This is a genomic window from Pseudarthrobacter sp. MDT3-1 (assembly GCF_054510755.1).
Window position 1 is genome coordinate 1 of record NZ_JBTNDX010000017.1, and the last position, 92,547, is coordinate 92,547.

The 92,547-nt window shown below is 65.5% G+C and carries 88 protein-coding genes, 1 tRNA gene and 2 pseudogenes; 48 read left to right on the forward strand and 43 right to left on the reverse strand.

What is annotated here, in order from left to right; translation table 11 throughout:
* Positions 1 to 162: 162 nt before the first annotated feature.
* Positions 163 to 834, reverse strand: a complete 672-nt coding sequence (locus ACX80X_RS13835; protein ID WP_252598490.1) for a hypothetical protein — start codon at positions 832 to 834, stop codon at positions 163 to 165.
* A gap of 666 nt (positions 835 to 1,500) precedes the next feature.
* Here ACX80X_RS13835 and ACX80X_RS13840 point away from each other — a divergent pair.
* Positions 1,501 to 3,651 carry an acyltransferase family protein gene (locus ACX80X_RS13840; RefSeq protein WP_256472807.1) on the forward strand — a complete coding sequence of 717 codons (2,151 nt, stop codon included), beginning with the start codon at positions 1,501 to 1,503 and terminating at the stop codon, positions 3,649 to 3,651.
* A 160-nt stretch (positions 3,652 to 3,811) separates the two neighbouring features.
* On the opposite strand, the gene ACX80X_RS13845 is transcribed toward ACX80X_RS13840, so the two are convergent.
* Positions 3,812 to 4,201: a hypothetical protein gene (locus ACX80X_RS13845; RefSeq protein ID WP_252598492.1), complete on the reverse strand. Its 390-nt coding sequence runs from the start codon at positions 4,199 to 4,201 to the stop codon at positions 3,812 to 3,814.
* A gap of 39 nt (positions 4,202 to 4,240) precedes the next feature.
* Here ACX80X_RS13845 and ACX80X_RS13850 point away from each other — a divergent pair.
* Positions 4,241 to 4,807, forward strand: a pseudogene (locus ACX80X_RS13850) (site-specific integrase).
* Between the two features lie 65 nt (positions 4,808 to 4,872).
* Here the strand turns inward: ACX80X_RS13850 and ACX80X_RS13855 are convergent.
* Both ACX80X_RS13855 and ACX80X_RS13860 read right to left on the reverse strand, forming a co-directional pair.
* Positions 4,873 to 4,954 (reverse strand) — tRNA-Tyr (locus tag ACX80X_RS13855).
* Positions 4,955 to 5,136: 182 nt separating this feature from the next.
* On the reverse strand, positions 5,137 to 5,391 hold the full coding sequence (locus tag ACX80X_RS13860; protein WP_252598493.1) for a hypothetical protein: 255 nt from the start codon (positions 5,389 to 5,391) through the stop codon (positions 5,137 to 5,139).
* A gap of 190 nt (positions 5,392 to 5,581) precedes the next feature.
* Here ACX80X_RS13860 and ACX80X_RS13865 point away from each other — a divergent pair, with 190 nt between their 5' ends.
* Entirely contained in the window at positions 5,582 to 6,073 is a 492-nt protein-coding gene (locus ACX80X_RS13865) for a YajQ family cyclic di-GMP-binding protein (RefSeq protein WP_104061835.1), read from the forward strand.
* A 19-nt stretch (positions 6,074 to 6,092) separates the two neighbouring features.
* Here ACX80X_RS13865 and ACX80X_RS13870 read toward each other — a convergent pair whose 3' ends face one another.
* Positions 6,093 to 7,202 carry a tyrosine-type recombinase/integrase gene (locus ACX80X_RS13870; RefSeq protein ID WP_459312357.1) on the reverse strand — a complete coding sequence of 370 codons (1,110 nt, stop codon included), beginning with the start codon at positions 7,200 to 7,202 and terminating at the stop codon, positions 6,093 to 6,095.
* Complete coding sequence (locus tag ACX80X_RS13875) at positions 7,177 to 7,797, reverse strand: helix-turn-helix transcriptional regulator (RefSeq protein WP_459312359.1); 621 nt, start codon at positions 7,795 to 7,797, stop codon at positions 7,177 to 7,179. Before ACX80X_RS13875 ends, ACX80X_RS13870 begins: the two co-directional genes overlap by 26 nt.
* A 105-nt stretch (positions 7,798 to 7,902) precedes the next feature.
* Here ACX80X_RS13875 and ACX80X_RS13880 point away from each other — a divergent pair, with 105 nt between their 5' ends.
* The 14 genes from ACX80X_RS13880 (at position 7,903) to ACX80X_RS13945 (ending at position 14,363) form a co-directional block, all read left to right on the forward strand.
* Positions 7,903 to 8,100 (forward strand): helix-turn-helix transcriptional regulator, encoded by a 198-nt coding sequence (locus ACX80X_RS13880; protein ID WP_459312361.1) that lies wholly within the window; start codon positions 7,903 to 7,905, stop codon positions 8,098 to 8,100.
* Positions 8,100 to 8,327, forward strand: coding sequence for a hypothetical protein (locus tag ACX80X_RS13885; protein WP_459312363.1), 228 nt, complete (start codon positions 8,100 to 8,102; stop codon positions 8,325 to 8,327). The genes ACX80X_RS13880 and ACX80X_RS13885 overlap by 1 nt, the downstream gene beginning before the upstream one ends.
* A 10-nt stretch (positions 8,328 to 8,337) precedes the next feature.
* Entirely contained in the window at positions 8,338 to 8,700 is a 363-nt protein-coding gene (locus ACX80X_RS13890; RefSeq protein WP_459312365.1) for a hypothetical protein, read from the forward strand.
* Between the two features lie 5 nt (positions 8,701 to 8,705).
* Positions 8,706 to 9,467, forward strand: coding sequence for a hypothetical protein (locus ACX80X_RS13895; protein WP_459312366.1), 762 nt, complete (start codon positions 8,706 to 8,708; stop codon positions 9,465 to 9,467).
* A gap of 196 nt (positions 9,468 to 9,663) precedes the next feature.
* Positions 9,664 to 9,846: a hypothetical protein gene (locus ACX80X_RS13900; protein ID WP_459312368.1), complete on the forward strand. Its 183-nt coding sequence runs from the start codon at positions 9,664 to 9,666 to the stop codon at positions 9,844 to 9,846.
* Complete coding sequence (locus ACX80X_RS13905) at positions 9,843 to 10,850, forward strand: hypothetical protein (RefSeq protein WP_459312370.1); 1,008 nt, start codon at positions 9,843 to 9,845, stop codon at positions 10,848 to 10,850. The genes ACX80X_RS13900 and ACX80X_RS13905 overlap by 4 nt, the downstream gene beginning before the upstream one ends.
* Entirely contained in the window at positions 10,847 to 11,323 is a 477-nt protein-coding gene (locus ACX80X_RS13910) for a GNAT family N-acetyltransferase (RefSeq protein WP_459312372.1), read from the forward strand. Before ACX80X_RS13905 ends, ACX80X_RS13910 begins: the two co-directional genes overlap by 4 nt.
* Position 11,324: 1 nt before the next feature.
* On the forward strand, positions 11,325 to 12,251 hold the full coding sequence (locus ACX80X_RS13915) for a tail fiber domain-containing protein (RefSeq protein WP_459312374.1): 927 nt from the start codon (positions 11,325 to 11,327) through the stop codon (positions 12,249 to 12,251).
* On the forward strand, positions 12,248 to 12,520 hold the full coding sequence (locus ACX80X_RS13920) for a hypothetical protein (protein ID WP_459312376.1): 273 nt from the start codon (positions 12,248 to 12,250) through the stop codon (positions 12,518 to 12,520). The genes ACX80X_RS13915 and ACX80X_RS13920 overlap by 4 nt, the downstream gene beginning before the upstream one ends.
* Position 12,521: 1 nt before the next feature.
* Entirely contained in the window at positions 12,522 to 12,755 is a 234-nt protein-coding gene (locus ACX80X_RS13925) for a hypothetical protein (protein WP_459312378.1), read from the forward strand.
* Positions 12,756 to 12,977 carry a hypothetical protein gene (locus ACX80X_RS13930; protein WP_459312380.1) on the forward strand — a complete coding sequence of 74 codons (222 nt, stop codon included), beginning with the start codon at positions 12,756 to 12,758 and terminating at the stop codon, positions 12,975 to 12,977.
* 9 nt (positions 12,978 to 12,986) lie between these two features.
* Positions 12,987 to 13,493: a hypothetical protein gene (locus ACX80X_RS13935; RefSeq protein ID WP_459312382.1), complete on the forward strand. Its 507-nt coding sequence runs from the start codon at positions 12,987 to 12,989 to the stop codon at positions 13,491 to 13,493.
* Positions 13,483 to 13,695, forward strand: coding sequence for a hypothetical protein (locus tag ACX80X_RS13940; protein WP_459312384.1), 213 nt, complete (start codon positions 13,483 to 13,485; stop codon positions 13,693 to 13,695). Before ACX80X_RS13935 ends, ACX80X_RS13940 begins: the two co-directional genes overlap by 11 nt.
* A gap of 302 nt (positions 13,696 to 13,997) precedes the next feature.
* Complete coding sequence (locus tag ACX80X_RS13945; RefSeq protein ID WP_459312386.1) at positions 13,998 to 14,363, forward strand: phage terminase small subunit; 366 nt, start codon at positions 13,998 to 14,000, stop codon at positions 14,361 to 14,363.
* A gap of 305 nt (positions 14,364 to 14,668) precedes the next feature.
* Here ACX80X_RS13945 and ACX80X_RS13950 read toward each other — a convergent pair whose 3' ends face one another.
* From ACX80X_RS13950 to ACX80X_RS13965, 4 genes are all read right to left on the reverse strand, one after another.
* Positions 14,669 to 14,920 carry a hypothetical protein gene (locus ACX80X_RS13950; RefSeq protein WP_459312388.1) on the reverse strand — a complete coding sequence of 84 codons (252 nt, stop codon included), beginning with the start codon at positions 14,918 to 14,920 and terminating at the stop codon, positions 14,669 to 14,671.
* Between the two features lie 552 nt (positions 14,921 to 15,472).
* Positions 15,473 to 15,703 (reverse strand): helix-turn-helix domain-containing protein, encoded by a 231-nt coding sequence (locus ACX80X_RS13955; RefSeq protein WP_459312390.1) that lies wholly within the window; start codon positions 15,701 to 15,703, stop codon positions 15,473 to 15,475.
* 306 nt (positions 15,704 to 16,009) lie between these two features.
* The gene (gene htpX / locus ACX80X_RS13960) at positions 16,010 to 16,876 is read right to left on the reverse strand and encodes a zinc metalloprotease HtpX (RefSeq protein ID WP_252613859.1); all 867 of its coding nucleotides are present in this window, start codon (positions 16,874 to 16,876) and stop codon (positions 16,010 to 16,012) included.
* 76 nt (positions 16,877 to 16,952) lie between these two features.
* On the reverse strand, positions 16,953 to 18,224 hold the full coding sequence (locus ACX80X_RS13965) for an MFS transporter (protein WP_252608448.1): 1,272 nt from the start codon (positions 18,222 to 18,224) through the stop codon (positions 16,953 to 16,955).
* Between the two features lie 78 nt (positions 18,225 to 18,302).
* On the opposite strand from ACX80X_RS13965, the gene ACX80X_RS13970 reads away from it, so the two are divergent.
* The 4 genes from ACX80X_RS13970 (at position 18,303) to ACX80X_RS13985 (ending at position 21,883) form a co-directional block, all read left to right on the forward strand.
* The gene (locus ACX80X_RS13970; RefSeq protein WP_252608446.1) at positions 18,303 to 19,067 is read left to right on the forward strand and encodes a hypothetical protein; all 765 of its coding nucleotides are present in this window, start codon (positions 18,303 to 18,305) and stop codon (positions 19,065 to 19,067) included.
* Between the two features lie 30 nt (positions 19,068 to 19,097).
* The gene (locus ACX80X_RS13975; protein ID WP_252613857.1) at positions 19,098 to 19,568 is read left to right on the forward strand and encodes a Fur family transcriptional regulator; all 471 of its coding nucleotides are present in this window, start codon (positions 19,098 to 19,100) and stop codon (positions 19,566 to 19,568) included.
* Between the two features lie 18 nt (positions 19,569 to 19,586).
* Positions 19,587 to 21,074 carry a catalase gene (locus tag ACX80X_RS13980; protein WP_252608444.1) on the forward strand — a complete coding sequence of 496 codons (1,488 nt, stop codon included), beginning with the start codon at positions 19,587 to 19,589 and terminating at the stop codon, positions 21,072 to 21,074.
* 173 nt (positions 21,075 to 21,247) lie between these two features.
* A complete protein-coding gene (locus ACX80X_RS13985; RefSeq protein ID WP_252608443.1) occupies positions 21,248 to 21,883 on the forward strand; it encodes a DUF2461 domain-containing protein in 636 nt (211 codons plus the stop codon).
* A gap of 150 nt (positions 21,884 to 22,033) precedes the next feature.
* Here ACX80X_RS13985 and ACX80X_RS13990 read toward each other — a convergent pair whose 3' ends face one another.
* From ACX80X_RS13990 to ACX80X_RS14020, 7 genes are all read right to left on the reverse strand, one after another.
* Positions 22,034 to 22,381: a hypothetical protein gene (locus tag ACX80X_RS13990; RefSeq protein WP_252613855.1), complete on the reverse strand. Its 348-nt coding sequence runs from the start codon at positions 22,379 to 22,381 to the stop codon at positions 22,034 to 22,036.
* 167 nt (positions 22,382 to 22,548) lie between these two features.
* The gene (locus ACX80X_RS13995; RefSeq protein WP_252613854.1) at positions 22,549 to 24,129 is read right to left on the reverse strand and encodes an APC family permease; all 1,581 of its coding nucleotides are present in this window, start codon (positions 24,127 to 24,129) and stop codon (positions 22,549 to 22,551) included.
* Between the two features lie 218 nt (positions 24,130 to 24,347).
* On the reverse strand, positions 24,348 to 24,755 hold the full coding sequence (locus tag ACX80X_RS14000; RefSeq protein ID WP_252608441.1) for a DUF779 domain-containing protein: 408 nt from the start codon (positions 24,753 to 24,755) through the stop codon (positions 24,348 to 24,350).
* The gene (gene adhP, locus ACX80X_RS14005) at positions 24,755 to 25,777 is read right to left on the reverse strand and encodes an alcohol dehydrogenase AdhP (protein WP_210412322.1); all 1,023 of its coding nucleotides are present in this window, start codon (positions 25,775 to 25,777) and stop codon (positions 24,755 to 24,757) included. Before adhP ends, ACX80X_RS14000 begins: the two co-directional genes overlap by 1 nt.
* 128 nt (positions 25,778 to 25,905) lie before the next feature.
* Positions 25,906 to 27,429 carry an acetaldehyde dehydrogenase ExaC gene (exaC, locus tag ACX80X_RS14010; protein WP_252613853.1) on the reverse strand — a complete coding sequence of 508 codons (1,524 nt, stop codon included), beginning with the start codon at positions 27,427 to 27,429 and terminating at the stop codon, positions 25,906 to 25,908.
* A 197-nt stretch (positions 27,430 to 27,626) separates the two neighbouring features.
* The gene (locus ACX80X_RS14015; RefSeq protein WP_252608439.1) at positions 27,627 to 29,015 is read right to left on the reverse strand and encodes a helix-turn-helix domain-containing protein; all 1,389 of its coding nucleotides are present in this window, start codon (positions 29,013 to 29,015) and stop codon (positions 27,627 to 27,629) included.
* A gap of 143 nt (positions 29,016 to 29,158) precedes the next feature.
* Positions 29,159 to 30,613 (reverse strand): FAD-dependent oxidoreductase, encoded by a 1,455-nt coding sequence (locus tag ACX80X_RS14020; RefSeq protein ID WP_459312395.1) that lies wholly within the window; start codon positions 30,611 to 30,613, stop codon positions 29,159 to 29,161.
* 190 nt (positions 30,614 to 30,803) lie between these two features.
* On the opposite strand from ACX80X_RS14020, the gene ACX80X_RS14025 reads away from it, so the two are divergent.
* From ACX80X_RS14025 to ACX80X_RS14070, 10 genes are all read left to right on the forward strand, one after another.
* Positions 30,804 to 31,529, forward strand: a complete 726-nt coding sequence (locus ACX80X_RS14025) for a hypothetical protein (protein WP_252576241.1) — start codon at positions 30,804 to 30,806, stop codon at positions 31,527 to 31,529.
* A 162-nt stretch (positions 31,530 to 31,691) separates the two neighbouring features.
* A complete protein-coding gene (locus ACX80X_RS14030; RefSeq protein WP_252613851.1) occupies positions 31,692 to 32,810 on the forward strand; it encodes a hypothetical protein in 1,119 nt (372 codons plus the stop codon).
* A 216-nt stretch (positions 32,811 to 33,026) separates the two neighbouring features.
* Positions 33,027 to 34,247, forward strand: a complete 1,221-nt coding sequence (locus ACX80X_RS14035; RefSeq protein ID WP_252598506.1) for a hypothetical protein — start codon at positions 33,027 to 33,029, stop codon at positions 34,245 to 34,247.
* A 313-nt stretch (positions 34,248 to 34,560) separates the two neighbouring features.
* A complete protein-coding gene (locus ACX80X_RS14040; RefSeq protein ID WP_252598507.1) occupies positions 34,561 to 37,263 on the forward strand; it encodes a hypothetical protein in 2,703 nt (900 codons plus the stop codon).
* Positions 37,260 to 38,279, forward strand: coding sequence for a phosphate ABC transporter permease subunit PstC (pstC, locus tag ACX80X_RS14045; protein ID WP_104061816.1), 1,020 nt, complete (start codon positions 37,260 to 37,262; stop codon positions 38,277 to 38,279). Before ACX80X_RS14040 ends, pstC begins: the two co-directional genes overlap by 4 nt.
* 2 nt (positions 38,280 to 38,281) lie before the next feature.
* Positions 38,282 to 39,562: a PstA family ABC transporter permease gene (locus ACX80X_RS14050; protein ID WP_252598508.1), complete on the forward strand. Its 1,281-nt coding sequence runs from the start codon at positions 38,282 to 38,284 to the stop codon at positions 39,560 to 39,562.
* Positions 39,559 to 41,247: a substrate-binding domain-containing protein gene (locus ACX80X_RS14055; protein WP_252598509.1), complete on the forward strand. Its 1,689-nt coding sequence runs from the start codon at positions 39,559 to 39,561 to the stop codon at positions 41,245 to 41,247. Before ACX80X_RS14050 ends, ACX80X_RS14055 begins: the two co-directional genes overlap by 4 nt.
* Entirely contained in the window at positions 41,244 to 42,212 is a 969-nt protein-coding gene (locus ACX80X_RS14060; RefSeq protein WP_252598510.1) for a sortase, read from the forward strand. The genes ACX80X_RS14055 and ACX80X_RS14060 overlap by 4 nt, the downstream gene beginning before the upstream one ends.
* A 26-nt stretch (positions 42,213 to 42,238) precedes the next feature.
* Entirely contained in the window at positions 42,239 to 43,102 is an 864-nt protein-coding gene (locus ACX80X_RS14065) for a phosphate ABC transporter ATP-binding protein (protein ID WP_083510445.1), read from the forward strand.
* Positions 43,103 to 43,837: a class F sortase gene (locus ACX80X_RS14070; RefSeq protein ID WP_252598511.1), complete on the forward strand. Its 735-nt coding sequence runs from the start codon at positions 43,103 to 43,105 to the stop codon at positions 43,835 to 43,837. It abuts the gene before it with no gap.
* 35 nt (positions 43,838 to 43,872) lie between these two features.
* Here the strand turns inward: ACX80X_RS14070 and ACX80X_RS14075 are convergent, their stop codons facing one another.
* Positions 43,873 to 44,871: a DNA topoisomerase IB gene (locus ACX80X_RS14075; protein ID WP_252598512.1), complete on the reverse strand. Its 999-nt coding sequence runs from the start codon at positions 44,869 to 44,871 to the stop codon at positions 43,873 to 43,875.
* 135 nt (positions 44,872 to 45,006) lie between these two features.
* On the opposite strand from ACX80X_RS14075, the gene rarD reads away from it, so the two are divergent.
* Complete coding sequence (rarD, locus tag ACX80X_RS14080; protein WP_252598513.1) at positions 45,007 to 45,951, forward strand: EamA family transporter RarD; 945 nt, start codon at positions 45,007 to 45,009, stop codon at positions 45,949 to 45,951.
* Between the two features lie 105 nt (positions 45,952 to 46,056).
* Here the strand turns inward: rarD and gabT are convergent, their stop codons facing one another.
* Positions 46,057 to 47,427: a 4-aminobutyrate--2-oxoglutarate transaminase gene (gabT, locus tag ACX80X_RS14085; protein ID WP_252598514.1), complete on the reverse strand. Its 1,371-nt coding sequence runs from the start codon at positions 47,425 to 47,427 to the stop codon at positions 46,057 to 46,059.
* 59 nt (positions 47,428 to 47,486) lie between these two features.
* Positions 47,487 to 48,917, reverse strand: a complete 1,431-nt coding sequence (locus ACX80X_RS14090; protein ID WP_459312398.1) for a gamma-aminobutyraldehyde dehydrogenase — start codon at positions 48,915 to 48,917, stop codon at positions 47,487 to 47,489.
* Positions 48,918 to 49,073: 156 nt separating this feature from the next.
* On the opposite strand from ACX80X_RS14090, the gene ACX80X_RS14095 reads away from it, so the two are divergent.
* Positions 49,074 to 50,510, forward strand: a complete 1,437-nt coding sequence (locus tag ACX80X_RS14095) for a PucR family transcriptional regulator (RefSeq protein WP_459312400.1) — start codon at positions 49,074 to 49,076, stop codon at positions 50,508 to 50,510.
* Positions 50,511 to 50,520: 10 nt separating this feature from the next.
* Here ACX80X_RS14095 and ACX80X_RS14100 read toward each other — a convergent pair whose 3' ends face one another.
* Complete coding sequence (locus tag ACX80X_RS14100; protein WP_459312402.1) at positions 50,521 to 52,155, reverse strand: CYTH and CHAD domain-containing protein; 1,635 nt, start codon at positions 52,153 to 52,155, stop codon at positions 50,521 to 50,523.
* 168 nt (positions 52,156 to 52,323) lie between these two features.
* On the opposite strand from ACX80X_RS14100, the gene ACX80X_RS14105 reads away from it, so the two are divergent.
* From ACX80X_RS14105 to ACX80X_RS14115, 3 genes are all read left to right on the forward strand, one after another.
* Positions 52,324 to 53,544 carry an MFS transporter gene (locus tag ACX80X_RS14105; protein ID WP_459312404.1) on the forward strand — a complete coding sequence of 407 codons (1,221 nt, stop codon included), beginning with the start codon at positions 52,324 to 52,326 and terminating at the stop codon, positions 53,542 to 53,544.
* 9 nt (positions 53,545 to 53,553) lie between these two features.
* A complete protein-coding gene (locus tag ACX80X_RS14110) occupies positions 53,554 to 54,234 on the forward strand; it encodes a FadR/GntR family transcriptional regulator (protein ID WP_459312406.1) in 681 nt (226 codons plus the stop codon).
* Between the two features lie 208 nt (positions 54,235 to 54,442).
* On the forward strand, positions 54,443 to 55,612 hold the full coding sequence (locus tag ACX80X_RS14115) for an AI-2E family transporter (protein ID WP_459312408.1): 1,170 nt from the start codon (positions 54,443 to 54,445) through the stop codon (positions 55,610 to 55,612).
* 179 nt (positions 55,613 to 55,791) lie between these two features.
* Here ACX80X_RS14115 and ACX80X_RS14120 read toward each other — a convergent pair whose 3' ends face one another.
* Positions 55,792 to 56,328: a hypothetical protein gene (locus ACX80X_RS14120; protein ID WP_459308278.1), complete on the reverse strand. Its 537-nt coding sequence runs from the start codon at positions 56,326 to 56,328 to the stop codon at positions 55,792 to 55,794.
* A 223-nt stretch (positions 56,329 to 56,551) separates the two neighbouring features.
* Here ACX80X_RS14120 and ACX80X_RS14125 point away from each other — a divergent pair, with 223 nt between their 5' ends.
* Positions 56,552 to 57,379 (forward strand): DUF1206 domain-containing protein, encoded by an 828-nt coding sequence (locus ACX80X_RS14125; RefSeq protein WP_252608406.1) that lies wholly within the window; start codon positions 56,552 to 56,554, stop codon positions 57,377 to 57,379.
* A 102-nt stretch (positions 57,380 to 57,481) separates the two neighbouring features.
* On the opposite strand, the gene ACX80X_RS14130 is transcribed toward ACX80X_RS14125, so the two are convergent.
* The 15 genes and pseudogenes from ACX80X_RS14130 to ACX80X_RS14200 all read right to left on the reverse strand — a co-directional run bounded on the left by ACX80X_RS14130 (position 57,482) and on the right by ACX80X_RS14200 (position 73,672).
* The gene (locus ACX80X_RS14130; protein ID WP_252598523.1) at positions 57,482 to 58,948 is read right to left on the reverse strand and encodes an FAD-dependent oxidoreductase; all 1,467 of its coding nucleotides are present in this window, start codon (positions 58,946 to 58,948) and stop codon (positions 57,482 to 57,484) included.
* A gap of 99 nt (positions 58,949 to 59,047) precedes the next feature.
* Positions 59,048 to 60,316, reverse strand: a complete 1,269-nt coding sequence (gene cobA / locus ACX80X_RS14135) for a uroporphyrinogen-III C-methyltransferase (RefSeq protein ID WP_252598524.1) — start codon at positions 60,314 to 60,316, stop codon at positions 59,048 to 59,050.
* Positions 60,317 to 60,417: 101 nt separating this feature from the next.
* Entirely contained in the window at positions 60,418 to 60,714 is a 297-nt protein-coding gene (locus ACX80X_RS14140; protein WP_252569815.1) for a putative quinol monooxygenase, read from the reverse strand.
* Positions 60,715 to 60,848: 134 nt separating this feature from the next.
* Positions 60,849 to 61,793 carry a PLP-dependent cysteine synthase family protein gene (locus ACX80X_RS14145; protein WP_252569818.1) on the reverse strand — a complete coding sequence of 315 codons (945 nt, stop codon included), beginning with the start codon at positions 61,791 to 61,793 and terminating at the stop codon, positions 60,849 to 60,851.
* A gap of 8 nt (positions 61,794 to 61,801) precedes the next feature.
* Positions 61,802 to 62,041 carry a hypothetical protein gene (locus tag ACX80X_RS14150; RefSeq protein WP_252573537.1) on the reverse strand — a complete coding sequence of 80 codons (240 nt, stop codon included), beginning with the start codon at positions 62,039 to 62,041 and terminating at the stop codon, positions 61,802 to 61,804.
* Between the two features lie 147 nt (positions 62,042 to 62,188).
* On the reverse strand, positions 62,189 to 62,641 hold the full coding sequence (locus ACX80X_RS14155; protein WP_459312410.1) for an SRPBCC family protein: 453 nt from the start codon (positions 62,639 to 62,641) through the stop codon (positions 62,189 to 62,191).
* 126 nt (positions 62,642 to 62,767) lie between these two features.
* Positions 62,768 to 63,724 carry an ABC transporter permease gene (locus tag ACX80X_RS14160; protein WP_252598527.1) on the reverse strand — a complete coding sequence of 319 codons (957 nt, stop codon included), beginning with the start codon at positions 63,722 to 63,724 and terminating at the stop codon, positions 62,768 to 62,770.
* Positions 63,714 to 64,439 carry an ABC transporter ATP-binding protein gene (locus tag ACX80X_RS14165; RefSeq protein WP_141141322.1) on the reverse strand — a complete coding sequence of 242 codons (726 nt, stop codon included), beginning with the start codon at positions 64,437 to 64,439 and terminating at the stop codon, positions 63,714 to 63,716. The genes ACX80X_RS14160 and ACX80X_RS14165 overlap by 11 nt, the downstream gene beginning before the upstream one ends.
* Before the next feature lie 37 nt (positions 64,440 to 64,476).
* Positions 64,477 to 65,613, reverse strand: coding sequence for an ABC transporter substrate-binding protein (locus tag ACX80X_RS14170; RefSeq protein WP_252613922.1), 1,137 nt, complete (start codon positions 65,611 to 65,613; stop codon positions 64,477 to 64,479).
* Between the two features lie 112 nt (positions 65,614 to 65,725).
* A pseudogene (locus ACX80X_RS14175) lies at positions 65,726 to 66,891 on the reverse strand (RtcB family protein).
* A 128-nt stretch (positions 66,892 to 67,019) separates the two neighbouring features.
* On the reverse strand, positions 67,020 to 68,447 hold the full coding sequence (locus ACX80X_RS14180) for a sulfate adenylyltransferase subunit 1 (RefSeq protein WP_459312413.1): 1,428 nt from the start codon (positions 68,445 to 68,447) through the stop codon (positions 67,020 to 67,022).
* The gene (gene cysD / locus ACX80X_RS14185) at positions 68,448 to 69,395 is read right to left on the reverse strand and encodes a sulfate adenylyltransferase subunit CysD (protein ID WP_058931586.1); all 948 of its coding nucleotides are present in this window, start codon (positions 69,393 to 69,395) and stop codon (positions 68,448 to 68,450) included.
* Complete coding sequence (locus ACX80X_RS14190; RefSeq protein WP_459312415.1) at positions 69,392 to 70,150, reverse strand: phosphoadenylyl-sulfate reductase; 759 nt, start codon at positions 70,148 to 70,150, stop codon at positions 69,392 to 69,394. Before ACX80X_RS14190 ends, cysD begins: the two co-directional genes overlap by 4 nt.
* Complete coding sequence (locus tag ACX80X_RS14195; protein WP_252598531.1) at positions 70,114 to 71,859, reverse strand: nitrite/sulfite reductase; 1,746 nt, start codon at positions 71,857 to 71,859, stop codon at positions 70,114 to 70,116. The genes ACX80X_RS14190 and ACX80X_RS14195 overlap by 37 nt, the downstream gene beginning before the upstream one ends.
* A 1,081-nt stretch (positions 71,860 to 72,940) precedes the next feature.
* The gene (locus ACX80X_RS14200; protein WP_252608390.1) at positions 72,941 to 73,672 is read right to left on the reverse strand and encodes a sirohydrochlorin chelatase; all 732 of its coding nucleotides are present in this window, start codon (positions 73,670 to 73,672) and stop codon (positions 72,941 to 72,943) included.
* A gap of 61 nt (positions 73,673 to 73,733) precedes the next feature.
* Between ACX80X_RS14200 and ACX80X_RS14205 the strand changes: the two genes are divergently transcribed.
* Both ACX80X_RS14205 and ACX80X_RS14210 read left to right on the forward strand, forming a co-directional pair.
* Positions 73,734 to 74,417, forward strand: coding sequence for a trimeric intracellular cation channel family protein (locus tag ACX80X_RS14205; RefSeq protein WP_459312417.1), 684 nt, complete (start codon positions 73,734 to 73,736; stop codon positions 74,415 to 74,417).
* Positions 74,418 to 74,430: 13 nt separating this feature from the next.
* Positions 74,431 to 74,859 carry a hypothetical protein gene (locus tag ACX80X_RS14210; protein ID WP_459312419.1) on the forward strand — a complete coding sequence of 143 codons (429 nt, stop codon included), beginning with the start codon at positions 74,431 to 74,433 and terminating at the stop codon, positions 74,857 to 74,859.
* 114 nt (positions 74,860 to 74,973) lie between these two features.
* Here the strand turns inward: ACX80X_RS14210 and ACX80X_RS14215 are convergent, their stop codons facing one another.
* The 5 genes from ACX80X_RS14215 to ACX80X_RS14235 all read right to left on the reverse strand — a co-directional run bounded on the left by ACX80X_RS14215 (position 74,974) and on the right by ACX80X_RS14235 (position 79,813).
* Positions 74,974 to 75,813 carry a type IV toxin-antitoxin system AbiEi family antitoxin domain-containing protein gene (locus ACX80X_RS14215; protein WP_459312421.1) on the reverse strand — a complete coding sequence of 280 codons (840 nt, stop codon included), beginning with the start codon at positions 75,811 to 75,813 and terminating at the stop codon, positions 74,974 to 74,976.
* 383 nt (positions 75,814 to 76,196) lie between these two features.
* Complete coding sequence (locus ACX80X_RS14220) at positions 76,197 to 77,297, reverse strand: polyprenyl synthetase family protein (protein WP_252598535.1); 1,101 nt, start codon at positions 77,295 to 77,297, stop codon at positions 76,197 to 76,199.
* Positions 77,294 to 78,625 carry a geranylgeranyl reductase family protein gene (locus tag ACX80X_RS14225; RefSeq protein WP_459312423.1) on the reverse strand — a complete coding sequence of 444 codons (1,332 nt, stop codon included), beginning with the start codon at positions 78,623 to 78,625 and terminating at the stop codon, positions 77,294 to 77,296. The genes ACX80X_RS14220 and ACX80X_RS14225 overlap by 4 nt, the downstream gene beginning before the upstream one ends.
* Positions 78,626 to 78,628: 3 nt before the next feature.
* Complete coding sequence (locus tag ACX80X_RS14230) at positions 78,629 to 79,405, reverse strand: demethylmenaquinone methyltransferase (RefSeq protein ID WP_246848588.1); 777 nt, start codon at positions 79,403 to 79,405, stop codon at positions 78,629 to 78,631.
* A 12-nt stretch (positions 79,406 to 79,417) separates the two neighbouring features.
* Positions 79,418 to 79,813 carry a hypothetical protein gene (locus ACX80X_RS14235; protein WP_459312425.1) on the reverse strand — a complete coding sequence of 132 codons (396 nt, stop codon included), beginning with the start codon at positions 79,811 to 79,813 and terminating at the stop codon, positions 79,418 to 79,420.
* Positions 79,814 to 79,837: 24 nt separating this feature from the next.
* On the opposite strand from ACX80X_RS14235, the gene ACX80X_RS14240 reads away from it, so the two are divergent.
* The 4 genes from ACX80X_RS14240 to ACX80X_RS14255 all read left to right on the forward strand — a co-directional run bounded on the left by ACX80X_RS14240 (position 79,838) and on the right by ACX80X_RS14255 (position 83,929).
* Positions 79,838 to 81,184, forward strand: coding sequence for an isochorismate synthase (locus ACX80X_RS14240; RefSeq protein WP_459312427.1), 1,347 nt, complete (start codon positions 79,838 to 79,840; stop codon positions 81,182 to 81,184).
* A 224-nt stretch (positions 81,185 to 81,408) separates the two neighbouring features.
* Positions 81,409 to 82,209, forward strand: a complete 801-nt coding sequence (locus ACX80X_RS14245; RefSeq protein WP_459312429.1) for an ABC transporter substrate-binding protein — start codon at positions 81,409 to 81,411, stop codon at positions 82,207 to 82,209.
* Between the two features lie 113 nt (positions 82,210 to 82,322).
* Positions 82,323 to 83,114, forward strand: coding sequence for an amino acid ABC transporter permease (locus tag ACX80X_RS14250; protein ID WP_252598540.1), 792 nt, complete (start codon positions 82,323 to 82,325; stop codon positions 83,112 to 83,114).
* A gap of 11 nt (positions 83,115 to 83,125) precedes the next feature.
* Positions 83,126 to 83,929, forward strand: a complete 804-nt coding sequence (locus ACX80X_RS14255; protein ID WP_252598541.1) for an amino acid ABC transporter ATP-binding protein — start codon at positions 83,126 to 83,128, stop codon at positions 83,927 to 83,929.
* A gap of 124 nt (positions 83,930 to 84,053) precedes the next feature.
* Here ACX80X_RS14255 and menD read toward each other — a convergent pair whose 3' ends face one another.
* The gene (gene menD, locus ACX80X_RS14260; protein ID WP_459312431.1) at positions 84,054 to 85,748 is read right to left on the reverse strand and encodes a 2-succinyl-5-enolpyruvyl-6-hydroxy-3-cyclohexene-1-carboxylic-acid synthase; all 1,695 of its coding nucleotides are present in this window, start codon (positions 85,746 to 85,748) and stop codon (positions 84,054 to 84,056) included.
* Positions 85,749 to 85,841: 93 nt separating this feature from the next.
* On the opposite strand from menD, the gene ACX80X_RS14265 reads away from it, so the two are divergent.
* From ACX80X_RS14265 to ACX80X_RS14285, 5 genes are all read left to right on the forward strand, one after another.
* On the forward strand, positions 85,842 to 87,035 hold the full coding sequence (locus ACX80X_RS14265) for a LacI family DNA-binding transcriptional regulator (protein WP_459312433.1): 1,194 nt from the start codon (positions 85,842 to 85,844) through the stop codon (positions 87,033 to 87,035).
* Between the two features lie 235 nt (positions 87,036 to 87,270).
* Complete coding sequence (locus ACX80X_RS14270; protein WP_459312435.1) at positions 87,271 to 88,545, forward strand: sugar ABC transporter substrate-binding protein; 1,275 nt, start codon at positions 87,271 to 87,273, stop codon at positions 88,543 to 88,545.
* 23 nt (positions 88,546 to 88,568) lie between these two features.
* A complete protein-coding gene (locus tag ACX80X_RS14275) occupies positions 88,569 to 89,510 on the forward strand; it encodes a carbohydrate ABC transporter permease (protein ID WP_256470811.1) in 942 nt (313 codons plus the stop codon).
* A 4-nt stretch (positions 89,511 to 89,514) separates the two neighbouring features.
* Positions 89,515 to 90,453, forward strand: coding sequence for a carbohydrate ABC transporter permease (locus tag ACX80X_RS14280; protein WP_459312437.1), 939 nt, complete (start codon positions 89,515 to 89,517; stop codon positions 90,451 to 90,453).
* A gap of 34 nt (positions 90,454 to 90,487) precedes the next feature.
* Positions 90,488 to 92,485, forward strand: coding sequence for a glycoside hydrolase family 3 protein (locus tag ACX80X_RS14285; RefSeq protein ID WP_459312439.1), 1,998 nt, complete (start codon positions 90,488 to 90,490; stop codon positions 92,483 to 92,485).
* The last annotated feature ends 62 nt before the right edge of the window (positions 92,486 to 92,547 follow it).

The window sequence follows — 92,547 nt, forward strand, 5'->3', positions numbered from 1 at the left end:
CAAAACTGGACTAGACATAATGATTAGATTCCTGGTTCTCGCCCCACGCGATCAAGCGGACTTGCTATGACCCAGTGGCACCGTTCCAGCCTGACACGTAGGGGCCCGCCAAGGCTCCCCCTCGAGTGGTCAACTCCCCTGCACCCGCGCCAAAGAGTGCCGCTAGTTACGGATATTGGTTTCGATATATCGGGTGAGCCATTCTTGAAGCTGCGCAGTGTCCCAGCTGGGTGTGGCAACGAGGAGTACTTCGCGGTCTTCGCGGACGACGCCGGTGATCCCGTCCTCCTTCGCGAGGGTTCTGACCAGCCGGTCCACCTCCCGGGAGTACTCGTTGGCGATGTCCTCCCGCAAAGACACCTCAAGCTCCCGCCCGCAGAGTGCGTCTTCGCCTAGGTCCTCGACCTCGATAAGCGGTTCGTCCTCAACGACTGTTTCCTCGTCATTACCGTTCAGCTGCTTGATGGCGGCGGCGGCCATGCGAGCCAGCCTGTCATCATCTGAGGGGAGCCGCCCGCTGGCTTGTCCTCGGGCAAGGCCTGGAACCAGGTCAGCCAGTGGAACCTCCTGGTTGTCGTGCACGAGCACTGGGTGGTTCTGCCAGATGTAGGACTTGATCCGGTTGTAGCCGACCCGCCATTCCGCTCTGGGTGCTCCTTGCTCCACGACGCTGCACAGGTAGGAGATAACCCCATCGATGATGGCAATTGACTCTGGCGACAGGGTCGGCTCTATGCCAATGTCGTAGCGGAGCCACGACGGGCCGGTCGAGGTATCAGACTCAGCGGTTTCCGCCGTTCGCTCAGGTACTCGACTCGCACCTTCGCTGAGCACGCAACGACGATTCCGTCGCACGAGATATTGAAGTTGCAGGACGCGGTTTCCTTGCAGCGTTTCTCTCCAGGTCCGCAGCTTACTGGCGGATTCCCTAAGGGACATTTGTTGCCGCAGCTGCAATTAGGAGCCAATGGGCTGAGGTTGCTCCCTTGCACAGCGCCCGCGAGAGCCGCGGTAAGAACGCTGTTCCCCTGAATGCTGCCGCCGCAGATCTGCGTTTGCGCTTCCTGACCCTTGGCAACCGCGTCTCCGGGTGGCGCCGACGACCCGGTTACTCCGACGGCTGCGAGGGCTGAGATAAGAGTTGCTCCCGATGCCAAGCGACGAACACTGTTTATGACTTGCTCACGATTTCCATAGGTCAGACGATAAGGGACCGGGACTCAGTGGGTCCGGTCCACGGGGCGGGTGAGCGTACTGGTATTTACGCCCGCAGCAGCGCGGATTGAAGCGGACTTTCGACGCAGATCGAGGGAGCAAGTCGGGTCAGCATCAAGCTGGAGGCGCCCGATTTCTGAGAAAATTGCCGGGCGAGGTCAAGAATTTTTGCCCACTTCACGACCGCACGCCTATCTTCGGGGAAATGCATTGATTCTGGCCGCAAAGAGCGCTACTGTCGGCCGCACGAGCCGGTAAGAGACGTCGGGCCAAAGGGGCGACATGATGCATCTGGCCAGTGGATTGCTCAATGGAAACCACCTTGACGCGCGTAAACCCCGACGCCGTCTGCTAACGAGTAAGCGTGCCACGAAGGGAGCCGATCGCTCTTCATCCGTTCCACGCACGTTCCGTCCGGACATAGAGGGTCTTCGCGCGATCGCAGTTCTACTGGTCGTGCTGGACCATGTAGGCGTGCCGGCGCTGCAAGGAGGCTACGTCGGTGTCGACGTCTTCTTCGTGGTCTCCGGCTTCCTCATCACCGGCCTCCTGCTCAAAGAAGCTGAACGGGGTAGGCGGATCTCCCTCTTGTGGTTCTATGCACGACGGGCTCGGCGAATCCTGCCTGCCGCGACTCTTGTCCTCGCCGTCACAGTAGTCTCATCCTTCGCTTTGATCGGCGGTACGAGTGCTGCTCGAACCGCCGAAGACGGGCAATGGGCCGCGCTTTTCGCCAGCAATTTTCGCGAAACCTCACAAGGGACGGACTACTGGGCCAGCGACCTTTCTCCATCCCCCTTACAGCACTATTGGTCACTGGCCATCGAAGAGCAGTTCTACCTGTTATGGCCAGCCTTAATGATGGCGGTCGCTGCGATCGGATGGAGAGTTCCGCTACGCACGCGACTGACGGTTCTCCTCGCTGTCACGATTGCAGTCTCCCTTACGTGGTCGGTGTACGCGACGACGGAGAACGCGAGTGCGGCCTACTTCTCTCCCTTGACGAGGACTTGGGAACTTGCGGCTGGCGCAATTCTTGCCGTGCTCACACCGACGATCATGCGGCTGCCGGTTTTTCTTGCTGCCGTTACGAGTGTGTCTGGACTCATCGCGATTGCGGCAGCAGCGCTCACGCTGGACGAGTACACCAGGTACCCAGGGTCCGCTGCTATTCTTCCGGTTGGCGGAACGGTTCTTGTGATAATCGGCGGGACAATCACACCGAAGCGAGGAGCCGAAGTGCTCCTGCAGTGTCGACCTCTGCAATGGCTTGGCAAGCTCTCTTATTCCCTGTACCTGTGGCACTGGCCCGTGCTGATCCTCCCCGCGGCATCGCTCGGGACCGAACTGGCGATGACCACCAAGTTTGCCTTTGTCGGTGTGGCGCTGGCCTTGTCTGTCGTTACCTTCAAGTATGTGGAATTGCCCGTACGGAACTCCAACTGGCTCAAGGCCCGCCGGCCGTCAGTCAGCGTGGCTTTCGGCGCCGCACTGGTGGCGCTATCACTTGTCCTCACGAGCAATCTGGTGTCGATCCTGCCCAAGCCTTCCCCCACAGACAAAGTAGGCGATTTTGCAGTTGCCCCTGGCAGTGACCTACCGACGGCTGACGAAGTGGCAAAGGCCGTGGCTGACAGCGTAAACGTCGCAGGGTGGCCGCCGGAGCCGCCTGTTGGGAGATTCCTCTTCAACCAACATGCCTGTATAAGGGGCCTTGATGCCCCAACAGGTAAAGTCACATGCAGTTATGGTGACGCCAGCGGCGGCGAGACAGTGGTGGTTTATGGCGACTCGCACGCTCAGATGTGGGAAAGTCCGCTCGGCGTGACAGCCACTGAACTTGGGCGGCGCTTCGAAGTCTTTTCGATGTTCTCGTGTCCGCCAGCCGACTTTTCGGTCTACAACGCGAAGCGCAAGGGTGATTATCCCGAGTGCAAGGCATTCCGTGCTGACTCGCTGGCGAAGATCGAGGCACTTCACCCGAGCGTCGTCCTCATCTCGGGTCAGCGCCAGGGTACTTGGCTTGAGAAGGATGGGCGCCCTGACAAAGAAAACACGGAGGCCGCCTGGGAGGAGGGTCTCGCCTCGACCATAAAGTCATTGAGCGCGATAAGTGATCGTGTGGTCGTGATCGGGGACATCGCGTACTCGGAAAAGGATCCCCAGGACTGCGTCACATCGAATGCCGACGACGTCCGTCGCTGCCACACTCCGCGGAGTTACGCGGTGGACACCGAACACAATGAGATGGAGAAGCGCGTCGCCGAGGCCGGTGGCGCGGAATACGTGGACGTTGTTCCGTGGTTGTGCGCGGAGGATGTCTGTCCCGCGGCTGTCGCGGGATATGCAACCCATAAGGATGCTCAGCACATCTCCACCAACTACGCCCTGTGGTTGCGTCGGTCTCTTGCTGAGGCGGCCGCTTTGCTTCCCTGACGCGGCGTCAGCAGCGTAGTGCGCGCCGCCGGTGACTCGGCTTTGTTATTAACAGGGCGGCGTCAGCATGCCCTCGACCCGTCGGCAGGAAGCCAGGGCCAGATGAACAGAGACCAGATGTTGGCCCCAGATACCGGTTCTTTCCCCAGCGGTGATGGCCTTAGGTGCAGCACAATACCAGGAGGGCGCACGGGCGGCACAGCTCGGCTGCCCGTTGCTGGAGACGATGGACTTCGGCCATCCATTCGGCCCCTCCGTTGCATGGCAGCGTGGCTCGGACCTGGGCGTTCATAAGGGCGCTGAACTCGGGCACGCTGGCCGCGGTGTCCTTGAATCGGCGGGGATTAGTCATGAGGGCCCCGATTGGGTTGTGGCGGGATTCCCGGGCGTGGATGGTGGGGTTGTAGGCGGACCAGTCCATCGGCAGTCCGGCGAGGGTTGCCGCTAAGGCGAAGGCGCCGTTGGGTAGGTAGAGTCCTTCGGTGTTCCGCTCGTAGACGTGCTTCCAGTAGTAGGTGGAGCGGTCGTCCTGGACGCCGCCACTGAGCACCGGCTGGGCGAACTGTTTGAGGTGGCCATCCTCTCCGGTATGCGCCGCGGTGAACTGTGCGGCCTCCGCTGGCAGGACGTAGACCTTGCCGCCCGCCGCCTGGTTGTCTGTGTGCAGCTTGTACAGGTAGGCAAGGAAGTAGTGGAGGGCACAATCAAAACGGATGCCGGACAGGACCGCCTGGTCGCACTGTCAGACCGGGCCGTCGCCGCTCTTCTGACGTGGCAGTTCCAGCAGGGGCAGGAACGCGAGGCATGAGGAGACGCCTATCAGGACTCGGGCCGCGTGTTCACGTACGAGGACGGCAGCCAGCTCCGCCCGGGCTACCCGTCCAAACTCTTCGAGCTGATGGTGGAGAAGCTGGGCCTCCCGCACATGCGCTTCCATGACCTCCGCCACCTCCACGCGTCTCTAATGCTGGCCTCGGGGCAGGACATGGCCATTGTGTCCAAGACCATGGGACACAGCAACAGCCAGATCACCCGCGACCTGTACGCGCACATGGTGGGAGACGCCGCCCACAACGCCGCGGAAGGTGCGTCCTCACTGCTGCCGATGTCAAAGAAAAGCCAAGGTGTGCTCACAAGTGTGATCACCGGGAAGTAAAAAAGACCCGCCCGCACCTCCGAAGAGATACGAACGGGTCTAAATTCCCCTAGAATCCGGGGCGGTGGCAGATGAGGGATTCGAACCCCCGTAGGCGTTGCCAGCTGATTTACAGTCAGCCCCCTTTGGCCGCTCGGGTAATCTGCCGAACTTCAAAAAGAAGATCACCCCCGGCTGCAGTGTTCAGAACGTCCGTTTCCGGGCCGTTCCGCTTCCAGTAACCGCGGGCAAGACAACTTTACAGAACTTCTGCCGAAGAATCGAATCGAGGCGGTAGACCCCTGAAAACGCCGCCAGAAGCCCCGCAATTCCGCGGAAAACCCGGGGACTTAGGCGTCGCCGAGAATCCGTCCGGCCAGCTTGGCCTCGAACTTCACGGCCTGTTCCTCGGTGATCTGGTTCAGCTGGACGGCCCGCAGCAAGTCCGCGTGCACACCGTCCATGCGGGACGAGGCGTCCGGCACCGGGCTGAACACGATGGAGGCAGCGATCGCTGCTGCGGCAACTGAGGTCGCGGCGGTGGCGACGGCGCCGGCGGCTGCGGCGGTGGATCGCGTGACATAACGGACGGCGTTGTGTTGCATGGCTTTCCCTTCGACCTACTTCCAACTCGTTCAACTCTGCGCTGTCCGGCTTCGTTCCCGCAGTGCGTCCGCTGTGAGGGAACTGTGAATGCGGAACAAGCCACGGCCGGGGCATCCGTATTAGGCTGGAATGCAGAGATCCACGCCCTGCAGAGCCAATGTCAGGGCAACCACCGGCACAAGGAGAATCATGGCAGGCGAGTCAACGTTCGACGTCGTAAGCAAAGTGGACAAGCAGGAAGTGGCCAACGCGCTGAACCAGGCCCAGAAGGAACTGGTCCAGCGCTACGACTTCAAGGGCGTCGGCGCCGAGGTCGAATTCAGCGGCGAGAAGATCCTGATGAAGGCGAACTCGGAGGAACGCGTCCTGGCCGTGCTGGACGTCCTCCAGTCCAAGCTGATCCGCCGCGGCATCTCCCTGAAGTCCCTGGACACCGGCGAGCCTTACCCCTCCGGCAAGGAATTCCGCCTCGAAGCCTCCATCAAGGAAGGCATCGAGCAGGACCTGGCCAAGAAGATCAACAAGCTGATCCGCGATGAGGGCCCCAAGGGCGTCAAATCCCAGATCCAGGGCGACGAACTCCGCGTCTCGTCCAAGTCCCGCGATGACCTGCAGTCCGTCATGGCGCTGCTGAAGGACTTTGACGAGGCGGACCTGCAGTTCGTCAACTTCCGCAGCTAGCAGCCGTTCTGCCGCGTGATTACAGGGAAGTTGCTTCCCCAGTCCGCACAGAGTCCGCAGAACCCCCGAGAACCGCAGCGATCAGCCTTGATCCTGCGGTTCTCGTTTTGTCTTCGGCAGTCGGCCAAAGGTGGGAGTACGTGTTCAAGGTGATCGACGGCGCCGCGTGGCCTAGTGCGCGCTGCACGGTAACGACGTCGCACCCATCAGCGATGAGTCCGGAGGCGTAGAAGTGCCGGAGGTCGTGAAGCGTGAACTCACCTATGCGGGCAGCCTCGCGGACCTCCCGCCAGCGGTCGGCCGCTGAATTGCGGTTGAAGTAAGTTCCGCCGGTCCCGAACAGCCATTGTTCATCACCGAAGACCCCGACGTTTTGCACGTGGAGGGCTAAGACCTGGATCAGTTCAGCAGCCACGTAGACCACTCGCTCGGAGCCATGCTTGGGCGGGACTACCTCAGCGCTTGCCTTGGTGCTTCCTTGGATCTGCCGGGAGACACTGATGGTCCTGCGCAGGAAATCCACGTCACCCAACTGCAAGCCCGCGGCTTCGCCAAGGCGCAGTCCCGCGAAGGCGCAGACGGAGACGAACGGTGCGAACCAGTCCGGCGCAGCCCCCAGAGCCTCCCCTAGCTGCTCCGGCGTGGGAATGGTCATTGCAGCTTCACGACGGCGCTCACGGGGCAGCTTCGCCCCGGTGCAGGGGTTTTCCGCGATGACCTTGTCCGTAACCGCGGCTCGGAATGCGGAGCTGACGATGTTGTAGTAGACCTTCACGGTGGCAGGCGCCAGCCTCGCGGACATTCCCTTGACCCAAGCCTGAACGTGGGACGGCAGGATTGACCGGATCTGCTGTTCCCGGAATGTGGCGATAGCTAGAGCCTGTTCGGCTTTCAGCTTGGTTCCTGTGGCCCATACCTGGCCCGCAGCCCATTGACCGAACCATTGGGCAAACGTGATCTTCCCGCCTTTGGGATCCACGTACCGGCCAGTGACGACGGAGGCTGTTACCTCATCAAGCCAGCGCTGAGCGTCAATCTTCCGCGGAAAGTGCCTGGCGTGTTCCTTCCCGGCCGCGTCACGGTACCGAGCCCGCCAGGAGCCGTTATCCCTTTTTTGGATGCTTGCCATTGAGCTCCCCAAACAAATCGACTAGCCGGCGCTTGGATGCAGGCGTCTGCCAGAATCGGTCTTCCGCAATGCGTTCCTTTTCGCTCCTATGCTCCCCCTTGATTTCATCAACCATCTTCCCGAAATTCCTTTCGACGTTGGCCCGGACTCTGGCAGCAATCGTTTCTGGCGTATCGAGCAGTTCTGCCGCAATGATTGAGACCTCATCCTCAGGAAGGCCTACATGGTCAGCAATGGAAGCCAGTTTGAACTGCGCGTCTAAGTAGCTGTCAATGAGTTTTTCCAAGTCAGAGGCCAAGCGGGAAACCTGCTCAGTTGCTGCACCTAGCCGCCTCAATTGGCGCGGCGACCACAGGTTGTAGAGCTCGACGTCGAACACTTGAGCCAGTGACTCCGCCTCATTTAGGCGAATCGGACGGTCACCTTTTTCGGTTCGGGAAACGGTCATCTGCGTGTACTTGGGCCACCCTGCGTCCACCATGCGCCGCGCCAATTCAGACTGAGACCATCCGCGCTCTTCTCTGAGGTCGATCAGTGTCTCGACCACTCGCCGTTCGATGCCGTCTTCGTTGCCGCCGTCGTCGTCATTTGTCATAGCCAACACTCTCCCACAAAAAAGAGTTGTGGTCCATCACCAGTGTGGTACAGTCGTCTCATCCTCACAAATGAGGATGAGTTCAACAGAAATGATGGAGGACGGATGGAAACGGTAAAGGCCATGAACCTGCTAACCCTGGACGAAGTCGCGGAGATGCTGCGTAAGTCACCGGCTCAAATGCGTTGGCTTCGGCATAATGCCCGAGGCCCGCGTTGCGCCAAGATCGGCGGTCGCGTGATGTACCGAGAGCAAGACGTCATTGACTGGATCAACGCCGCGTTCGACGCGGAGGCATCCTAATGAGCGCCGTTTACACAGAAGCTGACATGGCTGCGGCTTGGGAAAGCGGCTACTGGCATGGCACTAGCCATGAGGGACCGCTGAACGATGCCGCGGTTGCCGGGAAGAACCCCTATCGGGTCAACGGGACGACGCCGGCCAAGGTTTGCAAGGTGGCCCTGAAGACAGAAAAAGACCGTGACGCCTCGCCAAAGTCCGTCACGGCCGAAGAACCAGCCCATTCCTAGGAGATTCACCATGAACACTACCAAGTACCCAGTCACCGTGCGAGACCTCGCAGACATGGCCGAGAAGCTGGGCATGACGGCGGCGGAACTGCTGGAGTTGCTCGGCCCGATCCCCATGCCGCCCGCCGGCTACACCCTGGCCCCCAAGTCCGACACTCGGTGGATCGGCCCAGAGACAATGAGCCGCCGCTGGATCATCACACCGGCATGGACATGGAACTCCAACGGCGGCGCTCACTCAATCGAGGTGTGGATGGCCGACCACGAGCGGCCGACTTACGCGAACATCACACCCGCTGAGGCTCTCCAGCTCGCGGCGGACCTAACCGCGGTTGCTTCCAAGATCGCTGCCGCTGAGGCTACGGAGGGCTGACCTAGATGACTTGGACAAAACTCAGCGACGACTTTACCGACGACTGCTGGGTGCTCTCAGATGAGGCTTACCGGCTGCATTCGGACGGGCTGATATGGAGCAACCGAAAGTTGCTTGATTTGTGCGTCCCCAAGGAAGACGTCGGCAGGTTCGCTAAGAAGCCCGAGGCTGTTGGGGAGCTGCTGGACCAGGGCTTCTGGTTGGACGTTGGTGCGGCTTATGTGATCCGGCACCACGCCCAGTACCAGCGCACCCGTGAAGCCGTGATCAAACAGCAGGAGATCAACCGACAGAACGGCGGCAAAGGTGGCCGGCCCAAGGGTAAGACGCGGGAGCAGGTCCAGGACGTCACCAACCTTGAAACCCATTCGCTAACCGAATCGCTAAGCGAATCGAAAACCGAAGAGATAACCGGGGTTTCTCAGAGTGAAGAACAAGATGCCATGAAGCAGGGCAACGAAAACCCCGCCAATTCAAGGGGAAAAACCCAATCGCGTATCGAATCGCCAAGCGGAAGTGAAACCGAAAGGGACAGGACTGGCCTAGAGAAGGTAGTTGTTACCCCCAGTAGTTCAAGTGATAAACCGGGAAACGCTATCGACCCCGATTACCCGACTGATCCCAGGGCGATTGCCTGGCGTCAGAGGATCGACGCCGAGGGCATCAAGTCACAGGCCGAGTTGGTAGCCGCGGGCAAGGGCAAGGTGACGGCGAAGCAGGCGGGCGTGATGTGGCAGGCCGCGTTTCCTGATTCGAGGGCCGCGTGATGTTCGATGACCTCCCATGCTCGACGGACAGGTGCGCCGGGTCAGCTCCATCCGGCCGGGCGACGTGCGACGACTGCCACGAGCACAACGGCTACCCCGCCGGCTACACACGTTCCATGGATGAGGCGTGGCTGAATTACACGCCATGCGACAAGATCCGGGCGGCCGCCGCATGAAGCCCCCGTCTGTTGCCGTCATGAATTTGACTCGCTCGCAGTACATCGAACTCTGCGACACCCTCCGCGATAAAGCGCAGGAAGCCCACGTCAACGCCCGCAAATGGGCCAACCGAGCTCTTGAGGCTGAGAGTCGCCTCGCAATATACGAACCGGGCGACGAGCCCACCACCATCCACCCCTCACGAAAGAGCGCACTGTGAACACCTGCCCCGTCAACTCAGACGATAACCTCATCCCGTCCGCCAAGCAGCCTTGCATCGAATGCCCGTTCCGAACCACCAACGCCGACATCCCGGCACCCCAGGACTGGTACACCCAAGACAACTTCGAACGCATTTGGGCAAGCGTGGCACGCGAAAATCAGTCCTTCCCCTGCCACATGTTCGACAGGCCAGAGGCTACCGGCTACGACGGCCGCAGCCGCGACGCCGGACTCCGCGAGCCCGTAGACCTAGGCAAGCCCAAGGAATGCGCCGGCATGACCGGCATGATTCACAGGGAAATACGCATCGCGTCGGGATACCCCGACTGGGAAACCTACATCGCCGCCAGGCCCACAGGGCTACAGCGCGAAGCCTACGAAACCGCCCTTGCACGCATGGCCGGCACCGGAACCCCGCTCACGGAACCAGCCGACCCGGACAGCGCCGTACTACTGGATCCGGCGCAGCGTGTAGACACCGAATCCCTGGCATGGAAACTAGGCGAATCCGGCAATGTGGCTCTGTTGAGCGCCACTCAGCAGCTCCTCGACGCACTCAACATTGCACCGCCGCCCTGTGATTGCCGGGTCTGCAATGGACACACCACCGCCCACGATTCCCGCGAACTCCTGACCGCAACCGGAGAGACCGTGAACGTAGATACCGAACTGCACACGCTCTTGGAAGTAATGAACGTCGCCGGCATACGCACCACCGGATCATGCAAAGACCTCCGCGGGGCAATGGAACAGCTTTGGCCGGAACAGGTGCAGGTACTCCTAGCGGAAGACCACCCCCACACCATCAGCTACGCCGTCACCCTGCGCCGGCGCGAAGCCGTCATTAGGTTTGAAAACCGGAACGACGCGGAACGGCAGTTCATCAAGTCCCTTCGATTCACTGAGGGTCTGCATATCGCCAACGGCCCGACACAGACGCAACTCACCTTCCCGCTGCACATGATCCCCGTCCTGGCGATCCTGGCAGGGCGCGCACGATGAGCCCGACAGTTCGCCCCGCCACAGCTAAGGACTTCACCGCAGTCGCCCGCCTCCTAACCTCCGCGTTTACCCTCGCCGGTATCCCGCAGATAGAAACGGCGGCCGACGTGAAGGCACGCAGCAACGCCGCGCTAGTCATCGTTGCGGAATTCCACGGCGCCGTCGTGGGCACCATGACCGTTGCATCCGCCGGAACCCCCTATGGGCCGCTCGCAAGCAAGGGACAGATGGAAGTCTCACGCCTAGCGGTGGAGCCACTGTTCCAGGGGCGTGGAATAGGCGCCGCCTTAGTACAAGCCGTAGTGCAGTCATGCCGCAACCAGGGCGTGCAAGCACTGGTAGGGGTAACCCTGGACGCCCTGCCCACCGCTCACCGCCTCTACGAATCCGCAGGCGCAAAGCCCACCAGAATCCCTGGACTCAAAGCCCGCGGCTACACGCTCGACCTCAGCAACGAAAAGGACAGCAAATAAAATGGCTCAGCCAGGACAGTTCAGGCCCCCGAACGACGAAAACTGGATCGGTCGCGAGATTGCGGACATCAAGCGCCAGATGCAACAGGATCGCGCCGCGAATCATTTTGCCCCCATGGGCATCCTTCCCCGTCAAGGCGGTATCGACGTACAGGGTTTTGTGAACTCCCTACGGGCGAACGGGACCAAGGGCGTAGCGATGGACGATGACGGCGTGTTCATCGTCTACAACGCCGCCGGGACCACGCCCGTAGCAAGGTTCGGGCCGCTGGATAATTCCGCGCCTGGACAGTATGGCGTGGAAGTGCTTGTGGGCACGACGTGGGTACAGCTCGGAGCGCAGTCCACAACGTGGGACACCGTCAGCGGCAAGCCCGGCTGGTCATCGAACCCCACAAGCATCGCCGGGACCAACATCAGCGGCACCGTGCCAGCGTCCACGGAAGCAGCCCACGCGCTCGACGCCGACGGATCAGTGAGGGCTTACAACACCGAGCCCGCCGGCACCGGAAGCTATTACGCCGTGTGGGTGGACGCCAACCAGAAGCTCTGCCGCAACACTTCCAGCATCGCGTACAAGGAGAACGTCCGGGCCCACAACCTGGACCCCGCCAGCGTGCTTGAACTTCAGCCAGTGATCTACGACCGGAAGGCCGGCGGATCCAACGAATACGGCCTCATCGCGGAACAGGTGCAGGAGCACGTTCCCGAGCTGGTGCAGTGGTTTGGCGGCAAGGTGGACGGCGTCCGCTATGAACTGTTGCCCGTTGCCCTGCTGGACGTCGTGAGGGATCAGGAGGACCGGATACGGGCACTGGAAGGCCGCGAACCACTCCCGCCCCGTCTCAGCGTTCCGAACGTGCCGGCGCCGGGCGCCCCCGACGTCGAACCCAAACCCCTGCCCTACACCATCGAGGAGACAGCATGATCATCCCCGCCGTCAACGTCCGCCCCATCGACAGGGCCCGCGCTATCCGCGCCACGCTCGCCGTGCGCCAGACGGACCAGGTAGCGCTCACCCACGTAGTCAAGGAAGCCGCAGCGGACGCAGACCGGGAATCAGTGGCGCAGCTAGTTCTGGCGCTCACCGAGCTAGCCGCTTCCTTCCTTGGCTCCATCCCTGATGGCGACGCCAAGCTACAGCAAATCCTTCTGGAGCACGCCCAATACACCAACGACAACGAACAGGAGAACTGACATGTTCCAGAGCAAGGCTGCCAGCTACCAGCACAACATGATGCAGGCCGAAAGGTTCCGCGCTAACCCGGCACTTCTCACGGCACCATCCGGTGAGCAGGAACCCGCCGTTGTCATCCGCAGCGCAGGCAAGATCCAAGGCGTTATTCCCATCGCCGCCGCTCTCCGCCTCGCCAACCAGCTGGCTGATTCCGTCGATGCCCACACCAGCAACACCAATTCAAGGAGCAACTGAATGTACAGCGACAGCACCGACCACACCAGCCCCGCAGAGCGCTATAAGGCCCGCCAGCTCGAAGACAAGGCCGCGTCATGGACCCCCGCAGCCCAAGCCGAGTACGCCAACTATCAGCGCATGCAGGCCGAAGGCATCAAGCTCAGCCCGAACATGCATATGGCACTCGGCTACCTGGACCAAGCAAAAACCGCTCACCAGCAGATCACCAACGGAAAGTAGAGAACCATCATGACTATCAAACTCACCACCGAAGAACTCGCCCAGGAACTCGAAAGCCGCCGCCAGCAGGAACAGGCCGAAGGGCAGCGCCGCGCCGGCGTCGTAACCGCGGCCCAAAAGGAATGGTCAAAGGAAATCCTCCGGACCTACAAGGAAACGGAAACCAAGCTGGAGGAAGACGGCGCCGCCGCCATCACCGCCGCAGAGAAAGCCGTCACTGACGGCGACTTCTCCGGAGCATTCACCGGATACACCAACTGGCACGCCTCACGGTGGGCGCGCTACCACCTCCGGTCAGCCGCTCAGAACTCCATCAACCGGGTGCCCGAGTACACCGGCGCGACACCCCCGGACCTGCGCATCGCTGACGTGAAGTTCCCCGAATGGCTCAACTCGCAGTGCGAACGGCTCGCCCAGCGCAACGGCATCACCAGCTACGAAGACGCCATCGGCCCCGAGATCCCCACCAGCTACGAAGACGCCGCCGCATGGCTGGAGACCAACCATGGCAAATGACGCACTCGACCCCGGACCGAACGGCGATTACCCGTTCATGCCGCGCAATGCGGACGGGACGCTGGACACAGTATGCATGCCCATTCACACAGTGCAGCACCCCACAGCCAAGGACAGGATGGGTAACCCGGTCATGATGAACCTCGAGCCCAAGCTACCGGACGGCCGCAAAGTCTCAGCAGTCGTACCACCCCAGCAGTAACCCATGGTCAGGCGTCAACACCACCGCAGCGTCCACAAGGGTGAGCTGAGAACGGAAGTGATGGGCAGTCAGAACACTGCACCAGCGCCACACGGTACCGGGTGCGTAGGAGCCACACCAACAAGCACAAGCGACGGCCACCGCGCACCCGGCACCACCACACCAGCAGCAGCACGACGGCGACGAGACAGGCCCCCCACCCCCTGGGGGGCACCCCATGAAGGGATCCCACCACCCCCACCGCTGGTGGGGTCTTTAGATGGTGCGGCAAGCAGTTAGACCCAACGAAAGGAGGCCGGCAAGTGCCCGGTCCTAAAGCGAATCCAGCCAAGCCGAACTCACGGCATCGCAGCCCCGGCGCACGTTCCGGCCTGATCGAACTTCCGGCGGAAGGTTGCGACCTGCCCATCCCGCCGCTGCCAAAATCGGGCAATTGGTCCCCAGAAGACAAGAAATTGTGGCGAAATATCTGGAAAAGCCCGCAAGCGAACGAGTATGACGACTCTTTTGTGCCTGCCGTAGCGGCCTACGTCTGCCACGCACGCGCTGTTTATGAGGGCACGGCAGCAGCATGGCAGGCCCAGGAAATGCGACATCTAGGCGGGCAGCTAGGGCTTACGCCCGCGGGGATGCTTGCCCTTGGCTGGGTAGTCCGCCATGAGCAGTAGGAGGCTAGCGCGGCGTGATTCCGTCGCCCCTGTCTTACCCATTTCCACGGACCCTAACCGCGTCGCACAGCAGACCCTCCAGACGCCCCGCGGTGAAGTCAGGGCTTGGTTCAAGGGCGGAATCTGTTACCGGGTCAATATTGCCGGCGTCATCTATGGATGGGGAGAGGGCCCCGACGTTTGGGCAGCCGTCCTGGATGGCAGCTTCCGACCCAACGACTACGGACACCACAACAGGTAGCGGCACGCAAAAGCGGCCCCGGATCTCTCAGGAGGTTCGGGGCCCGCTTTGTAGTTTGGCTGGCTTACAGTTTCGCGGCAGGCGCCACTTCAACAACTTCAACCGAAGCCATGAGCGCCGCCGATATGCGTTTCAGGTAGCCCACGCAGATAATGAGCAGCCCAAGGATTCCGCCGCCGCCAAGGAAGAACCCATTGGGTACACCGTTGAATGAGCCCAATACGAAGAGCACCACGCTCAGGAAGCAGAACATAATGCCCACTCCAATAAGAGTGTCGCCCGGAAGTTTGCCGTTTTTCCCCAATTTGATCCCCATGCGCTGATCTAACCACGTAAACCTGCCGCAGGGTATAGATCGCCGGAATGAGTCTTGGCCCAGCAGGAAACAGCACAGGCGTGCTAAATACTCGCTCGGTTATGCTCACCCCCATGATGAACTTTCCAGAACCGCAGACATGGTGGGATCAGCTCTCCGATGAGACACAGGCCAGGCTCCTAGCCAACAATCCACTAAATGAGGTACCGGGAGACCTGATACCGGAGGTGGTAAGAGCCGGTGCGCCAGTCACCGGGGCATGGTTCACAGCCACAGAGAGCGGACCGGACAAGTTGAGCTTGCCGAGGAGCTTTGAAGACTTCCTGGAGGAGCGGCGCCAGTCCTGAGCCCTGCGCGTTTGTGCCACAAGCTGTGGCGCAAACGTCCCACCGCCCGCGGGACATTCACCGTCAGACCCTCCGCCTAGTATCCCTGCCATGGTGAAGTTAGATGTTGAAGCGGTCGGCAGGATGCTGGATGACCTGCTGGCCCCGGTGGTGCGGTCCCCGTATGAGGAGATGGAGCCTGACTACGAGTACATGCCGAGCGGCGCTACTTGGCCTCGGTCGGAAGCCTATTGATCCAGGCAACAAGGTCCTCATGCGTGATGAGTGCTTTCGAGTTGAAATATCGGGCCAGCAGGTAATTGTCTGCGATCTGATCCCGCAGGGTGCGTGAACTCAGTCCGACTCTGGCCGCGGCCTCCTCGATGGTGTAAGCAATCTTCCGCGTCGTGTGACACGGGCAGCAGTTCGCGTGCTGGTAGTCCTTCCAATCATTCATTGGCCCAGTCTGCCCTCCGAGTCCGCAGAAAGTCCGCAAGAGGTCCGCAATCGGCCAATTTCAGGAAAATATGACCCACAAGGGAAAGCCCGGAATCTAGCGGTTATCAGCATGAGACAACGCCACCCAAATACCAATTTGCAGTTCGTCAACTTCCGCAGCTAGCGGACCAGGCCCTCGTTTTCGAGGCGCAAAAATTCTGCCGCTGACAAAAGACGCCGGCGCTACCGGAATACGGGCAGCGCCGGCGTTTTTGCGTGTCCCGGGTGAAAGTACGACGGCGGCGCCCGGGTCGGTCAGTCAGCCTCAGTTCAGCGGCCGGCCGGCAATCCGTTCCAGCCGGGCGATCCGCTCCTTCATCGGCGGGTGGGTGGCGAATAGCTTGGTCATCGCCCCGCCGCGGAACGGGTTGGCGATCATCAGGTGCGAGGTGTTGACCAGCTTCTGCTCCTGCGGCAGCGGCGCGATCCGCACCCCCTGCTCAATCTTGCGTAGGGCTGAGGCGAGCGCCAGCGGATCGCCAGTGAGCTGCGAACCGTCCTCGTCGGCGTCGTACTCGCGGGTCCGGGAGATGGCCAGCTGGATGAGCGAGGCGGCAAACGGTGCCAAAAGGGCCATCGCCAGCATGGCCAGCGGGTTGGAGGTGCGCCGGTCGCCGCCGAAGAACAGCAGCATCTGGCCCACGGATGTGATGACGCCGGCCACCGCGGCTGCCACCGAGGACGTGAGGATGTCCCGGTTGTACACGTGCATCAGCTCGTGCCCCAGGACCCCGCGCAGCTCGCGGGCATCCAGCAGCTGCAGGATCCCTTCGGTGCAGCACACGGCGGCGTTTTTGGGATTCCGGCCGGTGGCGAACGCGTTCGGGTTCATGGTGGGTGAGAGGTAGATGCGGGGCATCGGCTGGTTGGCCCGGACGGAGAGCTCCCGGACAATCTGGTAGAGCTGTGGCGCCTGGGCCTCCGTGACGGGGTAGGCCTGCATGGAGCGGATGGCAATTTTGTCGCTGTTCCAGTAGCCGTAGGCGGTGGTGGCCACGCCGATCAGGGCCATGATCCAGATGGGCGCTGAACTGCGGGTATTGATCCCGATCAGTCCGCCCAGGCCCAGGAGCACCGCCCACAGGACGCCAAAGAGCGCCGCAGTTTTCAGGCCGTTGTAATGCTTGTGCACGTCCACTCCTCCACGTCGCCCTGACAAAGTTGACCCAACAGGTTGCCCCGCCAAGTTGCCCCAACAAGGCATGGCCCTATGGCATCGGGTCGCGGGCATCGTACTGCCGGAAGCCCGGCTGCAGCTGTGCCGCCAGCCAGGCCACCGCGATGCACAAAACCCCGCCCAGAAGCAGGACCCAGCCCTCACTGAGAATCTTAGTCCCGCCGCCTGCCAGCAGGTCACCCACGCGCGGCCCACCGACCACCACCACAATGAAGACCCCCTGGAGCCGTCCGCGCAGGTGGTCCGGCGCAGCGGCCTGCAGGATGGTGTTGCGGAAGACTGCACTGATGGAGTCTGCGATTCCGGCCAGTGCGCAGCACAAAGCCGCCGGGACCAGCCAAACTGTGGCCCCGCCGTCGTCCGTCCGTCCTGCCAGGAGCACCACCACACCGAAGCCGGCAATCGAGGCACCCCAGCCCATCACTGACCACACCACGGCACTCCCCTGCCACCGGATCTGGCCGAGCGGCCCCGAAAACAGGCCGGCCAGGAACGCGCCCACCGCGCTGGAGGCCAGCAGGATGCCCACCGTGGTTTCGCCGCCGCCGATCATCAGCGCACCGATGGCGGGCATCAGCGCGCGCGGCTGGGCCAGGATCATGGCCACGAGGTCGATGATGAAGGTCATCCGCAGGTTGGGCCGGGTGCCCAGGAACCGGAACCCCTCGATGACAGACCGGATCCCGGCCCGCCCGGCGCTTCCCGAGGGCGGCATGGACGGGAGCCTGAAGACCGCCCAGAGCACAAAAGCGAAGCTGATGAAGTCGATGGTGTACGTCCAGCCAAAGCCCACCCACGCCACCAGCACCCCCGCCAGCAGGGGTCCCACCGTCAACGCCAGCCCGAACGACATCATGCTGAGCGCGTTGGCCGCGGGAAGCAGTTCCTTGCGGATGAGCGTGGGGATGATGGCACTGCGGGCCGGCTGGTTGATGGCCTGGGCACCGCTTTGCAGCGCCACCAGGAGGTAGAGAATCCAGACGTTTCCCAGCTGCAGCCAGGACTGCAGCGCGATCAGGCCGGTAGTCAGCCACAGGACGGACGTTGCCAGGAGCGCCACCGTGCGGCGGTTGTGGGAGTCGGCGATGGAGCCGCCCAGCAGGCCGCCGAACACCAGCGGCACCAGCGCAAACACACCCAGCAGTCCCACATAGAAACTGTCCTGCGTGAGCCGGTACACCTCCAGGCTCACGGCCACCAGCGTGAGCTGGCTCCCCACGGCCGAGACGGCGGAACCCAGCCAGAGCCGGCGGAAGGCCGGGCTCTCCCGGAGCGGTGTGATATCGGCCAGCAGTTTCCCCACCCTGCAACCCTAATAGCGCATCAGTGTCCTGTTCTGTCACACGCTTGGTATCCTCAGGCGGGGGAAAGGAGTCGGCATATGCATGTTTCCAGGCGGCTGCTTTTTGCCTCGCCTTGCTGGGAGGTTGCCCGGCCCCGCACCGCCCTGAACGCCGGCCATCTCCTGATCAGGCTCACGAATCCGGCCATGGCGTTCGATCTCCGCTCCGCCACCGACTGGCTGCACTGCCACAACACTGCCCGGCAGGCCCTCGCCGAAGTGCTGGGGGCCGGCCGCTGCACCGTTATGTTTGCGCACCAGTGGCACCCCATCGGAGCGGCCATCGGCGAACCGGAAGCGGAATCCTCCACGCCCACGTTCCACGTCTTCGGGCGCTGGGACGCCGAGCCGGTCACGCCCGGCGAACAGCTGCGCCTGCCCGTTCAGCGCCGCGTGCCGGCCGCAGCGGAAGAACTTGGCGAGTACGACGGCGGCCTCCGCGCCGCCCTGCGCCGGCTGGCTGATGCGCGCCCGGCGGAGCCCGTCCCGCCGGCGGACGGCACGCTCCCGGAACTCACCGCCAGGACCCCGAAATTCAAGGCCGGCGCGCACCACACGGTGCTCGCACCGGCGTTGCCGCCGGCGCCGGGCGGTCCCGGCCTGACACCCGGCCATCTGCTGGCGCTGGCCGCCGTCGTCGAGGGCCTGGCAACCCGCCCCGGCGTGACCGGGCTGAGCTGCGTGGTGCCGGAACCCGGACCCGGCGGCCTGGAAGTCCATGCCATGGGCCGCTCGGGAGGAGAATCCCGCAACCCCATGCAGGAATTCCTGGACCTGCCGAAGGTAAGCCAAGCCTTATTGTGATCGACTCATAATAAGTGCTTCAATAGAAACATGTCGGAACACTTTGGCGGCCACGATGCATGGGCTGCCGCCCTGCGTGCCCACGGCCGCCGGGTGACCAAACAGCGGCTCGCCGTGCTGACCGCCGTCGAACATCATCCGCACTCCCCCGCGGAGAGCATCCTGGCCGCCGCGCGCACCGAACTTCCGGAGCTGACCGCGCAATCGGTATACGTGGTCCTCGGCGACCTGACCGACCTGCACATGCTGCGCCGCTTCGAGCCGCCGCATTCCCCGGCCCTGTATGAGACCCGCGTCGGTGACAACCACCACCACGCCATCTGCATCAGCTGCGGCCGCGTGGAGGACGTCGAATGCGCCGTCGGGCACGCACCCTGCCTCACCCCGCACTGGGATGAGAACTCCAAGCCGATGACCATCCAGATTGCCGACGTGATGTACCAGGGCATCTGCCAGGACTGCCAAGAGTCCCAAAAACTTCCTTCTGAACGTCCCAAGTAATCGAGAAATAGGAGAAAAATGACTGCGAACATCTCTACAACCCAGTCCGGTGCGCCCGTCACTTCCGACGCGCACGCACAGTCCGTCGGTGCCGACGGCGCCATTATCCTCACGGACCACTACCTGATCGAAAAGCTCGCCCAGTTCAACCGCGAGCGGGTGCCGGAGCGCGTAGTGCACGCCAAGGGCGGCGGCGCGTTCGGTACGTTCAAGGCCACTTCGGACATCTCCAAGTACACCAAGGCCGCGTTCCTGCAGCCGGGCGTTGAGACCGAGATGCTGATCCGTTTCTCCTCGGTTGCCGGCGAGGCCGGCTCCCCGGACACCTGGCGCGATCCCCGCGGTTTCGCCGTCAAGTTCTACACCTCCGAGGGCAACTACGACCTCGTGGGCAACAACACCCCCGTCTTCTTCATCCGCGACGGCATCAAGTTCCCGGACTTCATCCACTCCCAGAAGCGCCTCCCGGGCACGCACCTGCGCGATGCGGACATGCAGTGGGACTTCTGGACCCTGTCCCCGGAATCCGCACACCAGGTGACCTGGCTTATGGGCGACCGCGGCCTGCCGGCCTCCTGGCGTGAAATGCAGGGCTACGGCTCGCACACCTACCAGTGGATCAATGCCGAGGGCGAGCGCTTCTGGGTCAAGTACCACTTCAAGTCCAACCAGGGCGTCAAGACCATCTCCGGCGACCAGGCCGAAGAGCTGGCTGGCTCGGACGCGGACTTCTACATCCGCGACCTGCAGGACAACATCGCCGAGGGCAACTTCCCGTCCTGGGAACTGCACGTCCAGGTCATGCCGTACGAAGACGCCAAGGGCTACCGCTTCAACCCGTTCGACCTCACCAAGGTGTGGCCGCACTCGGACTACCCGCTGATCCACGTGGGCACCATGGAGCTGAACAAGAACCCGGAGAACTACTTCGCGCAGATCGAGCAGGCCACCTTCGCGCCGTCGAACTTCGTGCCGGGCATCGCCGCCTCCCCGGACAAGATGCTGCAGGCCCGTATCTTCTCCTACGCCGACGCACACCGCTACCGCGTGGGCACCAACCACGCGCAGATCCCGGTGAACCAGCCGAAGAACCAGGTCAACAACTACAGCCAGGACGGCGCCGGGCGTTACCATTTCAACGCCCCGTCCGTACCGGTTTACGCGCCGAACTCCTTCAACGGCCCGGCTGCCGTTGAGCCGGCTTCCCCGGCCGGCGGCTGGGAGAACGACGGTGAGCTCACGCTCTCCGCACACTCCCTGCACGCCGAGGACGGCGACTTCGGCCAGGCCGGCACCCTGTACCGCGAGGTGTTCGACGACGGCGCCAAGGCCCGTCTGCTGGACACCATCAGCGGTGCGGTAGGCGGCGTGAAGAACGCCGAGATCAAGGAACGCGCCATCCAGTACTGGACCAATGTGGACGCCGAACTCGGCGCCAAGCTGCGCGCCAACCTGGGTGCGGGCTCCACTGATTCCGACGCCGAGGCTGCCAACAAGATCGGCTAGTTTCTCTGCCCCCTGTGGTGCAACGTCCGCCCCGTCACGGTTTTGCGTGGCGGGGCGGTCTCGTTTCCACACAGCTCTTGTTTCCACACAGCTCTTGTTTCCACACAGCTCTTGTTTCCACATAGGAGCCTGCCGCAATGGCCGGGCTGCCCGGTGGTCCCTAGGATCACTGCATGAGTACATTCCAGGGCATCCCTGCAGGGGCATTCGCGTTCTATGCCGAACTTGAGCACAACAACAACCGGGAGTGGTGGCTGGAGCACAAGGACAGCTACAACACCCTGGTGCGGGATCCGGTCACGGCCCTGCTGGCCGAACTGGAGCCGCGGTTTGGGCCGGGCAAGATCTTCCGGCCCAACCGGGACATCAGGTTCTCCCAGGACAAATCGCCCTACAAGACTGCCCAGGGAGCGTTCGCGTCGTCCCAGGAAGGCGTGGGCTATTACGTCCAGGTGAGCGCCGACGGGCTCCTGGTGGGCGGCGGCTGCCACACCAGTACGCCGGCCCAGCTGGCCCGCTTACGAAACTCCGTGGATGCGTCCGGCACCGGCGAATCGCTGCGGCACATCGTGGAGACCGTGGCTGCCGCGGGCTTTGCCGTGGAGGGCGAAAAACTCAAGACCGTGCCGCGCGGTTTCGACAAGGACCATCCCCGGGCGGAGCTGCTGAAGCACAAGTCGCTGTCCGCCGGCATCGAACTGGGCCAGCCGGAGTGGCTGGATTCGCCGGCGGCGGTGCAGGAAATCGAGGCGCTGTGGGACAAGCTGCGGCCCTTGGTGGACTGGGTGGGCCGGCATGCGGCCCCGTGACGCCGTACTTCCTGTAGATGGGATAGCTCCCCATACGACGGGGGCACGGCCAGCAAGTCCGAGATGTAGCCTGCCACAAAAGCGTCGCCGGCCCCCACTGTGTTGATGGCGTTGACGCGGACTGATCCTGCGCGTATTCCACTCCGTCCATCACCGCGGCACAGCCTGCGGCACCGCGCTTGATGACCGCCTGGCCCGCCCCAGGGCAGCGATCCGGCCGGCAAGCTCCAGGGAGTCGTCAGACTTTCCCAACCGCGATGGCGGCTTCGTCGTCCCCGGCGAACACGATGTCTGCCTGGGCGATGACGTTCCGGAAAACGTCACAGGCTTCGTCGGCGGACCACAGCGCGGCGCGGGAGTGATGCCCGTGAGGTGCAGCAGCCGGGCGTTGGCAATCCGATCGGCCGGGGTGTCCTCCCGGGCCCGCCGGGAGCCCCGCGCTTCCGGACCGGTAGACCAGACCTTGAGCTGGTCCATGGTGCGGCGCTCTTTGATCATGAGGCCGGTGGGTGCCGACTCGTCCCGCAGGGGGAACCCGATGCCCTAAATAGGGCTTATCGGCAAAATCACAACAGAGCAAAATCGCGGACGCACGAAAGAGGCACCCGGCCACCAAAGGGTGCCCGGGTGCCTCCGTCTTGTGCGCAGTTTTGCAGCCGCCCAGCCTAGGTGCGGGTGAGTGCCTCGTCGTCGGCCGGGGCATCACTGCCGGAAAGGCGGGCGTCCGCGCCGGAGTCCGCGCCGGATTCCGTGGCGTCCACGGCGGACTTGGCCTCGGCGAACTTTTCGTTCAGGCGGGAGTGACGCTGGCCGTAGGCGAAGTAGATCACGACGCCGATGACCAGCCAGCCGGCGAAGAAGATCCACGTCTCCACGGCGAGGTTTGTCATCAGGTACAGGCACAGGACGGCGGAAACCACCGGGAGGACCTTGCCGAACGGGACGCGGAAGGACGGCTTCAGGTCCGGACGCTTTTTGCGCAGCACCAGGATGCCCAGGCTCACAACCACAAACGCCGACAGTGTGCCGATGTTGATCATTTCTTCCAGCAGGTCCACGTTGGTCAGGCCGGCCACAAGTGCTACGGCGGCGCCGCAGATGATCTGGAGGCGGACCGGCGTCGAACGCTTTTCGCTGGTCTTGGACAGCGCGCGGGGCAGCAGTCCGTCGCGGCTCATGGCCAGCACCACGCGGGACAGCCCCATCAGCAGCACCATGATGACAGTGGTGAGGCCGATCAGGGAGCCGAAGGCGATGACCTTGGCCGCGGTGGTGTTGCCGACGGCCTCGAACGCGGTGGTGAGGGTGGGAGTCTCGGCTGCCGCGAGGTCCGTGTAGGACACCATGCCGGTGAGCGCGAGGGACACCAGGATGTAGAGCAGCGTCACCACGGCCAGGCCGCCGAAGATGCCGCGAGGCAGGGTCTTCTGCGGGTTCTTGACTTCCTCCGCGGACGTGGCCACGACATCAAAGCCGATGAAGGCGAAGAACACCAGCGCCGCGCCGGCGAAGATGCCCAGCGTGCCGTACTGGGCGGGCGCGGCACCGGTGAGGAAGCCGAAGAATGATTGCTTCAGAACATCCGCGGAGCCGCCGGCGGTAGGTTCCGCGGCGGGCACGAACGGCGTGTAGTTCTCGAACTTCACGTAGGTGAAGCCCACTACGATCACAAACAGCACAACGGCGATCTTGATCAGGGTGAAGACGTTGCCCACGCGGGCGGAGAGCTTGGTGCCGAGCACCAGGAGCACGGTGAAGACGGCAACGATCAGGAACGCACCCCAGTAGAGGTCCACGCCGCCGAGAGACAGTGCTGGCGGCACGTCGGCCCCCATCAGCGCGAACACCTTGCTGAGGTAGATGCCCCAGTACTTGGCGATCACTGCCGCGGCGGTGAAAAGTTCCAGGATCAGGTTCCAGCCGATGATCCACGCCAGCAGCTCGCCCATGGTGGCGTACGTAAAGACGTAGGCCGACCCGGCAACCGGAATGGCGGTGGCAAACTCGGCGTAGCACATGATGGCCAGGGCACACGTCACGGCGGCAATGGCAAAGGACAACGTCACGGCGGGGCCGGAGAAGTTGGCCGCAGCCTTGGCGCCGACCGAGAAAATGCCGGCGCCGACAGCGACGGCGACACCCATGATCATCAGGTCCCAGCTGCTGAGCGACCGCTTGAGCTTGCGTCCGGGTTCATCGGCGTCGGCGATGGACTGCTCGATGGATTTGGTCCGGAGAAGGTTCATAAGGTTCCACAATCCTGATTTGTGTTGGAAACAGACCCATCAACGATACTCGTCCACCCACTGGACGTTCACATCTGTCCCGCATGGTGAGACTCCCTGCCCGCCCCGGTTAAGCGCGAACAGACACTTGAGGCCCTCGCCGGGAGGGCCTCAAGTGTCCGTTCGCACTGGTGTTTGGTGCTGGTGCTTTGGTGCTGGCTGCGTGTTGGACCGTACTGCTAGACCGGCCAGTCCATCAGCTTTGACCGGATCAGGAACCGCTTGCCTTCCGGCGACTCAACCGAGAACCCGCTCCCCCGGCCCTCGACCACGTCCACGGTCAGATGGGTGTGGCTCCAGTAGTTGAACTGCTCCCTGGACATCCAGAACTCGAGGGGCTGCGGCTCCAGGCCGCCGGCGATGTCGAACAGCCCCAGGAGGACGTCCGCTTCCGCGGTGATGAACTCCCCGGCCGGATAACACATAGGCGAGGACCCGTCGCAGCAGCCGCCGGACTGGTGGAACATCAGGGGCCCGTGCTGCCCCCACAACTTCCTGAGCAGTCCCAGGGCCTCGGCGGTGAGAGCCACGCGGGAGATATCCTCCCCGGGCAGCGTCACCGCCGCGTCAAGCCTCGCCTCCATCATCAGTACTTGATAACGACGCGGCCGTCGATCTTGGCGTGCTTCATCTCGTCAAGAACGGCGTTGACCTCGGAAAGCTCCCGGGTGGAGACCGTGGGGTGGATTTTGCCCTCCGCGTAGAACTCGAGGGCTTCCTCCAGGTCCTGCCGGGTTCCCACGATCGAGCCGCGGACGGTCAGGCCCTTGAGCACAATCTCGAAGATCGGTGCCGGGAAGTCGCCCGGCGGCAGGCCGTTGAACACAATCGTCCCGCCCCGGCGGGCCATGCCGATCGCCTGGCCGAAAGCAGACGGGTGTACTGCGGTGACAAGCACTCCATGACAACCTCCGGTTTCACGTTGGATAACTTCGACGGGATCTTCGTGCAGCGCGTTGACGGTCAGCTCCGCACCGTGCTTCTTGGCTAGGGCGAGTTTGTCGTCCGCGATGTCCACGGCGGCTACCCGCAGGCCCATCGCCACTGCGTACTGGACAGCAATGTGCCCGAGTCCGCCGATGCCGGAAATGGTGACCCACTGTCCGGGCCTGGCTTCGGTCATCTTCAGGCCCTTGTAGACCGTGACGCCGGCGCAAAGCACCGGTGCGACTTCAACGGGGTCCGAGCCCGCCGGGATGCGGGCGGCAAAGCGCGTGTCCACGAGCATGTACTCCCCGAAGGAGCCGTCCACACTGTAGCCGGCGTTCTTCTGTACCTCGCAGAGTGTCTCCCAGCCGGTGCGGCAGTACTGGCAGTCGCCGCAGGCGGACCAGAGCCAGGCGTTGCCGACGAGGTCGCCGACGGCGAGGTCGGTGACACCTTCGCCCAGGGCAACCACTTCGCCCACGCCTTCGTGGCCGGGGATGAACGGCGGTGTCGGCTTGACCGGCCAGTCGCCCGCTGCCGCGTGGAGGTCTGTGTGGCAGACGCCGGTGGTGATGACCTTGACCAGCGCCTCGCCCCGGCCCGGGGTGGGAATGGGGAGGGTCTGGATCTGAAGATCCTTGCCGAATTCGGTTACTACTGCTGCTTGCATTGTCGTCGTCATTGGCGAAATCCTTGCGTAGATAAAGCGATGGTGAGGTGGAGGTGGTGCTGCCTTCCTGAGGGGTGGCCAGGACGGTGCAGGCGGGGACGGACCAGTGCTGATCCGTCCCCGCCCGGGCTAAGGGCGGCTTAGAAGAAGCCGAGCTTGTTCTCGTTGTAGCTGACCAGGAGGTTCTTGGTCTGCTGGTAGTGGTCCAGCATCATGGAGTGGTTTTCACGTCCGATGCCGGAGGACTTGTACCCGCCGAACGCAGCGCCGGCCGGGTAGGCGTGGTAGTTGTTGACCCAGACGCGGCCGGCCTGGATCTCGCGGCCCGCACGGTAAGCGACGTTGCCGTTCCGCGACCAGACGCCGGCGCCAAGCCCGTAGAGGGTGTCGTTGGCGATGCCCATCGCGTCGTTGTAGTCGCTGAAGCGGGTCACGGAAACAACCGGCCCGAAGATTTCCTCCTGGAAGATCCGCATCTTGTTGTGGCCTTCGAAGATGGTCGGCTGGACGTAGTATCCGCCGGCCAGGTCTCCGGGCATGTCGGCCCGGGCGCCGCCGGTGAGCACCTTGGCGCCTTCCTGCTTGCCGATGTCGATGTAGGAGAGGATCTTTTCCAGCTGGTCGTTGGAGGCCTGGGCACCGAGCTGGGTTTCGGTGTCCAGCGGGTTGCCCTGGATGATTTTCTCCACCCGGGCCACCGCGTCAGCCATGAAGGAATCGTAGATGTCTTCCTGGACGAGGGCACGGGACGGGCAGGTGCAGACCTCGCCCTGGTTGAAGGCGAAGAGCGCGAAGCCCTCCTGTGCCTTGTCATAGAACGCGTCGTCGGACTCGGCAACATCGTTGAAGAAGATGTTCGGGCTCTTGCCGCCGAGCTCCAGGGTGACGGGGATCAGGTTCTGGCTGGCGTACTGGCTGATGAGGCGCCCGGTGGACGTCTCGCCGGTGAAGGCGATCTTGCGGATCCGCGGGCTGGACGCGAGCGGTTTGCCGGCCTCGACGCCGAAGCCGTTGACCACGTTGAGGACACCGGCGGGCAGCAGGTCACCGATGAGTTCCATCAGGACCAGAATGGACGTCGGCGTCTGCTCGGCGGGCTTGAGGACAACGGCGTTGCCGGCTGCCAGGGCCGGGGCGAGCTTCCAGACGGCCATCAGGATGGGGAAGTTCCACGGGATGATCTGGCCCACGACGCCGAGGGGCTCGTGGTAGTGGTAGGCCGTGGTGTCGTCGTCGAGCTGTGAGAGCCGGCCTTCCTGGGCGCGGACAGCGGCGGCGAAGTAGCGGAAGTGGTCCGCGGCGAGCGGGATGTCCGCGTTCAGGGTCTCCCGGATGGGCTTGCCGTTGTCCCAGGATTCGGCGACGGCGAGCATCTCGAGGTTCTCGTCGATGCGGTCGGCGATCTTGTTCAGGACCGCGGCGCGCTCGGCGACGGAGGTCTTGCCCCAGGACGGTGCGATCTTGTGGGCGGCGTCCAGGGCCAGTTCGATGTCTTCCGCGGTGCCGCGGGCCACTTCGCAGAAGACCTTGCCGGTGACGGGTGTGATGTTCTCGAAGTACTGGCCCTTGACGGGGGCAACCCACTCGCCGCCGATCCAGTTCTCGTAGCGGTCCTTGAACGTGACCTTCGAACCCTCGGTACCGGGCTGTGCGTAAACAGTCATTGCTAGCTCCTTTGCTGTGCATGAAAGGTGGCGCCTGATGGTGGCGTCCGCCGTTGGTCTCAGCGTAGGAGCGTGAAGGTTGCAGTCAGGTTGCGCGCAAGTGAGCCAGCTCACAGAACAATCAGTTTGGGCCCACGCCTGCCGGGTTCCCTGGCCGAGCTTGCGAGGTGAGGGGGCAGGTGGGGAGCGAAACCAGGTCAGGCGCTGAGTTCGGCTTCCAGCCGCTCAAGGTCCGCGACGACGGCGGCCCGCTTGGGCGAGCGCGCCGGCAGCAGCTTCAGGGCGACGGTCCGGACGTCGACGTCGTCCCTCGCCTCCGGAAGGGCCGCGTACTTGAGCAGCGTCTCGGCACTGCCGTCCGTCAGGACCGCTTCGCGCATGAGCGAGGAGACCCTGTCACGGAGGTCGATGATGCCCGGCGCTTCGGAGCGCGGCAGCACTGCGCCGCGGTAGATTTCCAGCGCAATGCGATGAGCGCCGCGCTGTAGGCAGTTCAGCACCTGGCCGCTGTCCGGGACCAGGTCCATGGTGAGTTTGTACGGCCTGGATTCGGGCACGGCGGCCGGGTTGAGCTGCTGGAGGATCTTGCGCAGCCGGACCATTTCCGCGCGGAGCGTCATGGTGGGGCCGTCGCCCGGGTAGAGCAGGACACTGAGCTCCTCGGCGCTCAGCCCGTCCGGGTGGGTGCTGAGCAAGGCGAGGATTTCACTGTGCCGGGCGGACAGTGCCACCGTTCTGCCTTCGATGCTGAGCAATGCCTGGTCGCGGCCCAGAAGCTGCAGGCTGTTGCGGTACAGGCTGCCTTCCTTGGCGCCGCCGGCTCCCCCGGCCCGGGCCGAATCCGACCTGGCCGCCGAACTGGCGTTCCGCCGTCGGGCCGGCCGGCTGGCAAGGGTGGCCGCAAGCTGCAGCCGCTCAACACGGAGCTGCGCCTGGGCGGCAGCGACAGTCGCCTCGACGAGCGACAGCGTGTGGGGCGCCACCGCGCTGGCTTTGCCCGTGATGTCCACAACGCCCAGCAGCGCACCGGAATCCGGGTCGTGGAACGGGACGGCGGTGCAGCTCCACGCGTGCACGGACCGCTGGTAATGCTCCGCCCCGGAAATCTGGATGCCGCGGCCCAGGGCAAGGGCAGTGCCGGGAGCGCTGGTGCCCACGGTGGCCTCTGACCAGTCGGCGCCCGGCACGAACATCATGCCTTCGGCACGGCGCTGCAGGGCCGGATCGCCTTCCACCCAGAGCAGCCGGCCCACCTCATCACCCACGGCAACGAGCAGGCCGCTGTCGTGGCTGGGCTGGACCAGGAGCTTGTGGATCACGGGCATAATGCTGGCCAGGGGGTGCTGCCGCCGGTATTCCTCAAGCTCGTCAGTGTCCAGGGCAAGGGGTGCTTCGGGATTGTCCGGATTGGCTTTCAATCGGGCGGACCGCTGCCAGGATTCCCGGATCAGCCTGCGCAGCCCGGGGATTTCCGGTGCGTCCGGAAACGCCTGGGCGTCGAGTTGCCCATGGGCGGCCAGGGCATGCCGCTGTGCCAGCGCAGTCGCTTCGCCGCCGGACGCCGGCGGCAGGATCAGGTTCCTCATCGAACTCCCCTCGGTCCTGCAAGTCTACTGGCCGCAGGCGCGAACCCTCCAGTGCCAGCCCCTCTTGCGCGAACGGACACTTGAGGCCCCTCTGGCTGGGGCCTCAAGTGCCCGTTCGCGCTGTTTTGGTGGGTGACGCTGGGTCAGGCGCGGGAGATGTTGATCATTTCCTCGCGTGGGACTACTTTGATGCGTTCACGCACGACGGCGGCGGTCCCGTCGGCGCCGACCTCGCCTTCTGTCCACGCGGCGCCGAGGGCTGCTTCGTGCGCGTCCAGCTTGATCCAGCCCTCCCAGGTGGTGAACTCGATGCCGCGCTCCTGCAGGAGGTCGATGATGGCCTGCGGGTCCGGGTTCTGGGCGGGTGGCAGGGTGAGCCGGTCCTCCAGCAGGAAGCCGATGGTCTCCAGGGCATCGCCCTTGGTGTGGCCGATGAGGCCGACCGGCCCGCGCTTGATCCAGCCGGTGGCGTAGATTCCGGGGACGGGGTTGCCATCGGAGTCGAGCACGCGGCCGCCCTCGTTCGGGATCACTCCGCGTTTGGCGTTGTATTCCAGCTCGTCCAGTGGCGAACCGTGGTAGCCGATGGCGCGGTACACGGCCTGGACGGGGTAGTCCACAAACTCGCCCGTGCCTTTGACGCTGCCGGTGCCATCCAGCTCCATCCGCTCAAACTTGATGCCGGCCACCCGGCCGGACCCGCCGTCGTCGGGGTCCTGGTATATCTCCACCGGGCTGTGCAGGAAGTGCAGGTGCAGGCGGCGGGAGGACGGCTCTTCCGCTTCGGCGTGCTCCTCCACAAGCCAGTTGGTCAGCGTGTTCACCATGGTCTTGATCTGGTTGTTGCTGCGGATGGCGTCATCGGAGGCTTCGTCGAACTCGAAGTCCTCCGGGTACAGGACAATGTCCACGTCCTTCATGTGGCTCAGCTCGCGCAGCTCCAGCGGCGTGAACTTGACCTGGGCCGGGCCGCGGCGGCCAAAGACGTGGACGTCGGTGACCGGGGAGTTCTTCAGGCCCTGGTAGACGTTGTCCGGGATCTCGGTGGTGAGGAGTTCATCGGGGTGTTTGACCAGCATCCGGGCCACGTCCAGCGCCACGTTGCCGTTGCCTATCACGGCGATTTCCTTGGCATCCAGCGGCCAGTCGCGGGGCACGTCCGGGTGGCCGTCGTACCACGACACAAAGTCCGCGCCGCCGAACGATCCGGCCAGGTCAATGCCAGGAATGGCCAGGTCCGCGTCCTTGATGGCGCCGGTGGAGAAGATCACGGCGTCGTAGAAGGCCCGGAAGTCATGGAGGGTGAGATCGCGGCCGTACGTGACGTTGCCCAGGAAGCGGATGTCGCCCCGGTCCAGGACCTTGTGCAGCGCGTTCACGATCCCCTTGATGCGCGGGTGGTCAGGGGCCACGCCGTAGCGGATCAGGCCGTACGGGGCGGGGTAGGCCTCAAAAAGGTCGATACTGACCTCAAAATCGCCGTCCTTGACGCCGTTGGACTTGGTCAGGATATCCGCCGCGTAAACACCTGCCGGTCCCGCACCCACAATGGCAACGCGGAGTGGACGGTTGGAGGTGGTTTCGGCTTGGTTGGACACCGGGAGCCCTTCTGGAACGAGGAGATTGCGACGGAGGCGCACAGTGCAGTTGCGCACAATGTCCCATTCTAAATGTGCCCACCGCGGGACGCGGCATCGTGTGATGCCAGACGTTCAGCTGCCTGTCGCTCTTCCTTTACCCGCGCCACCCCCGCTGGCAACCATCCGGCTTGAGCCTTATCACGACCGCATGGGCGGCGTCCAGTCACAGGATCCCTGGGGAGCCATCATTTCCAATGAACGCATTTCCTTCACCTCTCTTGTTAGTCAGGCCCTTCCTGCGGCGACCCGCTGGAAGGAGCGCGAACTCGCCGTCTTCAGCGCTGGCGTTCAGCACGGCCATGTTTCCGCGCTGCCATCACTTAACGTGCGGCAACGGTTGACCAATCCCGTTGAACAGCCAACCGAAGTCCTGGCACAGCCAGTCCGCCTGCCGGCCATCCACCAACTGGTGCGCCGGATGGATCACTTCAACCAGCCACTGGTCGTCTGGCGCCTGATCTCGGGCAACCACAGGGAACTCGGCCGGGGGGTTGGCCTCTTCCCGAGCTATGCGGTGGCGGCCGCGAATGCGACGGCCGCTCAGAAGGCCGCCCAGGACCTGACCATTACCTTCGTCCAGAACCAGCAGGCCCGGGACTACGGATGGTACGTCAGCCTGCGCGGACGCCCCGTGTTGATGGCCAGCGCCTGGTACCCCACCATCCGGGACCGGGACCGCAGCGCCCTGGCGGCACTGGACCTGCTTGGCGGCGCACGCCTGCTAGAAACAGTGATCCGCCACGGACACCGGCATCTTCCGGTTGAGTTCCCGCCCGAGCTCCTGCGTGCAGGAGCTCCCGGCGTGGAACGGCTGCCCGAAGCCCCCTTGCCGGTGCTTTCACCAAACGTTCACCTGATCGCAGGTTCTTCTTAGCCAAGCAATTCGAAATGCCGGGCAGCGCCGCCGCAGACTCATAGCGGCCGGCACTGTCCTGACTACTCCGGCAGCCGCAGACCGCAGCGGCAGTGCCCGCACTGCGCCGTGGCCCACCTGCACCAGCTAATCCACTCGGTACCTAAGATGGGGAATCTTGACATGAAATTGAAGTCCTTCCAGGCTGTCGGCGCTATCTGCGTCACCGCCTTGGCACTCGGCCTGATCAGCTCAGCAAGCGCGTCTGCGGAGCCCACGACGCCGGACCGCCCGCTGGCGGCCGTTGGTTCCGACACCATCCAGGACGTCTGGAACGCCCTGACCAACACAGGCCCCATCAGGACAGTGGCTTCCTACGACGCCTTTGGCCTGCCCTCGGCGATCGTGACCAAAACGGGAGTCACCGCGTTTACGCGTCCCAACGGTTCCGGTGCCGGCGTCAAGGCCCTGAGCGCCAGCCTGAACCCGCTGAACCATGTTTACAAGGACTCGGCCAACAACACCTTCACGCTGAAAAGGAACGACGTCGACATCGCCCGGTCCTCTTCCTCACCCAGCGTGGCAGGCACTGACCTGACGTTCCTGCCGTTCGCACGCGACGCGATGACCGTGGCAGTCAAGGACTCCACCAACACGCCGGTGAACCTGACCACCCAGCAGATCGCCAACATCTTCAGCTGCACGGCCGGCGACGGCGTCACCATTGACGGCACCACAGGCAAGCCCGTCATCGGAACCATGACCTTTACTCCCAAGCTGCCCCAGGCCGCTTCGGGCACCCGCGCCTTCTTCGTGAAGGCCATCGGCGTCACCCCGAACAGCACCTGCATCCCCGACATCGAGCAGAACTATCCCGAAAATAACGGTGCGGCCCTCATCAACGACGGCGACATCATCGCTTTCTCCGCCGCCCAGTGGATCGCGCAGAAGAACGGCGCCATGGCCAACACCACGGCTGCCGGTCAGGTGCTGGCGAACATCGACGGCCTGAAGGCGATCGACCCGGCCACCACGGCTCCGGCACTGGCCCCCGGAGACCTCTACGGTAACGCAGCCGTGGCACCCGCGAGCGGCAAGGGCACCTTCGCCCGGGACACCTACAACGTGGTGGCCAGCTCCACCCAGACCAGCAAGCTCATTTACAGCCTGGTCCTGAGCAATGCCGTGACCACCAACCTGAAGACCATTGGCAGCAAGGTCATCATCAACAAGTTTGGTTTCAAGACGCTCTCCTACGTGGGCGACTGGACGATGGGCAAAAAGTCGGGTTACACCAACTAACAATTCCTCCGGCCGGGTCCTGAATTCCGTTCATAAAGAATTTACTTTCAGTACCGTCTTGCTTTACTTTGCCACGCCCGCAGAATTCGACTGATGACCCAGACTGATCGGTAATTCTTCGCAGCGATTTTCGCTGGTTGGCCGGTGGATTTAATTTCCCGGCGCCGGGCAACACCGCAGCAGTAGACACGTTTATCTGAGAAAGAAGAAATGATTATGGCTAACGCCACGACAATGAAATCCCGCTGGGGCCTGAACGCCACGTCCGCCGTTGCCGGCACCGCCCTCCTGCTGGGCGGTGGAATCGCTGTTGCCAACGCGGACCTCCCGGCCGGCTCGGCAGGAACCGTCACGGCCAACCCGACGAGCGGCAACTGGAGCGCCCTGAGCCTGTCCGTGCTGAAGCTGCACAGCGACATGGTCTGCCCCACCACCGGCAACATCCTCGAGGGCGCGCTGATCTTTATGTCCGAGCCCGGGCAGGAAATCCAGCCGGCGCTGAGCAGCACCGTGGAAGCGCAGACGGTCTACCCCCTGACGCAGGATCCCCAGTACGCGATGTCCCTGAATGCCAACGGCACGATTGCTGACGACAACACGCTGGAATCCGGTTTTGTGAACAGCAGCAAGACCCCCATTGCTGACATGTCCGCCGCTGTACAGGCCAACCACACCTACAGCATTGGTTACGTCTGCACCGTCTCGAACGAGAGCGTCACCACCGCCAAGATCAACCCGGTCGCGGGCAAGTCCGTAGCCTCCTGGGCCACGCTCACCACCGACGCGTCCAAGAACTGGACCATCAGCCAGCCGGTGGTGACCACCCCGACGGCGACCGCCACGCCGACGGCCACCGAAACGGCCACTCCGTCACCTAGCGCCACGCCCACCGAAACGGAAACGGCCACCCCGACGCCGACCGCCACGGAGACCCCGTCGGCCACACCGACCGGAACCGCGACGCCCAGCAGCACGTCAGTCCCGCTGGCCACCACGGGATCCGTCAAGGAACTGACCGCCGGCGCCGAACTGGTCAGCGGCCAGAAGTTCGTGGTCAACGCTCCCGCCGGCACCTTCGTCGCTGGCGAAACGGTCATTGGCGAGATCCACTCCGAGCCGGTTGTCCTGGCCGAAACTGCGGTGGCCAACGCTGACGGTTCGGTCAGCTACACCTTCACCATTCCGGCCGACCTGCCTGCCGGAACGCACACCCTGGTCCTCAAGGGTGCAGCCGGCGCAACGTTCGAGGTCACCGGCCTGACCGTGACCGCCGGGTCCAACGCTCCCTTCCTCGCGGACACCAACTGGTTCGGCGCTGCCGCCGCCAACCCGGCAAGCACTGCGGGACTGGCTGCCATGGTCATTGGCGGACTGACGCTCATGGGTGTGGGCGGCGGGATCTACATTTCCCGGCGCCGCAAGGCCACCCGGGCCTGATTCACCAGGAATTGCCCGGATCCCGCTGGGGTCCGGGCAATTCCGCTTTCAACGCCAATTACTTTTGTTCACCTCCCGGAAATCCGTTCTTTATCAAAGCACAGCGGACCCGGGACGATTTACCGAAATAATAGTCCAGCAGCTTCCGCTGCCAACCGGCTGGACCTTCCACTGACAGGTCTGAACAATCGGCCCGCAGGTTTGATGACTGACCCGGAATAATGAAAAGAAAGAATTCATGCCGCTTCCATGGAATACCCGACAGGCCGGCGCCAGGCCCCGTCAGCAACCCGGCGCGCGGTGGGCTTCCCCTTTGGCCGCTGCGGCCGCTGTGGGCGCCCTCCTGCTGGTCTCGCTTCCGCCGAGTTCGGCAGATCCGGTCCTTCCGGGCACCGACTGGGGGCCGCGCGGCTCCATGGTCAGCGACACCTCGGCGACCGTCACGTGGGACAACACTGACAATGCCCCCGAGAGCACGGTTCACCGCGGAAACCAGCAGCAGCTGCCGCACACTGCCGGGAAGACGTACGACGACGTCGATCAGCGGCTGCGCGATTCAGCGACCCGTGCCTTCGGCCCGGGCAACGGGCTGGGCGGCCTGTCCGTGAGCGTCTCCCAGACCAGGAACCTGCAGAACCAGTCAGTGGCCGTCAGCTTCACCGGCGCGGATCCCGCCACCGGCAGCAATGGTGCCAGCACGTCCTATCTGCAGGTGTTCCAGTGCTGGGGCAAACCGGGCACGGACAACAAGCCTGACCCCGCGGCCACCGAGCCCGACCCCTCCACCTGCCAGTTCGGCGCGACCGGACTTGACGGCGATATTTCCAGCACGGCCCACCAGCGTTCACTGCTGAACGATCCCCTGGTCCGCGGCGGGGACTGGGAAGCCCAGGATCCGGCCTCCCCCACCATGCACCTTCCTGCCCCCTTCCTGGCTGTCACCGGTGAAGAAACGCGGATCACGGACGGGTTCAACCTCAGCGAATACCGCAACCCCTTCTTCAGCCGGACCAGCACGAACGAGTTCTCCCGCTTTATGTCCTCCGAACAGGGCGCAGGCTCGCGCACCTTCGAGGTTCAGAGCGGCGCAGAAGCCTCCGGAATGGGCTGCGGCTACCGCCCGGATGCACCCAGCGTGGCCAAATGCTGGCTGGTAGCCGTACCGCGGACAGCCGCGATGGACGCCATTCTGCCGGCCGGACCCCTCTCCCCCAGCCTGTGGGCGATGCGCCTGCAGGTCCCGCTCCACTTCCAGGACGTCGCGGCAGTTTGCCCCACCGATCAGGCGGCTACCCTCAGCGTGGGTTCCGAAGCCCTCAGTACGGCGATGAAGTCCTGGATTCCCGCCGTGTGCGACACGAAGAAGTTCACGCTCGGCTTCTCACCGCTGGCTGACCTGCAGGCCCGCACCCAGCTGCAGCAGCCCGACACCCTCGCTTTCATCACCCGCCCCGCCGCCGGTGACCTCAACGCCCTTTATGTGCCGACAGCGCTGGCCGGGGTGGTGGTCGCCATGACCATTGACAATGCCTGCACGGCAGCGTTCACGCAATTCACGCTGGCCGACTGCGGTTATCAGGACAAGGCAGAGTGGGAGGCCGACAAGGCACGCAGCTCGGGTCTGGTGCGTGACCTGAAACTCAATGCCAGGCTGCTGGCCAAGCTGCTCACGCAGAGCTACGTGCAACACACTGCCCCGGCTTCCGCCATTGAGGCCCCCTTCACGAAGCCCGGCACCACGGCCTATGGCCAGCCGATGACGTATTCCATCCAGAATGATCCGGAGTTCAGGGCCCTGAACCCGAAGGGCCTGGGTTCCTCCGGCAACCTCAGCCCACCCGTGGTGGAAGGCCTGCGCTCCGATGCCGCGTCCGCTGTCTGGGACTGGCTGCTCAACGACAAGGATTCCCGGGCCTTCCTGAACGGTTGCCCGGATCCGTCCGGCATGACCATCAACCCGTTCTATTCGACGCGGACCTACAGCGAGTGCCAGGAAAAGGCCACCGAACTGGACCAGCAGGCCGCCCGGAAGGTCGCCGAGACCAAGACACCTGACGGGTTCACGTACGCCCGCCAGTCCTACCCCTCCGAAGGGGCCGCGTACCCGCAGGTCTACTGGGCGCAGAAGCAGGCCGTTATGGCCGGCGACGGTTCCATCGCCGAGCCAGCCCTGACCGTAGGCGACCAGTATTCCCGCGTCCAGGACATGGCCGCGGCGGCCCAGAACACCGTGCGCGCCCAGCCGGCATCCACCACGTCCTGGTGCGCCGACTGCAGCCCGCCCGCGTACAAATCCGTGCCGCGTCAGGGCTACGGCAGCCGCAGCGTCCTGTCCATTACGGACGCGGCCTCGGCAGCGAAGTTCCAGCTGCCCACCGCGCAGCTGTGCAACGTCAGCGGTTCGCAGTGCATTGGCGCCACCGCCAGCAGCCTGCAGGCAGCAGCCGGCCAGTTCGAACCCACCGGTACCCCCGGCGCCATGCGGCCTGCCAGCGTCCCGGACTACACCACCGCGTATCCGCTGACCCTGCCGATCTACGGCGTGGTGAACCTTGCCTCCGTCAGCCAGTCCCAGGCCGCAACGTTCGCCCAGCTTTTCTCGTACATCAGCACCGAAGGCCAGAAGACCGGCTTCCGGAGCGGGATGCTGCCACCTGGCTACGCGCCACTCACACCGGCGCTGCTGCAGCTGGCCGCCGCCGGCATCCAGACCCTGCAGGGAATCCAAGGGCCACAACAAGCCGCGGCCGCCACCACCGACCTGATGCCGATGGAGTCCGTGTCCGGCGAAAACGTGGTGCCCGCAGTCCTGGCACCGGCCGCACCGGCCGCTGCCGCAGCAGAAGTCGTCCCGGCGGCAGCACCTGCGGCTGCCCCCGCGGCCGCCGCTGCGGTGCCCAGCCGGACCGCGGCCACCAGCAGCGCCTGGCCCCAGTACACGCTGGTGATCGGACTCGTGGCGGCAGTCGCAAGCGCCGCCGCCGCGCCGCTGCTGGCACGGGGACGGCGTCGATGAGCACGGTACTGCCCCGTTCCCGCGCCGATGAAGCGCAGGATACTCCCCGCACATTGCACCAGCAGTTGGAACAACAGGACTACCTGTTCCGGACCGTCACCCGGATCGGCGGCGGAATCGTCCTGGCCATCATGGTCCTGGTGGGCCTGTTCCTGGCCGGCAACGGCGTCGGCGCCATCAGCGAGGTGGGGCTGGGCAAATTCCTGACCACCCAGAACTGGGCGCCGGAAACCAATGACTTCGGCATCGCCGCTGTTCTGTGGGGCACGGTGCAGATCGCCACGGTTGCGTTGGCCATCGCCATGCCGCTGGCCCTGGGCACGGCACTGTTCATCACCGAAGTCGCCACCGGCTGGATGCAGAAGGCACTGACCAGCCTGATTGACCTCCTGGCTGCCGTGCCGTCGGTGGTCTTCGGCTTGTGGGGCGCCTACATGCTGCAGCCCAATGTGGTGGACTTCAGCAAGTGGCTGTCCACGTGGTTCGGTTGGATACCGTTCCTGCAGGTGGACGGCGTTGACCCGGGCAGTCCGCTGCGGGACACCGTGCCGTTCACGGCCTCTGCCTTCATCGCCGGACTGGTGGTGGCCATGATGATCGTCCCGATCCAGACCTCCATCATGACGGAGTCCTTTCGGCGCGCACCAACGGGTGAGCGTGAGGGCGCCTATGCCCTGGGCGCCACACGGCTGGGCATGATCCGCACCGTGGTGCTGCCCTTCGGCCGCGGCGGCATCATCGGCGGCACCATGCTCGGGCTGGGACGGGCGCTCGGCGAAACCATCGCCATCTACCTGATCATCAGCCCTGTCTATGCCATCAATTTCCATGTCCTGGAAAAGGGCGCCAATTCGATCGCCGCCATGATTGCCCTGAAGTACTCCGAATCCAACGAATCTGCGATGAGCGCGCTGATGGCCGCAGGACTGACGCTGTTCGTGATCACCATGCTGGTCAACATCACGGCCTCAGCCATAATGGCGAGGTCCCGGTCCGGCGCAGAAAGCGAGGGCTGACCATGACTACCACCGACGACGGACCCGCCACCTTCGAGGTGACCGATCTGCCTGCCGATCCCGGGCCACGCAGCCCGGCCACTGTACTTCCGCAGCTGTCCAACACTCCGGGCGCCCCGGACGAAGTCCGGGTACGGCTTGGCGTTGGCCGCAACCACGTCCTGTCGCTGGCCGGCGCGGCCGCCGGCGGGCTGGCCATGGGACTCCTGCTGACCGTGGCCCTCGGGCTGATCCCCCTGGGCTGGCTGTTCATCGTTTCCTACCTATGGTTCCTGCTCTTGTACACCGCACTGATACACCTGCGGCAGCCGGCCCCGGCAGTCCGCAACGGACTGGTGACGGTCCTGCTCAGCTCGGCGGGCGCCGCCGTCGCCGGCACTCTTGGCCTGGTGGTCATGTTCACGTTCGCCCGCGGCCAGGAAGCCCTGTTCCACCTCAACTTCTTCACCACAGACATGACCGGCGCCGGCCCATTGTCCGGCCTGGACCAGGGCGGCGTGCTGCATGCCCTGGTGGGAACGCTGGAACAGATCGGCATCGCCCTGGCCATCACCATTCCGCTGGGAATGACGACGGCGGTATTCCTCAACGAGGTGGGCGGGCGCCTGGCCCGCATCGTGCGCACAGTCGTGGAAGCGATGACGGCGTTGCCGTCCGTTGTGGCGGGCCTGTTCATCTATGCGGCGGTGGTTATGGCCATCACACATCAGACCAATGGTTTTGCCGCTTCGCTGGCCATCACCGTCCTGATGCTGCCGATCATGATCCGCTCGGCCGACGTCGTCCTCCGGCTGGTGCCCGGAAACCTGCGCGAGGCAGGCCTGGCCTTGGGCGCGGGCCAATGGCGCGTGGTGTGGCACATTGTGCTGCCCACAGTCCGCTCCGGCCTGACCACCGGCGTCATCCTGGCCACCGCCCACGGCATCGGCGAGACCGCGCCGGTCCTGCTGACGTCGGGCTTTACCGGCGTGATGAATGCCAATCCGTTCTCCGGTCCGCAGACACCGCTTCCGCTGGCTGCCCTGGACTACGTCCGCTCCCCTGTGCCGGAGATGGTTGCTCGCGGCTTCGCCACCGCGGCGTTCCTGCTGTTCGTGGTCCTGGTGTTGTTCATCATCGCCCGCATCATCGGCGGCCAGGACGCCGGCAAGCAAACACAGGGCCAGGCACGGCGCGCGGCCGCCAAATCCCTGCGCGATCTGCCCCGCATTGAACGCAATCACGCCCAACTGCTGGCGAGCCTGGGCGCAGCACCTACCGACAACATGCAGGAGAAACCATGATCCGCCCCCTTTCCAAGCGACGGACCGTTCCGGCGGTCCTGGGAATCCTGCTGTCACTCGGTATGGTGCTGGCCGGCCTGGCGCCCGCCCAGGCAGCCAACTACCTGCGCATCGGCGGCTCCGGATCCTCCTGGGCGGGCAACGCGCTGCAGGACTGGATCGCACGGGTCGGCGCCCAGGGCGTGACCGTGGACTACGAGAACAAGGGATCCTCCACGGGCCGCAAGGAATTCGCCGACCAGATGAAGCAGTTCGCCGTCTCGGAAATCCCCTATACCGGGGACACCGCTGACCCGCGCGACAACAGCATGCCGGGCTTCGCCTACGGCATGCTGCCCGTGGTGGCCGGCGGTACCGCCTTTATGTACAACCTCAAGGCCGGCAGCTCACGGATGACCAGCCTCAAACTGTCACAGCCGGCCATCGCAAAGATCTTCACCGGCCAGGTCACCCGCTGGAACGATCCCATCATCACCGCCGACAACCCCGGCGTTGCCCTTCCGGACGCCACCATCAACGTGGTGGTCCGCTCTGACGGCTCCGGCGCCACGGCCCAGTTCACGCTCTGGCTGCTGCGCCAGTATCCTGCCGACTACGCCAAGCTGTGCGCCGTCACGGGCTGCGATCCGCAGCACGCCACGTCCTTCTACCCCACGCAGGGGCTCAAGAACTTCGTGGCACAAAACGGGTCCCAGGGCGTCACCACGTACTCGGCGAACAACCAGTTCACCATCAACTACGACGAGTACTCCTACGCCCAGGGCATCGGCTTTCCGGTGGCACAGGTCAAGAACGCGGCCGGCTTCTACACGCTGCCCACGGAGCACGCCGTGGCGGTGGCGCTGACCCAGGCGAGCATCAACCAGGACAAAGCGTCAGCGAACTACCTTTCCCAGGACCTCTCCAAGGTGTACGGCTACAAGGACCCCCGCACGTATCCCATGTCGGCGTATTCGTACATGATCGTCCCGACCCAGGCCACCAATGCCCTGAACCCGGCCCAGGGAGCCACCCTGGGCTTCTTCGCGAACTACGCCCTGTGCGAGGGCCAGCGCCCCATGGGCCAACTCGGATACTCGCCGCTGCCCATGAACCTGGTCCTGGCCGGGATGGAACAGATCCGCAAGATACCGGGCGTGGACCAGGACACCATCCGCAAGATGGACCAGACCCGCGACAGCGTGTCCGGCGGTTCGGCGCCCGCCTGCAACAACCCCACGTTCAAGCCGGGCGACTCACCTTCGGCCAACCAACTCGTGCGGAGTGCACCGTTCGACAAGGCCTGCGACGCTGCCTGCCAGGTACCCTGGCGCGGTGCCGACGCAGCCGTCAACCAGGGCCCGGCAGGGGCCCCGGCGGCAGCGGGAGCCGAAGTTCCGGCCGGCGCCGCCGACGTTACAGACCTGGCCGACGCCGGAGCGGCCGCCGTCGATCCGGCCAGCGAAGCGGCGGCCTGTGACCCCGACAGCGGCACGTGTACAGCCGTTGCCGCCGGGGCCGCCAGCGGCGTCGCCGGGCAGCTAACGCCTGTCACCACCACGCTGGCCTCTAGCCGCGGCTGGGGACAACCGCAGAACCTCCTGCTGATCATCGGCGGCCTCGTGGGCCTGCTGGTACTCGTCCCGCCACTGACCGCCCGCGCCCTGGCCAGGCGTGCGGGGAGTAAGCGCGGCACCAAAGCATGACCGCCACACTCACCGGCCGGCGCCAGACCGGCCCCCGGTTCCTGCACCGCGGCATGCTCGCGTGGCTCCGCCGTACGGCCCGGAACAGGCGCCGGGCCACCCCCGTCAGGCTCCCGCCGTCGCACACGAACAAGGCGATTTCGCTGGGTCTGGCGATGGTCTCGGTGATCCTCTTCGGCCAGATCATCAACATTGTGATCATCTCGCAGGTGCAGCACGCCACCACGCAGACCCGGCTGTTTGAAGAGCTCCGGACGGGCCTGGCGGAAGGCTCCGCACCGCTCGGCCAGACAGACCACACGGGCGCATTGGTGGCCCCGGGGACACCGCTGGCCCTGCTTTCGATTCCCGCCCTGGACATCCAGGAAACGGTGGTGGAGGGAACCACGTCCCGGGAGCTGATGGACGGCGTCGGCCACCGGCGGGACACTCCCCTGCCGGGGCAGAGCGGCACCAGCGTCCTGATGGGCAGGGCCGCCGCCTACGGTGGCGCATTTGGCCAGCTGACCCGCCTCGCACCCGGCGAGCGGTTCACCGTGACCACCGGGCTGGGCGTGGCCGAGTTCGAGGTGACCGGCCATCGCCGCGCCGGCGACCCCGGCCCGTCCATACCCACCGGTGACGAAGGGCGCCTGACCCTGACCACCGCAGCCGGCGCCGCCTTCCTTCCCGACGGGGTCCTGCGGGTCGACGCCAAGCTGCTGTCCAAGGCTTTCCCGAAGTCCGCACCCGTCCTCTATCCCGCATCACTGGAAGCCGCCGAACGGCCCCTGGGATCTGACACCTCGGACCTGGTGGGACTCCTGGTGTGCCTGGAACTCCTGATCCTGGCCGCCATGGCCGCCGTCTGGTCGTGGTACCGCTGGGGTCAACGGGAGACCTGGCTGGTCTTCCTGCCGATGCTCGGCGCGCTGTCAGTCCTGACCGGTACGCAGGTCAGCCTCCTGCTGCCCAACCTGCTTTAGTGAAAATCTCCACAGAAGGAACCCTGATGACCACGCAATCATCCTCCGGCCACGCACTGGCCGTGTTCGATCCGCCCGAGGGCGAGGGCTTCCCGGATCCGTTCGCCGGGAGCGAGGCGGCCGAGCTCGACGCCAAGGCGGTCAGTGCCTGGTTCGGCGAGCGCAAAGTCCTGGACCGCGTCTCGCTGACCATGGAAGCGGGACAGGTCACGGCACTGATTGGCCCTTCGGGCTGCGGCAAGTCCACGTTTCTGCGGATCCTCAACCGGATGCACGAAATGGTGCCAACCGCGTCGCTGGCGGGGCAGGTCCTGCTTGACGGGGCCGACATCTACGATCCGGGCCGACGGGTGACCCTGGCGCGCCGCAACATCGGCATGGTCTTCCAGAAAGCCAACCCCTTCCCCGCCATGTCCATCTACGAAAATACCGTCGCCGGCCTGAAGCTCGCGGGCATCAAGGCCAGCCGGCTGGAGAAGGACTTCCTGGTGGAGGATTCACTCCGCAAGGCATCCCTGTGGGACGAGGTCAAGGACCGGCTGCACCAGCCCGGCGGCGGACTGTCAGGCGGCCAGCAGCAGCGGCTGTGCATCGCCCGTTCCCTGGCGGTTTCCCCGCGGGTGCTGCTGATGGACGAGCCATGCTCTGCGCTGGACCCCACGTCCACCCGCCGCGTCGAGGAGACCATCGCGTCGCTGCGCGGACTTGTCACGATTGTCATCGTCACCCACAACATGCAGCAGGCCGCGCGTATCTCGGACACGTGTGCCTTCTTCCTGGCGGCACACAACGCGCCCGGGGCGATCGTTGAGCACGGCCCTACTGACGCCATGTTCCAATACCCGCAAGACCAGCGCACCAGCGATTACGTCAACGGACGCTTCGGGTAAATGCGACGGGCCCCCACATCCGCGGCCCGCAGGCGCCGCCGCTTCCGTAACCTTGCCGCCGTCGGCCTGACCGGGCTGGGCCTTTCCGTGGTGCTGGTGTACGGAATCCCGCTCCTGACGGGGGCCCAGCCGCTGCTGGCAGTCCCCGGGCAGGCCACGGAATCTGCGCCGCAGCTGCCCGACTCCGCCGCTGCGGCAGGCGGCGTCGCCCCACTGGTGGTGGAGACGCCGGCAGAGGCTGAGGCGGTGGCCGGCCGGGAACTGGCCCGGACTCCCGCGGGGCCGGGCCAGCCAGTGCGGGTGCAAGTGCCGCGGCTCGGCATGGACATTCCCGTGTTGCCGATGGCCCTCCCGGCCGACCGCCGGGTCAACCCGCCCTCCAATGGATTCGCGTACTGGATCAGCGACTACGGACCGGCCGGCGCCGGGGCCACCAACACCACTTACCTGGCCGCCCACTCCTGGAACCTCGGCTACTCGGCATTCAACGGTCTGATGGACATCCAGGCCGGCACGGGCCGGGCACAGCCGGGCGACGCGGTGCTGGTCACCACGCCGGAGGGCGTCACGAGATACACGGTCACGGGGGCGGCCGGCTATGCAAAGACCAGTCTCGGGCAGCGGGACGACCTCTGGGCTGCCGTGCCCGGGCGGCTGGTGCTGGTGACGTGCTTCCAGCTGAACGACGCCGGCGCCACCGAGAACTACGTTGTGTATGCCGAGCAAACGGGCTGAGCAGCGGCCACAACAACCGGCAGCAACGACGGGCCTCAGCCGCCCTGGCGCAGCGGCACCACGTCGCCTTCCCTGTACAGCAGGGCCCGGAGCTCGGCTTCCGCGGAGTCCAGCCGTTTGGGGTCGATGGTCTCCCCCGCGGCAAAGTGGTCCAGCAGCCGGGGATCAACATAGCTTTTCCGGGCGATCGACGGCGTGTTCCCCAGCACCGCGGCAGCCTCCAGCATGGCCACGCTGATGGCGCCCTTCCGCGCCGTAACGGTCGGTTGCGGGCCGCTGCGTGCCAGGCTGACGGCGGCGGCCACCGTCCCGCGCAGGGTCCGGAAGTCCTTGGCGGTGAAGTCCAGGCCCGTCCGCTCCTTGACGTAGGCATTGATGTCCGCGCTGGTGACCGGCCGCCAGGTCCGGCCCTCCTTGAACGCCAGCAGCCTGGCATTTCCACCGCGGCGCTTGAGCGTCCGCACCAGGGCGGCCAGGTCGGCGTCGTGGATTTCCGACTCCCAGTCCTTCCCGCTCTTGGCCGGGAACTTCAGCTCCAGGCACTCCTTGCGGACGTGGACGTGACCACACAGGAGCGTGGCCAGGCCGCGGCTGCCGTTTTCGTTGGTGTAGCGCTCCGACCCCACCCGCAGGGACCCGCTGTCCAGCATCCGGAAGGCCGCCGCCAGGACGCGTTCGCGGCTGGGGCCGTCGCGGCGCAGGTCCAGGGTAACCAGCCGGCGGGCAGTGGGCAGTGACTCGGCCAGTTGCAGGGCGCGGTCGAACTTCACGCGGTCTTTTCGCTCCCGCCAGGCGGGGTGGTAGATGTACTGCCGCCGGCCCACCACATCGAGGCCTGTCGCCTGGATGTGCCCGTTGTCGAACGGCGCAATCCACACGTCCGTCCAGGCCGGCGGGATGCCGATGCCCTCCAGCCTGTCCCGGACCGGCCCCGGCGGCAGCGTCGAGCCGTCCAGGCCCCGGTAGCTGAACCCCGTCCCGGCGGGCACGCGACGGTAGCCGCGGCCGTTGGCGTTGCTGCGGCGGAGCCTCACAGGACGGCAACCAGCGGGGTCATCGATTCCATGAAGGAAAGCGTACTGACTTTTGACTGGAATACGCGTCCATCAACTGGTGTTATTGGTTAGGTGCCTACTCCCCCTGAAACCACCTCTTTACCCAAAACCGCTGTGACCGCGCCAGCTGGTCCCAAGGCTGTAGACAAGGAGACGACGGCGGGAGTCCTGTTCGGCTTCGGCGCGTACGGGTTGTGGGGGCTGCTCCCCCTGTACTTCTTTGCGCTGATGCCCGCCGGTGCGGTGGAGATCGTGGCCAACCGCGTGGTGTGGTCGCTGCTCTTCTGCATCCTCCTGATCACGGTCACCCGGTCCTGGCGTGCGCTGTCAGCAGCCTTCCGCGACCGTTCCGTGTTCGGCACCCTCGCCATCGCGGCCGCACTCATTGCCGTGAACTGGCTGACCTATACCTACGGCGTGACCACCGGCCAGGCCGTCGAAGCCGCCCTGGGCTACTTCATCAATCCCCTGGTCTCGGTCCTCCTGGGCGTGTTCGTCCTGAAGGAGAAGCTGCGCCCCCTCCAGTGGGCCGCCGTCGGAATCGGTTTTGTAGCGGTGGGCGTGCTCACGGTGAGCTACGGCAAACTGCCCTGGATCGCCCTGACGCTGGCCGTCAGCTTTGGCCTGTACGGGTTTGTGAAGAAGCGCGTTGGCCCGAAGGTGGACGCGGTGACCAGCCTCAGCGTGGAAACCATTGTGCTGGCCCCGATCGCCGCGGCCACCATGGTGTTCCTCGGCGTCAGCGGCTCGGCCACCTTGGCCAGCCAGGGCCCCGGGCACTTCTGGCTCCTGGTGGCCTCCGGCGTGATCACCGCGGTGCCGCTGCTGTTCTTCGGCGCATCGGCCCGTCGGCTGCCCATGACCACCATCGGGCTGCTGCAGTACGTTGCCCCGCTCCTGCAGTTCATCGTGGCCTTGGTGGTGTTCCAGGAGGCCATGACCGCCAGCCGCTGGATCGGCTTCGGCGTGGTGTGGCTGGCCCTGCTGGTGCTGACCGTCGACATGCTCCGAATGGCAGGCAAGAACTCAAGGGCAAGGAAGCGGGCCCGCGCCTCGTAGTACGAGCGCGAACGAACACTTGAGGCCCTGGAAACGTGAGTTTCCAGGGCCTCAAGTGTTCGTTCGCGCCGTTGCGAGGGGGCGCTAACTCTGTGGGGCGGGGTCCTAGGCGTTGGCCTTGATGGCCGCAGCCAGGACGTCCAGGCCGTCGTTCAGCAGGTCGTCGGTGATGACCAGCGGGGGCAGCAGGCGGATGACGTTGCCGTAGGTGCCGCAGGTGAGGATGATGACACCCTCCTTGAGGCAGGCAGCGGCCACGGCCTTAGTCAGCTCGGGGTTGGGTTCCTTGGAGCCGGCCTGGACCAGTTCGACGGCCAGCATCGCGCCGCGGCCGCGGATGTCGCCGATCACGGACTTCCCGGCGCCTGCCAGTTCGGCCTGCAGTTCCTGCAGGCGTTCCGTGGCGAGCTGCTCGATGTGACGCGCACGTCCGGCGAGGTTGTATTCCTCCATGGACCCGATCGCGGCCAGCGCGGCGGCGCACGCAACAGGGTTGCCGCCGTAGGTGCCGCCCAGGCCGCCCGGGTGGACGGCATCGAGCAGGTCCGCGCGGCCGGTGATCGCGGACAGCGGCATGCCGCCCGCGATGCCCTTGGCCATGGTGATGATGTCCGGGACAACGCCCTCGTGGTCCACCGCGAACCACTCGCCGGTGCGGCAGAAACCGGACTGGACCTCGTCGGCGATGAACACCACGCCGTTGGCCTTGGCCCACGCGGCCAGTGCCGGCAGGAAGCCTTCGGCCGGGACAATGAAGCCGCCCTCGCCCTGGATGGGTTCGATGATGATCGCGGCCACCTGGTCGCCGCCGATCTGCTTCTCGATCATGGTGATGGCGCGCTTGGCCGCCTCCGCACCGGTGATCGAGGGGTTCTCCTCGCGGTACGGGTAGCTCATGGGCATACGGTAGACCTCGGGCGCGAACGGGCCGAAGTTGGTCTTGTACGGCATGGCCTTCGCGGTCAGCGCCATGGTCAGGTTCGTGCGGCCGTGGTAGGCGTGATCAAAGGCGACGACGGCGTCACGCCCGGTGGCGAGGCGGGCCACCTTGACGGCGTTCTCCACTGCCTCGGCGCCGGAGTTGAACAGCACGGTCCGCTTCTCGTGGTCACCCGGGGTCAGGCGGTTAAGCTGTTCCGCGAGTGCCACGTAGCTTTCGTACGGGGTGACCATAAAACAGGTGTGCGTGAAGTGCTCAACGGCTTCCTTCACGGCCCCGACGACGGCGGGATCGGACGCGCCGACGCTGGTCACCGCGATGCCCGAGCCGAGGTCGATGAACGAGTTACCGTCGACGTCGTGGATGATGCCGCCGTCGGCGTCTGCCACGTAAACGGGAACGGCGGACGCGACGCCCGCGGCGACCACTGCCTTGCGGCGCTCGGTCAGGGCGATGGACTTGGGGCCCGGGAAGTCGGCCTGGACACGGCGCTTCTGCTCCAGGCGGAAGGTGATTTCACTTGCTGTGGTGCTCATGGGGGTCTTCTTCTTTCTGCGGGGCGGGGTCTCGGCAAGCTCGACCACCGGGAGAGTTGCTAGGCGTCGAGTGCGCTCATGACGTGCTTGATGCGCGTGTAGTCCTCCACGCCGTACATGGAGAGGTCCTTGCCGTAGCCGGACTGCTTGAAGCCGCCGTGCGGCATTTCGGCCGTCAGGAGGATGTGCGTGTTGATCCAGACCGCGCCGAAGTCCAGGTCGCGGCTCATCCGCATCGCCGTGCCGTGGTCGGATGTCCAGACGCTGGACGCGAGGGCGTATTCGACGTCGTTCGCCAGCTCGAGTGCCTCCGCCTCGGAGGAGAACTTCTGCACCGTGATGACCGGGCCGAAGGTTTCCTGCTGGACGATGTCGTCCGTCTGCTTGGCGCCGGTGACGATGGTGGGTTCGAAGAAGAAGCCCTTATCCCCGGCGCGGTGCCCGCCCGTGACAACCTTGCAGTTTTCCGGGAGGTGCTCCACCACGGAGGTGACGGCGTTGAAGTGGTTCACGTTGTTCAGCGGGCCGAAGTAGTTGTCTTCGTCGTTCTGCGAGCCGGTGTGCAGGGTCTTGGTGTGCTCCACCATGGCCGCCACTACGTCGTCGTGGACCGAATCCTCCACCAGCACGCGGGTGATGGCGGTGCAGTCCTGGCCGGCGTTGAAGAACGCGAACTCGGCGATGGCCGCGGCGCTCTTCTTGATGTCGGCGTCCTTGAACACGATGGCCGGGGCCTTGCCGCCGAGCTCCAGGTGGGCGCGCTTAAGGCCCTTCGCGGCTCCGGAGGCCACGGCGATGCCGGCGCGGACCGAGCCCGTGATGGAGACCAGGCCGGGGACCCGGTGTTCCACCATCATGGCGCCGGTTTCGCCGGTTCCCAGCACCACGTTCAGCACGCCGGCAGGCAGGATGTCGCCGGCCAGGCGGGCCAGCACCAGGGTGGATTCGGGGGTGGTGTCGGAGGGCTTGAGGACTACGGTGTTGCCGGCCGCGAGCGCAGGGCCGATCTTCCAGATGGCCATCAGGAACGGGTAGTTCCACGGCGCAACCTGGGCCACCACACCGATGGGTTCGCGGCGCACGTAGGAGGTGTGGCCTTCGAAGTACTCGCCCGCGGACTTGCCTTCCAGGATGCGCGCGGCACCGGCGAAGAAGCGGAGCTGGTCGGCGCCGGCTGCAATTTCCTCGGAGGCAATCAGGGAGCGGACCTGCCCGGTGTTGCGGTGCTGGGCCTCGACAAGTTCGTCGCTGTTGGCTTCAACGGCGTCGGCGAGTTTGAGCAGCATAAGCTGGCGCTGTCCGGGGGTGACGTGCTTCCAGGACTTGAAGGCGTCCTTGGCCGCGGTCATGGCGGCATCGACGTCAGCCTGGATGGACACGGGCGACTGCGCCACTACCTCGCCGTTGGTGGGATTGACGATGTCCAGCAGGTCAGTGCCCGCGGGCGTGACGAACTCACCGTTGATGAAGTTCTGCAAGGTTTGAACCACGGTGTACAACCTCTTTCATAGGGAACATCAGCTGCGAAGCGGATGGTTGCGACTGCCTTGAGCCTATGCCAGCACCTTCCCCCGGGGAATAGCCACCTGCACACCCTTGGCCGCAATGTTTAGTGCGGTTGACCAGCGTCCGTCTATCCTTGAGCCATGGCCATTTCCCTCGCCACCCTGCTCGGCGTGCACTCCCTCCACCTGTCCAATGCAGGCCTTGCCGAGACCACCTGGCACGAGGACATCAACTGGGTTGCCGTCACGGAGCTGGAGGACCCGCAGCGTTTCCTCAGCGGCGGCGAACTGGTGCTCACCACCGGCATGCGCCTGCGGTCCGCGCCCGAGCAGCGGCGCTTCGTCCGGCAGGTCCAGCGCGCCGGAGCCGTGGGCATCGGGTTCGGGACAGGGCTGACGCACGACGCCGTCCCGCCGGCCCTGATTGCCGAGGCCAACCGCTGGGGGCTGCCGATCGTCCAGGTGCCTTACGAGACTCCGTTCATTGCCATCGGCAAACTGGTGGCGGAAGCGCAGGCCGCTGATCATGTCGCCAAGCTGGAGCGCCTGATCGCGGGCCACCAGATCCTGGCACGCGCCCTCCTCACCGGCGGCGGCCTCACCCAGCTCCTCAAGCATCTGGGCGGCATGCTGAGGACAGAGATTGCCCTCACCCAGTTCACCGCCCACCTGTACAACAGCAGCACCGAGCTCCCCTTCGCTGACACGTGGGCCTCCTACCCCATCCCCACCGGCCGCCGCGATGCCTGCACGCTGTGGGTTCGCCAGCCGTTCGAGGATTCCGGCATTATCGGCTACGCCCAGAACCTGATCAGCGTGGAGCTGAACAACATGGTCAAGCAGCGCCAGGCCCAGCGCGCACTGTGTGGCCAGGTGCTGGAGGACGTCATCCACGGCTCCCTGGAGACCAGCGAGGCCCAGCGGCGCCTGGCCGGTGTGGGCCTGAACAGCACGCGCAAGAACGTGGTGCTGCTGGCGGTGTCCGCCGCCCATCACAAGGCACTGGTGAGCACCTCCGTGCCGCAGCCGCTGGAGAACGCGGTGGCCGCCGTCGTCGGGAAGGACCTGGTGGTGGTGATTAACGACGACGGCGGCTCGGCACCTGCGCTGGCCCGGAGACTCAGCGACCACCTGGCTGAGGCTGGGATCCACGCGACGATCGGCATCGGCGGCGCGTACACCAAGCCGAACGGCCTGCGCTGGAGCTACTTCGAGGCCCGCGACGCGGCCAGCCACGGCCTGCCGGTGAACGAGCCGGAACGGCTGAGCCTGACCTCCCTGCTGCTGGCCAGCGAAGACGTTCCCCTGGCCGACATGGCCCACGAGTCACTGAACCCGCTGCGAGCCTTCGACGCCGCCCACGGCGCGGAACTCGTGACCACCCTGGAAAGTTACCTGAGCAAGAACGGTTCCGTGGCCGCCGTCGCCGAAGCCCTGACCCTGCACCGGAACACCGTACGGTACCGGCTGGCGCAGATCACCGAGCTGACCGGCTACGATCCTTCGGTCACGGCGGACCGTGTGCAGCTGTGGTTGGCGCTCGCCGTGTCGCGGCTCGGAGCGCGGCAGGCCAGGTAGGCCAGCTGCCCTAAATGACCGTCCCCCGGAGGACCTTCCGGGACTTCTTTTGTTCCTTCCGGTACTCAGCTTCGGCCTCGGCCGCGAGCTGCACCTGCCGGGTATGGAGCGTGACGTAGGCTGACGCGACGGCCTCGGGCAGGTCCGGCGCCGCCGCCAGCTTGGCCAGCAGGTCCCGGGCCACCACGCTGTCGTGGAAATCGCCGAGGATCTGCTGCTGGCGGCGCGCGGCCTTGGCGATTTTCGTGGCGTGCTTGCCGTGGACCGGCTCCACGGATTCCGCCACGTGCCGCAGCCGCTTGGCGTCCTTGCGCACCTGGTGCAGCGCCGTCTCGTGCTCGGCTCCCCTGTGTGTTCGCCTGGCTGTCCTGGCTGCGCGCTCCAGCCTTTTGGCTGCCTTGGCCACCAGCTTGACCGCCGCCTTGCGGGCCGGGGCTGCGGCGCCCGGGCGGACCGGCGGGTTGTCAAGGAAGGCCTCGAGGCCGTCCAGCAGTTGGAAATAGCGCGCGGAAACCATCGCCATCTGGAGTTTCCGGTGGGCTGCGTCCCGGCTCGCTCCGAGGTCATCCTCCAGCCGGTCCTTCACCGCCGAGGCCAGTACCGGGGGCAGCTCCGCCGTATGCGCGCGCAGGCGGTCCAGCATGACTTCAGCGTCCCGCGGAACGCCCAGCACGCGGCCAAGCCATTTGAGCTCGGCACCGAGGTGCCGCACAGCCAGGGCATTGTAGAACCGCCGGTAGGCTTGCAGCGCCGAACGGGCCCGGCGGGTGGCCGACCGAAGGTCGTGCACAGCCTCGGGTTCCTCCAGGCGGATGCCGGGATCGTGCGCCAGGATCTCGCTGATCTGCTCAGCCAGGTAGGCGGTCAGGAGGTCCGACACGGGCCCCTTTATACCAGGACTTTTTGGGCCGGCAGCGGCACCGGACTCCCTGGCAGGCAGTGCCAGGACTTTTGCCAGCTTGGAGCCGTGCTTGGCCGGGAGCGCCCCGGCGGCCGCCAGGATTTCCTCAGCGGCCGGGAACAGTTCCGGACTCCCGTGCACCAGCTCGAGCTCCCATTCACGCCACTGCCGCGTCCGGGCCTCCCCCTCGGGCGCTGCCGCGTCCCCAACCGCGGCGCCCGCGCCGTCCCCCACCGCGGCGCCCGCGCCGCCCGCAGCGCCGAGCAGCTCTGCGCTCACGCGGTCATCCGCCAGGTCCGCCAGGTGGACACCGTCCGCGCCATATAACGCATAGGTGGTCCGCTGGGTTTTCAGCCGGACCACCGGGGCGGCGTCCTCGCCGCGGAGGTAGGCCAGCACGTGCGCCAAAAGGCTGTCAGGAACGACGCCGGGCTGGCCCAGCGGGGCGTGCAGCTCGCGGCGCCGCTGGGGTTCCGAGCCGGAGCCGCCGGTCCCGTCACCGGACCGGGGGCCCTCCACGGTCAGCTTCAGGTGCCAGCCGGCGTCGACTCCCCCGGTGCGGCGGCGAAGCGTGATGTCACGGGCGGCGAGCGTGTGGGTTTGCGTGTCGAAGTAAACCGCTTCCAAGGTGTCCACGTGGGGCTCCCCCACCCGGGAGACCCCGGGGATCTCCGCGAGCGACGGCACCCCGGTGTCCTGACCGACGTCGTACTTCTTTTCGACCTCAACTGCCTGCGAAGCCATGACCGGCCGTCCTTCCACGTTGATGGGCGCCAGATCCTGCCGGGCGAGTTCCCTTGGTCCCCGGGGCTGAACTCTGGTGGCCCCGAGTCTATGCCCGCAACATTAACGGCCGGGAGAGGTTTACCACAGAACCCTAGACATCAAACGTCAAATGTCTAACCTTAAGACATGACTGTTGCCCCTTCAGATGCCCCGACGCTGTCCGACGCGCCGCCCAAACCGCGCTCCGCCGTCGTCTTCGGAGTCATCGCGCTGGTGCTGATTGGGCTGAACCTGCGGGCGGGGATCGCGGGTGCTTCTGCCCTCCTCCATGATTTTCAGCAGGTCCTGGGCTACGGGCCGCTGGTGGCGGCGATCATCCCGTCCATCCCCACGCTCTGTTTTGCGGTGGCCGGGGCGGCGACGTCATGGCTGACCGGACGGCTCGGCGTCGAGAAGGCAATCCTGCTGGCGCTTGGTTTCCTGGCCGGCGGGCTGCTGCTCCGCGGGATCCCGGCAACGGGCATGCTGGTGGCGGGCACCGTGGTGGGGATGTCCGGCCTGGCGGTGTGCAATGTGGCCATGCCGTCGTTCATTCGCGAGCATTTTGCCCACCGGACCTCGGCGATGACCGCGCTGTACACCGTCACTATGACCACCGGCGCCACTGTCACCGCGGTCGCCGTGGTCCCGCTGGCCCTGGCGCTCGGCTCGCCGTCCGCCGCGGTGGGCGTAATCGGGTTCCTGGCGGTGGCTGCCTTCCTGGGCTTCCTGCCCGTCGTTCTGCATGCGCACCGCAACAGCGTCCGGAGCACGGCTGTCCGCATCTCCCCGTGGCCACTGCTCCGCACCCCGAAGGGCCAGCTGCTCACGGCCATCTTCGCTCTCCAGTCGCTGCTCGCGTACGCGCTCATCAGCTGGTTCCCTTCCATCCTGATCAGCATGGGGCTCAACGCGGCGGACAGCGGCCTGATGTACGGGCTCATGCAGCTGGTCTCTGTGCCGGCCGGCATGTTGGTGATCGCCATCGGCTCCCGGCCCCGGATGCTCCGCCCCGCGCTGTATCTGGTCAGCCTCATGATGGTGGCCGGCATGGCCTCGCTGCTGTTCCTGCCGGTGGGCCTGGCCGTCATTCCCGCGGTCCTGCTGGGCTTCGGCCTGGGAATTTTCCCCCTGGTGATGGTGATGATCAGCCGGAGCGGGACAAGCACTGCCGAGACCACGGCCTTGTCCACGCTGGCGCAGTCCACCGGCTACTTGCTGGCGACTGCCGGCCCCTTCGGTGCGGGTCTGCTGTTCAGCGCTACCGGAGGCTGGACCCTGCCACTGGCACTGCTGCTGGGCCTCGCCGTGGTCCAAGTGGTGGTGGCCCACCTGATCTCGCGTGCCCCCTTGTCCGGCCTGAAGTAGTAGGACGCCATGACCCTGAGCACCTCACACCGCCAGCCTCTCGCCGACGAGGTCACCGCCAAACTCCGGCAGATGATCCACTCCGGCGAGTGGCCCTTGGACCAGCGCATCCCCTCTGAACCGGAACTGATGCAGCGCCTGGGCGTCTCGCGCGGCACGTTGCGCGAAGCCATCAAGGCCCTGGCCCACAGCGGGATGCTGGAGGTCCGCCGCGGCGACGGCACCTACGTCCGCGCCACCAGCGAGATGTCCGGCGCCGCCCGGCGCATGTACCAGGACCACACGGACGAACACATCCTCGAGGTCAGGCTGGGCCTGGATACCCAGGCGGCGCGTCTTGCCGCCCGGAATGCAACGGCCGACGACGTCGCCGCACTGCGTGCCGTGCTCGCCACCCGGGAAGTCGCCTGGAACGCCGCAGACTTCGAGGGTTGGGCCCGGGCGGACTGGGACTTCCATGCGCGCGTTGCCCGGGCCTCTGGGAACCCGCTGCTGCACGAGCTCTACGTCAGTTTCGGTGACGTGTTCCACCAGGACCTGCTCAAGCAGCAACGCAAGGGTGGGCTTGACGGTCTTACGCACGAGGGCCATGGCGCCCTGGTGGACGCGATCGAGGCCCACGATGCCGACGCCGCAGTGGCCAGCGTCAACCAGAACCTGAACACCTGCGCGGAGTGGCTGCGGGCGTAATCCCGTCCTGCGTGGTGGCCCAACTAGGTAGCACTAAGTGTCGTTATGAGCGCTCATAACGACACTTAGTGCTACCTACTTTCAGGGGCGCGCGAAGGTGTGGTTTCTCCGCGGGCCAGCCCCATCAGTAGGCTTACTACCTGACGCAGGTAGTTACGCCCCGGGTGCCTCCCGCATCCCGGGTGCCCGCCGATGACCAGGAGTTTCCATGTCACGAGCAACCCACCAGGCCCCGAACGAAGAAACCCCGAGCGAAGTGACCCCGGCGAAGCCTCGGGAGCGGAAGCCGCCCGGCGCGCTGTGGGCCGACGGGCTGGGAAGAGTGGGTATCCGTTCGGCCCAGGTCCTGCTGATCCTGGCAGTGGCCGTGGTCTCTGTGTACGCCCTGATGCAGATCAAGCTTCTGGTCATTCCGGTCCTGATCGCCCTGATCCTTGCCGCGGCCATCGGCCCGTTCGTCAACGTGCTCCGCCGCCGCGGTCTGCCGGGCGCCGCGGCCACGGGACTGGCGTTTGTGGCGCTCCTGCTCCTGCTGGCCGGCGTTGGGACGGTCATCTACTTCTCCGTCCGGAGCCAGTGGGCCGAGCTGGCGCAGCAGGCCTCCTCGGGACTGGACGAGCTGGAGCAGTTCCTGCTCACCGGTCCAATTCCGATCGACCGGGAGCAGCTGAACCAGGCACGGGAGGGGATCATCCAGTTTGCCACCAGCAGCCAGGTCCGCTCGGGTGCCATCACCGGACTGTCCGTGGTGACAGAGTTCCTGGCCGGAAGCGCACTGATGGTGGTCATCCTGTTCTTCTTCCTCAAGGACGGCGCCAAAATCTGGAACTTCTTCCTGCGACCCTTCAGCGGGCAGCGGGAAGCAAAACTCCGCCGGGTGGGCAGCCGCACGCTCGAAGTCCTGGGCGGCTACGTCCGCGGCACCGCCATCGTGGCCCTGGTGGATGCCGTGGCCATCGGCGCGGCACTCCTGATCCTGCAGGTTCCACTGGCGTTCCCGCTGGCCATCATCATCTTCATGACCGCTTTCATCCCGCTGGTGGGAGCCACGGTTGCCGGCATCCTCGCGGCCCTGGTGGCCCTCGTGGCCAACGGTCCGGTGGTGGCGCTGATCGTGGTGGCCGTGGTGATCGCCGTGAACCAGCTGGAGGGTGACCTGCTGCAGCCGATCGTGATGGGCAAGTCGCTCCAGCTTCACGCGCTGGTGATCCTGATGGCCCTGACTGCCGGCACCATCCTGGCGGGCATCATCGGCGCGGTCCTGTCTGTCCCCATGGCGGCCGTCATCTGGGCTGTCATTCAGGTGTGGACCGCTGAGGATCCGAACCTTGAGGACGAGAATCCGGACCTCCCGCCGCCCAACAGCCAGCCGGTCTGAGCCGGCTCTTCAAAATCGAGGCGCCTATCCCCTGGCGCGCTGGAAATATCGGGCGCGCCAGCTCTTCTGCGCGTCGCAAGCCGCTTTGCGCGTCGCAAGCACAGCGCCCGACGACGGTCCGGCACCTGGGTGCCGAACCGCCGTCGGGCGTCACCGCGTCTTAGTACTGCCGCTACCGCTTAGGGGCGGAGGCCCTGGAACACGTTCTTGGGCCGCTGCATCTCGCCGTGCTTGGCACCCAGGACAATCACCGCGGCAGCGAAGGCCGGGACGGCCCACTGCAGCACCTTGAGCTGCTGCTGAGCCGACTGCAGTTCCTCGGACGCACCGGGATTCGGCTCGGTGGCGCCCCGCGCTCCCTCGTCCGCGAGCTTTTCTACCTTCTTGCCAAGGATGCCGGCGTAGAGTGTCACGGCGGCACCGGCAACCGTGACCGCCGTCTTGATCGCGGTATCGCGGGCCACACCGTCCTGCTTCGCGATGCGTCCCTTGTTTTCCCACGCGATGGCGAGGTCAGCCACCAGGTGCGCGGCGAAAGCCGCAGTCTGGATCGGAGCCCACTTCATCCAGCCCGCGCTGGAAAGACGGGTACGTTCCGTCGGATCCTTGGCCTCCGCCGTCGCCCCGTTCAACCCGATGGCGCCCATCAGCGCGCCGCCGAACCATGCCGCAGCGCTCAGATCGTGAACGGACCGGGCAACAAGATTTCCTGCCATGATGTGGTTTCCTAACGTCGAACTGGTTCCGAAATGCCGCTGGTGCGGTCTGTACTGGCTGTGCCCCGTAAGGTCATTGACAAGCTATGATAAGCACACTTACCAATGTTACGAAACCCCGACTTCCACCATGGTTGCGCGTAATATCTTCGCCATAGACAGACGCACATGACCTGGCCCGGAGCCGGCACACTGCACGCCTAAAGACCGACGAACGGCAATAATGGCAGACGGGGAATCCAGCATCAGCGAGGCGGCAGACGCCGTCGAGGAGGCGTCCGACACCAAGGCGCTGGACGTTGTGGCGCGCTCGGGTTTTGCCGTGATGGCCCTGCTCCACATCATTGTTGGCGTCATTGCCATCGCCCTGGCCTTCGGTCAGCCGGGGCAGGCGGAAGCCACCGGTGCCATCGAGCAGCTGGGCGCCAACCCGTGGGGACCGGCCGTGCTGTGGTCGTGTGTGGTGGCGTGCACCGGCCTGGCGTTGTGGCAACTGAGTGAAGCCACCCTGCGTGCCCGGCACCTGCCCAGTGCGAAGCGCTGGGGAAAACTGATCTCGTCAGGATGCCTGACCATTGCCTATGGCAGCGTGGGGCTCAGCTTTGCGGGGTTCGCCGTGGGAATTCGCGGAGACTCGGGAGACACCACCCGGGATTTCAGCACCGCCCTCCTGGATGCGCCGTTCGGGCTGCCTGTGCTGGTGGCGGTGGGCCTGACCACGATGGGCGTCGGCGTCTACTTTGTGGTCAAGGGTGTCCGGCGCGGGTTCAAGGACGAGCTCTTCCGGTTCGAGGGCACCCGCCGCGGCAGGCTGATTGATACCTTGGGCGTAACGGGCCACGTGGCTAAGGGAATCGCGCTGAACCTGGCCGGGCTGTTGTTTGTGATCGCCGCCGGGAAGCAGAGTCCCGAGGAATCAACCGGTCTGGACGGCAGCCTGAAGGCACTCCGCGACCATCCGTTCGGCCCGCACCTGCTCGTCGCCATCGGGGCGGGCTTTATCTGCTACGGCCTGTTCGCGCTGGTCCGGGCCCGTTTTGGCAGGATGTAGGGCCCCGGACGAAAAAGCGCGAACCGGCAGCTAATGACCTCAAATTTGCGGTTTGCGGTCATTAGCTGCCTGTTCGCGCTGTTGTGCGGGTGCTGGCTCGGACTAGACGTTCGCGGCCACGCCGTCGCGGGAGATGGCAACCATGTCCTCGCGCGGCACCACCTTGATGCGCTCACGCTTGACCTCAACACCGTGCGAACCGCCGGCCTCCGTGGCCGCGGCACCAAGGGCGAGCTCGTGCGCGTCCAGCGCGAGCCAGCCTTCCCAGCTGGTGAACTTCACCCCGCGGGCGTCGAGGAGTTCGACGACGGCGTCCGCCTCGGGAACAGCGGCGACCGGCAGGTTTTCGCGGTCTTCCAGCAGGTACGTCACGGTCTCGAGTGCGTCGCCCTTGGTGTGGCCGATCAGGCCTACCGGTCCGCGCTTGATCCAGCCGGTGGCGTAGATGCCCGGCACGTGGGTGCCGGCGGCATCCAGGACGCGGCCGCCGTCGTTCGGTACCACGCCCTTCTTGTGGTCGAATTCGATCTCCGGGAGCGCCGAACCGAAGTAGCCGATCGAGCGGTAGACGGCCTGGACCGGGTAGTCCACGAACTCGCCGGTGCCGCGGGCGTTGCCCGTGCCGTCCAGCTCGGTGCGCTCGAACTTCATGCCGGCAACCTTGCCCGGCGCCACGGCGTCGTCGTAAATTTCCACCGGGCTGTGCAGGAAGTGCAGGTGCAGGCGGCGGGAGGCGGTCAGCTCGGAAAGGTCCTCGGGCTGCTCGGCGATCCAGTTGGTGAGGGTGCCCACCATGGTTTTGGTCTGGTTGTTGCTCTGGATCTGGCGGTCCGATTCCTCGTCGAACTCGAAGTCCTCGGCGTAAAGGATGATGTCCACGTCCTTGGAGTGGCTCAGTTCGCGGAGCTCCAGCGGCGTGAACTTGACCTGGGCCGGGCCACGGCGGCCGAAGACGTGCACGTCCGTGACGGGCGAGTTCTTCAGGCCTGCGTAAACGTTGTCCGGGATTTCGGAGACCAGCAGGTCGTCGGCGTGCTTGGACAGGACACGGGCCACGTCCAGGGCCACGTTGCCGTTGCCGATCACGGCGATTTCCTTGGCGTCCAGCGGCCATTCGCGGGCGACGTCGGGGTGGCCGTCGTACCAGGAGACGAAGTCCGCTCCGCCGTAGGAGCCGTCCAGCTCGATGCCCGGGATGTTCAGGTCCGCGTCCTTGATGGCGCCGGTGGCGAAGATGACGGCGTCGTAGTGCGTGCGGAGGTCCTCGATGGAGATGTCCGTGCCGTAATCCACGTTGCCGAAGAAGCGGATGTCGCCGCGGTCCAGGACCTTGTGCAGGGCGTTGACGATGCCCTTGATGCGCGGGTGGTCCGGGGCCACTCCGTAGCGGATCAGACCGTAGGGTGCCGGGTAGCGGTCAAAGAGGTCGATGCTCACGGTGAGCTCGCCGCTCTTGACGGCTTCGCTCTTGGTGAGGATGTCCGCGGCGTAGACGCCGGCCGGGCCGGAGCCCACAACGGCAACGCGCAGCGGACGCTCGGCAGATCCTACGGAGGTGCTTGATGACACGGCTGTGTTCCTTTTGTTCGTACCGGCCCAACTAGGTAGCACTAACTGTCGTTTTGAGGGCTCATAACGACAGTTAGCGCTACCTAGTTGGGTGGGTGGCTAGGTGGTGAGGGCTCTTGCGGTGGTGCGGGGGCTGTTCGGGGTGGTGGTGCTGTAGTCCGCTGTCTTGAAGTGCGACGGCGCGAACGGGCTGACGCGGACAACGTCGCCGATCACAATCACGGCAGGATTTGCGACGCCGGTGGCTTCCGCCTGGTCGGCGATGGAACCGAGCGTGCCGATCGTCACGCGCTGATTCGGCAGATAGCCGTTCTCAACGATGCCAACTGGAGTGTCCTGAGGCAAACCGGCGCCGGCCAGGGCAGCGGCCGAATCCCGAAGTGCGGCCACGCCCATCAGCAGGATGATGGTGTGATCTGCCCGGGCGGGGACCTCGGACAGCTCCTCGTGGCCGGTGACCACACTGAAGCCCTTGGCCAGGCCGCGGTGAGTCACGGGGATGCCGGCGGCGGCCGGAACGGAGATCGCGGACGTCACGCCGGAGACAACTTCAACCTCGACGCCGTGCTGCCGGCAGTATTCGGCTTCCTCGCCGCCGCGGCCCAGGACGTACGGATCGCCACCCTTGAGCCGGACCACGCGGTGCCCCATCAGGGCTTCGTCCACCAGGATCCGGTTGATCTCGGCCTGCGGCACGGGATGGTGGCCGGGGGTCTTGCCCACTTCGATCACGCGGACGTCGGGGGCAAGTTCGTTGAGCAGTTCGCGCGGGCCGAGGCGGTCTGCCACCACAACGTCGGCCTGGCCGAGCAGCCTGCGGCCGCGGACGGTGATGAGGCCGGTGTCGCCGGGACCGCCACCCACAAGGGCCACGGAGCCCGCAGACGCACGACGGCGGCGCAGCGGGAGGTCGCCGGTTTCCAGTGCGGTGGCGACGGCGTCACGCAGGGCCATGGCGCGGCGCGGGTCTCCCCCGGCGTTCACGGCGATCTGCACGTCATCCACCACGGCGACGGCGGGCGTCCACGCGGCTGAGGCTTCGTGGTCGGAGGCGTTGACGCACCAGATGCGCTGCGCCTCGGCGTCGACCGACACCTGGGTGTCCACGGCGGGATCGCCGGTGGCCGTCTGGACGAACCAGACGCCGTCGACGTCGGACGCAAGGTATGTGCGCGGCTCCCAAGTGAGGAGGCCGGCGTCGGCCAGTTCGCGGAGCGCGGCGGAGGCAACGGGAGCCACGACGGTGACCCGCGCACCGGCGTCGAGCAGACCCTTGGCGCGGCGGGCTGCCACGGGGCCGCCGCCCACCACCAGCACGGGGCGGCCGAGCAGCCGCAGTGCTGTGGGGTAAATATCCTGAATTGCCATGAATCAACGGTAGGGCCGCGTCGTTTCACCAACAACGGCAGCGGAAACACCAGTTCACGTAGGGTAACGGGGCGTCACATTCGGTGCTGCCCGGTTCGGGGCTACTTCACGGCGATGAGCTCGATCAGCCGGATGTTGGGATCCCTGGCCAGGAGGCTTGGGCCGTGTTCGCCGAGCGCCGCCGGGATGGCACCGTTGAGATGCTCCTGCCGCGCTTCCTCAGTCTCGAAGGTGTCGAAGATGCCGAAGGTGTTTTCGTCGACGCGGAAGGCGTACCAGGTTTTAGTGCCCGGCTCGGTGGCCACGATGTCACGGCCTCCGCTGAGGAAGTCCCAGACGTCCTGCTCCTTGCCCGGCTTGGCCTCGACCAGTGCCAGTACTCCAAAGTTAAGCGCCATTGCAGTCTCCTCAAGAACATCAGCGGAATCGGCCGCCTGCCGGCCTATTCCAGAGTCTAGGAAGATGCCCGGACCAGAACAAGGGTCCGACGGAATGAAGGAGTCCGGTGAGGGCGTCGCCCTGTGAGTCCCGGCTATTGGCCGTACAGTCCAGTACTGAGATAGCGGAAGCCGGAGTCGACCATGACGGTGACAACGGTTGCGTCTGGACCGAGCTGTTCGGCCACACGCAGCGCGGCCACGACATTTCCTCCGGAGGAGGTCCCGGCAAAGATGCCTTCCTCGCGGGCAAGCCGCCGGCTCATCGCCATCGCTTCGTCGGATGAGACCCGTTCAATCGCATCCACCTCCGCTGGCTCCCAAAGCGGGGGAATAAAGCCGATGCCGGTCCCCTCGATCCGGTGCGAGCCCGTCGGGCCCCCGGAGAGTACGGCAGACTCGGCCGGCTCGACGGCGACGACCCGCAGCCCGGGAAGGTGGGCGCGAAGGGCACGCGCCGTGCCGTGGATCGAGTGGGCGGTGCCGACGAACTGGACGAAAGCGTCGACGCGGCCATAGGACTGCTGCCAGATTTCCTGGCCCAAGGCGAGGTAACCCGTGATCGCATCCCGGTTGTTGAGCTGGTCGCAGGCCCAATGGCCCGGCTGCGCGCTCAGTTCACCCGCCCGGGCGATCATCGCTTTGATCAGCTGCTCCGTGATTTTTCCGTGGTCGCTTGGCACGTCCTCGACCGTTGCTCCGAGCGCCTCCATGGTGCGGCGCTTCTCATCGCTGAACGCGTCCGAAAAAACGACGTGGAGCCGGTAACCTTCGGCTGCGCAGACCAACGCGAGCGAGATGCCTGTTGTCCCGGCAGTGTACTCGACGACGGTGTCACCCGGGCTGAGGTCGCCGCGGGCTTCTGCACCCCTGATCGCGGCCACGGCCATCCGGTCCTTCATGCTCCCGGTAGGGTTCGCAAACTCCAGCTTCGCGAGCACCCTGGCCGATCCCGCCGGTACCACTTTGCCCAGCTCGATCAGTGGCGTAGAACCTATCCCCGCCAGTACGCCCCCGCCTGCCCCCACCGCACGTTCCATGGTCTTCCTCACATCGCGCAACGCCCGCCCTGATGACTCCGGATAAGTCCCAAGATATACCCCTCAGGACCGAGAGCCGCGTCATATTCCCTGCTCAGGCCGCCGACGTCCGTCAGCCAGACCAGGGATTCAATGCCCGTGGCGCTGCGGATCGCCAGGACCAGCCGTTGAATGTCCTGGCCGGCCCATTGGCCCTGGAGCGGGGCAAGCGCCTCCGAGATCCAGGCGATCGCACGCCCCTGCCGCAAGGGCAGGCTCCGGGCGCCCGTCCCCCGGCTGCTCCAGGGAAAGCCTCAACATGGTCCGCTGCTGCGCCTCGGTTTCGACGATCATTCTGGTGAACTCCACCACCACGGCATCCAGCCGCTCCGCGACGTCTTCCCGTTAAGGACGCTTCATGCTGTCCAAGGGCCCGCCAGGAACCGGCCACGGTGCGCGATTAGGCGTTGCAGGTAACCGCGGAGAATCAGCCGCTCAGCGAGGCGCCCCAGAATGCCGAATGGCGCGGTGAATTCGACGCGGTCCGTCATGATGCTGCCAGTCTCAGTGGCCTGGAACTCATGGACATGGCGGAATGACTTGAACGGCCCCCTGACCTGATCATCCGTGAAGCTGGCGGGAAACTCCAGCGCTGTGATGCGGCTGGTCATGGTTAGCGGAACGCCGAAGTGCCGGGCCCGCCAGGTCACTTCCTGGCCTTCATCGATCAGCCCGGACATGACTCCCGCAATGGCCCGCTCCCCCGCACCCCGCTGCGAGTCCACGTGGGCGTCAACGCTGCGCGCGAGGTCGAACAGACGCTCCGGGGGCAGTGCGGACTCGGTGCGGCACACGAAGCTTACGGTCATGGCGCCAGTCTGCCAGACCCACATTGGTCGCGGAAGCAGCAGCAGAGCCCGACGGCGGGTCTCGCCGTCGGGCTCTGCTGTTAGGTTTCGCGGGGGTTGGGTTTTGCGGGGCGTTGCCGGTGCGGCCTAGCGGGTGCTTCCCGAGAGGAGGCCTCGGCTGCGGAGGAGGCGCTTCTCGATCGGCGCGAACACCAGCAGCTCAATGAGGATGCCGACGGCCAGGATCAGCAGGATTGCGGACATCACGATAGTCATGTCGGCCAAGTCGCGGCCCTGGTTCAGCATGGAGCCGAGGCCGAAGCCTATGGTGCCGCCCACGGCGATGATTTCCGCGGCCATAAGCGATCGCCAGGAGAACGCCCAGCCCTGTTTGAGCCCGCTGAGGTAGCCGGGCAGCGCGGCAGGCAAGATGATCTGCACGGCCATCTGGAAACGGTTCGCACCCAGGACGGTGCCCACCCGTCGGTACTGCGGCGGGATCTGGTCCACGCCGGAGATCAGCCCGTTGATGATGGACGGGATCGCACCCATAAACACCACGAAGTAGACCGTGGCGTCAGTAAGCCCGAACCAGATGATGGCCGCGGGCACCCAGGCTACGGACGGCAGCACCTGAAGGCCGGAAATCAGCGGCCCGAAGGCACGGCGCAGCGGCGCAACCTGGGCCAGCAGCAACCCCACCGGCGTGGCAATGGCAACGCTGATCAGGAACCCGACCAGCCCGCGCTGCAGCGAGGTCCACACCGCTTCCTGCAGTTTGGCCTCACCCCAGAGGATGCCGATCTGGCCCAGGACGTCGAGCGGACCGGGCACAAGGTCGCGGCGCTTGAGGCCCAGGGATACGTAGAACTGCCAGATCAGGACAAGGACCACGAGGGCCGCGACGGGCAGAAGCACACGGCTCCAGTCGATACGGTGCTTGCGCGCGGCGTCGGACTGGAGCGAATCCAGCCCGGCCTCGAGCTCGCGCAGGTCCTCATGCCCGGTGGAAGTTCGGGTCAGGGCGGCGTGGACTTTGCGGGTTTCCGGCTTGCTCTCGACCACCGGTTCGGTCTCGGCGAGGGGCGTGGGGTTACTTGGCATGGCGGCGAATCTCCTCCCGCAGCCGGGCGGTGATGACCCCGGTCAGCTGTCCGGCCAGGCCGGCGTCGGTTCGGTGTTCCTCGGTGACGGCCCATTCCTGGACCACGCGGCCGGGCCGGGACGACAGCAGCAGCACACGCTGGCCCAGCCGCACGGCCTCGCGGACGTTGTGGGTCACAAAAACGATTGTCCGCCCGGTTTCCTTCCAGATTCGTTCCAGCTCGTCGTGCAGCAGGTCGCGGGTGATGGCGTCCAGGGCGGCAAACGGCTCATCCATCAGCAGCAGCTGCCGGTCCTGCGACAAGGCACGGGCCAGTGCCACGCGCTGGCGCATGCCGCCGGAAAGCTCGTGCGGACGCTTGTCCCCCGCCTCGCCGAGATGCACCAGCTCGAGCAGCTCGTTGGCCTTGATCCGGCGTTCAGCCTTCCCCACACCGCGCAGCTTCAGGGCCAGCTCGATGTTCTCCCGCGCCGTCAGCCAGGGGAAGAGGGCAGCGTCCTGGAACATAAAGGCTGCTCCGTCGCTGGGTACTTCAAGGGCGCCCGACGTCGGGACCTCCAGTCCCGCCATGATGTTCAGCAGGGTGGATTTGCCGCAGCCGGATGCACCGAGGAGGGCTACGAATTCGCCCGCGCCGATATTGGCGTTGACGTCGTCCAGCACCGGGGCGCCGTCGCCGAAGCGCTTGCCCAGGTTTTCCAGTACGACTGGCATGGTCCCGTCCTTAAGTAGTTGGTGCGGTAGGTGGCGGTCAGTCCTGGCCGAGGCCGGCCGCGGAGGCCCGTTCGGCGGTCCCGGTGACTTCGTTCAGGGCACGGAGGTCGAACAGTCCGGTGATGTCCGCCTGCTTCGTGGTGCCGGCTTTCACGCCGTCTTCGAGGAGCTTGGGGTAGGTTCCCGCGAGCGGATCCACCGTGAAAACCACGTTCTGCAGGGCTCGGTCAAGGACATCGGCGGGAAGCGCCGCGCCTGCCGATTCCTGCAGGGCGCCGTTGATGACACTTGTTTTCTCTGCGGCAGGCGCGTCATTCAGCCAGGCCACGGACTCCACGTGGCCGCGCAGCAGGGCTTTCACGGTGTCCGGGTGCGCGGCGGCGAACTTCTTATTCACAATCAGGATGGTGGTGGGGAACTCGCCGGCCTTGCCGGAATGCGAGCCGTCCCAGAGGTCCTTTTCGTCCACCAGGACCTTGGCTCCGGCCTGGAGCACCAAACGGGACGCCCACGGCTCAGGCAACCACGCGCCGTCGAGCTTTCCATCCTGGAACAGTTTCAGCGTCTGGGCGTTCTCCGTGGGGTTGATTGAAACGTCGCCGCTGCCGTCCACGTTGGTCTTGTAGCCCTGCGAGCCGAGCCAGGCGCGAAGCGCCACGTCCTGCGTGCCGCCCAGCTGAGGCGAGGCCAGGGTCTTGCCCTTGAGCTCGGCCGCCGAGTTGATTTCCGGACGCACAACCAGCTGCGCCCCACCCGCTGCGGCGCCCGCGATGACGCTGACGGACTCCCCCTCGCTCTTGACAAACGAGTTGATCGCGGGATTCGGGCCGATGTATGCCGCGTCGATGGCGCCGGCGTTCAGGGCCTCGATCGCGGCAGGCCCGGCGTTGAAAGTTTCGGTGCTGAGCTTGGTGTTGCCCAGATTCCGGGCGAGGATCCCCTGTTTCACGCCCACCAGGGCCGGGGCATGCGTCAAGTTACCGAAGTAGCCAAGCTTCAGTTCTGCGGCCGGAGTGGGCGACGGGAGGGCTGCCTCTGCCGCAGTATTACGGGAGATGGACGACGCCACAACGGCACCGGCGGCGATCAGGAAGACGAGCCCGATGGCCAGGGCCGCCTCGATGGCACGCTTGCGCTTGGGTACGGCGCTTTCGCCTGCCACGATGCGGGTCATCCCGGGCTTGGAACTAGTCATTGTTTCACCATAGGGAGTGACCTAAACCCATTCAATGAAGCAGAAACGGGGGGTCACGCGGGTTCATGCAGCGTCACATTCCGGGCCCGGCTCAGTCCCCTTTGACGTTGACCAGCTGCCGCAGTTTGTGGCGCACCGTGACCAGGTCCGCCGCGTCCCTCATCACCACATCGATGGGTTTGTACGCCGCCGGAATTTCGTCGATGAACGCCTCGGTTGCCCGGAATTCGATGCCCTGCATGGCCGTCTTCAGCTCGGCCAGCGAGAACGTTTTTCGGGCAGCCGTCCGGGAGTACTCGCGGCCGGCCCCGTGCGGGGAGGAGTTCAGCGAGACGGGGTTCCCCAGCCCCTCCACTACGTACGACGCCGTCCCCATGGACCCGGGGATAAGTCCCGGATCGCCGTGCTCGGCTCTGATCGCCCCCTTCGCGATACCCACACGGATTTGCCGTAATGGGTCTCCTGCTGGGTGAAGTTGTGGTGGCAGTTGATCCGCTCGCGCTCCTTGACATGGCCGCCCACCCAGTGCCCGAACTGAGTAATGACGCGGTCCATCATTTCCTCGCGGTTCAGAAGGGCGAAATATTGCGCCCAGCGAAGTTCCTTGATGTAGCGGGCGAACTCGCTGGTACCCTCCTCCAGGTAGGCGAGGTCCGGGTCAGGCAGCCTGGTCCCGCGTTTACGCGTCACCTGCTGGGCGACGCCGATGTGGTGCTGCGCGATCTTGTTGCCCACGCCCCGCGAGCCCGAGTGCAGGAACAGCCAGACGGCGTCGGTTTCGTCGGCGGAGACCTCGATGAAGTGGTTGCCTGATCCCAGCGAGCCCAGCTGAAGCTCCCACTTGGCCAGATACTGGGCCGGGTTGAAGCCGGCCTGCGCCGCCAGCTTCCGGAGCTCGGCAACGCGCGGTTCGGCAGTGGCCATGACCCGCCGGTTGTTGTGCCCGGCGGACAACGGAATGGCCCGTTCGATGTCCTCGCGCAGCCGTTTGCGGTCCTTGGGCAGGTCCTTGACCGAGTACTGGGTCCGCACGGCGATCATGCCGCAGCCGATGTCCACGCCCACGGCGGCCGGGATGATGGCGCGCAGGGTGGGGATCACCGAGCCGACGGTGGCGCCCTTGCCCAGGTGCGCGTCCGGCATCAGGGCAAGGTGCGGGTAGATGAACGGCAGCGTGGACGTGGCCAGCGCCTGCTCGCGGGTCTTGGCGTCCAGGATCGAGGCCCAGCTGATGAGCTTGCTGTTGATGGTCTCCACGCCGCGCCTCCCACTGACGATCATGGTGCGGCAGACTCAGGCCCACAAGCCCTAGGAACAGCTCTGCCCCGCATAACCGGTGTTGGGGCAACACCGTTCATGCGGGGCAGGGCAGCTCAAGCTCGGGCTTAGATGGAGTAGCGCTCGTCCTCGTGGTCGCCCGGGTGGTCCTTGACGAGGCCCGCGGCCAGCGTGTTGCCGTCCAGCGGGTCGATGACGAGGAACGCGCCGGTGCGGCGATGGTGCAGGTAGTTCTCCAGCGGCAGCGGCGCGGCGAGCCGGAGCTGCGCGTGGCCGATGTCGTTCAGCTCCAGGCTGGACGCGCCTTCGAGCTTGAACGTGGCCAGGTCCAGCTTGCCGCTGACGCTGCGGACCAGCGCCTGGACGGTGCGTGTGCCGTGCTTGACCAGCACCTTGGCACCTTCCCGCAGCGGCTTCGGCGACAGCCAGCACAGCGCGGCGTACAGGTCGGCGGTGGACTCGCGGACGGTGCCGGAGGCGGCGATCGTGTCACCGCGGGCCACGTCGAACTCATCCGCCAGGCGGATCGCCACGGACTGCGGGGCGAACGCTTCCTCCAGCGAATCACCGGCGAAATCGATGCCAATCACCGTCGTCGTGCGCGGAGCCTGGCCCGGTGTCAGCACGGACACCGAATCCCCGACTTTCACCGAACCCTCGGTGATCTGGCCGGCGTACGCGCGGTAGTCACGGTAGGCCTCAACGTCCAGGCCGCCGGCAACGGCGTCGGGAGCCAGCGCACCCTGCGGCCGGATGACCAGCTGCACCGGGAAACGGAAACTCTCCAGCTGCGTGTCGATCTCGTCTGCGGCGGGCAGGGTCTCGAGGACCTCCAGCAGGGCGGGACCGTCGTACCAGGGGGTGCGCTCGGAACGGTCCACCACGTTGTCGCCGTCGAGGGCGGACACCGGGATCACCAGCAGGTCATCGATGTGGTCCGCGCTGCCCAGCTCGGCGGAGCCGATGCCCAGTTCGCGGGCCACCTGCTGCACATCGGCCTGGATCTCACGGAACACGGACTCGCTGAAGTCCACCAGGTCGATCTTGTTCACGGCCACAATCACGTGCGCCACCCGCAGCAGCTGCAGCACGGACAGGTGCCGGCGCGTCTGCTCCAGGACACCCTTGCGGGCGTCAATGAGTACGACGACGGCATCCGCCGTGGACGCGCCCGTCACCGTGTTTTTGGTGTACTGAACGTGCCCGGGGCAGTCGGCCAGGATGAAGCTGCGCTGGTCCGTGGCGAAGTAACGGTAGGCCACGTCGATGGTGATGCCTTGCTCCCGCTCGGCGCGCAGGCCGTCGGTCAGGAGGGCCAGGTCGATGCCGCCTGCCGCGCCGCCGAAGCCTCGGTCCGCGGAGGTGCGGGCAACGGCGTCGAGCGTGTCAGCAAGAATCGCCTTGGAATCGTGCAGGAGACGGCCCACCAAAGTGGACTTCCCGTCGTCGACCGATCCCGCGGTGGCGAAGCGGAACAGCGTGGTGGGCAGGGCTGTTTCCAGCTCGGCGGCCAGGAGTGAAGTTTCGGTGCTCATTTAGAAGTAACCATCCTTCTTGCGGTCTTCCATGGCGGCCTCGGAGATGCGGTCATCTGCACGGGTGGCGCCACGTTCGGTGATGGTGGAGGCGGCAACTTCGATCACAACGTCGCTCACGGTGGCTGCGTCCGATTCAACGGCACCGGTGCAGGACATGTCGCCCACGGTGCGGTAGCGGACGGTTTTGACGATGACTTCCTCGTGCGGCAGCGGCTGGGAAACTTCGCCGACCGCACGCCACATACCGTCGCGGGCAAACACTTCGCGGTCGTGGGCGTAGTACAGGCCCGGCAGCTCGATGTTCTCGCGTTCGATGTAGCGCCAGATGTCCAGCTCGGTCCAGTTGCTGATGGGGAACGCGCGGACGTGCTGGCCCACGGTGTGGCGGCCGTTGTAGAGGTTCCACAGCTCGGGGCGCTGGTTGCGCGGGTCCCACTGGCCGAACTCGTCGCGGAGGCTCAGGATGCGCTCCTTGGCGCGGGCCTTGTCCTCGTCGCGGCGGCCGCCGCCGAAGACGGCGTCGAACTTGTTCTGCTGGATGGCATCCAGCAGCGGGACGGTCTGCAGCGGGTTGCGGGTGCCGTCGGCACGCTCGGCCAGTTCGCCGCGGTCGATGAACTCCTGCACGGAGCCCACCACGAGCTTCAGGCCAAGGCGCTCCACGGTGCGGTCACGGAAGTCGATGACCTCGGGAAAGTTGTGGCCGGTGTCCACGTGCAGCACGGGGAACGGGACCTTGCCCGGCCAGAAAGCCTTGGTGGCCAGGTGCAGCATCACCACGGAGTCCTTGCCGCCGGAGAACAGCAGCGCAGGCTTCTCGAACTCGGCGACGACTTCGCGGATGATGTGGATCGCTTCGGACTCGAGGGCGTCCAGGCTGGAGAGGCGCGTGGATACGGCGGCTTCAGTCACCTGGGTGGTCTCCTCAGTTAGGAAAGTGCTCATACGTGTAGTCCGCATTCTGTCTTGTCGGTGCCTGCCCAGCGGCCGGCGCGGGGGTCGTCGCCGGGCGCTACCTTGCGGGTGCAGGGCTGGCAGCCAATGGAGGGGTAACCCTGCGAAAGCAGCGGGTTGACGGGCAGGAGGTTGTCATCGGAGTACTGGACCAGCTGGTCGAACGTCCACGCGGCCACCGGGTTGACCTTGACCAGGCCGTTGACGTGGTCCCAGGTCACCAGCGGGGTGTTGGTCCGGGTGGGGGCCTCGTCGCGGCGGACGCCGGTGAACCAGAGTTCGTAGCCGGCCAGGGTGCGGCGCAGCGGTGCCACCTTGCGGAGGGCGCAGCACTGGGCGGCGTCGCGGGCAAAAAGATCCTTGCCCAGGAGCCGGTCCTGCTGTTCCACGGTGCTCTCGGGAAGCACGTCCACCACGTTGACGCGGAGGTTCGCGGCCACCTCGTCACGCGTGGCGTAGGTTTCCGGGAAGTGGTAGCCGGTCTCCAGGAACAGGACGTCGACGCCGGGCATCTGGTCAGCGACCAGGGCCGGCAGGACGGCGTCGGCCATGGAGCACGCGACGGCGACCGCTGAGAGGTCGAAGTTGCGCTCCACCCAGGCGATCACGTCGCGGGCCGGGGCGTCCCAGCCGAGCTCGGCAGCACCGGATTCGGCGATGACCTTCAGCTCGTCGTGGGTGCGGAGGACGTTGGCAGGTTGAGTGTTGCTCACTGGAGGGCCTCCTCGTCTGCTGCGTGGGCCCATTCGGCGAAGGTCTGGCCTTCGGCGCGCTGGGCCACGAACGTGCGGACGACGCGTTCCACGTAGTCCGGCAGGTCCTCGACGTACACCTTCAGGCCGCGGACGGTGCGTCCCAAACCAGCCTCTTCGCGGCTGTTGGAAGCCAGCCCGCCGCCCAGGTGGACCTGGAAACCCGGGGAGGGGTCGCCGTCGGGCGTTGGCAGCATCATGCCCTTCAGGCCGATGTCCGCGGTCTGGATGCGGGCGCAGGAGTTGGGGCAGCCGTTGATGTGCAGGGACAACGCGTGCGGCAGTTCGCCGGACTCCGCGAGGTCCGCCAGGCGGCGTTCCAGTTCAGCGACGGCGGTGGCGGCCGTGACCTTGGTTTCCACGATGGCCAGCTTGCAGTATTCGATGCCGGTGCAGGCGATGGTGCCGCGGCGGAACACGGACGGGCGTGCGGAGAGGCCTAGGGCATCCAGCTCGGCAACCAGCGGTTCCACGTGGTCCTTGGCAACGTCCAGCACTACGAGTTTCTGGTGCGGGGTGGTGCGCAGGCGGTATGAGCCACGGGCCTCGAGGGTGTCCGCGAGCTTGATCAACTGAGCGCCGGACAGGCGGCCTGCCAGCGGGGTGGCGCCGATGAAGAACTTGCCGTCCTTCTGCTCGTGCACACCGATGTGGTCGCCCGGCGTGGTGGGCTTGGGCGCGGCGGGCCCGTCGGCCAGCTTGTAGCCCAGGTATTCATCCTCGAGGATCTGGCGGAATTTCGCCGGTCCCCAGTCGGCCATCAGGAACTTCAGGCGGGCCTTGGTGCGCATGCGGCGGTAGCCGTAGTCGCGGAAGATGCTGGTTACGCCGAGCCAGACTTCGGCGGCTTCCTCGGGCTTCACGAAGGCACCGAGGCGCTTGCCGAGCATCGGGTTGGTGGACAGCGCGCCGCCCGCCCAGAGGTCGTAGCCGACGCCGAGTTCGGGGTGGCGGACTCCCACCAGGGCGAAGTCGTTGATCTCGTGCACCACGTCCTGGCTGGGGTGGCCGGTGATGGCGGTTTTGTACTTGCGCGGCAGGTTGGACAGCAGCGGGTTGCCGATGAAACGCTCGCCCAGCTCCGCGATAAGCGGCGTGGGGTCGATGATCTCGTCCTTGGCGATGCCGGCCACGGGCGAGCCCAGGATGACACGGGGCACGTCGCCGCAGGCCTCGGTGGTGGACAGGCCAACACCCTCAAGCCTGTTCCAGATCTCGGGGATGTCCTCCACGCGGATCCAGTGCAGCTGGATGTTCTGGCGGTCCGTGAGGTCGGCGGAATCCCGGCCGAAATCAACGGAAATCTGGCCGATGACACGCAGCTGCTCGGTGGTCAGCGCACCGCCGTCGATCCTGACCCGGAGCATGAAGTACTTGTCTTCCAGCTCGTGCGGCTCGAGCGTGGCGGTCTTGCCGCCGTCGATCCCGGGCTTGCGCTGGGTGTACAGGCCCCACCAGCGGAAGCGGCCGTGGAGGTCCTGGCTGGGGATGGCGTCGAAGCCGTCCTTGGAGTAGATGGTCTCGATACGCTCACGCACGTTGAGGCCGTCGTCTTCCTGTTTCCAGGTTTCGTTGGCGTTCAGCGGGGTTTTGCCGTCCACTTTCCACTGCCCGTGCGGCTTTGCAGCGGGGCGGGAGGCACGCGCGGGGCGTTTGGCGGCGGCGGGGTCCACGGACGCTCCGGCTAGAGCTGTATCAGTCATGCATCGACTGTAAGTGCCCGCCGAAGCGCGTCACAAAGGCCCGGAAACGGGAGGTCACCTAGGGAAACAATTCGTCACGAACCGCCGGAGAGCCTTGAAGAAGGCCGCCCGCTGTGCTTCGACACGTGATTGTTCTTAGACGCCGATGGCACCCTCGACCCATGGACGAGGGTCGCGGCCAGGGGTAGTCTTGGGCTTGCCCTAGCAGAATTTCTGAATAAGTCAATATCTGCTGTTGGTCGCGACTTTCGCGCTGCTAGCTGGGAAGTTGCGCAGAGTTTGGCCCCCGTAACTACTGGGAACCTGGGGCTGTTATCGGTCGTGGCGGCATCGAGGCCGGCACAACTGACTCGATTAAACTCGAAATCTTTGGTTTGAAACCATTGCTGCCCCCAGGAAGTAACCATGAAATCCCACCTCCGCCCCCTCTTGATGCTGTTCGCAACCATTCTGCTCGTGTTCATGACAGGACTATCAGCAGCCCAAGCCGCCAGCCCGCACTTTAAGCGTGGCGGTACGCCTGTCTGTACCGTGGTCCTTTCGGACGGCAGGAGCACTGCAACAACCGTCTGCAAGGCCACACTCGCGGGCCTTGGAAATGAAGATCTCGTGGCCACTGTCTCCGTTGAGGGTACTGCCGTTTATCAGTGCCAAAACCAGGGCGGAAACGTCGCACCAGGACAAAACAAGGTACTGGTGGGACCGGCAACGGTAGCCACTCCAGTTCCTCGCGATGCTGTCAAGAACGGGACCCTCAGACTCACCACACTTCCAGTCGTACTCACGGCTCCCGAGACAGTGAGTGGAGCCGACGCTGGGTGCCCGAACCCGAACTGGACAGGCGTCAACCCGGTGCTGACGGTGACGTCAATCACCCTAGTGATCGAACAGCCCCTTGGAACTGTCATTTTCACCTGCACAGCGAGCAACCCGGACGGACTGACCGGAACGGTGCCGCTTACCTGCTAAAGAGCCCGAGTCCGGGGACAGCCTGATCCCCGCGGTTCAAGCTGCCCCAATTGCAAGGCTCCAGAATGTGCTTCCCTCGGAGGCGCATTCCGGGGCCTTCGGCCTGCCCGGGTCACCCGGCTGCGACGGCGGCATCGAACCGTTCCAGCGCGATCTCGGCGAGTACCGGGGACGGCAGCAGTGGTTCCGTCACGAGGTCGGCGCCGGCTTTGGCCAGCTGGTCGTGGAAGAACCCCGGCGCGAGCAGGTAGGAGGCAATCACCACGCGGCCGCCGTCGTCCACGGCCCCCGCGGACTCCCCCGCCCCGGCACCTCCGGCCAGCTCCTGGCGGAGCATGGCGACGGCGTCGGGCACCGACGGCTGGGCAGAGGCACCGTAGGCGGGCAGAATCCGGTTGCGCCGCAGCTCCCGCAGCTGGTCAGCGAGCTCTTCGACGCTGCCGGCGGCGTTGGGGTTGGAGGAGCCGGCGGCGGCGAGGACGATCGCGTCGCGGTCCGTGACGCCGGCTTCGCGGAGGCGCTGGTCCAGGAGGGCGGCGAGCCGCGGGTCCGGGCCGAGCGGCGCGGCAGCCAGGCTGCCCGTACGGCTTTTCACGGCCCGGGCGATGTCCACCTTGACGTGGTAGCCCACGCTCAGCAGCAGAGGCACGACGACGGCTTTGTCCGCTTCGGGCAGCGACGCCACCACGTCCACGAGGTCCGGCTGCTGGACGTCCACGTAGGCCTCGCGAACGTCAAGGCCCGGGCGCAGGGCAGCGATGTTTGCGCGCAGGGCGTTGACCTCCGCGGCGCCCTGAGTACTGGACGTCCCGTGGGCGCAGGCGATCATGATCGGGTTGTTCATAGGGGCTAGCGTAACGTTGGAGCCGCCCTGTCCGCCCACCATGAAACTGCCGGGACGCCTCATGACATTGCCGTTCGACACATTGCCGTTCGGCATCGACCTTGTATGGCTGGACCTGGCCGGAGTCTTCTTCTTCGCCGTCTCCGGGTCGTTGTTGGCGGCACGGAAGCAGTTCGATCTGGTGGGGTCGCTACTGCTGGCGTCCCTGGTTTCCCTCGGCGGGGGCGTCATCCGCGACATCATCCTCAACACCACGCCTGCGGCCTTCTCCAACCCCGCGTATCTGGTTCCCCCGGTGCTGGCGACCGTCCTGGTGTATTTCCTGTACTCCAGCGTGCAGCGGTACACCTCGCTGCTGGTGCTGTTCGACGCAGGCGGGCTGGCCCTCTTCTGCATCACCGGAACGCTGAAGGCCCTGGCCCTGGGGATGAACCCGGTGGCCGCCATGCTGCTCGGCGTGACGACGGCGGTGGGCGGCGGCCTGCTGCGGGACATCACCGCGAACGAGGTGCCTCAGCTGTTCAACCCCCGGGACCTCTACGCGCTGCCGGCCTTCAGCGGGGCGGCTTTGACCGCGCTGCTCTGGGTGACAGGGGCCTTCAACGCGTTGACGGCGTGCGCGGTGGCGGCCGTGGTGTTCGCTTTCCGAGTGGTAGCGTGGCGCCGGTCCTGGTATGTTCCGCTGGCCGTGCATGGCTGGCACCGGCGGGGCTCCGGTGGCGGCTCGGGAGCTCGCCGCAGTTAGCTAGGATATGAGCATGACTGACATGTTCCTCGAGAAGTTCCGCGCGCTTGTTCCGACGTATCTCGAGGACGAATGGCAGGAAGAAGATGGCCTGCCCGCGGACGAGCTGGACGCGGCCCTCGCCGAACACCAGTTCCAGGTCCCGTTGGTGCTGAAGGAGTTTTACCTGGCGGTGGGCGGCTGCGAGGACATCATGGAGGCGTACCACTACTTCTGGGATCCCGAAGAGCTGGAAGTGGATGACGAAGGCTTCCTGATGTTCCTCGAGGATGAGGAAGAACAGTTCACCTGGGGCTTCCGCGTAGGCGACCTCGGCATCCCGGACCCCATCGTGTACCGCCGCAACAACGCCCGCGGCCAGTGGAAGAGCGAAGAAGGCACCTTCTCCGAGTTCGTCTTCGACATGTTCGAGTGGGCCTTCAACGAAGAGGTAGAAAACTAGGGTCCTCCCCTGCCCGGCCTGCGCGGCCTAAACGGGGCACTTCGACACGGACGCGCCGCTTCCTAAGCCAGTTTCTTCGGACACGTCGCCCAAAGTGCCCCACGACGGCGAGACTCACCTCGCGCCGAAAGCCCCCTGCCGCGACAGTTCCAGTACTGCCAACACCTGGCCCACCATCCGCTCAGGGTGATAGACAACGTCGTCATAGCCGAATCTGAGGCCAAGACGTCCGCCGATGACTGTGGCATTGTTGCGCTTTCGGTCCTTTTTTACTTGCCGTGGTTCCAGATGCGTACTGCCGTCGGTTTCCACCACGAGCCACTCCTCAATAAGGAAGTCCACTTCTCCCACTCCCGGAAGCTCTACATGCCTTCGCACATGGAGGCCCGCTCGCCGGAAATGGTAGTTGGCCAGCACCTCCAGGATGGAATCCGCCCTGGGGACCACGCTGTCGAGGACGGACCTGGCGCGGGCGTTGCGGTTTCCCGAGAGCTTGCGCTGCAGGAAATCCAGGCTGATGTCGCCCCGCTGGGCTGCGCACTGAAGCATGACCAACGATTCCACTGCCGGCAAGCAACGCAACGAATGAATCAGGACATCGGCCAGACCGGCCACCGGCAGCCATGAGTGGGACGGGTGGAGGCATCGGCCGTGGGTCAACATCCCCGGCGGTGTCCTCTTATGCCTTGGACTGAGGTGCACGGAACCAGCGTCATGTATCGTCCACAGCTGGTACGTGGGGGCGGCCGACAGACATGTCAGCAGAGCGTTGTGCTGAAGCGCCAGGGCTACCACGCCTGCCTCACGCGGCATGCTGTAGATGCCTCGTCGAATCCGCACAATTCGCCCGGCCGCCAGTGCTTTGTCGAGGGAAGTTCGGGAAAATCCGGCCTCTCGGAGCGTCGAGGCCCGGGCTACGCCTGCCCGCGCGCCGAGAAAAGTCTCAATATCCATTACTCCACGGTGCACCTGGACCACAGCAAAGGGCAGACCCAAGGTGCCGCATGTGGACAACGCGGCCGTCGCGGGGCACTTCGACACGGAAACGCCGTCTCTCCAGCCCGGAAGGCCCATCGGACGCCGCAATGTGCCCCACGAAGGACGAAGTAGCCTGTGACACGCGGAGTAACAGCAGGCTTGCATCCTGTGACAAATCTGTCATAGACTGTTCACGGATCCGCTAAACGCCTCCGGCGGGTCTGATGCGAACGGAGATATAGCCCCGGTTCGACGCAACGTGTGACTCGTATCGTTGCTGAGAACCGGGGCTATTGCATTTAACGAGCGAGGGCCCCGGCCAGGTTCACCCCGCCGAGGCCCCGCTGCAAAGAAGAGAATCAGCTGGCGCGGTCCACCACAGCCAGGGCGAAGTTGGACAGAGAGGACTTCACAACACCCTCGGGAAGCGGCGCCAGTGCGGCAATGGCTTCGTCGGCCCAGCGGCGGGCAATCACCCAGGACTCGGCAGTGACGGGGTGCTCGCGCAGTCCGGCCACGGCGGCAGCCAAGGCCTCGTCCGAGGTCAGGTCCCCGTCAATGAGCTTCAAGAGTTCGACGGCGGACTGGTCACCGGCAGCAGCATCGCGCCGCAGGAACAGAACGGGCAGCGTGGGCACACCCTCGCGGAGATCCGTGCCCGGGGACTTGCCGGACTTCACCTTGACGCCGGTGACATCAATGACGTCGTCGGCGAGCTGGAAGGCCACGCCCACCTTCTCGCCGTACTCCACCAGCAGGTCCTCGTAGGCCTCGTCGGCACCGGCAAAGATGGCACCGAGCTGGCCCGAGGCGGCCACCAGGGAACCGGTCTTGTCCGCGATGACGGACAGGTAGTGCTCCACCGGATCCTCGTCCGGACGCGGGCCCACAGTCTCGTGCAGCTGGCCCAGGCACAGGCGCTCGAACGTCCGGGCCTGGATGCCCAGGGCTCGGGAACCAAGCTCGGACACCAGGATGGACGCGCGGGCAAAGATGAGGTCGCCGGTGAGGACCGCCACGGAGTTTCCCCAGACCTCGTGGGCCGTGGGGGCGCCGCGGCGGAACGGGGCCGAGTCCATAACGTCGTCGTGGTACAGAGTTGCCAGGTGGGTCAGTTCCACCACCACGGCCGCCTGCACGACGGCAGGCAGTGAGGCGTCGCCAAGGTGGGCGCACAGCAGCGTCAGCAGAGGCCGGATACGCTTGCCGCCGGCTTCCACGAGGTGACGCGACGTTGCATCAGCCAGCGGATCGGAGTTGGCAATGGCCTCGCGGAGTTTCTTCTCCACGCGGGCAAGGTTATTGGTGATGGCGGGGCCCAGCTCGGCGTCCTCCGCGATGGCCGCGAAGCCCGCGGGCAGCTGCAGTCCCGTTGCAATGGCGGTGGTATTGAGGCTGGGTTCGGAGTCCGGCAGGCCGTGCCCGGCGTGCGTCCAGCTGTGGTCTGCGGAGTTAGTCACTGGTTAACCCTAACTTTTTGTTGCGGATACCGCTGGTTCGATGCCGGTGGGGTGTTGGAGGTGGCCGGAACCAGCGACTCCAGGACGCGGATGGCCCGGTCCTCGAAGCCTTTCGCGGCCGGGTCGGTCAGGTTTGCGAGCAGCCGCACTATAAAGCGCATCAGCACGGGTATGGGCATCCCGGTCCGCAGCGCGAGCTTCATAATGGCGGGTTTTCCTATCAGGGCGGCAAATGCCCGGCCAAGCGTGAAGTGCGATCCCCACTGGCCCCGCACATAGTCCGCGTACCCCGCGAGGTGCGCGTCGGCGTCGTACATTGCCCCCGCAGCAGAGGAACGGGCGGACGCGTCGACGATGAACTCCGCCGCGAACCGTGCCGATTCCATCGCGTAGGAGATGCCCTCGCCGTTGAACGGGGAGACCATGCCGCCGGCGTCGCCCAGGAGCAGGAGGCCGGGCGAGTAGTGCGGGGTGCGGTTGAAGCCCATGGGCAGCGCGGCGCCGCGGATTTCGCCCACTTGGTTGTCCGGGGTGAAGCCCCACTCGGCGGGCATGGCGCTGGTCCATTCGCGCAGGACCTGCTTGTAGTCGAGCTTGCCGAAGTCCCTCGACGAGTTCAGGATGCCGAGGCCCACATTGGAGGTGCCGTCGCCGACGCCGAACACCCAGCCGTAGCCGGGGAGCAGTTTTCCGTCGCGGCCGGGGAGCTCCAGCCAGCCTTCCATCCAGTCGTCATCGTGGCGGGGCGACGTGAAGTACGTGCGGACGGCGACGCCGAGGGGGCGGTCGTCCCGCTTCTGGATGCCCAGCGACACGGCGGTTCGGGTGGAGTTGCCGTCTGCGGCGAGTACGACGTCGGCGCTGAAGTCGCGTGACTCCCCCGTCTTGCGTCCGGACTCGTCCAGGAGCGCTGCGCGGACGCCGGTCACGCGGCCGTCTTCAGACCGCAGGGCTTCGGTGACGCTGTGCCGCTCGAGGATTTGTGCGCCGGCGGCCTGGGCGTGGCGGGCCAGTTCCTCGTCGAAGCCCAGCCGGGTGCGGATGAGGCCGTACTGCGGGAAGTCGGAGACCTCGGGCCAGGGCAGTTCGATGGTGCGGCCGCCGGCGATGAGGCGGAGGCCCTTGTTCCGGCGCCAGCCGTCCGCTTCAGGGTGCGGCAGGCCGAGCTTCTGGATTTCGCGGACTGCCCGCGGGGTGAGGCCGTCGCCGCAGACCTTCTCGCGCGGGAAGCTGGTCTTTTCCAGGACGGTCACGCTGATACCGGCGTTGGCAAGGTAGTACGCGGCGGTGGAACCGGCTGGCCCCGCGCCGACAATCAGAACATTCACAGGTCAGCGCTGGATGTTTCGTCGGAGTTTGGCCACGGGGCCCTTGTGTGCGGCGATGGCCTCCGCTGCGCCCTCCGGCGTTGATTCCAGCGGCTTGGTGGCACGGTGCACGGCCACGATCCCGCCGGTCAGGTTGCGGTATGTGACCTTTTCCCAGCCGGATTCCTGCAGCCAGGCGGCCAGGTGGTCCTGATCCGGCCAGGCGCGGATGGACTCGGCGAGGTAGACATAGGCGTCCGGGTTGGAGGCCACCTTCACGGCGATGGCCGGCAGGGCGCGCATGAGGTATTCCGTATACATGGTGCGCCACAGCGGCACCACGGGCTGGGAGAACTCGGCGATGACCAGCTTGCCGCCGGGCTTGGTGACGCGGAGCATCTCGGCCAGCGCCTTCTTGGGCTCGTTGACATTGCGCAGCCCGAACGAAATGGTGCTGGCGTCGAAGCTGTTGTCCGCGAACGGCAGATTGGTGGCGTCGCCGGCAACAAAGTTGATGTCCGGGCGGCGGCGCTTGCCAACCTTGAGCATGCCGAGGGAGAAATCGCAGGCGATGACATCTATGCCTGCATCGGCATATGGCTCGCTGGAGGTGCCGGTTCCCGCGGCCAGGTCCAGCACCCGCTGGCCCCGTTTCATGTCCATGGCGTCCACCACGATCCTGCGCCAGCGGCGGGTTTGCCCCATGGAGAGGACATCGTTGACGACGTCGTACTTAGGTGCGACGTCGTCAAACATCGTGGCTACTTCGTCCGGACGCTTTTCCAAGGATGCTCGGTTCACCATGCAATTGTCTCAGACAAACTTGAGAAGGACTTTCGACGAGCCCGTGCCCCGGTCCGAAGCCACGGCAAACGCCTCGGCCACGTCACCGGCGTCGAACGTGTGCGTCAGCAGCGGCTCAACGTCCAGCCCGTCCGCCAGGTACGCGAGGGCGTCATCCAGCTCGTTCGCGAAGCGGAAGGTCCCGCGGTAATCGATCTCCCGGAAAACGAGTGCGGCGAGCTCGGCCGTCACGGGCCCGGCCGGCAGGTTGCCCACCTGGACCACGGTGCCGCCGCGGCGCACGGCCGCGAGGACACCGCCCAGGTCCTGGACGACGTCGCGAGCATGCGCGCCGCACGGCCGGACCTGTTCTCCGCCCCTGCCGTGCCCGAGCGACGCACGGGGCGTCCGGCCCGGGCCTGACACGCGCGGGAGTAGTGTTGTCTCATCATGACGAGCACGTTCCGCACCCTCACCGTCCCCCTGGATGGCACCGCGTCCGCCGGCGGACTGCCGCAGTTCCTGGTCCGGGACGACGTCCTCTGCTGGACCCGCCGCGAAGCCGGCCTGGTGGGCTTCGGCGAGATCGCCCGCTTCACCGCCACCGGCCCGGAGCGTTTTCTCGAAGCGGATATCTGGTGGCGCCACCTGGTCCTCGAAGCGGACATCACCGACTCGGTGGAGCTGCCCGGCACCGGCCCGGTGGCTTTCGGATCGTTCGCGTTTTCCAAGAAGTCCACCCATGTATCGCGGCTGATTGTGCCGGAGATCGTGGTGGGCGTCCGCGACGGCCGGTACTGGCTCACCCAGTTGACGGTCGACGGCGGCGAACTCACCGAGGCGGGCGCCCTCGCCGCCCTGGCCGGCTGGCTGAGCGATGGCAGCACCGCCGGTGATGTCCCCGCCGGTGGTGAGGCCGGCGCCGTCGTGCGTCCTTTGCCTTCCGCCGACGGGGCCACACTGCACACCGGTTCGCTCAGCGAGGAAGACTGGATGGCCGCCGTCGCCGACGGCGTGGCGGAGATCCGGACCGGTGCGCTGGAGAAACTGGTGCTGGCGCGGGACATTGTGGCCACGGTGCCGTCGGGCGTGAACGCCGCGCAGGTGTTGCGCGAGCTCGCCGTGCGGTACCGCGAATGCTGGACGTATGGCGTGGACGGGCTCGTGGGCGCCACCCCGGAGATGCTGATCCAGGTGGAGGGCCGCACTGCCCAGGCGCGCGTGCTGGCCGGGACGCTGGACCGCCGCGATGCGCACGGCGAGTCCGGGATTCCCATGGATTACGCCGAGCGGGTGCTTGCCGGGTCGGAGAAGCAGCGGCATGAGCACGAGATCGCGATCCAGTCGCTGACGTCGCAGCTGGCACCGTTTTCCGAGGCCATGAACGCGCACGACGAGCCGTTCATACTGGAGCTGCCGAACGTATGGCACCTGGCGTCGGACGTAAAAGCGGAGCTCGCCGAAGTGGAGGGCCACGTGCCCACGTGCCTCGCGCTGATCAATGCGCTGCATCCCACGGCCGCGGTCTGTGGCACGCCCACGCTGGTGGCCGGCGCCCTGATCCGCAAGCTTGAGCACCTGGACCGTGGCCCGTACGCGGGGCCGGTGGGCTGGCTCGACGCTGCCGGCAATGGCGAATGGGGCATCGCCCTGCGGGGCGCCGTGATTGAGGATCCGCATACCGTACGGTTATATGCCGGTTGCGGCATAGTGGATGGCTCCCAACCGGAGGCCGAGCTGGCGGAGACGTGGGCGAAGTTCCGGCCGATGCTGGAGTCACTGGGGATTTCCAACTAGGTAGCGCTAACTGTCGTTTTGAGCGTCCAAAACGACAGTTAGCGCTACTTACATGGGCGGCGTGTCCGGAATTCCAGTCACGGGCGGCCTCCCGGGTCTTGATTTAGGCTGTGATTTAGTTATCCAATAGTAAAACTAAGTTTCATGTGATGCACATCTCTCATTCGGCGCTACACTATGAACCGATTTAGTACCGCCTACCCCTGCAACAAAAGGTAAAGAACATGCAGCTCAAGTCCCTGGCCCAGGCCAAGTTCGCTGCCAAGGCAGCAGCAATCCTGGCCGCCGGCGCACTCACCCTCACTGCCTGCGGCGGCAGCACCACCCCGGCAGCGTCCGAGGGCGGCATCCAGCTCATCAACGCCGGCAAGCTCACGGTCTGCTCAGACGTCCCCTACGAGCCCTTCGAATTCCAGAAGGACGGCAAGATCGTTGGCTTCGACATCGACATCGCCAATGAAGTAGCCAAGGACCTCAACGCGGAACTCAGCATCGTGGACAGCTCCTTCGAGGCCATCGAGACCGGAACAGCCCTCACCGGCTGCGACGTCTCCATCTCCTCGATTTCCATCACGGATGTCCGCAAGTCGGTCATGGACTTCTCCAACCCGTACATGGACGATGACCTCACCCTCGTGGCCACCATGGCGTCCGGGATCACGGACATCAACAGCGCCAAGGGCAAGAAGGTGGGTGTCCAGCAGGCCACCACCGGCGCAAAGTACGCGGCGGAGAACGGCATCGACGCCCAGCAGTTCGAGGACAGCGGCCTCCTGGTCCAGGCTCTCCAGGCCGGCACCATCGACGCGGCCCTGGGCAACCAGTCAATCCTGGCCTACGCCATCAAGGATGACCCCAAGTTCGAACGTGTGGATGACTACGCTACGGGCGAGAAGCTGGGCATCTCCATCAAGAAGGGCAACACCGCCATGGCCGAGAAGGTCACCGGAACCCTTAATCGCCTGACCGACGACGGCAGCCTGAAGAAGTTCGAAACCACCTGGTTCGGCGAGACCGCCAAGTAGCCGGCACCCCGGACTGACCTTCACAGCCCTGAGAACCACGCCGCTGGGGCCCCGCACGGACTGCGCTGCAGCCCGTCCGGGGCCTCAGCCACGCAAATGAATGTGAGCACCCCATGGCAATGACCGCACGTCAACGGGCCAAAGTGAGCCTGTATGTCCAGATCGGCATCTTCGTTGTGGCCGTGGCCGCGCTGGTCCTGGCCACCGACTGGAAGACCGTCGGCACCAGTGTCTTCAACTTCGGCAAGATCGGCCCGATGTTCCCGGACATCATCCTGGTGGGCCTTAAGAACACCCTGGTCTACACGTTCCTCGGCTTCGTCGTGGGCCTCTCCGGCGGCCTGCTGCTGGCCCTGATGAAGCTGTCCAGCTTCCCGCTGTACCGCTGGATCGCCACCGGCTACATCGAGTTCTTCCGCGGCATCCCGGCGCTGCTGGTGTTTATCGCGTTCGGCTACGGTGTCCCTCTCGCGTTTGGCGTCCAGTGGAACGTCACCCTCGTGGTCATGATCTCGCTGGGTATGGTGGCCTCGGCATATATCGCCGAAACCCTCCGCGCCGGCCTGCAGGCTGTGCCCAAGGGCCAGTTGGAAGCAGCCCGCTCGCTGGGCATGCCGCAGTGGCGGGCCATGGTGTCCATCGTGATCCCGCAGGCATTCAAGATCGTCCTGCCGCCGCTGACCAACGAGGTCATCCTGCTGACCAAGGATTCCTCGCTGATCTACGTGCTCGGCCTGACCGCCTCGCAGTACGAGCTCACCAAGTTCGGCCGCGACGGCATCTCCAGCCTGGGCGCAGGCCTGACGCCGCTCCTCGTAGCCGGCGCCTTCTACCTGGTCATCACCATCCCGCTGAGCCTCCTGGCCCGGAAGTTCGAAAGCCGCTCCGCGCGGACCAAGCGATAGGCAGGGAAGCCATGAACGACGTCGTAAATTCCTCCGCCGGCAACACCGGCACCATCAACGCGGCCGGCGTGTCCATCAAGGACCTCCGCAAGTCCTACGGCAGCAACGAGGTCCTCAAGGGCATCAGCCTGGACGTTGCCCCCGGCGAAGTCGTGTGCCTGATCGGCCCGTCCGGCTCCGGCAAATCCACCCTCCTGCGCTGCGTCAACCTCCTGGAGCAGCCCAACGAGGGCGCCATCCACGTGGGCGGCTTCGAAGCTACCGACCCCGACGTGGACATCGATAAGATGCGCCGCAAGGTGGGCATGGTGTTCCAGCAGTTCAACCTGTTCCCGCACCTGGATGCCAAGCGGAACTGCACCATCGCGCAGACGAAGGTCCTGAAGCGGTCCCAGGAAGAGGCCGATCAGGTGGCCCAGCACAACCTGGACCGTGTGGGCCTGGGGCACCTGTCCGACCGTTTCCCGGACCAGCTGTCCGGCGGCCAGCAGCAGCGCGTTGCGATTGCCCGGGCGCTCAGCATGAACCCCGAGCTGATGCTCTTTGACGAGCCCACTTCCGCGCTGGACCCCGAGACCGTGGGCGATGTCCTCTCGGTGATGCGGAACCTCGCCAAGGAGGGCATGACCATGCTGGTGGTGACCCACGAGATGGGCTTCGCCCGCGAAGTTGCCGACCGCGTGGTGTTTATGGATGGCGGCGTGGTGGTGGAGGAAGGCGTGGCCGAGCAGGTCATTTCCGCACCCACCCAGGCCCGCACCAAGGAGTTCCTGCGCCGAGTCCTGGACCCGACGCACATCGAGATCGAAGAGTAGCCGCTTTCGACGCGCTGCCTGCCTGTCGACGCGCATATGCCCTGTCGCCACCGAAGTACCGGTAGCGACAGGGCATATGCGCGTCATAGGGTCTTCCGCGCGTCAGCCAGCCGCGAGCGCGATCCTACGCTCCGACGGCGAACACGGCGGCGGCGACGGCGGCCTTGATGCGGGCGTGGAGGGCGCGAAGGCCAACACGGTCGGTGCGGACTTCGATGATGCTGCGCCCCTTCAGCGGTGCGGCGAGCGCTTCGGCGAGTCCTGCCGTCGTACTTACCGAGCAATGCCCGACGCCGTACGCCGCCGCGAGTGCCGCGATGTCCACGGTGTGGGGGGTGCCGAAGAGTCGCTCGACGGCGTCCGCATAGCGTCCGGATTCACGCACAGCCCCGTGCTCCAGCAGATCAAAGATGGCACCGCCGGCGTCGTTCAGCACCACGATCCGGAGCCCGGGCTCGGGTTCGCTGGCGCCCAGGAGCAGGCCGCCGGCGTCATGCAGGAAGGTGACGTCACCCAGCAGCAGCGTGGTGTCCTGGCGGCCGCCGATGGCAATCCCGGTGGCGGTGGAGATGGTGCCGTCGATCCCGGCGAGGCCGCGGTTGGCGTACACCGTGGCCAAGGGCTCGGCGGCGGGCAGGCCGGCCAGGTCAACGTCGCGGATGCCGTTGGAGGATCCCAGCACCAACTGGCCTCGGGCGTGCTGCCAGACCTGGGCGCCCACGGAGGGTCCGGAAGCGGCGGGCTCGGCGGCCAGGACGCCGTCGAGCGAGTGCTGCGCGGCGGCCCCGGCTAGCAGCCAGGTATCCAGCCAGTCGGACGGGCCGCGGCCGGCGAAATCGGAGAGGTCGGCCAGGTTCTCCAGCGGAAGTTCCGTGCGCCGGCCCGGCTGGTACCAGGCCACGGGAACCGGCTGGTACAGCGCGGATGGCACGTCGGCCCGCTCCAGCAACGCAGCAACCGGGCGGGACAACGTGGGCCGGCCGAACATCACCACCCGTTCGATGGGCAGCGCCGCGGACGGTCCGAAGTGCTCCAGCAGCAGCCGGTACGGGCCCACGGCGTTGGGTCCGAACCTGGCGTTGGAGGAGGGCTCGGCCAGCAGCGGCAGGCCGTGTGCGCGGGCGAACGCTTCGGCGACCGGCCCGGCGTCGTGCCCTGCCAGCACCACGGTGCGCCTTTCCTCCAGGGAGGCAGCGGCGGGCGGCAGATTCATGGTGAGCGGGTCGGTGCCGATCCGGAACCGGGGATGCCCGGCCGCCGTCGGAAGCCCCTCCCCCGGTGCGGGAACCAGCGGGTCGCGGAACGCCAGGTTCAGCTGGACGGGCCCGGGTGCGAGGTCGGAAAACGCTCCGGTGGCCGCGGCCAGCGCCGTTTCCACCGCGCGCAGCGGGTTGCTGCCGGCCGGGACGTCGGCGGCGAAGCGCACGTGCTCGCCGAACAGGTCCAGCTGGATGGTGGTCTGGTTGGCACCGGTCCCTTGCAGCTCCTCGGGCCGGTCAGCGGACAGCACCACCAGCGGGACCGCCGCGTGGTTGGCCTCCATCACTGCAGGCATGAGATTCCCGACGGCGGTGCCTGAGGTCGTGAGGACGGCCGCCGGAGAGCCGGTGGACAGAGCCAGGCCAAGCGCCGTGAAGCCTGCGCTGCGTTCGTCGATCCGGACCAGGAGGTCCACGCGGCCGGCCGCTTCGGCCTCGGCCAGGGCGTAGGCCATGGGGGCGGAACGCGATCCCGGCGAGACCACCACGTACTGGACACCACCGTCGATCAGGGCGTCGACGGCGATCCGCGCGGCGGCGAGGGAGTTCAGGGAAGTCACCGAACCAGTTTGCCATCCTGAGGACGCCTGCCTGTCCCGGGACTCCCGCGCGCAGGTACTAAGCGCATAGACTCGGACCAGAAGGAGAATCACATGGCAAAGGGCCCCACTGTTTACCACGTCGCCGAACGCGCGGGCGTCTCCATTGCAACCGTCTCGTTTACCTTCCGGCAGCCGGAGAAGGTCAAGGCGTCTACCCGCGAACTGGTGCTCGCTGCCGCCGACGAACTGGGCTACGTGCCCAGTGCCAGCGCCCGCGGACTCGCACGCGGCAGGACCGGCGCCCTGGGCCTGTTCGCCTACGACTACCTGTTGGATCCGTCGGGAGGCCCCGGCGTGCAGGGTGGGCCCGGTATGCAGGGTGGGCTGCCGGGCGGGCCGGGCGGACTGGCCGGCGCGCAGGGTGGGCTGTCAGGCGGGATCCCGCAGGAGCCGGCCGCGGGCGCGGACCCTGAGGGCGGCGACCCTTTGGACGGAGACAGTGAGGAGGGGAACCTCCGCCTATTCCCCCTATACGTGGATGAGGTGCAGCGCGGTGTCGAACTGGAGTGCTGGCGCCGGGGGCAGGCGCTGCTGGTTGGCGGCGGCAATCCCGCGAACAACGAAGCGGTGCTGTCTGACATCGCCGGCAGGGTTGACGGGCTGGCCGTGTTCCCGCGCTCGGTTCCTGTCGAGGCCCTGGCCCGCATAGCCCGCCGCATCCCCGTGGTGGAGGTCTCGGAGAGCCTGCGTAACCGGGGTATGGACCATGTGACCGTGGACAACGCTTCCGGAGCGCGTGCAATCACCGAGCACTTGATCAATGTGCATGGACTGACCGAGCTGATGTTCATCGGCGCCATGCCGTCCTCCGACAACGACGAACGGCTCGAGGCATTCCGGAGCGCCCTCGCCGATGCGGGCGTGAAGATGCGGCACGAGCCCCGGTATCCCGCCGGCGGCGAGTTCGCCGTCGCGGAAACTGTCCGGACCATCTGCCAGCAGGGCTCCCTGCCGCAGGCCTTTGTCTGCGCCACCGACCAGGATGCGCTGGTTGTTATGGATATGCTGGCCGCGTGCGGCGTTAACGTGCCGAAACACGTGGCCGTGACCGGCTTCGACGGCATCGCCGCAGGGCGGGTCATCCGGCCTTCGCTCACCACAGTGCGGCAGCCCATGGAACGGATGGGCCGGACCATGGTGGAGCTGCTCCTGGACAGGCTGGACCACCCGGAGAAGCCCCCGGCGGATCTGAAACTGCCCGTGCGCGTGGTGCTGCGCGAAAGCTGCGGCTGCCAGCCGGTCTAGGCACACGGGTCAGGCTTACGGCCACCGCACGACGCCGGGCCTCAAGTGTCCCTTCGCGCCGGGTCGTACAAAAAACTTAGCGCCAGCTGTTGCCAACATCACATTCAATGCGCTTAGATTGACCTTACGAATCGAATCAAAGCGCTTAGATAGTTTCTGGCGGGATGGCTCCACCTCTCCTGCTCCCTCCGCGCCGTGCCACCTGCCGGCCCGCGGAACCACGAAAGGAACAATGATGATCCATCCGAATGCTAAGAAGGCAGCAGCCGTCGGCATCGCCGCCGCCCTGCTCCTAACCGCCTGCGGCAGGGACTCTGCCGGCCCCGCCGCATCGTCTCCGGCCGAAGCCATTGCCTCCGGGCCGCCGTCGGGCACCATCACCTTGTGGGCGCAGGGCAGCGAAGGCGAGGCACTGCCCGCCCTGCTGAAGGAATTCGAGGCCGAGAACCCCGGCGTCAAGGTCAACGTCACGGCCATCCCCTGGGACGCCGCCCTCAGCAAGTACCAGACCGCCATCGCAGGCGGCACCACCCCGGACGTCGCCCAGATGGGCACCACCTGGATGGGTGACTTCGCCGACTCCTTCGACGCCACACCCCAGGAGATCGACACCAGCGACTTCTTCCCCGGCTCGGTGAAGTCAACCGAAGTCGAAGGGACCACCTACGGCGTGCCCTGGTACGTTGACACCCGCGTGGTCTACTACCGCAGCGACCTCGCGGAAAAGGCGGGCATCACCAAGGCGCCCGAAACCTGGGATGACTTCAAAACCCTCGCCACGGCACTCAAGGAGAAGTCCGGGGCAAAATACGGAGTCCAGCTGCCCGCCGGCGTCGCCGGCTCCTACCTGGACACCCTCCCTTTCCAGTGGTCCAACGGCGCCAAGCTGATGAACGACGACGGCACCAAGTGGACCCTCGACACCCCGGAAGCGGCTGAGGCGCTGAAGTACTACGCCAGCTTCTTCGCTGACGGGCTCGCATCCAAGGCCGTGTCCACCGGAACCACCGCCGAAGCATCCTTCGTGGACGGTTCCGCCCCCATGATGATGAGCGGCCCATGGCACGTCGGCCTGCTCAACAAGGCCGGCGGCCCAGGCTTTGAGGACAAGTACAAGGTTGCCCCGATGCCCAAGGAGAAGACCTCAACGTCCTTCGTGGGCGGTTCCAACATGGTGGTCTTCAAGAAGTCCGAGAACCGCGATGCGTCCTGGAAGCTCCTCCAGTGGCTGTCCAAGCCCGAGGTTCAGCTCAAGTGGTACAAGGCCACCGGTGACCTGCCCTCGCAGCAGAGCGCCTGGAAGGACCCGTCCCTTGCGTCGGACAGCAAGCTCTCCGTCTTCGGAGACCAGCTCAAGTCCGCCAACAACCCGCCGTCCGTCCCCAACTGGACCCAGGTCGCGGCAGCCGCGGACAGCGAAATCGAACAGATCGTCAAGGCCGGCAAGGACCCCGCCGAAGCCCTGAAGTCGCTGCAGCAGGCCGCAGATTCGATCGGCACCGGGAAGTAACAGTGGCTGCCACCACCAACACGATGCCTGCCGGCACCTCAAGGGGTGCCGGCAGGCCTCCGGCCCGCGCAAAGGCCAGGGCAGGCGGCTCGCGCCGGCGCCGCAACGCCATCACCGCGTGGCTGTTCGCTGCGCCGTTCGTCCTGATCTTCGGCATCTTTATGCTGGGTCCGCTGGTGTCGTCGTTCCTGATGTCCTTCACGGATTTCACCAGCCGCGACATCGACAACCCGCTGGCTGTTGGATTCGTAGGGCTTGACCAGTACGCGGCACTGTTCCGGAATCCACAGTTCCTGCACTCGATCCTGAACACGGCCTACTTCGTGCTGGCCGGTATCCCCCTCACCACCGTCCTGGCCCTGGCCCTCGCGGTCGCCCTGAACAACGGCATCACCCGCTTCCGCACGGCCTTCCGCGTGGGCTTCTACACTCCCGTGGTCACCAGCATTGTGGCCGTAGCCGTGGTGTGGCGCTTCATCCTTCAGCCGGACGGCCTGCTGAACCTCATCCTCAGCTGGGTGGGCATCGCGGGCCCGGACTGGCTCAACAGCACCACCTGGTCCATGCCGGCACTGATCCTGCTCGCCGTCTGGCGCAACCTTGGCACGCTGATGATCATCTTCCTGGCCGGACTCCAAACGGTCCCCGCGGACATCCTGGAGGCCGCCGAAGTGGACGGTGCCAGCGCCTGGCAGCGGTTCATGAAGATCACGCTGCCCATGCTCCGCCCCACCCTGCTCCTGGGCACAGTCCTGCTGTCGGTGGGCTTCCTCCAGTTCTTCGAGGAGCCGTTCGTGATGACCAAGGGCGGCCCGCTGGACTCCACCCTTTCGGTCAGCTACTTCACGTTCAACCAGTTCGGGTTCGGCAAATACGGGCTCGCCTCGGCCGCCAGCTATGTGCTCTTCGTGGCCATCGCGCTGTTGAGCCTCATCCAATTCCGCGCCCTGCGATCCAAGGACTGAGGACATGACCATCCCGGAAACTGCACCAACCATCCCCCGCGCCCAAGCGGAACGGACGACGGCGGGAGGCACCCAGGTGCCGGCGTCGCCGCCCGTCCCGGCCCGCCGCCGTCGTACTGGCCCCCGGCTGTCCGCGCGCCGGGCGCTGATCTACGCGGCCCTCCTGGTCGCTGTCACCGCCACGCTGCTGCCGTTTGCCTGGATGCTGCTCGGCGCGTTCAAAACCCAGGGCGAGCTCCTCCGCCGGCCCATCACGTGGTGGCCGGAGCAGCCCACGCTGGAGAACTTCTTGGTCTGGTTCACCGAGCTGCAGATCGGCACGTTCTTCCTGAACAGCGTTGTGGTGGCCGTGTTCACGGTGCTCGGCAACCTGCTGTTCTGCTCGATGGTGGGCTATGCCCTGGCGAAGATGGACTTCCCCGGCAAGCGTTTCCTGTTCCTGCTGGTGATGGTCATGCTGATGGTCCCGGGCGTGGTGACGTTTGTGCCGCTGTTCGTCCTGGTCAGCAAACTGGGAATGGTCAGCACGTACCCGGCCCTGATCCTGCCGTTCCTCGCCGCGCCCATGGGTGTTTTCCTGATGCGGCAGTTCATCGCCGGGATCCCGGATTCGCTCATCGAGGCCGCCCGGATCGACGGCGCCGGCGAGCTGCGCACGTTCCTGCGGATTGTGATGCCCCTGTGCGGACCGCCGCTGGCCACGCTCGGCATCCTGACCTTCCTTGGTTCCTGGAACAACTTCCTGTGGCCGCTGGTTGTTGCGCAGAGCGAGGAAATGTACACCCTCCCGGTGGCCCTTTCCCTCTACTCCACGGGCCAGAACGCCACGGACTACGGCCTGCTCCTGGCCGGCTCGGTGCTAGTGATCACGCCCATCATCCTGCTCTTCGTTGCCCTCCAGAAGTACTTCATCCAGGGCGTCGCGGCCACCGGCATCAAGTAGCCGCTCCCCCGCCCAACCTCCCCGAGAGAGCCCCATGACTGCACAACCCCAGAATCACGCACGCCCCGGGACGTCCGTCGCCGACGGAAACGCCGACGGAAAAGAGTTCCGGGACCTCAACGGAAACGGGATCATGGATCCCTTCGAAAACCCCGGCCTCAGCCCGCGTGAACGCGCCGCCGATCTGGTGACCCGCCTCAGCCTCGAGGAAAAGGCCGGGCTGATGTTCCACACGGTCATCGAAACCGGCCCGGACGGCACCCTCCTTGAGCAGCCAGGCAACATCAGCAAATCGCCCACCAGCACGGTAATCCTCACCAAGTTCATGAACCACTTCAACGTCCATGCGCTCGGCACCGCCCGGGAAGCCGCCCGCTGGAGCAACGCCCTGCAGGAGCTTGCCGCGCAGACCCCGCACGGGATTCCGGTGACCATCTCCACGGACCCGCGGCATGCGTTCATCGAAAACTCCGGCGTCTCGTTCACGGCCGCCCACTTTTCGCAGTGGCCGGAGCCGATCGGCCTGGCCGCGGTGGGCAGTGCCGAACTGATCCGCCGCTTCGCCGGGATCGCGCGGCAGGAATACACCGCCGTCGGGATCCGCGCGGCGCTGCACCCCACCGTTGACCTGGCCACCGAACCGCGGTGGTGCCGGCAAGCGGGAACCTTCGGGCAGGACTCGGAGCTCAGCTCGAAGTACGTCGTCGAGTACCTCCAGGGGTTCCAGGGCGATGAGCTGGGGTCGGACAGCGTTGCCTGCACCACCAAGCACTTCCCCGGCGGCGGTCCGCAGCGCGACGGCGAGGATGCGCACTTCCCGTACGGCCGCGAACAGGTCTACCCCGGCGGCCGCTTCGCCGAACATCTGGCCCCTTTCCGGGCCGCGATCTCCGAAAAGACCAGCGCCATCATGCCCTATTACGGCATGCCGGTGGGCGTGGAACTCGACGGCGAACCGGTTGAGGAAGTCGGCTTCGGCTACAACCGGCAGATCATCACCAACCTGCTCCGCGACAAGCTCGGCTACGACGGCGTGGTCCTCAGCGACTGGGAACTGGTCAACGACAACATCGTGGGCGACCAAGTCCTGCCGGCCCGGGCCTGGGGCGTTGAACAGCTCACCGCGCCCGAACGCATGCTGAAGATCCTCAACGCCGGCGTGGACCAGTTCGGCGGCGAGGAATGCACCGACCTGCTCATCGGCCTTGTCCGGGACGGGCTGGTCAGCGAGTCGCGTTTGGACGAATCCGCCCGCCGGCTGCTACTGGTGAAGTTCCAGCTGGGCCTGTTCGACAACCCGTTCGTGGACGAGGACGCCGCGGCCACCATCGTGGGGAACGCCGAATTCCGGCGCGAAGGACACCGTGCGCAGTCCCGGTCCGTCACGGTGCTCACCAACGGAACGTCCGACGTCGGGACCTCCCTTCCGCTTTCCGGCTCACCTGCCGTCTATGTGGAGGGCGTGGACCCGCTGAGCCTCGACGGTTTCGGCACTGTGGTGCAGGACCCGGAGCAGGCGGATGTTGCCGTTATCCGGCTTCACTCGCCGTGGGACCACCGCAACGACCTGTTCCTGGAGGAACATTTCCATGCTGGGAGCCTGGATTTCCCTCCTGGGCTGATCTCCCGGCTCCGCACCCTGGCCGAAAAAGTACCTCTGGTCATTGACGTGCGGCTGGACCGCCCGGCGATCCTCACACCCCTAACCGGCTTCACCTCAGCCCTGGTCGGCACGTTCGGCGTGTCGGACACGGCGCTCCTGGACGCCCTGTTCGGACGGACCGGGCCCGAAGGGCGCCTGCCGTTCGAGATCCCGCGGTCGATGGATGCCGTGCGTGCATCCCGATCCGACGTCCCCGGCGATACCGCCGATCCCCTTTTCCCGTTCGGGCACGGCCTGAGCCTGCCAGAGCCGGCAACGGCCACCTCCAATAACCGGCGCCGGCCTGATCGACTAGGACGCTCTCTCACCTTTGGCCTCCAAAAGCCAAACGCTCGAAAATTGTCAAGCTGTGTGGAGTCACTGGGCTAGTTTTTGGGGTGTTTTGGTCTCGGGCAGGTTGATCCCGACGTATTTGGCGGGGGCTGGTGTGG

What these genes read in the sequence shown, in the direction of transcription:
- ACX80X_RS13935 (WP_459312382.1), top strand. Translation starts at nt 12,987, where the DNA reads ATGACTATCAAACTCACCACCGAAGAACTCGCCCAGGAACTCGAAAGC.
- ACX80X_RS14035 (WP_252598506.1), top strand. Translation starts at nt 33,027, where the DNA reads ATGGCTAACGCCACGACAATGAAATCCCGCTGGGGCCTGAACGCCACG.
- ACX80X_RS13875 (WP_459312359.1), bottom strand. Translation starts at nt 7,797, where the DNA reads ATGACAAATGACGACGACGGCGGCAACGAAGACGGCATCGAACGGCGA.
- ACX80X_RS13980 (WP_252608444.1), top strand. Translation starts at nt 19,587, where the DNA reads ATGACTGCGAACATCTCTACAACCCAGTCCGGTGCGCCCGTCACTTCC.
- ACX80X_RS13955 (WP_459312390.1), bottom strand. Translation starts at nt 15,703, where the DNA reads ATGAATGATTGGAAGGACTACCAGCACGCGAACTGCTGCCCGTGTCAC.
- ACX80X_RS14255 (WP_252598541.1), top strand. Translation starts at nt 83,126, where the DNA reads ATGAACGACGTCGTAAATTCCTCCGCCGGCAACACCGGCACCATCAAC.
- cysD (WP_058931586.1), bottom strand. Translation starts at nt 69,395, where the DNA reads ATGAGCACTTTCCTAACTGAGGAGACCACCCAGGTGACTGAAGCCGCC.
- ACX80X_RS13930 (WP_459312380.1), top strand. Translation starts at nt 12,756, where the DNA reads ATGTACAGCGACAGCACCGACCACACCAGCCCCGCAGAGCGCTATAAG.
- ACX80X_RS14055 (WP_252598509.1), top strand. Translation starts at nt 39,559, where the DNA reads ATGATCCGCCCCCTTTCCAAGCGACGGACCGTTCCGGCGGTCCTGGGA.
- ACX80X_RS14250 (WP_252598540.1), top strand. Translation starts at nt 82,323, where the DNA reads ATGGCAATGACCGCACGTCAACGGGCCAAAGTGAGCCTGTATGTCCAG.
- ACX80X_RS14095 (WP_459312400.1), top strand. Translation starts at nt 49,074, where the DNA reads ATGGCCATTTCCCTCGCCACCCTGCTCGGCGTGCACTCCCTCCACCTG.
- ACX80X_RS14215 (WP_459312421.1), bottom strand. Translation starts at nt 75,813, where the DNA reads ATGGATATTGAGACTTTTCTCGGCGCGCGGGCAGGCGTAGCCCGGGCC.
- ACX80X_RS14000 (WP_252608441.1), bottom strand. Translation starts at nt 24,755, where the DNA reads ATGATGGAGGCGAGGCTTGACGCGGCGGTGACGCTGCCCGGGGAGGAT.
- ACX80X_RS13895 (WP_459312366.1), top strand. Translation starts at nt 8,706, where the DNA reads ATGACTTGGACAAAACTCAGCGACGACTTTACCGACGACTGCTGGGTG.
- ACX80X_RS14050 (WP_252598508.1), top strand. Translation starts at nt 38,282, where the DNA reads ATGACTACCACCGACGACGGACCCGCCACCTTCGAGGTGACCGATCTG.
- ACX80X_RS13975 (WP_252613857.1), top strand. Translation starts at nt 19,098, where the DNA reads ATGTCGGAACACTTTGGCGGCCACGATGCATGGGCTGCCGCCCTGCGT.
- ACX80X_RS13985 (WP_252608443.1), top strand. Translation starts at nt 21,248, where the DNA reads ATGAGTACATTCCAGGGCATCCCTGCAGGGGCATTCGCGTTCTATGCC.
- ACX80X_RS14100 (WP_459312402.1), bottom strand. Translation starts at nt 52,155, where the DNA reads ATGGCTTCGCAGGCAGTTGAGGTCGAAAAGAAGTACGACGTCGGTCAG.
- ACX80X_RS14285 (WP_459312439.1), top strand. Translation starts at nt 90,488, where the DNA reads ATGACTGCACAACCCCAGAATCACGCACGCCCCGGGACGTCCGTCGCC.
- ACX80X_RS14195 (WP_252598531.1), bottom strand. Translation starts at nt 71,859, where the DNA reads ATGACTGATACAGCTCTAGCCGGAGCGTCCGTGGACCCCGCCGCCGCC.
- ACX80X_RS13840 (WP_256472807.1), top strand. Translation starts at nt 1,501, where the DNA reads ATGCATCTGGCCAGTGGATTGCTCAATGGAAACCACCTTGACGCGCGT.
- ACX80X_RS14265 (WP_459312433.1), top strand. Translation starts at nt 85,842, where the DNA reads ATGGCAAAGGGCCCCACTGTTTACCACGTCGCCGAACGCGCGGGCGTC.
- ACX80X_RS13865 (WP_104061835.1), top strand. Translation starts at nt 5,582, where the DNA reads ATGGCAGGCGAGTCAACGTTCGACGTCGTAAGCAAAGTGGACAAGCAG.
- ACX80X_RS14205 (WP_459312417.1), top strand. Translation starts at nt 73,734, where the DNA reads ATGACATTGCCGTTCGACACATTGCCGTTCGGCATCGACCTTGTATGG.
- gabT (WP_252598514.1), bottom strand. Translation starts at nt 47,427, where the DNA reads ATGAGCACCACAGCAAGTGAAATCACCTTCCGCCTGGAGCAGAAGCGC.
- ACX80X_RS14200 (WP_252608390.1), bottom strand. Translation starts at nt 73,672, where the DNA reads ATGAACAACCCGATCATGATCGCCTGCGCCCACGGGACGTCCAGTACT.
- cobA (WP_252598524.1), bottom strand. Translation starts at nt 60,316, where the DNA reads ATGGCAATTCAGGATATTTACCCCACAGCACTGCGGCTGCTCGGCCGC.
- ACX80X_RS13995 (WP_252613854.1), bottom strand. Translation starts at nt 24,129, where the DNA reads ATGAACCTTCTCCGGACCAAATCCATCGAGCAGTCCATCGCCGACGCC.
- ACX80X_RS13890 (WP_459312365.1), top strand. Translation starts at nt 8,338, where the DNA reads ATGAACACTACCAAGTACCCAGTCACCGTGCGAGACCTCGCAGACATG.
- ACX80X_RS14210 (WP_459312419.1), top strand. Translation starts at nt 74,431, where the DNA reads ATGACTGACATGTTCCTCGAGAAGTTCCGCGCGCTTGTTCCGACGTAT.
- ACX80X_RS14280 (WP_459312437.1), top strand. Translation starts at nt 89,515, where the DNA reads ATGACCATCCCGGAAACTGCACCAACCATCCCCCGCGCCCAAGCGGAA.
- ACX80X_RS14025 (WP_252576241.1), top strand. Translation starts at nt 30,804, where the DNA reads ATGGGCGGCGTCCAGTCACAGGATCCCTGGGGAGCCATCATTTCCAAT.
- ACX80X_RS13925 (WP_459312378.1), top strand. Translation starts at nt 12,522, where the DNA reads ATGTTCCAGAGCAAGGCTGCCAGCTACCAGCACAACATGATGCAGGCC.
- ACX80X_RS13970 (WP_252608446.1), top strand. Translation starts at nt 18,303, where the DNA reads ATGCATGTTTCCAGGCGGCTGCTTTTTGCCTCGCCTTGCTGGGAGGTT.
- ACX80X_RS14065 (WP_083510445.1), top strand. Translation starts at nt 42,239, where the DNA reads ATGACCACGCAATCATCCTCCGGCCACGCACTGGCCGTGTTCGATCCG.
- ACX80X_RS14105 (WP_459312404.1), top strand. Translation starts at nt 52,324, where the DNA reads ATGACTGTTGCCCCTTCAGATGCCCCGACGCTGTCCGACGCGCCGCCC.
- ACX80X_RS14015 (WP_252608439.1), bottom strand. Translation starts at nt 29,015, where the DNA reads ATGAGGAACCTGATCCTGCCGCCGGCGTCCGGCGGCGAAGCGACTGCG.
- ACX80X_RS14180 (WP_459312413.1), bottom strand. Translation starts at nt 68,447, where the DNA reads ATGAGCACCGAAACTTCACTCCTGGCCGCCGAGCTGGAAACAGCCCTG.
- ACX80X_RS13950 (WP_459312388.1), bottom strand. Translation starts at nt 14,920, where the DNA reads ATGGGGATCAAATTGGGGAAAAACGGCAAACTTCCGGGCGACACTCTT.
- ACX80X_RS14120 (WP_459308278.1), bottom strand. Translation starts at nt 56,328, where the DNA reads ATGGCAGGAAATCTTGTTGCCCGGTCCGTTCACGATCTGAGCGCTGCG.
- ACX80X_RS14190 (WP_459312415.1), bottom strand. Translation starts at nt 70,150, where the DNA reads ATGGGCCCACGCAGCAGACGAGGAGGCCCTCCAGTGAGCAACACTCAA.
- ACX80X_RS14070 (WP_252598511.1), top strand. Translation starts at nt 43,103, where the DNA reads ATGCGACGGGCCCCCACATCCGCGGCCCGCAGGCGCCGCCGCTTCCGT.
- ACX80X_RS14145 (WP_252569818.1), bottom strand. Translation starts at nt 61,793, where the DNA reads ATGGAACGTGCGGTGGGGGCAGGCGGGGGCGTACTGGCGGGGATAGGT.
- ACX80X_RS14170 (WP_252613922.1), bottom strand. Translation starts at nt 65,613, where the DNA reads ATGACCCGCATCGTGGCAGGCGAAAGCGCCGTACCCAAGCGCAAGCGT.
- ACX80X_RS14240 (WP_459312427.1), top strand. Translation starts at nt 79,838, where the DNA reads ATGACGAGCACGTTCCGCACCCTCACCGTCCCCCTGGATGGCACCGCG.
- ACX80X_RS13880 (WP_459312361.1), top strand. Translation starts at nt 7,903, where the DNA reads ATGGAAACGGTAAAGGCCATGAACCTGCTAACCCTGGACGAAGTCGCG.
- ACX80X_RS14275 (WP_256470811.1), top strand. Translation starts at nt 88,569, where the DNA reads ATGCCTGCCGGCACCTCAAGGGGTGCCGGCAGGCCTCCGGCCCGCGCA.
- ACX80X_RS13860 (WP_252598493.1), bottom strand. Translation starts at nt 5,391, where the DNA reads ATGCAACACAACGCCGTCCGTTATGTCACGCGATCCACCGCCGCAGCC.
- ACX80X_RS13915 (WP_459312374.1), top strand. Translation starts at nt 11,325, where the DNA reads ATGGCTCAGCCAGGACAGTTCAGGCCCCCGAACGACGAAAACTGGATC.
- ACX80X_RS14155 (WP_459312410.1), bottom strand. Translation starts at nt 62,641, where the DNA reads ATGACCGTAAGCTTCGTGTGCCGCACCGAGTCCGCACTGCCCCCGGAG.
- pstC (WP_104061816.1), top strand. Translation starts at nt 37,260, where the DNA reads ATGAGCACGGTACTGCCCCGTTCCCGCGCCGATGAAGCGCAGGATACT.
- ACX80X_RS13900 (WP_459312368.1), top strand. Translation starts at nt 9,664, where the DNA reads ATGAATTTGACTCGCTCGCAGTACATCGAACTCTGCGACACCCTCCGC.
- ACX80X_RS14115 (WP_459312408.1), top strand. Translation starts at nt 54,443, where the DNA reads ATGTCACGAGCAACCCACCAGGCCCCGAACGAAGAAACCCCGAGCGAA.
- ACX80X_RS14160 (WP_252598527.1), bottom strand. Translation starts at nt 63,724, where the DNA reads ATGCCAAGTAACCCCACGCCCCTCGCCGAGACCGAACCGGTGGTCGAG.
- ACX80X_RS13885 (WP_459312363.1), top strand. Translation starts at nt 8,100, where the DNA reads ATGAGCGCCGTTTACACAGAAGCTGACATGGCTGCGGCTTGGGAAAGC.
- ACX80X_RS14060 (WP_252598510.1), top strand. Translation starts at nt 41,244, where the DNA reads ATGACCGCCACACTCACCGGCCGGCGCCAGACCGGCCCCCGGTTCCTG.
- ACX80X_RS14030 (WP_252613851.1), top strand. Translation starts at nt 31,692, where the DNA reads ATGAAATTGAAGTCCTTCCAGGCTGTCGGCGCTATCTGCGTCACCGCC.
- ACX80X_RS14165 (WP_141141322.1), bottom strand. Translation starts at nt 64,439, where the DNA reads ATGCCAGTCGTACTGGAAAACCTGGGCAAGCGCTTCGGCGACGGCGCC.
- ACX80X_RS14110 (WP_459312406.1), top strand. Translation starts at nt 53,554, where the DNA reads ATGACCCTGAGCACCTCACACCGCCAGCCTCTCGCCGACGAGGTCACC.
- ACX80X_RS13910 (WP_459312372.1), top strand. Translation starts at nt 10,847, where the DNA reads ATGAGCCCGACAGTTCGCCCCGCCACAGCTAAGGACTTCACCGCAGTC.
- exaC (WP_252613853.1), bottom strand. Translation starts at nt 27,429, where the DNA reads ATGACTGTTTACGCACAGCCCGGTACCGAGGGTTCGAAGGTCACGTTC.
- adhP (WP_210412322.1), bottom strand. Translation starts at nt 25,777, where the DNA reads ATGACGACGACAATGCAAGCAGCAGTAGTAACCGAATTCGGCAAGGAT.
- ACX80X_RS13990 (WP_252613855.1), bottom strand. Translation starts at nt 22,381, where the DNA reads ATGATCAAAGAGCGCCGCACCATGGACCAGCTCAAGGTCTGGTCTACC.
- ACX80X_RS13870 (WP_459312357.1), bottom strand. Translation starts at nt 7,202, where the DNA reads ATGGCAAGCATCCAAAAAAGGGATAACGGCTCCTGGCGGGCTCGGTAC.
- ACX80X_RS13940 (WP_459312384.1), top strand. Translation starts at nt 13,483, where the DNA reads ATGGCAAATGACGCACTCGACCCCGGACCGAACGGCGATTACCCGTTC.
- ACX80X_RS14245 (WP_459312429.1), top strand. Translation starts at nt 81,409, where the DNA reads ATGCAGCTCAAGTCCCTGGCCCAGGCCAAGTTCGCTGCCAAGGCAGCA.
- ACX80X_RS13920 (WP_459312376.1), top strand. Translation starts at nt 12,248, where the DNA reads ATGATCATCCCCGCCGTCAACGTCCGCCCCATCGACAGGGCCCGCGCT.
- ACX80X_RS14140 (WP_252569815.1), bottom strand. Translation starts at nt 60,714, where the DNA reads ATGGCGCTTAACTTTGGAGTACTGGCACTGGTCGAGGCCAAGCCGGGC.
- ACX80X_RS14125 (WP_252608406.1), top strand. Translation starts at nt 56,552, where the DNA reads ATGGCAGACGGGGAATCCAGCATCAGCGAGGCGGCAGACGCCGTCGAG.
- ACX80X_RS14270 (WP_459312435.1), top strand. Translation starts at nt 87,271, where the DNA reads ATGATCCATCCGAATGCTAAGAAGGCAGCAGCCGTCGGCATCGCCGCC.